Origin of the sequence: Achromobacter veterisilvae, from assembly GCF_900496975.1 — a bacterium.
GTDB classification, from domain to species: Bacteria; Pseudomonadota; Gammaproteobacteria; order Burkholderiales; family Burkholderiaceae_B; genus Achromobacter; species Achromobacter veterisilvae.
The window spans coordinates 109,266-222,047 of the sequence record NZ_UFQC01000003.1 but is presented as its reverse complement, the minus strand read 5'-3'; the positions used below and the strand labels follow the sequence as shown (position 1 = coordinate 222,047).

Sequence of the window (112,782 nt, the reverse complement as noted above, 5' to 3'; positions counted from 1 at the left end):
TGCTGCGGATGTCGGCCTTCAGCTTTTCGACGTCGCCTTCGGGCTGGCCGAGCGACTGGGCGAATTCGCTGTTCAGCTCGGGCAGCACGCCTTCGGCCACTTCCTTCACGGTGATCGTGAATTCGGCGGTCTTGCCGGCCACTTCCTTGCCTTGGTAGTCATCGGGGAACTTGAGCGGGAAGACCTTGGTCTCGCCGGCCTTCAGGCCGCGGGCGGCTTCTTCGAATTCCGGCAGCATGCGGCCTTGGCCGAGCACGAACGGGAAGTCTTCCGCCTTGCCGCCTTCGAAGGGCACGCCGTCGATGGTGCCGGCGAAGTCCAGCGTGACGCGGTCGCCGTCGGCCGAAGCGCGGCCTTCGCGGGCTTCGAACGTGGCGCGCTGCTTGCGCAGGACGTCCAGGGTCTTTTCGACTTCGGCGTCGGTGACGGCCGTCTCGAAGCGGGTGACGGCCAGGGCCGACAGGTCGGGCACGGCGACTTCGGGGTACACCTCGAACGTGGCGGTGAACGCCAGCGTGTCGTCGGTGACGCCTTCGGTCTTGGGTTCGAGGTTCGGGGCGCCGGCGACGCGCAGTTTGGCGCCGTCCACGGCCTGCTCGAAGGCACGGCCGACTTGGCTATTGATCACGTCGTAGCGGATGCTGGGACCATGGCTGCGCTCGAGCATGGCGAGCGGCGCCTTGCCCGGACGGAAGCCGGGGACCTTGGCGGTCCGGGCCACGCGCTTCAATTGCGCCTGGACTTCCTTTTCGACGTCGGCCACCGAGACGGCCAGATCAACACGGCGCTCCAGGCCGGAGAGGGTTTCAACCACAGGCTGCATTAAAAGACCTATATTCCGAGAGATAAGAGGTAACGGGCGGATAAACGCGCCATTTTACCGGAAACTTCCGGACCGCTGACGCAAAGGGGCGCGAGCACCCGGATAAGTCCGGATACTCGCGCCCCGTTTTCCGTCCCGCACGGGGAGGAAAAACGCCTGCCGGCGCCTTATTTGGCCTTGGCGATGCGCTCTTCGATGTGCTGGGCGCGCTTGGCCGAAGACGGGTGCGAGCTCATCATATCGCTCTTGCCGCCGTCCAGTTCCGCCAGCTTCTGGAACGCGGTCACCAGGCCGCGGGTGTTCAGCTTCTTGGATTGCAGCAGGTCGAACGAGTAATCGTCGGCCCCGCTTTCCTGCGACTGCGAGAACTGCGCATTGATGAACTTCTCGGTCAGGTCGCCCAACTGCGAGGCGCTCAGGGCGGCAACGGTCGAGCCGCCCGCCGCGCCGGCGGCGTCGCGCGCGGCGGAAACGGTGTAGGCGGTCTGCATCGCCTTCTTGCTGTGGCCCAGCGCCACGTGGCCGATTTCGTGGCCGACCACGCCCATCACTTCGTCGTCGGTCATCATGTCCATCAGGCCGCTATAGACGCGGATGCAGCCGTTGGCCATGGCCCACGCATTGACGTCCTTCGTGATGTAGACCTTGTAGCTGGCCTTCTGGCCGTTCACCGTGCCGCCCAGCGACTTGGCGATCTTCTGCAGGCGGGCGTCGTACTTGCTGCCGGGCGCGGCGATCTTCTCTTGCGAGTCGCTCTGGGCGCAGGCCTTGTCCGACAGGGCCTTGATTTCGGCGTCGCTCAAGGTGGCGGCCTGGACGACCTTGCTGCCGGCGCCCACCAATCCCCCGATGTCCAACGCATGCGAGGCGGAATAAGGGGCAAGCGCAACGGCCAACGCGGCAACGGCGTAGCGGATCTTCATGGGAACAAACTCCTCTTGACTGGCTCCATGCCAACGAGGCGGCAATTCTATATATGGCCAATGCGCTCTGAACGTTTCGGCACAGAGTTTCGCAAATGCCAGTTTTCCTTACAGAAAACCCCGGCAAATCCCCCGCGATCGTGCTAGCGGCCGCGCCGCGGCGACGATTCCCGCCACGAAAAAATGATGCCGGCGGCCACACGGCATTGATAGAATTGCGCCCGCCTTTTTTTCGCACATACCCTACGGCTCGCACCCACAATGATCCCTGACACCCCTCCCCGCCTTGGCCTGCTGCCCGGCCTGATCTTCAGTTCCCGCTGGCTGCAACTGCCCCTGTACCTGGGCCTGATCGTCGCGCAAGGCGTCTACGTCATGCTGTTCCTGAAAGAGCTGTGGCATCTGCTGACGCACGCCACGAGCTTCGGGGAAATGGAGATCATGCTGCTGGTGCTGGGCCTGATCGACGTGGTCATGATCTCGAACCTGCTGGTCATGGTGATCGTGGGCGGCTACGAGACCTTCGTGTCCCGCCTGCGCCTGCAAGGCCACCCTGACCAGCCGGAGTGGCTCAGCCACGTGAACGCCAGCGTGCTCAAGGTCAAGCTGGCGATGGCCATCATCGGGATCTCGTCGATCCACCTGCTGCGCACCTTCATCGAAGCCGGCACGCTGGGCACGCCCAACGCCCGCTTCTCCGAGGCCGGCGTCATGTGGCAGACCATCATCCACGGCCTGTTCATCGTCTCGGCGCTGGGCATCGCACTGGTGGACAAGCTCTCCACCCCGGCCAGCCACGCCAAACACTAAAAAAAAAGGTTAGAGGCTCCCACACCGCGCAAAAAAAGCCCCCACACGCAAAATGTGTGGGGGCTTTTTTATGGGTAGGGCGCCGGGCTGGCCCGGAGCGCTGCCCGGCTCGGATCAGGCCGCGACCTTGATGTTCTTTGCGCTCGGCCCCTTCGGGCCGGTGCCGACGTCGAACGTGACGCGCTGGTTTTCCTGCAGCGACTTGTAGCCTTCGCTGCGGATCTCGGAGTAGTGAGCGAAAAGATCCTTGCTGCCGTCGTCGGGCATGATGAAGCCATAACCCTTTTCGGCGTTGAACCACTTAACGATGCCGGTTGCCATGGAGTGTCCTTGACCTATGAAAAGCGATTGCTCGCGGGGCGCCAGATCATCAAGGATGGGAGAGGAAGCAACCGCAGTACCACTGACGGCGACAAGAGAAACGCAGACCGCGTCGCTTGAAAATCTCGCTGAACCCAGTGTATTGGCGAACCTCGAAAATCGTCAAATATGCGTCCGTCCCATTGCACGCGGACTACGGAAAACGATGGCGCCAAGCCATGCCGGCGCCAAATGCTTTCAAGTTGCCAAGCACCGATACAGAAGGATACCCAATGCCCTGCCCGCCCTTCCTAGCCGGCGAACCCGCCGGTTTCCAGGAATTCCTGTTCGGCCTGGCTCGTCTGCCGGCCCAGCGCGGCGTTGCGGTGGGGGAAGCGCCCGAAGCGCTTGATGATGTCGCGATGCAGGACCGCCCAGCGCAGCGAGTCCGCGTCCAGGGGCTCCATCAGGGCGACGGCGCGGTTCTGCGCGACCAGGTTCTCGGCATGCTCGAAAGGCAGATAGAAAAACTGGCGCAGCCGCGGATCCACGGCCAGGTCGTGCCCGGCCGCGATGGCGCGGTCGGCGAAGTACTGCGCCAGGGGATCGGTGGCGAACATGTGCGCCGTGTCCCGGTAGGCATTGCGGGGGAACTGGTCCAGCAGGATCATCAGCGCCAGCGCGCCGTCGGCATCGTCCAGCCAGCCGTCCAATCGGCGCGCCGCGGCCGCAAAATGCGCGCCTTCGAAGCGCTCGCGGAACATGGCGTCGAACCCGGCGTTCTTGGTGAACCACTGCTGCGGCCCCGCATCGAGCCAGAACGAGACGACGTCCTGCGGTTGCGTGGCGAGCGACGAAGGAAAAAGAGAGGTCATGGCGGCGCAATCCTGCTGAAGGTGGCCGGCGATGGCATAACGGCCTGCCGCCGGAATAGCCAGAGAATACCGCGTGAATAGGGATTACCCCATACCTCGGATCCGCCACGGCAAAAAAACAAAAAATGCCCCCACGCTGCGCACGCTACGCGCGCTTGCTGCCCCCCAAGGGGGCGTTTTTGTCTTGGGGCGGCCCGGCGACAAAAATGCCCGCACGCCGCGCACGCTACGCGCGCTTGCTGCCCCCCCAAGGGGGCGTTTTTGTCTTGGGGCGGCCCGGCGACAAAAAATGCCCCCACGCTGCGCACGCTACGCGCGCTTGCTGCCCCCCGAGGGAGCGTTTTGTCTTGGGGCGGTCCGGCAACAAAAAAAGCCCCGCGAGGGGGCTTTTTTCTCGAAAACTCAGGACCTTACAGGACCTGGATCTTCGTGGCTTGCGGGCCCTTGGGGCCATTGGCCGTCACAAAGCTGACGCGCTGGTTCTCTTCCAGGGACTTGAAGCCCGAACCCTGAATTTCGGAGAAGTGAGCGAACAGATCCTTACCACCCGCTTCCGGGGTGATGAAGCCATAGCCTTTTTCCGAGTTGAACCACTTAACGACGCCGGTTTCCATACTGTATTTCCTAGAGATAATGGGCAAATGCCCGGAGGTCACGAATCAATCAAGGAGGGGACAGTAGAACAATAACGCTGAGCCGGAAAAGGCACGGCACTGAACGAAAATCGCAACGCTTGTGATCGTGTGCCGACACTATCGTTAGGTTCCCCTCACAAGTCAACATAATCCTAAAAAATGCGTGCCAATAATGCAACAAAGAGAAACGGCGCACTGAATTCACACGATTTCATAGGCAATAAGAAGTCCTGCATAGGTGTTAACACCCACACATCATAAAAAAACAATCAAGGCTTATATAAATGCCGCCTGCCCGCGTACGATCCTTCATACGCCGTTTGGGCTAGCACTTTGGTTTGCCGCCAGGCTTACTCGTCGATAGGTAAACCCAGCAGGTCGAGCGCCGCGCCGAAAGCATCGGGACCCGAGCAAAGGAAAACCGCCACGTCGCCGGGATTCATATTTTCCAGGACCTGGTCGATTTGTTCTTGCGCATTATCAACATCGTCGACATTCGCGGCGTGTATATCCGCCCCGGCCTCGACCTTTGCGCGCGGCACGATGTCTGCGATCGCATTCAGATCGGTCACGCCCACGACCACGTAGACGCTTATGCTTTCGCCATCCAGCGTGGTGTGCAGTTCAACGCCGCCCGCCACGTCGGCAATCTGCCGACTTACTATTTCCATGTTCCATCTTCCTAGATTCGCGGGCAAGGCCCGCCTGGGCACGCACCGCGCAGGTGCACACGCACGCCCAGGCGCGACTATAACAGCCTTCGACTAATGCTTCCTGACATTCGGTCCGAGCGACTTGCGGGCCGCGCCCGAGGTCGCCGCGACGCTGCGCCTGCGCACGCCGGCGGCCTCGAGCACGCCGGCCAGCGGCTTCTGCGCGGCCAGGAAGGCATCTTTTTCGTCGTCCGCGAGCTTGCAGATGAACATCTGGGCCAGCAACTGGGTGCGCCTTGCCTTGCGGTTGCTGGCTTCGTGGGCCAGCCATTCGCCGATCCACGCCGCGGCCGCCTCGGCGCTGCCCTGCAGCTTGACGTGGCCCAGCAGGTCGAACACGGTCACGCCGTCGATGCGTTCGTCGGCGCCGCGCGAAAGAAAAAGCTTGGCGGCCTGGCCGGAGTAGCCGGGGACCAGCGCCAGGCAATCGCGTTCTGCGGGTTTCTTCATGGTGTCTGCATATGTCGGTTATCGAGAACCCTGGACTGTAACCCGGGCGCGCGGCCTGTCGCGTCGGCGCCATGGAACTCTGCTATCGTCGCCCTATCCTTTCCCTACATGGTGGACATCATGCAACGCGATTTCGATCTGGTCGTCACGATCCTGGGCGCCCTGCGCGACGCGCCGGGCCCCAACCTGAGCACGCACGACATCAAGAACGCAGCCCTGGCGCCGCATCCCGAGGAACAGGGCCTGCAATTGATCGCGCACCACCTGGATCTGCTGGAGGACGCCGGACTGGTCAAGCAGGTGAGCGAAACCGCCGCGAACGCGGGGGCGACGCGCTGGCGCATCACCTGGAAGGGCTATGACGCCCTGGAGCAGGACGAAGACGACGACGAAGACGAGGACTTCGACGCGGAAGAATGACGCGCCTGGCGGCTCAGCGGCGCCGCAGGATGCGCCGCGTGAGCAGCGACGCCGCGGTGCCGATCACCAGGCTGAACATGAAGGCGGCGATCGACAGCATCGCCGACAGATCGCCGAAGCCGCCTCGGCGCGACAGCACGAACACCGCCACGAAGACCGCCGCCGCAAGCGCGGCGACGCCCGCGAGCGCATGCTTGACGGAGCGCAGGCGGCCGCAGAGCGAGCCGCCGGCCAGGGCCACCGCCACCATCGCGGCCATGGACCAGAACAGGTATTCGTACTGCATGCGAACGATCTCCCCCGAAGGCATTGAGGCGCACGCATTATAGGCGCGGGCCATGGGCGGCGCCCGCCCGCGGCCGGCTCCGGCGGGAATCAGAAGCGGAAGCTGTAGCCGATGTTCGCGGTGACTTCCTGGCTGACGCTCGCGCCGCGGCCGTACTGTAGATCCACGAAGGCCCGATGGCGTCCCGACGCCACCGCCACGCCGCCGCCCAGTTGCCAGCGGTTTCCAGGCAGCGCCACGTCGTAGCTCGAATCGCCGAAACCCACCGTGTCGTCGTGCGAGAACTGCTTCAAATACGACACCTTGGCGTAGGGCTGCAGCGTGCCGCCGCCGGCCAGGCCGAAGTCGCGCCCCGCGCGCAGGCCGGCCCGCCCCTCGATCGAGGTCTGGCTGCTGCGGCTGTAGATGCCCTGAAGCTGCGGCTCGATGAACCACCGGTCCGCCAGGCGCCAGTGATAGCCGAGTTCCACGCTGCCGCTGTAGGTCGTGTGAGACACGCCGTCGGAATAAGTGCCGCGGTTCAGGGGCAGATCGAACCGCACGTCCTGGTCGATCCGGCCTACCTTGTTGACGACGTCGACATACAGGCCGTTGTCGTGGACGTACGACAGATAGATGCCCGCATAGCGGCTGTCGATCTTTCCGCGCGTGCCGTATTCCGCGTTCTGTTCGGACTGCGACAGCCCGGCGAACGCCCCCAGGTAGACCTTGGCCGAGCTGGCGGTCCAGGCGTAATCCGCGCCGACCGAGATGGCGCTCGCGTCCTGGTCGAACCGGCTGGCGTTGGCCGTTTCGACCTTGTAATTGCTGCCCGTGCCGCGCACCCAGAGGCCGCCCTTGTCCGGCATGTTGCGCAATTCGCCCTGGCGCTGGCCCACCGTTCCGAGTTCGGTGTCCAGAAGCAGGATGGACGCGGTCTGCCCCAGCGCGACGGCGTTGGCGCCGCGGGCCTCGACTTCCTTGCGGTATTCCGCCTGGGCCGCTTTCAGCGCGGCGATCTGGGCGGCATTCGAGGCGGGCGGCGGCGCCGCCGCGGCGCCCTGCCAAGGGGCAAGGCACGCGGCCGCAAGCGCCAGGGCCGTGGCGCGCCGGGAAAAGGGCAAAGCAGGCAAGGACGGAATGGGCCGTGCCATGCGGAAAGGCGGTTGGAAGGTCATACGGCGTCCAGCGAGGTTCACGATTTTCTACTTTCTATACAAAATACAATTCAAATTGTATAAGCAGAGCCGGAACCCGAGACCCGGATATGAGCCGTTTGTTGGCCGCTATTTCAACGCTAAGTACATGGAACCATGGATAAATTCCATGATATAGGCGTGCAGGCGCCGTTGCCGCCGCGCTCCAGCGCGGCGGTTTTGGCCTGATGGTCGGAAAAATCTTGCTACCTAACTTCGGCTATAAGAAACGTGATATTTCTTATTGAAACGGTCAGCCCAGGGCGATCGCGCTGATCTCCACCAGCGCCCCGTGGTGCAGTTCGCGCGTGGGCACGATCGCGCGCGCGGGGCGGTGCCCGCCGAAGCACTGCTCGTAGACCCGGTTGACTTCGTCCCAGAGCCCCACGTCGGGGATGTACACCGTCACGCTGGCGACGGCGGCGAGCGACGAGCCGGCCGCTTCCAGGATCTCCCTCAGGTTGCGCAGCGCCTCCCGCGCCTGGCCGGCCGCGCCGCTGGCGAGCGCGGGCCGCTCGCCGGGCGCCGCGGGCGGCAGGAACCCCAACTGCCCCGAGACGAATACGAAGCCGTTGGCGCGCACCGCCTGCGAATAATGGCCCGCTGGCGGCGTGGCCTTGTGCGTATGGATCATTTCCATGCCTGCATCCTCGTAAAGCGCGCCCTACCAGCCGCGGAATCGTTCCCAGCGGGCCACCACCCCGGGCGCCCCGGGGCGCACGACTTCATAGGCATCGTGCTGCGCGCAGGTGGCGCAGGCGTGATTGGGCACGATCCGCAGCTTCGCGCCCAGCGGCAGGTCGGGCAGGACGGCGCCGCTGCCGGGACGCACTTTGATAATGCCCTGCTCCTGGTTGGTCTCGGCCAGCAACACGTCGGGATAGACCTTGCCGTCCGCGTCGCAGACCAGGCCATATAGCTGGTCCACCCGCTGTCTGGCGGTCCCCCGGTCGCGCGACATGGCCATCCATCCGGCGTCGACCAGTATCCATCCCTTGTCGGGCTGATGGCCGATCACGGTCGTCAATACGGTGGCCGCGATGTCGTCCACCGAGCATACGCCCAGCCCCGCCATGACCAGGTCGAAGAATACGTACACGCCGGCGCGGACTTCCGTCACGCCTTCCAGGCTGCGCGCGAAATGGGCCGTGGGCGTGGACCCCACGCTGACCACCGGGCACGGCAGGCCGGCCGCGCGGATGGCCTGGGCGCAGGTGACGGCGGCCAGGCGCTCCTGTTCGGCCATGTCGGCGATCGCCTCGACGCTGTCGCAGCCGTAGGATTCGCCGGCATGCGTCATGACCCCGCGCAGGCACGCGCCCTCCTGGTGCAGCGCGCGCGCAATGGCCAGCAATTGTCCGGTGTCGCCGGGCTGCACGCCCGCGCGGTGGCCGTCGCAATCGATTTCGATCAAGGCGGGAATGGCGTCGCCGGCCTCCCGGGCCCGCCGCGCCACCGCAATCGCCGCGTCGATGCTGTCGACCACCACCGTGAGGTCGACGCCGCGCCGGCGCAGCGCCAGAACGCGGTCCAGTTTGGCGGGCGACACGCCGACGGCGTACAGCAGGTCCGTGACGCCGGCCGCCGCGAACTGCTCGGCTTCCTGCAGCGTGGAAACGGCCGCGGGCCCCTGCGGCGTGGACATGAGGCGGCGGGCGATTTCGATGGATTTGGGCGTCTTCAGGTGGGGACGCAATTGCACGCCGTGCCCCGCGATCAAGGCGTTCAGGCGTTCGATGTTGCGCGTCATGCGGGTTTCGTCCAGCAGCAGGCAGGGCGTGTCCAGGGTGTCCACGGTGGACGGGGCGGCGGTCGCTTCGGTCATGGGGGCCTCGGTATGGCGTATCGCGGAAGGACGCCGGATCGCCCGGCGTCCGCATGGACGGAGTATGGCGCAGCGCCCGCCCCGCGTGTTTAATGGCTGCTTAATCATCGATTAAGGCAAGCCTGAATGATTACCACCGACGACCTGCGCTTCTTCCTGAGCCTGGCGGCCACCCGCTCGCTGGCGGAGGCGGCGCGCGCGCTCGACGTGACGCCGCCGGCCGTCACGCAGCGGCTGCATGCGCTGGAAAAGCGGCTGGGCGTGAGGCTGGTCAACCGGTCCGGGCGCGGCACGGCGCTGACCGACGAAGGCAGGCTGCTGGCGCTGCGGGCGGAGCAGATCTGCGGCGAACTGGGCGATCTCGCGGATGAGCTGGCGGGCAGGCGCGGCGTGGTGGCGGGCCACCTGCGCGTCATCGCCCCGCTGGGCTTCGGCCAGCGCTACGTCGCGGGCCTGGTCGCGGAATTCCGCCAGCACAGCGAAAACGTCACGGCCAGCCTCCTGCTTTCCGACGGCCCGCCCCGGCTTGCCGCCGACGACTGGGACGTCATGGTGCATATCGGCGAACTGCGCGATTCGACGCTGGTCGCCTACCCGCTGGCGCCTAATCGCCGGGTCCTGTGCGCGTCGCCCGCCTACCTGGCGCGCCGCGGCGCCCCCGCCAAGCCGGAAGACCTGCGAGGGCACGACTGCATCGCCCTGCGCGAAAACGACGAAGACGTGACCTTGTGGCGGTTCAAGCAGGGCCGCGGCCCCGCCGTCGGCGTGCGCGTGTCCCCGGTGCTGTCGAGCAACGCCGGCGAAACCGCCGTGGAATGGGCGCTGGCCGGACACGGCATCATCGTGCGCTCGGAATGGGACGTGGCGGCGCACGTGGACGCGCGCCGGCTGGTGCCCCTGCTGGCCGGCTGGAGCCTGCCGCAGGCGAACATCGTGGCCCTGGTCAAGTCGCGGCAGGAACTTCCCGCGCGGACCGCGGGGTTCCTGGCCCACCTGCGCGCGGCCTTCTCCACGCCTCCCTGGCGCGACAAGCCCTAGGGCCTGCCCGGCTCAGCAGTCCAGCATGGCCTCGGCTTCGATCTCGATCAGCCATTCCGGCAGCGACAGGCCGCTGACCACGATCCAGGACGACGGCGGCGGGTCTTTCCTGAAACGGTCGCGCAGCGCCTGGGCGATCACTTCCTGGTCTTCCCGCGCCGTCTCGCAAATATAGATGCGCAGCATGATCACCTGCGCCAGCGTGCCGCCCGCCGCGGCAAGCACGCGTTCGACGTTGTCCAGCGCCGCCGCGGTCTGCTCTTGCAGCCCGGGCCCCACCGTGAGCGCGCTGGCGTCGACGCCCACCTGCCCGGACAACAGCATGCGCCGCTGCCCCGTGACGATCACGGCCTGGCTGAAACCATATTGCACGGAGTCGAACACGGTATCGGGGTTGATGACGGTCCTGGACATGGCCTGCTCCTGATGGTGCGCCGATCCGCCATTCTATCCGCGCGTCCCCTCAGGCGCCGACGCGCCCGGCGCCGCGGCGGCGCGCCGCCGGCAAGGCGGCCAGCAGCACGACCGCCCCCGCGCCCACGGCCGTCCAGAAGCCCGCGCGCACGCCATGATGGTCGACCACCCAGCCCGCCAGCGCCGCCCCCGCCGCGACGCCTGCGCCCAGCCCCGTGACCAGCCAGGTCAATCCTTCCGTCAGGCGGTGTTCCGGCACATGGCTTTCCACCAGGGCCATCGCGATGATCATCGTCGGCGCGAACGACAGGCCGGCCAGCAATACCCCCAGGGACAGCCCCAGCAGATCGCTCACCAGCAGCAGGGGAACCGTCGTGAACGCCGTCACGGCGGCGGCGACGGCCAGTTGGCGCGCGAGCGGCGCCTGGAACTTCAGGACGCCGAACACCAGGCCCGCCACGCAGGAGCCCAGCGCATAGGCGGACAGCACGAGGCTGGCGCCGGCGGGCATGTCTTGCTGCCGGGCGAAGGCGACGCTCAGAACGTCGATGGTGCCGACGATCACGCCCATGGCCGCCATCATCGCCAGCAGGGACCGCATGAGGGTCATGCGCAGCACCGACGCCTCGCGTCCCTGCCGCCCGGCCCGCACCGCGGGCGCCGTGGCCCGCTGCAGCACGAAGGCCGTGACGCCGGCCGCCAGCAGCAGCGCCGCCGTCAGCGGACCCGCTTCGGGGAAAAACACGACGCTCAGGCCCACGGACAGCGGCGGCCCGACGATGAAGCTCAGTTCGTCGGCCACCGACTCCAGCGCATAGGCCGTGCGCAACTCCGGCCTGTCGCGAAAAATCTCCGTCCACCGCGCGCGTATCATCGCGGGCATGCTGGGCAGGCTGCCCGCCAGCGCGGCGCAGACGAACAGCGCCCAGTCCGGCGCATGCCACCGCACGCAGGCGGCCAGGCCGGCCAGCGCCAGCACGCACAGGCCCGCCGCCACGGGCAGCACCCTGCCCTGGCCGTGCCGGTCGACCAGGCGCGAAATGCGGGGCGCGAGCAAGGCCGTGGCCAGCGCGAAGGTCGCCGCCACGGCGCCCGCCAGGGTGTAGGCGCCGCGCACGTCGGACAGCATCGTGATGATGCCGATGCCTATCATCGGCAAGGGCAGGCGCGCGATCGCCCCGGCCAGCACGAAACCGATGGCGCCAGGCGCCCTGAACAGCTCGCGATACGGATTGGACACCTGGAACCTTTGGATCGTGTGGACAACGGAATCGTATTCACATACATTACGTATGTCAATTTACATACGCCCCGTATGTCCCAGGAGGACGACATGCCCCGTTCCCGCGCCGAGATGATCGAAACCACTCGCGCAAAATTGCTGGCCGCCGCCCGGCGGGCCTTCCAGCAGGCGGGCTACGCGGCGACGTCCATGGACGACTTCACGGCCGCGGCCGGCCTGACGCGCGGCGCCTTGTATCACCATTTCGGCGGCAAGCAAGGCCTGCTGGCCGCGGTGGTCGAACAGATCGACGGCGAAATGGACCAGCGCCTGGATGCGGTTTCCGCGCGGGCGCCCGACGCCTGGACCGCCTTGCGCGAGCGGTGCCGCGCCTACCTCCAGATGGCGGCGGAGCCGGAGATCCGGCGCATCGTGCTGCAGGACGCGCGGGCCGTGCTGGGCCCCGCTCCCGACGCCGACCAGCGGCGGTGCCTCGCGTCGCTGGGCGCGCTGCTGCGGCGGGTAATGGACGAGAACGCCATCGAAGGGGCGGCGCCTTCGGCGCTTGCCCGGCTGATCAGCGGCAGCCTGTCCGAAAGCGCCTTCTGGATCGCCGAGGACCCCGAGGACGGATCGCGGCTGGCGCAGGCGCTGCAGGCGCTGGACCTGCTGCTGCGCGGCCTGCGGCGGCAATGAAGTCTCCGCCGCAGCGCGCCGGAATCCGCCAAAGGGGGTATGGAAGCGCGGGGGGGCATTTGCTACGCTGGCCTTACCTGGAGAGGGTCCGGCCATGAACAACAGAATCCGCGTGCTGTGCGTCCAGCCATCGTCGTTCTCGGCGCGTTTCGCGTTCCTGGCGATCGCCCTGCGGTGGACGCTGGGCGCGACGCCCCGCCCCGCCCGGCTCCTGATCGGACCCCACGATCTCGAACCGATGGGTTCCGAGGCCGAGTTCTGGCGCTTCGCCCTGCGGCACCTCGTTTCCAGCCGGTCCATCCTGGTCACCCGCGGCGATCACTGGGACGTGACGGCGTCGGTGGACGGCGACGAGGTCCGCGCCTTCGGGCGCAAGTTCGCGCTGCGGCACTGCCTCTTCTGAAACGGCGGGTTCCGATACGCCCTATGCGCCGAACGGACGCTTGCGGTGGTACATCGCCATTTCCTCGGCGGTCCAGCGCTGCCGCGCCTCTTCCTGGCAACAGGTGCGGAAAACCAGCGCGCCCACGTCCAGGAACCGCCTGATGTCCGCGTCCGACAACTTGGCCTGCACGTCCATCAGGCAATCCGCATAGGCGGAAAGAATGCCATCCCAGCGGTCGAATCTGCCCGGCGCGACGGGCTGCGTGATCATGCGCGCCATCATTTCACTATGGTCCATGCTCTGTCCCTCTCGGACGCCCCGCCGTTGCCGCGAGCGACGGCGTTCAGGCCGCGCGATCCAGCAGCAAGCGCCGTGCCCGCCGGATCGCCCCGGTGCCGCGCAAGCCGCTCTTCAACGCGAGGAGCCCTGGCGCGGCGCGGAAGGAGCATCCTGCGCGCGGCCGCGCAGCAGCGCGTCGGGATAGGCCTGCAGATAATCCGACAGCTCCCGCAGCGACCTGGCCGCGCGCGCCAGCTCCTGCAAGGCCGCGTCCGCGCTCGCCGGCAGATCGGCGTCGGGGCTGAGCACGCCCCCGACCGCGGCCAGCGATCGGCTGGCCTGCCGCAGCATGGCCTGCGCCTCCGGCGCCAGGCGGGTATCCAGGCGCTTCACCAGGCTGGCCGTGCCGCGCAGCAGATTGTTCAGTTCCGCGCCCAGCGCGTCGAACGGCACCCGGTCCAGCTTCACCAGGATGCTGTTGACCTGCTGTTGCAACTGGTCCAGGTTGTTCGGGACCGTCGGAATCAACGGCGTGTCCTCCATCTTGAACGACACCGGCTTGGCGTCCGGGAACATCGCCATGGCGACGTACAACTGGCCGGTCAGCAGATTGCCGATGCGCAGTTGCGCCCGCATGCCCTGTTCGATCATCGAGGTCAGCAGTTTTCCGCTGGGATGCTCCAGCGAAGATCCGGAATATTCCTTGATCTCGCCCATGGTCTTGGCGCCCAGGCGCTCGAGATAGAGCGTGGCTCCCACCACCGCATAGAAGCGGTTGGTCGTCCGGTCCAGCTCCAGGCCGATGGAATCCACCTGCCCGATGGCGGCGCCGTAGCTGTCGATGGGGGCCCCGACCACCAGGCCGCGGACCGATTGGTCGAAGCGCATGCGGATGCGCAGCGGCACGCCGTCCGGTTGCGCCCGCGCGGCGCCCTCGGACGGGAAGATGACGAATTCCGCGTCGGCCTTGGCCGCCACGCGTTCGCGCTGTTCGATCGTATCGAAGGCGACGCCCCCCACGATCACCGACAGCAGGGACTGCGAACGCATCTGCAGGCCGCGCGCGTCGACGCTGAAATCCACGCCGCTGGCGTTCCAGAACCGCGTGGCGCGGTTGACGTAGGCGTCATTGGGCGCGTCGATGAACACCTGCACGTCGACGCCCTCGCCGGTGCCGTCCAGGCGATAGCCCACCACCTGCCCCACCGGGATGCGCCGGTAGTACACGGGCGACCCGACGTCCAGCGAGCCCAGGTCGCGGGCCTTGAGCGTAAAGCGCTTGCCCGCCCGGTCCTGCGTCACCTCGGGCGGGATTTCCAGGCCCACGAAGGCGGACTTGGACGCGAGGCGCGCGTCTTGCCTGCCGCCGAGGGCGGCCGGATCCATGCCGATGTAGGCCCCGGACAGCAAGGTGCCCAGGCCGGACACGCCGCTCAGGGTAAGGCGGGGCCGCACCACCCAGAACTGGGTGCCTTCCTGCAGCAGGCCGCTCGCGTCCTTGTCGAGCCGCACCGTCACGATGACGCCGGAGCGGTCGGGATTGAGGGCCACGCGCTCCACGAGGCCGACGTTGACCTCCTTGTAGCGCACTTGGGTCTTGCCGGCCTCCAGCCCTTCGGCGGTCTGGAAACTGATGGTGGCCGTGGGGCCCGCGTCCATCCAGACGCGCACCACCAGGAACAACCCGCCCAAGGCCGCAATGACGGGCACCAGCCAAATCCACGACAGGCGGCGCCCCTTGCGCCTTGCGACAGGCGCATGGGCGGAGGCAGGGCCAGGCTCAGGCATAGAGGACGTCCTCTGTTGTAGCCATCCAGACACGAGGGCAGGATCCTGCCCAAGAATCGCGCCCCGCCGTCCGGCGCGCAAGTAAGGGAATTCCCGATACGGCCGCGCGGCGCGCCCGGCAAGGCCAGGCATTCACAGGTAGGATAGGCGTCCCAGAAAACAGGAAGTGTCCGTGACTATCGAAATCCGCCCCGCCGCCCCTTCGGATGCGGCCCAGATCAATGCCTTCATTACCGAGCTTGCCGTGTACGAGCGCGCCGCCCACGAGGTGATCGCCAGCGCCGACGACGTCCGGCGCACCCTGTTCGCCGAGGGCGCGCCGGCCAGGGCGCTGATGTGCCTGCTGGACGGCAAGGCCATCGGCTACGCCGTCTATTTCTACAGCTATTCGACCTGGCTGGGCAAGAACGGCATCTACCTGGAAGACCTGTACATCACGCCGGAGCACCGCGGCATCGGCGCCGGCCGCGACCTGCTGCGCCATCTGGCGCAAGACGCGGTGGCCAAGGGTTGCGGACGGCTGGAATGGAGCGTGCTGGACTGGAACACGCCCGCCATCGACTTCTACCGGTCGATCGGGGCGTTGCCGCAGGATGAATGGGTGCGCTACCGCCTCGCCGGAGACGCGTTGCAGAACTTCGCGCAAGGCCGGCGCTGACGGCCGGCGCCGGATCAGAACTCCGGCAGGTCGAACAGCGTATGCAAGGTGGAACTGGGGACGGGCACTGACGCGAGATGCTCGCGCCCGTCGTCGTCGACCAGCACGCGCACCGGGCGCGACGCCACGCTCATACCGTCCAGGCTGATGGCGGTCTCGACCTCCGCCCCGCCCTTGATGAGTTCGATGACCTCGGACGCCGCCGCCGTCACCGGCTCGGTGACCCACCCCGGCACTCCGCGTTCGGCCTGGCCCCAGCGCACATAGGCCACGTGCCCGCTGACGGGCTCTTTTCGAACGGCGACGATCACGTACAAAGACATCCAGGCCTCCCTAATGTTTGCCTGGATCGTATAACAACTCGACGCAGCCGTTATGACCGCCGGGGTCAGGGTTCGATGTCGATCGGAGCAAAGGATTTCACCAAGTCGTCCAGCCGCTTGAGCTGGGTCAGGAAGGGCTCCAGCTTGTCCAGCGGCAAGGCGCTGGGGCCGTCGCATTTCGCGTTCCTGGGATCGGGATGGGCCTCCAGGAACAAGCCCGCCAGCCCCACCGCCATGCCGGCGCGCGCCAGTTCGGCCACCTGCTCGCGGCGGCCGCCGGACGCGGCATCCAGCGCCGAACGCTGCTGCAGGGCGTGCGTCACGTCGAAAATCAGCGGACGGCCGCCGGACACCTTCTTCATCACGCCGAACCCCAGCATGTCCACGACCAGGTTGTCGTAGCCGAAGCAGGTGCCGCGGTCGCACAGGATGAGCTTGTCGTTGCCGGCCTCGGTGAACTTCTCGACGATGTTCAGCACCTGGCCCGGGCTGAGGAACTGCGGCTTCTTGATGTTGATCACGCGCTGCGTCTTGGCCAGCGCGACCACCAGGTCCGTCTGCCGGGCCAGAAAGGCGGGCAACTGCAGGATGTCGGCGACCTCGGCCACCGGAGCGGCCTGCCAGGGTTCATGCACGTCGGTGATGACCGGCACGCCGAAGGTGCTCTTGACCGCTTCGAAGATCCTCATGCCCTCTTCCAGCCCCGGGCCGCGGTAGGAATGGATGGAGGAACGGTTGGCCTTGTCGAAGGATGCCTTGAAAACGTAGGGGATGCCCAGCTTGCGCGTCACGCGCTGGTATTCCTCGCAGGCGCGCAGGGCCAGATCCCGGGATTCCAGCACGTTGATGCCGCCGAACAGCACGAAGGGACGATCGTTCGCGCAGTTGATCGAGGGGGAAATAACGACTTCTGGGGCGGTCATGGCGGGTGAATCCTGTAGAAATGAAGCAGGTGACAGTGCGTAATGTACAACCTGCCCGCCCGCGCATCGCTCTCCGCGCCGTCCCTCCCGGGCTCAGCGGCTTGAAAGCATGCGGCGCAGCACCCCGTCGCGCAGGAAGTAATGGTGGAAAAGCCCCGCCAGCGCATGCAGGAGGGCCAGGATCACGATCGTCCACGCCACGGTGTTGTGCAGCCCGCCGATGAAATGGCGGCGCTCGCGGTCGATGGCGATCAGGGTGGGCACGTCGAACAGGCCGAAGAAGGCGAAGGGCTCGCCTTGCGCCCAGCGGAACAGGAAGCCCAGCACGATCTGCGCCGCCATCAGCGCGTACAGCAGCCCGTGCGCGCCCGTGCTGGCGATGCGGAACCAGCCGGTGGTGGCCGGCGGCAGGCGCCTGCCCGCGCTCAGGCGCCAGGCCGCGCGCAGCACGAACACGGCGGCGAACAGCAGCCCGAACGAAATGTGCAGCGATTGCAGCAGGCGCCGCGTGGGCGTGCCGCGCGGCAGGAACCCCCAGGCCTCCGCCAGCGCGAACAGGCCGACCACCAGGAGGGCCGTCAGCCAGTGGAAAACGATGGTGGCCCGGTCATAGTGCGCAAGAGCGGCCGGCGCGGCGGCGGAGGAAGAAGTGGTCACAGGCTGAGCTCGAAATCCGGAGTACGGCCTGCAAGCGTATTGAGATCGGACTTACGGCGTCCTGATTGCCCGGGAATCAGGCATTGCCGGTATCGGACGTCCAGCTCGCCGAAAACGTCTGCGGCAGCAGGCTCAGGCTGCCCACCAGCTTTTCCACCCGCTCGTCTTCCTGGCGCATGGAATAGACCACCGCGGTCACCTCCGAGCGGCCGCCGTCGCGCTGCTGGCTTTCCACGCCGCGCAGGCGCAGGCTGTGCTTGCCCAGGGCGTTCAGCAGCTCCGCCCGCATCAGGGCTTCGTCGGCCGACGCGCAGGTCAGGGCGATGTTGTAGTAGCGCTCTTCCGTTTCCGCGTCGGGCACGTAGCGGTCCATCAGCCTGGCGCCGCTGCGCAACAGCACGTTGGTCACCAGGATCAGCGAGGTCACCGCGCCGGATTCGGCCAGGAATCCGTAGCCGGCCAGCACGCCCACGGCGCCGGTGGCCCAGATGGTGGCCGCGGCGCTCAGGCCCCGGATGGTCAGGCCGTCCCGCATGATCAGGCCGGCTCCCAGAAAGCCGATGCCCGTCACGACCTGGCTGCCCAGGCGCATGTCGCTGCTGGCGCCCAGCAACGCGGGCAAGGCGGTGTAGGCGGCCGCGCCCAGGGCGACCAGGGCGTGCGTGACGACGCCCGCGTAGTTCTGCCGCCACTGGCGCTCGAGGCCGACGGCGGCGCCGAGCAGCATGGCGAGCGTGAGGTGGATGGCGATGGAGAATTGGCTCATGGGACGCTGCGTGTTTCTTGTTCTTCCCGGAGGGGCCCGGAGAGCCGCCGCCCGCGCGGTCGGCTCAGCCCTATTATCGCCCGCTCCCCGGAAACGCCCCGTTTTCGCCCGCCTTGCGCCCCCGCGCCCCCGCCCTAGGCGTTTTCCTTCGCGGGATCGCTCACCAGCCGGTAGGCGATGGCGCCGATGATGGCGCCGGCGATGGGCGCCACCCAGAACAGCCACAGTTGCTCCAGCGCCCAGCCGCCCACGAACAGCGCGGGCCCGGTGGAACGGGCCGGATTGACCGACGTGTTCGTGACCGGGATGCTGATCAAATGGATGAGGGTGAGCGCCAGTCCGATCGGGATCCCCGCGAAACCGGCGGGCGCGCGCTTGCTGGTGGCGCCCAGGATCACGAACAGGAACCCCGCGGTCAGCACGATTTCCGCCACCAGCGCGGATGCCATCGAATACTTGCCGGGCGAATACGCGCCATAGCCGTTGGCCGCGAAATGGCTGCCCTTGAGGTCGAACCCCAGCTTGCCGCTCGCGATGCACGCCAGGACCGCCGCCGCCGCGATCGCGCCCAGGACCTGGACGATGACGTAGGGCACGATTTCCCTGGCCGGAAAACGGCCGCCCGCCACCAGGCCCACCGTGACCGCCGGGTTGAAATGCCCCCCGGAAATATGGCCCACCGCGAACACCATCGTCAGCACCGTCAGGCCGAAAGCCAGCGCCACGCCGGCGAAGCCGATGCCCAGTTCCGGAAAACCGGCCGCCAGCACCGCGGAGCCGCAGCCGCCCAATACCAGCCAGAACGTGCCGAAGAACTCCGCGCCACAGCGTTTCGATAGCGAATACATTTCAACCCCCGAAAAACGAAAATCCAACGGTATCGCGAGGCGGGGACGGCGACGTTAAAGCAATGCAAATCTTGACATTCCTTGTGCGCGGCCAGGCGCGGGCATCCCTGCCCCAAGCAAGGTAACGTCGCCGGGAGCGTTCGGGGATCGGCCGTAAGGACGAGAGAAGGCGGGCCTTCAGGGCCCGCGAGGCCCGTCGGCTTGCAATATATATTTAAACGGGCACACTACGGCCATTCGAAAGTACGGCCCCGCCACGCGGGGCCTCATCCGGCCGGCCGTGCGCAGTCTTGCGGCCGCGTCCGCGTAGGAGTGCGCGCGGTGTCTGATGTCCAGGACATGAATCCTCTTCATCGCAACAAGCGGGTGCCGTCGACGCCTGACGCGGCACGGCTCGATGCCGCCTTGCCGCTCCTCTTCTTCCCCCACATCCCAAGCGCGATTGCGTCCGCCGCCATGCGGTAGCGACTAGCCGCGGCCATTCCCTGCGGAATCGGCCGCCCGGCTTCCCCCCCCTTCTTTCTCCGTTTCCCGTCTTTCGCGGCCGTTCGCGCCGCGAGGACTGTCTTCGTGCAAACCCGTCAAGAGGCCAACACACTCCATCGACCGACTCAAGGAGCGTCACATGCGGCTAATCACCGATCAGGAACTCAACACCATGTCCACCGAAAGCAAGCGCCGCCGGCACCAGGAACTGGACCGCAAGCTTGCCGTCGCCAGCCAGCGCGGCTGGTCGTGCGCGCACCGGATCGAAGCGAGCCGCGCGAAGGTCCATGCCGCCATCCAGCAGGATGTCGAGCAAGGCCGCGATACCGAGGCCAGGACGGACAAACGGCGCGTGCGCGGCGCAGCCCGCGCGTCGAGCTAAGCGGGCCGGCCCGTATGGGCGGAAGGCGGCGGGCAGCACGCCGCGTCCCCCTCCGGGCCGCTGCTGGACCAGCGCTCGGCGTCGCGGATCAGGTATTGCAGGAACTGCGCGTAGGCCTGCTCCAGCGCCAGCGTCCAGGCGCCGTTGTCGTGCCTGGCGCAGGAAGCGCGCACGGCGCAGTTCAGCGTTTCGGCCAGCAGGCCGATCGTCGCGCCGGACATCCGGAAACAGATCGGGGCCTGACAGGAATGCCGGTGGGCGTGACGCAGCGCGCTGTCGCGCGCTTCCGCCGTGGCGTGGGTATTGGCCACGTCCCGCAGCAGCGCATTCAGCATTTCGCACCAGTCGGCCAGCAGTTCGTGCACGGCTCACCTCGCAAGGAACGCGGAGGGGAAGGCCAGGCCGGCGACGGCAGTCTTCCCGTGCTCGCGGCGAGGGGTCCGAAGATCGATGACATCCAGAAATGCAGCGTGCTTGAGCGCCATGGAAGGCCCTCCTTAGAGTGCTGTTTTATGGGCAAGCATCCACCGAAGAGCGCGAAGATATCCCAAAACTTGCGATCTTCGCACTGGCGTATACCCCTAAGCCGCGGACCGCGGGCAGGACGGGCGCGCGCCGGCCGCGGACCGGGCGAGGCCGATCCGGGGGTCAGATCTGGAGGGTCAAGCTGGGAAGTGGCGCGGGATGGGCCGGGCGGGAAGGATCGGCGCGAGTGGTTCGAGGACCGCGAAGCCATGCCCCGCCGGTGCCCAAACCACTCGCCTTTCCCGATAAGCCGTTGATTCCAAAGAAAATGCTTGCGCACAATCCTGGAGCAGAAGGCCGGTGGCAAAAGCCCGATCCACCGGAAAACAACCAACGGCTTTAATGAGTTGGTGCGAAGGAGGGGACTCGAACCCCTACACCTGTTACGGCGTCAGGACCTAAACCTGGTGCGTCTACCAATTTCGCCACCTTCGCAAAGCCAAGCCCGCTATTGTAGCTTGCTTGTTAAAATCTTGCGTCATGAATCCGCGCCTCGATGCCCTACACCCCTATCTGTTCGAAAAACTGCGGGCTTTGCTGGCTTCGGCCGCCCAGCAGCCGGACGGCCTGACGCCCATCAATCTGTCGATCGGCGAGCCCAAGCACGCCGCGCCGGAGCGCATCGGGCAGGCCATCCGCGACAATCTCGCCGGCCTGTCCGTCTACCCGTCCACCAAGGGCGACCCGGCCCTGCGCCGGGCGATTTCGGAGTGGCTGGCGCGCCGCTACAGCATTCCCGCGCCGGACCCGGAAACGCAGGTGCTGCCGGTGCTGGGCTCGCGCGAGGCGCTGTTCGCGTTCACGCAGACGGTGATCGACCCGTCGGCGAGCTCGGTGGCGATCTGCCCCAATCCGTTTTATCAGATCTACGAAGGCGCCGCGCTGCTGGCCGGCGCCACGCCCTACTTCGTGAATGCCGACCCGCTGCGCAATTTCGGCAGCGACTGGAACCAGGTTCCCGCGGAAGTCTGGAAGCAGGCGCGCATGGTTTTCGTGTGCTCGCCCGGCAATCCGGCGGGCAACGTCATGTCGCTGGACGAATGGAAGGCGCTCTTCGAACTCTCCGACCGCCACGGCTTCGCGATCGTTTCCGACGAGTGCTATTCCGAGATCTACCTGGACGAAGGCAATCCCCCGCTGGGCGGGCTGCAGGCGGCGCGCCGCCTGGGCCGCAACGACTACCGCAACCTGGTTGCGTTCTCCAGCCTGTCCAAGCGTTCCAACGTGCCGGGCCTGCGTTCCGGCTTCGTCGCGGGCGACGCGGCCCTGATCGGCCGCTTCCTGCTGTATCGCACGTATCATGGGAGCGCGATGAGCCCGCTCGTGTCCGCGGCGAGCGTCGCCGCCTGGACCGACGAAGCGCACGTGAAAGACAACCGCCGGCTGTACCGCGAAAAGTTCGACGCAGTCGTGCCCATCCTGCAGAACGTGCTCGACGTGTCCCGCCCGCAAGCCTCGTTCTACCTGTGGGCGGCCACGCCCGGGTCGGACACGGCCTTCGCGCGCGACCTTTACGGCCGGACTGGTGTTACCGTGCTGCCGGGCAGTTTCCTGGCGCGGGAGGCGCATGGCGTGAATCCCGGCCAGGGCCGCATCCGCATTGCCTTGGTGGCGCCTTTGGCTGACTGCGTGCAGGCAGCCGAACGCATCGCCCATTTTGTACATACTTCTGTTTGATCAACCCTTAAAAACTGAGCCGCTATGACTCTCGACCTGCAGACCACCATCGAAAAAGCCTGGGACGACCGGGCCAACCTGTCGCCCGCCGACGCCAGCGCCGAAGTGCGCGAAGCGGTGGAGCGCACCATCGACGGCCTGGATCTGGGCCGCTTGCGCGTCGCCGAAAAAATCAACGACGACTGGGTCGTGCACCAGTGGATCAAGAAGGCCGTGCTGCTGTCGTTCCGCCTGAGCGACAACGCCATCATGGGCCAGGCTCCGCTGCAGTTCTACGACAAGGTGCCGCTCAAGTTCTCGGAATACGGCGACAACGCCTTCAAGCAGGGCGGCTACCGCGTGGTGCCGCCGGCCGTGGCCCGCCGCGGCGCCTTCATCGCCCGCAACGTGGTGCTGATGCCCTCCTACGTGAACATCGGCGCCTACGTGGACGAAGGCACCATGGTCGACACCTGGGCCACCGTCGGCTCGTGCGCGCAGATCGGCAAGAACGTGCACCTGTCGGGCGGCGTGGGCATCGGCGGCGTGCTGGAGCCGCTGCAGGCCAACCCCACCATCATCGAAGACAACTGCTTCATCGGCGCCCGCTCGGAAGTCGTGGAAGGCGTGGTCGTGGAAGAGAACTCGGTACTGGCCATGGGCGTGTTCCTGTCGCAAAGCACCAAGATCTATGACCGCGCCACGGGCAAGATCACCTACGGCCGCGTGCCCTCGGGCTCGGTCGTGGTCCCCGGCTCGCTGCCGTCGGCCGACGGCACGCACAGCCTGGCCTGCGCCGTCATCGTCAAGCGGGTCGACGCGCAGACCCGCGCCAAGACCAGCATCAACGATCTGCTGAGGGCCTGATGAGCACATCCGCGTCCGCGCCGGCCTCCGGCGTGCTGGATCTGGTCAAGGACCTGATCGCCCGCCCGTCGGTGACGCCCGCCGATGAAGACTGCCAGGCCACGCTCGCCGCGCGCCTGGAACGCATCGGCTTCAAGTGCGAAACCATCGCCCAGGGCGGCGTGACCAACCTGTGGGCGCGGCGCGGAACCGCCGCGCCGCTGGCCGTGTTCGCCGGCCACACGGACGTGGTGCCTCCGGGCCCGCGCGAAAAGTGGGAAAGCGACCCGTTCGTGCCCACCGAACGCGGCGGCTACCTGTACGGCCGCGGCGCGGCCGACATGAAGAGCTCGATCGCCGCCTTCGTGGTGGCGGCCGAGGAATTCGTGGCGGCCCGCCCGCAGCACGGCGGTTCGATCGCGCTCTTGATCACGTCCGACGAAGAAGGCCCGTCGATCGACGGCACCGCCATCGTCTGCGACGCGCTCAAGGCGCGCGGCGAACAACTGGACTACTGCATCGTCGGCGAGCCCACCTCGGGCGACGTGCTGGGCGACATCTGCAAGAACGGCCGCCGCGGCTCGCTGTCGGGCAAGCTCACGGTCAAGGGCGTGCAGGGCCACGTGGCCTACCCCCACCTGGCGCGCAATCCCGTCCACCAGTTGGCGCCGGCCCTGGCCGAGATCGTCGGCATCGAATGGGACCGGGGCAACGAGTACTTCCCGCCCACGACGTTCCAGGTGTCGAACCTGAACTCGGGCACGGGCGCCACCAACGTGGTGCCGGGCGAGGCGGTGGCGCTGTTCAACTTCCGCTTCTCCACCGCCAGCACGCCGGAAGGCCTGAAGGCGCGCGTGCATGAAGTGCTGGACCGCCATGGCCTGGAATACGAACTGGACTGGGAACTGGGCGGCGAACCCTTCCTGACGCCGCGCGGCTCGCTCAGCGAAGCGCTGTCGTCGGCCATCAAGGACGAAACCGGCGTGACGACCGAACTGTCGACCACCGGCGGCACGTCCGACGGCCGCTTCATCGCCAAGATCTGTCCGCAGGTGATCGAGTTCGGCCCGTGCAACGCCACGATCCACAAGGTCAACGAGCGTATCGAGATTTCCTCGCTCGAACCGCTGAAAAATATCTATCGGCGCACGCTGGAAAACCTCCTGCCCGCCAAGCCGTAAACCCGTCCCGCGCTTGCCGCGCGGGCGCCCCGCCCCTCGGGAAATGCTATTTCCCGAGGGGCGGCCTCATCAAGAAAACCAGCCATGCATCCATCCCCCCGCCTAGAACTGCTGACCCTGCGCGACCTGATCCGCTACGGCGTCTCGCGCCTGAACGCCGCCCAGGTGGCGCTGGGCCACGGCAGCGACAACGCCTGGGACGAGGCCGTGTATCTCGTGCTGCATGCCCTGCACCTGCCGCTGGACACGCTGGATCCGTTCCTCGATGCGCGCGTGCTCGGCGAAGAGCGCGACCGCGTGCTGGACCTGATCGACCGCCGCGTCACCGAACGCGTGCCGGCCGCCTACCTCACCAACGAGGCCTGGCTGCGCGGCCACCGCTTCTACGTGGACGAACGCGTCATCGTGCCGCGCTCGCCCATCGCCGAACTGCTGGACGAAGGCCTGTCGCCGTGGGTGCAGGATCCGCTGGCCGTCGAGAACGTGCTGGACATGTGCACCGGCTCGGGCTGCCTGGCGATCCTGTCGGCGCTGGCGTTCCCCTACGCCCACGTGGACGCGGTGGACGTGTCTCCCGACGCGCTGGACGTGGCGCGCCGCAATGTCGACGACTACGGGCTGGCCGACCGCCTGGATCTGCATGCAAGCAATCTGTTCGACAGCCTGCCCGCGTGCCAGTACGACGTCATCGTCTGCAATCCGCCCTATGTGAACAGCGGCTCGATGAACGCCCTGCCCCAGGAATACCGCCACGAACCGGAGCTGGCGCTGGCCGGCGGCGGCGACGGCATGGACCTGGTGCGCCGCATCCTGGAAGCCGCCCCGCGCTTCCTGTCGCAAGAGGGCGTGCTGGTGCTGGAGATCGGCCACGAGCGCGACTTCTTCGAAGCCGCCTTCCCGCAGTTGTCTCCGGTGTGGCTGGACACGGAAGCGGCCTCCGACCAGCTACTGCTGCTTACCCGCGAGCAATTGACCCTGTGATACGCGCTACTGGATTGACCCTGCGCCGCGGCACGAAAGTGCTGTTGGACGGCGCCGAATTCGTCGTGCACCCGGGCGAGCGCGTGGGCATCGTCGGCAAGAACGGCGCCGGCAAGTCCACGCTGTTCGCGCTGCTGACGGGCGACCTGGACGTGGACGCCGGCACGCTGTCCATGCCCGCCGGCTGGCGCATCGCCAGCGTGAAGCAGGAACTCGAGGCGGACGAACGTCCGGCCCGCGAGTTCGTCATCGACGGCGACGTCCACCTGCGCGAACTGCAGGCGCGCCGCGCGGCGCTGACCGACGAGCAAGGCACGCAGATCGCGGAAGTGGAAGCGGCGCTGGTGGAAGCCGGCGCCTGGAGCGCGGCCTCGCGCGCCGAGCAGTTGCTGGCCGGCCTGGGCTTCAAGCCCGCCGAATGGATGCAGCCCGTGGAGAGCTTTTCCGGCGGCTGGCGCATGCGCCTGGCGCTGGCCCGCGCGCTGATGGCGCCGTCCGAACTGCTGCTGCTGGACGAGCCCACCAACCACCTGGACCTGGACGCCATGCTGTGGCTGGAGAAATGGCTGGGCGCCTATCCGGGCACCGTCATGCTGATCTCCCACGACACCGAGTTCCTGGACGCGGTCGCCAAGTCCATCCTGCACTTCGACCACGCCAAGCTGGTGCGCTACCGCGGCGGCTACGGCGACTTCCTGACGCAGCGCGCCGAACGCCTGCGCCAGGGCAACATCGCCTACGAACGCCAGACGCGCGAAGCCGCGAGGCTGCAAGGCTTCATCGACCGCTTCAAGGCCAAGGCGTCCAAGGCCAAGCAGGCGCAGAGCCGCGTCAAGGCGCTGGCGCGCATGCAGGTGCTGGCGCCCCTGCAGGCCGAAGCGGGCATCGACATCCGCATTCCCTCGCCGGAGCAGGTGCCCGACCCGCTCTTGACGCTGGAACACTTGTCGGCGGGCTACACGGACGAGGCCGGCCACGCCGTGCCCATCCTGCGCGACGTGACCCTGATGGTGCGGGCGGGCAGCCGCGTGGGCGTGCTGGGCGCCAACGGCGCCGGCAAGAGCACGCTGATCAAGACGCTGGCCGAAGAGCTGCCCGTGCAGGCCGGCGAACGCCGCGCGTCGCGCGGCCTGGCGATCGGCTATTTCCACCAGCACCAGCTCGACATGCTGGACGTGGACAGCACGCCGATCGCCCACCTGGCGCGCCTGGCTCCCGAAGCCCGCGAACAGGAACTGCGCAACTACCTGGGCGGCTTCGGTTTTTCGGGCGACACGGTGACGAGCAAGGTCGGCCCCATGTCCGGCGGCGAAAAGGCGCGCCTGGCGCTGTCGCTCATCGTCTGGCAGAAGCCCAACCTGCTGCTGCTGGACGAGCCCAGCAACCACCTGGACGTGGAAACGCGCGAGGCCCTGGCCACCGCGCTGGCGGACTTCGGCGGCAGCATGCTGCTGGTGTCGCACGACCGCCACCTGCTGCGCACCACCGTGGACAGCTTCTGGATCGTGGCGGACGGCGCGGTGCGCGAGTTCGACGGCGACCTGGAAGACTACCGGGACTGGCTGGCCGCCCGCAACGCGGGCGAACGCGCCGAGGCGGCGCGCGAAAGCGCGGCCAGCGGCGAACCGGTGATCGACCGCAAGGCGCAGCGCCGCGCCGAGGCCGAACAGCGCCAGCGCCTGTCCGCCCTGCGCAAGCCGTTGGAAGCCAGGCTTGCCAAGGTCGATGCCGAAATGGAAAAACTGCGCGCCAAGCTGCATGCGCTGGACGCGGTCATCGCCGACCCGGATCTCTATTCGGACGCGCGCCGCGCCGAACGGCAGAAGGTCATGGCCGAACATGGCGAACACGGCAAGCGCATGGACGAGCTGGAAGAACAGTGGCTGGAACTCCAGGGCTCCCTGGAAGAAATCGACCAGAGCGAAGCCTGATGCCCGGAGGCGGCCGCAGCGGCCGCCGTCTCCGCCCCGCGTCCTGATTCGTTAATCTAGTAATAATAATTATTATCATTTATACTTTCCGGCGAATTTGACTCCATCTGGCGCGGGGCGCCAGCGATATGTCTTCGCTTACGGATGTATTCCTCCGCCACTACCGAGAGGTACTGGGCTTCCTCTCGATGCGCACCGGCTCGCGTGACGAGGCCCAGGACTGCGCGCAGGACACCTGGATCAAGCTGGCGGAATTCAAGGACAGGACGCGTCCGGACAATGACCGCGCGTACGTGTTCCGCGTCGCCGCCAATATCGCCACCGACTGGCACCGCCGCCGCAGCCGCGAACTGAGCGCCACCGCCGACTACGCCGCCGCGCTGCCGGCGGCGCACGAGGCCGACACGCTGGACGTGGCCGCCGCCAACCAGACCTTGCGGCGGCTGGAAGCCGTCCTCCTCGCCCAGCCCCGGCGCAGCCTGGACGTATTCGTCCTGCATCGCCACGAAGGCCTGACCTACCGCGCCATCGCCGAACGCTACGCGATCTCCGTCAGCGCGGTGGAAAAGCACATGATGCGCATCCTGCTCGCCTGCGACCAGGCGCTGACGCCTTGAGCGCGGCGCATACCGGCCGGCGGCCGCAGACCGCCAAGGAAGCGGCATCGCGCTGGGTGATACGCCGCAGCGGCGAGACGCTGGATGCGCAGGCGCAGGCGGAATTCGATGCGTGGTACAGCGCCGATGCCCGCCATGCCGAAGCCTACGACCGGCTGTCGCGCCTGTGGCGCCGCATGGGAGAAATCGACAGCGGCAAGCTCGCCCCTCCGCGCCGCGCGCGCAAGCGCGCCGCCGCCGCGTCGCTCGCCCTGCTGGCCGCGGCGTGGCCCGCCTGGCACCTGGTGCAGAACACCCATCCGGGCGCCGACTACACCAGCGGCGCCGGGATACGGCGCGTCGCCTTGCCCGATGGCTCCAGCGCCACGCTGGACGCGCACTCGGCCATCGCCATCGACTTCTCCGCGGACAAACGCGAAGTCACGCTGCTGGCCGGAAGCGCGCTGTTCGCGGCCGCGCCGCGCGTGGCCGGCGGGCCGGCCTTCACCGTGGTCACCGCCGATGCGTCGGCCTCCGCGCTCGGCACCCGCTACGCGGTGGCGCGCGGCGGGGAAGGCACCCGCGTCACGGTGTACGAACATCGCGTGGCCGTGCAGTGCCTGGCCTGCGCGGGCAGCCAGGCGCTGGTCCTGGGCCCCGGCGACGGCGCCGAGGTATCCGCCGCCGGCATCGTCCGGGAAGCGGCGCGGCGGGAATCCGAGCCCGACTGGAGCCAGGGGCTGCTGGCGTTCAACGACGTCGCGCTGCCGGATGCGGCGGCGCGGCTGTCGCGCTACACGGGCAAGTACATTCTCGTGCTGGGCGACGCGGCGAAAAGCGTGCGCGTGTCGGGCACGGCGAACATCGGCGATCCCAAGCGCGCCTTGGAGCTGCTGCTGGCGCAGACCAAGGTGGGCATTACCGACCTGCCCGGCCTGCTCATCCTGCGCTGACGCCGTTCTCAATCGGTAAATGAGAATTGATATAAATTATTCATGACGAAATTGCTGAGGTAAACGGCATCGCGCCACGTCCTACGGCTGACATCAACACAGCCTGGACCGATTCATGCCCCTACCCTCTACCGCCGCGACCGCGCGCCGGCGCCGCGCCTCGGCGGCAATCCTTTGCGCCGCACTGGCCGCGGGCGTTCCCGCCATGGCCCAGCCCTCGGCGCGGCCCCTGTCCTACGATCTGCCCGCTCAGCCGCTGAGCGATGCGCTGCTGGCGCTGGGCCGCCAGTCCGGCCTGGAGATCTCGTTTGCGCCGGCGGCGGTCGCGGGCAAGACCGCGCCCGCCCTGCAAGGCGAATACTCGCCGCTGCTGGCGCTGGAGCGGCTGCTTGCCGGGTCGGGCCTGTCGCTGCGCGCGGACGGCCCGGGCCGCTACATTGTCTACGTCGACAAGACCAACCAGTTTTCCGCGTTGCGGCTGGACGCCGTGCGCGTCTACGGCGACCAGATCGGCGAGCGCGTCTTCACGCAGGAAGACATCGCCCAGACGCCGTCCTCGAACCGGGACATCAGTTCGCTGGTGGCGACCCACCCCGCCGTGCGCACCAACCCGGGCGCCAGCGGATCGCAGAACCGGGGCTCGCTCAGCGTCGAGGACATTTCGTTCCACGGATCCAGCCCGTATCAGAACCTGTTCCAGGTGGACGGCATGGATGCGACCAACCGCATCGACCCGGCCAGCAAGAACCTGAACCTGCAGGTCGGCAACATTCCCAGCAATCCGCAATCGTATTTCATCGACACCAGCCTGCTGGAGGAAGTGCGCGTGCACGACAGCTTCGTGCCCGTGGAGTACGGCCGGTTCACGGGCGGCGTCGTGGACGCGAGATTGCGGCGGTTCTCGGGCGAGAACCGCCTCAACCTGGACTACCGCTGGAACACGTCCAAGATGACGCAGCAGCAGGTGGCCGAAGGCGAAGAGAACAACTGGGCGCAAGGCAAGCCCGGCTACTCCCCCGAATGGAAGAAGCGCTTCTATACGGCCGTCGGCGACGTGGCCTTCAATGAAAAATCGGGCGCGGTGCTGGCCATGTCGCGGCGCGAATCGGACATCACGCGCTGGAACATGGGCGTGGACGACAAGGGCCAGCCCACGCCCGGCCAGGAGGTCTACAAGGACCGCATCGACAACTTCCTGGGCAAGTTCAGCGTGCACGCCAGCGCCGACACCATCGCGGACCTGACGCTCAAATACAGCGACCGCAGCGAGACGCTCGCCAGCGACCTGTTCCGCGAGACCCGCTGGGACAACAACCACGGCGCGCGCGGCGTGAGCGCCAATGTGGACCATCTGTTCCAGGGCGCGCGGTTGTCGCTGCAGGCCGGCTGGGACCGGTCGCTCAGCAATCGCGAATCCATCGGCGACGAGCTGGTGACCTTCCAGCCCTACAAGCTGCCGCAATACACGGCGGGCGGCTTCGGCAAGGAACAGAAGCAGCAGGACACCTGGACGCTCAGGGGCCGGATCGACCTGGACCCGGTGCGCACCGGCGCCTTCACGCACATGCCGTACGCGGGCGCCGAAGTGCAGCAGGTGAATGCCGAATTCGAACGGTTCCAGGAATCGTATTCGTACCGCCGCGCCTATGCCAGCAACGGCACCTACAAGGACTACAGCAAAGTCAGATACCTGCCCGGCACCGTGAACGTGAACTACAACACGGCGGCCCTATACCTGTCGGACCGCATCGAATGGGAGCGGCTGGCGCTGGACGCGGGAATTCGCTATGACCGGGAGACCTTCCTGGGCAGCAGCAACTTCTCGCCGCGCACGCGCCTGGACTGGGACATCTTCGGATCGGGCGACACCCTGCTCAGCGCGGGCTGGTCGCGCTACTACGGCGGCGAGATACTGGAAACCGCGCTGGAGGCGGAAATCAGCCGCCTGCGGCGGCAGGTGCTCGACGCCAAGGGCAATCCGGTGGCCGACGGCGGCAAGGAGTACTTCGTCGAATACAAGGGGCTGAAACTGCCCTACGACGACGAATGGGCGGTCTCGCTGCGGCAGCGCGCCGCGGGCATGGAGGGCGTGCTGAGCTACGTGCGCCGCAACGGCCGCGACCAATGGGCCAAGACGGGCAACGAAAGCGAGGGCTACAAGTACACCAACGAAGGGCTGTCCACCACCGACGGCGTCAGCCTGACGCTGCGCACCCTGGAGCCCTGGCGCCTGGGCGAGACCCGCTGGAACATGCTGGCGTCCTGGGGCTGGCAGAAGCGCAAGACCAACAAGGACCTGGTCGAAGGCTACACCAGCGACGCGCGCGATCCCGGCGACTTCGTGATCTACAACGGCTCGCAGATGCGCGTCATCGATCTGCCGCCCAGCTCGTTCTACCAGCCGCAGGTCGCCTCGATCGGCCTGATCGGCGCCTGGCCCCGCGCCGGGCTGGTCTGGAGCAACATGCTGAACTGGCGCAGCAAGCGCGACGCCACCATCTACGTGGGGCTGGGGCCGAAGCCCGACTACCTGGAGCGCTACGAGTCCGGCGAGGTTCCCGCGTACTGGACGTGGGACACCAAGCTGGCCTGGCAACCCGCTTTCGCGCGCAACCTGGAATTCACGGTCGAGGTGCTGAACGTACTGAACCGCACGCCCGCCGTGACGGCCAGCAACCCCAACCTCAAGACCAACCGCAGTACCTATCAATCGGGACGGGAGCTATGGCTGCAAGTCGGTTACCGCTTCTGATCCTGGGCATCGCGCTGGCGGCGGGCGCCATGCAGGCATGCGCCGCGCCGGCCGCCGCCCGGCCCGTCTGCCGCGGGCCGGCGGGCTGGGACGCGGCGTGCCTGCGCGCGCGCTACGCCGGACCTTCCACGGGCTGGCCGGCGCCGTCCATCGATCCCGGCGTTGCCTGGACGGAATGGACCGCCGTGCCGCCCCCGTCCAGTCCGCCCCTGGCCTGGACCGCCGCCAACGCCGGCCAGGCGGAACTGGCGGCGGACGTCGCGCGCCCGGACATCGTGGCCTTGGGGCAGACGCTGTTCTTCGACTCCCGCCTGTCGCGCAAGGGCCAGGTGTCCTGTGCGTCCTGCCACCTGCCGCAGCGGGCCTTTACCGACGGGCTGCCGCTGGCGGTGGGCGAAGACAGGCTGATGGGCAGGCGGCGGTCGACGCCGCTGTACGCGGCCCCCTTCGCGCCCCGGCTGTTCTGGGACGGGCGGGCCGCCACCTTGAAGGAACAAGTGCTGGGCCCCATCCACGACTCGCGCGAAATGAACCATGACGCGGCGGGCGCGGTGGCGCGGCTGCGCGATACGGATCCCTACCCCGCGCGGTTCCTGCGCGCGTTCGGCCCGGCCCCGGCGTCGCGATCGCCCGTCGATGCCGACCGCATGGCGCGTTCGCTGGCCGCCTATGTGGCCACCCTGCGTCCGGAACGCACGCGGTTCGACGACTTCATCGCCGGCGGCGCCGATGCGCTGGACGACACGGAACTGCTGGGCATGCATCTCTTCCGCACCCAGGCCCGCTGCATGAACTGCCACCATGGCGCGCTGCTGACGGACCACCGGTTCCACAACATCGGGCTGTCCTTCTATGGACGCCGCAACCAGGACCTGGGCCGCTTCGAGGTCACGCGCGACCCCGCCGACCTGGGCGCGTTCCGCACCCCCAGCCTGCGCAATGTCTCCCGGGCCGGGCCGTGGATGCACAACGGCCTGTTCGCGGACCTGAAGGGCCTGCTGCGCATGTACAACGCCGGCATGGGCAGGGACGCCGCGCCGGCCGACCCGCCGGACCCTTACGCGCCGCGCAAGTCGCCGCACATCCGGCCTCTGGACCTGAGCGCGGACGACATCGACGCCCTGCTGGCGTTCATGAAGGTCTTGTAGGGGAAAAGCGGGAAGCCCGCGCCTACGAGTAGGGACGCTCGCGCAGGCGGGTGTGGTGATCGACCACCGTGTCGATCACCTCGCGCAGGATGGTTTCGGCCAGGGCGGGCGGCACGCCCGCCTCTTCGGCCAGCCGGCGGATGCGCGCGACCTGCTGGGATTCGCGCTTGGCGTCCACCAGGTCCATGCCATGCGCTTGCTTCAGCTCGCCTATCATGTCCGTGCAACGGAAGCGCACGCCAAGCAGCAGGATGATCTGCTGGTCGATCTCATCGACTTCGGCGCGCAGCGACGCCAATTCGGCTTTCGGGGAATCGTTGTCGGCCATGTCTGTCAACCCTGAACGATATCGAGTTTCGCGATGCCCAGCGCCAAGGTCTTGGCGCCCACGTCGCGAAACTGGATTTGGGCCTGGGCGTCCTGTCCCGCTCCGCTCAAGCCGATGATCGTGCCCTCGCCGAACCGCGCGTGGCGCACGCCCTGACCTACACGATACTGCTTGTCGCCCACCGTGACGCCGGAGGCGACGCTGCGGGGTTGACGGGGCGCAATGGTATTGGTGGGCTTGCGTCCGAACGCGTCGCCGCGGTTGCCGCCGCCCCAGCCCGCGCCCGTGCTGGCAACCTGCGCCAGGCCCGCCTTGGGCGACAGCCATTTCAGGTGCTGTTCCGGGATTTCGTCCAGGAAGCGGGAACGCATCGCGTAGCGCGTCTGGCCGTGCAGCATCCGGCTTTGCGCCAGGCTGATGTACAGGCGTTCGCGCGCCCGGGTGATGGCCACGTACATGAGGCGGCGCTCTTCTTCCAGCCCGGCCGGTTCGAGAATGCTGTTCTCGTGGGGGAACAGCCCTTCTTCCAGGCCGGTGATGAAGACCGCGTCGAACTCCAGGCCCTTGGCCGCGTGCACGGTCATGAGCTGCACGGCGTCCTGGCCCTGCTGGGCCTGGTTGTCGCCCGCCTCGAGCGCCGCGTGCGACAGGAAGGCCGCCAGGGGCGTCAGGCCGTCCGTCACGATGGCCGGCGCGTCCACCACGCCCGGCATGAGCGTCGACGACGTGTCCTGTTCGGGCACGACGCCGGCCGGCAGGCCGTCGTAGTTTTCCTCGGAGGCGAACACGGCGGCCGCCGTGATCAATTCGTTCAGGTTTTCCAGGCGCTCGGCGCCCTCGCGCTCGGCCTTGTAGTGCGTGTTCAGGCCGCTGGCCTCGAGCATGTGCTCGACCATTTCGGGCAGCGGCAGGCCGCGCGTTTCCTCGATCAGGCGGTGGATCAACTGGGCGAACTGCGCCAGGTTGGAACCGCCCTTGCCGCCCACCAGGGCCACGGCCGCGTACAGGCTGGTGTCGTGCGCGCGGGCGGCGTCCGCCAGTTGTTCCAGCGTGCGCGCGCCGATGCCGCGCGTCGGGAAGTTGACGACCCGCATCCACGAGGTGTCGTCGTGGGGGTTGGCCATCAGGCGCAGGTAGGCCAGCGCGTGCTTGATTTCCTGGCGCTCGAAGAAGCGCAGGCCGCCGTAGACCTTGTAGGGAATGCCGGCGGAGAAGATGGCGTGCTCCAGCACGCGCGACTGCGCGTTGCTGCGGTAGAGCACGGCGATCTCGCGGCGCAGACTGCCCTCGTGGATCAGCGAACGGATCTCGTCCACGATCCATTGCGCCTCCATCCCGTCGGACGGCTGTTCGATGACGCGCACGGGCTCGCCTTCGCCCTGCTCGGTCCAGAGATTCTTGCCCAGCCGGCCGCTGTTGTGCCCGATCAGCGCGTTGGCCGAATCCAGGATGTGGCCATAGGAACGATAGTTCTGCTCCAGGCGGATCACGGTGCCGCGCGCGTAGTCGCGCTCGAAGTCGGCCATGTTGCCGACGTTGGCGCCGCGGAACGCATAGATGGACTGGTCGTCGTCGCCCACGGCGAAGATGGCGGCGCCGCCGCCGGCCAGCAGCCGCAGCCATTTGTACTGCAGCGTGTTGGTGTCCTGGAACTCGTCGACCAGGATGTGGCGGAACCGGCGCTGGTAATGTTCGCGCACGGGCGCGTTGCGCGACAGTAGTTCGTAGGCGCGCAGCAGCAGCTCGGCGAAGTCCACCACGCCTTCGCGCTGGCACTGGGCCTCGTAGAGCTGGTAGATCTCGACCAGGCGGCGGCGGTGGGCGTCGTAGGCCTCGACCTCCGCCGGACGCAGGCCTTCTTCCTTGGCGCCGTTGATGAAGCGCTGGACGTCGCGGGGGGGGTACTTTTCATCGTCGACGCCATTGGCCTTCATGAGGCGCTTGATGGCGGCGAGCTGGTCGGTGACGTCCAGGATCTGGAAGCTCTGCGGCAGGCCGGCATCGCGGTGATGCGCGCGCAGCATGCGGTTGCACAGGCCGTGGAAGGTGCCGATCCACAGGCCGCGCGTATCGATGGGCAGGATGGCCGACATGCGCGCCAGCATCTCGCGGGCGGCCTTGTTGGTAAACGTGACCGCCAGCAGCCCAAAAGGCGAAGCCTGGCCGGTTTGAATCAGCCAGGCCATGCGGGTGGTGAGTACCCGGGTCTTGCCGCTGCCCGCCCCGGCCAGGACCAGGGCGTGCTGCGGTTCTAAGGTTACTGCGGCGCGTTGTTCGGGATTGAGCTTCTCTAGCATCATGCCGCGTAGCGGCGCAGACGTTGAGCGAATTGCTCGAGCCCGGCGATGCCGCTTTGCTGGGCGCGCTGGCACCAGGCCTGCAGGTCATGGAGGAGCTGTTCGCTGCTGGCGCTGGAGCTTTCCCAGATGCGGCCGAGTTCGCGGCGCATCTGCACCAGCGTGGACAGCGATTTGCTCTGGGCGATGGCGCTATCCACGGCGGCCAGCGTTTCCGGCTGGAGGATGTCTTCGTTGCGGTGGATGGCGCGGCGCACCTGGTGCAGCTTGGTCCAGTCGCACTCGGTGCTGCCCTTGTTGCGCGAATCCTTCAGCTTGGCGAGTTCTTCGCGGGCCGCGCTCTTGATCACGTCCGCGTAGCGGGCCATGACTTCGTAGCGGTGCGTGATCACGCCTTGCAGGGTGCGCAGGTCGATGCCGGTCTTGGAGTCGTCCAGCTTGAGCTTGGGCGCAACCTTCTTGATCTTGGCCAGGCCGAAGAACTTCAGGATGTTGATGTAGCACCAGCCGATGTCGAATTCGTACCACTTGGCCGAGAACTTGGCCGACGTGCCGTGGGCGTGATGGTTGTTGTGCAGTTCTTCGCCGCCGATCACGATGCCCCAGGGGAACACGTTGGTGCTGGTGTCCGGGCTGTTGTAGTTGCGGTAGCCCCAGTAGTGGCCGATGCCGTTCACGACGCCTGCGGCCCAGAACGGGATCCAGGCCATCTGCACGGCCCACACCGTGACGCCGATGGCGCCGAACAGGGCGATGTCGATGGCGAGCATGGTCAGCACGCCCCACAGGCTGTGCTTGCTGTAGACGTTGCGTTCGAGCCAGTCGTCAGGCGTGCCGTGGCCGAACTTGGCCATGGTTTCCTTGTTGTTCGATTCTTCGCGATACAGCTCGGCGCCGCGGAACAGCACCTTCCAGATGCCGAACAGGATGGGCGAATGGGGATCGCCTTCCTTTTCGCACTTTGCGTGGTGCTTGCGGTGAATGGCGACCCATTCCTTGGTGACCATGCCGGTCGTCATCCAGAGCCAGAAACGGAAGAAGTGCATGACGGCCGGATGCAAATCCAGACCGCGGTGCGCTTGGCTGCGATGGAGAAAGACCGTGACCGACACGATCGTGATGTGCGTCACCACCAAGGTGAAAACGACGACTTGCCACCAAGTCGCTTGCGTCAGACCACCGGCAATGAAGGAGAGGATGTAATCCATAAAGCTGTTATGAGCCTCGCTTGAGAAGTGCCTGAAGTTTAGCTTACCTTTGCCGTCTTATGACAAGGGGGTTTCAAAATAGTTTTTGAGGGAAATCAAGGACTAAGCCCTGGTTTTCAGGCATAGACATCCCCGCTCGCGGCCGTAACGGGCGGGCGCGGGGCCAGGCCTTGCGGGCATCCGGCGCTTGGGCCGGCCGCCCCGTGCGGGCGTGGGGCGTTCACGAAGGCTAGTGGTTTTGGCTGCATTTCGCCGTTAAAGTTCCTGTCAGCCTGGGTTCCGGCCTTGCCGGGGCCGCGCCGCGGAGGGCACACTTTGGCCTTGGCCCAAACTGTCTCTTTTGCCCCACTGATGTTGCAGAACAAAATGCGTCCCCGTTTGTTTTTCGCGCTGGCCCTGGCAGGAGCGGCGCTGTCGGCGCCCGCCGCTTCCCAGACGATGAAGTCGGGAGACGTCGCCGTGCTGGCCTCGTACTACGAGATCCGCGGATCGGACTGCCTGGCTTTGCGCGCGCCCAGGGTATCCATCACCCAGGCCCCTCGCCTGGGCAAGGCCAGCATCATGCAGACGCGGGGCCAGTCCGGCAGTTCCGGGCGCTGCGCCTACAAGGCGGTGGCCGTATCCCAGGTGGTCTACCAGGCCGACCGGCCGGGCGACGATTCCCTGGCCTGGGAAGTGAAATACCAGGACAAGACCCTGGGCACCCGCCGCTACAGCGCCACGGTGGGCGTCACGCCGGGCCCCTGACCCGGCGCCCCGCCGCCGTTCAGGCCGGTTCGTCCTGCGCGCCGGCCGGGGCGGGCTCGGCTTCCGGGGCCTCGCCAGCTTCCGGGACCTCGCCAACTTCCGCGTCCGCGGCCGCCCCCTTCTTCCTGCGCTCGAACACGGCGGCGAAAAAGCCGTCGGTGCCGTGCACGTCGGGACGCAGTTGGACGTAGGGGCCTTCGAGTTTCAGGTTTTCGCAGCGGGCGGCCAGGATCTCGGCCGCGTCCAGGCGTTCGAAATCGGGATGGCTGGCCAGGAAGCGCTCGGCCTGCGCCTCGTTTTCCTCCACCAGCAGGCTGCACGTGGCGTAGACCAGGCGTCCGCCCGGCGCCACGCAGCGCGCCGCGCTGTTGAGGATGCGTTCCTGCAACTGGCCCAGCTCGGCCAGCGCCTCGGGGTGCTGGCGCCATTTCAGGTCCGGATTGCGGCGCAGGGTGCCGATCCCGCTGCACGGAGCGTCCACCAGCACACGCTGGGCCTTGCCGGCCAGGCGCTTCACGCGGGCGTCGTTTTCGTTGTCGATGACGACCGGCACCACATTGGACAGGCCGCTGCGCGCAAAGCGCGGCTTGGCGCGCGCCAGGCGCGCCGCGGACACGTCGAAGGCGTACAGGCGGCCGGTGGAGCGCATCAGCGCGCCCAGCAGCAGCGTCTTGCCGCCCGCGCCGGCGCAGAAGTCGATGATCATCTCGCCGCGGCGCGGCCCGACCAGCAGCGCCAGCAACTGGCTGCCTTCGTCCTGCACCTCGATGCTGCCGTTCTCGAATTGCGGCCAGCGATTGATGGCCGGACGGCCCTCCATGCGGATGCCCCAGGGCGAATACGGCATGGCGACGGGCTGATAGCGGCCGGCGCCCTGCTGCAATTCGGCCAGCATCGCGTCGCGCTCGACTTTCAGCGGGTTGACGCGCAGGTCCAGGCTGGCCTGGCGGTTCAGCGCCTCGATCAGCGTCTCGGGGCTGTCCATCGCGCCCAGGCGCTCGTCCAGCCAGTCGGGGATGCTGCCGCGCACCGCGCGCGGCAGCGTCGCCAGGTCGATCTGCGACACGCGCCGCAGCCATTCGGCCTCGGCGGCGTCCAGGCCTTCCGCCAGTTCGCCCGCGCCCAGGGTGGCGGCCAGGCCCAGAATGGCCAGGCGGCGCGAGGCCGGGCCGACGCCGCTTTCGCCGAACTGGCGGTAGCGGCGCAGGTGGCGCAGCACGTCATAGACGGCTTCGGCGACCTCGGAGCGGTCCCGCGCGCCCAGGTTGGGATGATGGCGCAGCCAGTGCGACAGGGCCGCGTCGGCCGGGTACGTCCATTGCAGGATTTCGCCCAGCACGCGCTGGACCTGCTCGATGCGGATGGCCGCGTACGGCTGCCGCGGGCGGCTGGGCTGGGGTTTCTGCGGCGCGCGGGCCGGATTGCCGCGCGCGTCGCCGCCGCGCGGAGCGTCGTAGGACGGGCGCTGGCCCGGGCGGCCTTCACGGCGCTCGGAACCGTAGGAGGCGCGTTCGCCGCCCCGGTCACTCCGGTCGCCGCCGCGCGGAGCGTCGTAGGACGGGCGCTGGCCCGGGCGGCCTTCGCGGCGTTCGGAACCGTAGGAGGCGCGTTCGCCGCCCCGGTCGTTCCGGTCGCCGCCGCGCGGAGCATCGTAGGACGGGCGCTGGCTCGGGCGGCCTTCGCGGCGTTCGGCGCCGTAGGAGGCGCGTTCGCCGCCCCGGTCGCTCCGGTCGCCGCCGCGCGGGGCGTCGTAGGACGGGCGCTGGCCGGGACGGCCTTCACGGCGTTCGGAACCGTAGGAGGCGCGTTCGCCGCCCCGGTCGCTCCGGTCGCCGCCGCGCGGGGCGTCTTGGGACGGGCGGCTGTCGGACCGTTCCTCGCGCTTGGCGCCAGGGCGGCCTTCACGGCCGCGCTCGGGCGCCTGCCGGGCCTCGCCCTTGGGGCGCGAGAAAAAGCTCCGGCCGTCGCGCCCTTCGGAGGCTGCCTGCTGGGCGCCTGCCGGACGAGAACGCGGAGATTGGGATTTAGTCATGGCGTATTCCAGTTGGGCGGAAGCGTTCCGCCCGGTAAATGCGATTCAGGGCCGTTCAGGCGGCCGGCGACCAGGTGAAAAGGCGTTCGGGATCGCCTTCCACGTTCACCCGGTGGTCGCTCGTCAGGGTAACCCGGCCTTCGGCCAGCCAGCGCACGGCGGCCGGAAAGGCGTGATGTTCCACCGCCAGCACGCGGTCGGCCAACGCTTCCGGGGTATCGCCGGCCAGGACGGGCACGCAGCCCTGGGCGATGATGGGGCCGTGGTCCAGCACCGGGGTGACGAAATGCACGGTGCAGCCGTGCACGCGCACGCCCGTGGCCAGCGCCTGGGCATGGGTGTGCAGGCCGGGGAACGCGGGCAGCAGCGAAGGATGGATGTTGACCAGCCGGCCGGCATAGTGGTTGACGAAGCCGGGGGTCAGGACGCGCATGAAGCCCGCCAGGATGACGTAATCGGGCTCGTAGCGGTCGATTTCGGCGGCCAGCGCCGCATCGAACGCTTCGCGGCTGGCGTAGTCCTTGTGATAGAGGGCCGCGGTGGGGATGCCCTGGTGGGCGGCCCACTCCAGGCCGCCGGCGTCCGGCCGGCTGGCGATGACGGCGGCGACGTCGGCCGGCCAGCCTTCATTGCGGCAGGCTTCGGTCAGCGCCCGCATGTTGCTGCCCCGCCCCGAGATCAGGATGACCAGGCGGCGCTTGGTGGTAGATATTTCCGGCAAGATGAGGAATTCCAAGGGAAATCGGGCCCGTCCGCCCTCGCGGCCCCGCGCGCCGGAACGGCCATGGCGCGCGGCGGAAAGGGGTGGGAACAAACCCGGAATCCAAAATTGTAAACTCTCGCTCGTGAAACCCTCGCTGCGCATCTACCGATCCCTGCCCCCGCCCGACCGGCGCGCCCCCTGCGCGCTGACGATCGGCAACTTCGACGGCGTCCACCGCGGACACCAGGCCATGCTGGCGCGCGTCTGCCAGGTGGCGCGCGAACGCGCCCTGGTGCCCGCCGTCATGACCTTCGAGCCGCATCCGCGGGAATACTTCGCCACCCTGAACCAGCGTCCCGAACTGGCGCCCACCCGGATATCCGGGCTGCGCGACAAACTGGCCGCGCTGGCGCGCTATGGCATCTCGCAGGTCGTGGTGGAGCGGTTCAACGCCCATCTGGCCGAGATGTCGGCCAATGCCTTCATCGAACAACTGCTGGTCCAGGGGCTGCACGCCAAGTGGCTGCTCGTGGGCGAGGACTTCCGCTTCGGCCACAAGCGCAGCGGGGACATCGACCTGCTGCGCGAAGCCGGCCTGCGCCATGGCTTCGAGGTGCAGACGCTGGCGGACGTGACCGACCGCCACGGCCACCGGATCTCCAGTTCCGAAGTCCGCACCGCGCTGGCGGTGGGCGACCTGGAACGCGCCCGCCATCTGCTGGGGCACCCCTTCCACATCAGCGGGCACGTGATCCACGGCCAGAAGCTGGGCCGCACGCTGGGCTTTCCCACGATGAATCTGCGGGTGGCGGAACGCTGCGCCGCGCGCTCCGGCATCTACGTGGTCCAGGTCCACGGCCTGGACGAACGCGCCCTGCCCGCCGTCGCCAGCCTGGGCGTGCGCCCCACGGTCGAGGACCGCGGCCGCGTGCTGCTCGAAGCGCACCTGCTCGACGAGACCGTCAACGCTTACGGCAAACTCGTACGCGTCGAGTTCCTGCACAAGCTGCGGGACGAAGAGAAGTTTCCCGACCTCCCTGCCCTGACGGCCGCCATCGCCGAAGACGCGCGAAACGCGCGCGCCTATTTCGCCGTTCATGGACTTTGAAGACGGGGCCGCGGACGCAAGCGCCCCGATTGCCGGCCCGGGACTTGCGCCCCTCCGCTTAATGTAGTAACGTACCTACAATCAATTCAAGCAGAGGTGCCGCCATGGCCATCACGACCCTATCCAGCCGAGAGCTGAACCAGGATGTCACCCGCGCGAAGAAAGCCGCCAAAAACGGTCCGGTATTCATCACCGACCGCGGCAGGCCCGCCCACGTGCTATTGAGCATCGAGGACTACCAGCGGCTTACCAAGCAACGCCGCAATATTGCCGATTCGCTGGCAATGCCGAGCGCCGGCGACATCGAGTTTGAACCGCAGCCCATGACCATCGGCATCCGGCCCGCTGATTTCTCATGATGTACGTGCTCGATACCAACGTCGTATCGGAATTGCGAAAAGTCCGCCTCGGCAAGGCCGATCCCAACGTAGCGGCCTGGGCCGACAGCGTCGATGCCGCCGACCTTTTCGTGTCCGTGATCACCATCATGGAGCTGGAACTTGGCGTTTTTTCGGTTGAACGCAGGGACGCCGCCCAGGGGGCCCTGCTGCGCGCGTGGCTGGAACAGCATGTTCTGCCGGAGTTTTCCGGACGCACGCTGCCGGTCGATACCGCCGTGGCGCAACGCTGCGCCCGGTTGCACGTGCCCGACAAACGCGGCGAACGCGATACGCTCATCGCGGCGACCGCGCTGGTACACGGCATGACGGTGGCGACGCGCAACGTGGCCGATTTCCAGCCCACGGGAGCGACTGTCCTCAACCCCTGGACACCCATGGGATAAGCATCGGCCACCCGCATCAAAGCCCGCCGCGCCTGGCGTTGGCTCCGGATGTCCCGGCCTTGAGGTACAGGCTGTTCCGGTCTGCTAACCTATAGCGTTTCTCAGCCGGACGCAGGCTTTTGACGTCTCTGTCGATGAGCCCGACGACGCCCCGCCTGGGCGGCCCCGACTGGGCGCTTCCGCCCCCCATCATTGATTAACAAGTAAAAACTTCAGAACCCGGTTGAACCGCCCCAGACTCGCCCGGATTCACTCTGTCTCATGGACTATAAAAAGACCCTCAACCTGCCCGATACCCCCTTCCCCATGCGGGGCGACCTCGCCCGCCGCGAGCCCGCCTGGATTTCGCAGTGGGAGGAAAACCACGTCTACCAGGCGATCCGCGCCGCCAGCCGCGGCCGGCCGCGCTTCGTGCTGCACGACGGCCCGCCCTACGCCAACGGCGACATCCATATCGGCCATGCGGTCAACAAGATTCTGAAGGACATCATCGTCAAGAGCCGCAACATGGCCGGCTACGACGCGCACTACGTGCCGGGCTGGGACTGCCACGGCATGCCGATCGAGATCCAGATCGAAAAGAAATACGGCAAGCACCTGCCCGTGGCCGAAGTGCAGTCCAAGGCCCGCGCCTACGCGCTCGAACAGATCGACCGCCAGCGCAAGGACTTCAAGCGCCTGGGCGTGCTGGGCGAGTGGGATCGTCCCTACATGACGATGAACTTCAGCAATGAAGCCGACGAGATCCGCGCGCTGGGCCGCATCCTGGACAAGGGCTACGTATTCCGCGGCCTGAAGCCCGTGAACTGGTGTTTCGACTGCGGCTCGGCGCTGGCCGAAGCCGAGGTCGAATACGCCGACCGCGTCGACCCGGCGGTGGACGTGGCCTTCCCGTTCGCCGACCGCCCGGCGCTGGCCAAGGCCTTCGGCCTGGAATCGGTGGACGACGGCGCCATCGTCATCTGGACCACCACGCCCTGGACCATTCCGTCGAACCAGGCGCTGAACCTGCATCCCGAGATCGAATACGCGCTGGTGCGCGTGTCGCCCGCGCCCAAGTTCGGCCCGCTGCTGCTGATCGCCAAGGAACGCGTCGAAGCCTGCCTGAAGGACTGGGGCCTGGAAGGCGAAGTCATCGCCACCGCCGCGGGCGCCGCGCTGTCCGGCATCGAGTTCCGCCATCCGCTGGCGCAGTTCAACGCCGCGTACGACCGCAAGGCGCCCATCTACCTGGGCGACTACGTGACGGCCGACTCCGGCACGGGCGTGGTGCACTCGGCCCCCGCCTACGGTATCGAAGACTTCATGTCGTGCAAAGAGCACGGCATGAAAGACACCGACTTCATCAGCCCCGTGATGGGCGACGGCAAGTACGCGGACAGCCTGGCGCTGTTCGGCGGCCTGTCCATCTGGGACGCCAACCCCAAGATCGTCGAGGCCCTGAAGGAAGCCGGCGCGCTGATGCACGTCGAAAAGCACAAGCACAGCTACATGCACTGCTGGCGCCACAAGACGCCGATCATCTACCGCGCCACCAGCCAGTGGTTCGCCGGCATGGACGTGGCCCCCACCGACGGCGGCCCGACCCTGCGCGAATCGGCGCTGGCCGGCATCGACGCCACGGCCTTCTATCCGGCCTGGGGCCGCGCCCGCCTGCACGCCATGATCGCCAACCGTCCGGACTGGACCCTGTCGCGCCAGCGCCAGTGGGGCGTGCCCATGGCCTTCTTCGTGCACAAGGAAACGGGCGAGCTGCATCCGCGCACCAGCGAACTGCTGGAACAGGTGGCGCAGCGCGTCGAAAAAGGCGGCATCGAGGCCTGGCAGGCGCTGGACCCGCGCGAACTGCTGGGAGACGAAGCCGATCTCTACGAAAAGAACCGCGACACGCTGGACGTGTGGTTCGATTCGGGCAGCACGCACGCCACGGTGCTGGGCGGCAAGGACGGCGACTTCGCCGGTTCGCACGGCGCCGAACTGGCCTGGCCCGCCGACCTGTACCTGGAAGGTTCCGACCAGCACCGCGGCTGGTTCCATTCGTCGCTGCTGACCGGCTGCATGCTGTACGGCCAGCCGCCCTACAAGGCCCTGCTGACGCACGGCTTCGTGGTGGACGGCCAGGGCCGCAAGATGAGCAAGTCGGTGGGCAACGTGATCGCCCCGCAGAAGGTGTCCGATTCCCTGGGCGCGGAAATCCTGCGCCTGTGGGTGGCCTCCACCGACTACTCGGGCGAACTGTCGATTTCCGACGAGATCCTCAAGCGCGTGGTCGAAGGCTACCGCCGCATCCGCAACACGCTGCGCTTCCTGCTGGCCAACCTGGCCGACTTCGACGCCGTGTCGCAGGCCGTGCCCTACGGCGAACTGTTCGAGATCGACCGCTACGCGCTGGCCATGACGGCCCAGATGCAGGCTGAAGTCCAGGCCAACTACGAACGCTACGATTTCCACCCGGCCGTCTCCCGCCTGCAGACCTTCTGCTCGGAAGACCTGGGCGCGTTCTACCTGGACATCCTGAAAGACCGCCTGTACACGTCCGCCGTGGACAGCCGCGCCCGCCGTTCGGCCCAGACGGCCCTGCTTGATATCACGCAGACGCTGCTGAAGCTGATGGCCCCGATCCTGTCGTTCACGGCCGAAGAGGCCTGGAAGGAACTGGCCGGCTCCGCGCTGAAGAACCAGGCCGACGCCGCCCGCGTCACCATCTTCACCGAGGTCTACCACGTGCTGCCGCCGTTCGCCGACGCCGACGCGCTGTCGGCCAAGTGGACGCGCCTGCGCGCCATCCGGGCCGAAGTGCAGCGCAAGCTGGAAGAAGTCCGCACGGCCGGCGACATCGGTTCGTCGCTGCAGGCCGAAGTGGACCTCTACGCCAACGGCCAGGACCATGAACTGCTGGCCAGCCTGGGCGACGACCTGCGCTTCGTGCTGATCGTCTCGCGCGCCACCGTGCACGCGGGCGAAGGCGAGACCCGCATCGACGTCACGCCCTCGGCGCACAAGAAATGCGAGCGCTGCTGGCACTGGCGCCTGGACGTGGGCCAGGACGCGGACCATCCCGATATCTGCGGCCGCTGCGTGTCCAACCTGTTCGGCTCGGGCGAAGCCCGCGACAAGGCCTGACCATGGCAGGGCCCGCCGACACCGGCGTCCCGTCCGGCTCCCGCCCCGCGCCGGCGCGCGTGGGGCGCTGGCTGGCCATCGCGCTGGCGATCATCGTGCTGGACCAGTTGACCAAGGTCTACTTCAACACGGCGTACCAGTACGGCCAGCGGGTCCACCTGCTGCCCTTCTTCGACTTCACCCTGGTGTACAACCGGGGCGCGGCGTTCAGCTTCCTGGCGTCCGAGGAAGGCTGGCAGCGCTGGCTGTTCACCGGCCTGGGCTGCGTGGCGGCGGTGGTCATCACCGTCATCCTGCGGCGCACCCACGGCCAGCCGCGCTTCAGCCTGGCCCTGACGCTGATCCTGGGCGGCGCCATCGGCAACGTCATCGACCGGGTCGTCTACGGCCACGTGGTGGACTTTCTGCTCTTCTACTGGAACGACTGGCAGTTCCCCGCCTTCAACCTGGCCGACGTGGGCATCACCTGCGGCGCCGTGCTGCTGGTGCTGGACGAACTGCTGCGCGCGCGCAAGCCGCCCCGGGCCTGAACGCCCCGGCCGGGGCCCCCGCCCCGGCGGCTTTTGTCCCGTTTGATGCCCCCTGAATGCATGGCGAACGGCGCAATGCCGCAATGCAGAATAAAATCACTGTCCATTCCTCGTTTTCACGGCGCTGAACCCGCCGCCCAGTCCTCATGCTCGATCTCGCCCGCAAACGCATCGTCCTCGGCCTGACCGGGGGCATCGCCTGCTACAAAATCGCCGAGCTGGTGCGGCGCATGACCGAACAAGGCGCCACGGTCGACGTGGTGATGACCGAAGCGGCCACGCACTTCATCACGCCCGTCACCATGCAGGCCCTGTCGGGGCGGCCGGTGTTCGTGGACGCCTGGGACGCCCGCGTGCCCAACAACATGGCGCACATCGACCTGACGCGCGGCGCGGACGCCGTGCTGATCGCCCCCGCCAGCGCCGACTTCATGGCCAAGCTGGCGCACGGCATGGCCGACGACCTGCTGTCCACGCTGTGCCTGGCGCGCGCCTGTCCGCTACTGGCGGCGCCGGCCATGAACCGCGAAATGTGGGCCAACCCCGCCACGCAGCGCAACGTCGAGCAACTGCGCGCCGACGGTATCAGCGTTCTCGGCCCCTCGGCCGGCGAACAGGCTTGCGGCGAAACCGGCGACGGCCGGATGCTGGAAGCGCACGAACTGCTGACCGACCTGATCGCCTTCTTCCAGCCCAAGCTGCTGGCCGGCCGCCACGTGCTGCTGACCGCCGGCCCCACTTCCGAGCCCGTGGACCCGGTGCGCGTGCTGAGCAACCGCTCTTCCGGCAAGACGGGCTACGCCCTGGCGCGCGCCGCGCGCGAGGCCGGCGCCCGCGTCACGCTGATTTCCGGCGCGACCTTCCTGCCGGTGCCGCGCGGCGTCACCGCGCTGTCGGTCACCACCGCGCGCCAGATGCATGACGCCGTGATGGCCAGCGCCGCCGACGCCGACATCTTCATCGCCGTGGCCGCCGTGGCGGACTGGCGCGTGAAGAACGTCAGCACTCAGAAACTGAAGAAGACCAGCGAGGGTGGCGGCGCCCCCGTCATGGAATTCGAACCCAACCCGGACATCCTGGCCGAAGTGGCCAAGCTGCCCAACGGCCCGTGGTGCGTGGGGTTCGCCGCGGAAACCGAAAAACTGGCCGAACACGCCGAAGCCAAGCGCGCGCGCAAGGGCATCCCGCTGCTGGTGGGCAACCTGGCGCACAAGGTGATGGACGCCGACACCACCGAACTGGTGCTGTTCGACGAGCAAGGCGTGCACCCCCTGCCCGCCGCCGGCAAGCTGGACGCGGCGCGGCGGCTGATCGCGGAGATCGCGGCAAGGGTGCCGGACAGATAGCAAAAAAGCCAGGCTGAACCTGGCTTTTTTTCTTGGGGGATTCGCTGGGGTGCTTTTGGGTGTCAGACACCCGTGGGATGCCTTCCTGGATTGAAGGGCATCGCATCAGGGTGTCTGACACCTCCAGAGAAGTGCCTGACACCCTGTGCAGCCAGGTGTCTGACACCCGTACGAGACGCACTCCATGTCGCCCCCGCGCCTCCCGGGTGTCTGACACCCACAACAACCCGAGGAATGCGCAGCCAGGTGTCTGACACCCGTACGAGACGCACTCCATGTCACCCCGGCGCCTCCCGGGTGTCTGACACCCGGCAAGACCCTATCCCCCTGGACCAGCACTTCATCAGGGTGTCAGACACTGACCACCGACACCGCTCACTCCAGGCTGATGTTCGCCGCCTTGACGATGTCCGCCCATTGCTGGCGGTCCTTTTCCAGGAACTGGCCGAACTGTTCGGGCGTCATGCCGGTGACCGGCTCGGAACCCAGGCCGGCCATCTTCTCGATCAGCGCGGGCTGCTTCAGCACGTCCTGCAAGGCGGCGTAGTACGCGGCCAGCACGTCGGCGGGCAGGCCGGCGGGCGCGAACACGCCCTGCCACGTCGGCATGTCGAATCCCTTCAGGCCCTGCTCGTCCAGCGTGGGCACGCCGGGCAGTTGCGGCGCGCGCTTGAGCGACGCGACGGCGATGGCCTTCACCTTGCCTTGCGAGGCCAGCGGCGCCGCGGTGGAGATGTTGTCCATCGTCATCGCGATGTGGCCGCCCAGCAGGTCGGTGATGACGGGCGCCGCGCCGCGGTACGCGGCATGCGGCACCTTCACGCCCAGCTTGTACAGCATGGTCTCGGCGATCAGGTGGTTGGAAATGCCCACGCCGGCCGTGCCGTAGGTGGCGGTCGGCGTCTTCTGGAAGTATTCCTTCAGCTCGGCCAGGTTGCTGGCCGGCACGTCGTTGTTCACGATGACCACGTTGGGCTGCACGGCGGCCAGCGTGATCGGCGTGAAGTCGGCGGGCTTGTAGTTGGTGCCCTTGGGGTTCAGGACGTGGGTGATGGCCATGGAACCGGCTGCGGCGATGCCGATGGTGTAGCCGTCGGCCGGCGATTGGCTCAGGCGGTACGCCATGATGTTGCCGCCGGCGCCGGCCAGGTTTTCGACGACCACCGGCTGGCCCAGGCGCTGCGACAGCGGTTCGGCCAAGAGGCGCGCCAGCGTGTCGGCCGAACCGCCGGGCGCGAAGCCCACCAGCAGCCGCACGGGCTTGGCGGGTTTCCAGGCGTCGGCGGCCAGGGCCGGCGCGGCCGCCAGGGCAGAGGCAGCGAACAGTGCGCCGGCGGCGCGGTGAAGGGTACGGCTGAACATGAAGATGACTCCCAACAATATTTGATTTCGGCGGGTGTCAGACACCCTTGGAATAGCTTCTTGAATTGAAGGCTGTCTCACTAGGGTGTCAGACACGCCGAGGGTTTTGGCTGTCAGACACCCGGGCTGAGGATTTGCGCCAGCGTCTGCGCGACCAGGCGGTTCGACAGCAGCACGGGACGGCCCGAGGCCCGCGCCACCGCCTGCCGCATGCGTTCGGCATAGCCCATACAGTGCATGACGATCAGGTCGCAGGACGCGAGGTCGCGGCCCGCCTGTTCGAAGTTGCGCGCCGCCCGCTCCGAGTCGGCCTCGTAGGGCGAGGCGTGCGCGATCAGGGTGTCGCAGTCCAGCGGCACGACCATGTGGAAGGCATCGACCTGCGCTTCCAGCGGCACCACCAGCCCGACCTTGCGGCAATGCGCCGCCAGGCCGGCGACCAGGTGGTCCACGACCTGCTGCGGTTCGACCACCAGCGTGCGCATCGGCGCGATGGCCGTGCCCGTGCACAGCGGCACCAGCACGTCGTAGCCCGCGGCGTCGGCCTGGCCCATGACCTGCGCCAGCCTCGCCTCGGCGGCCGCGGCGTCCAGTTCGATCTGCGCCCCGTCGCGCATGCGCGTGGCGAACCGGTATTGGCCCTCGCGAGGCGCCAGGGCGGCAAGCGCCGCGGCGTCCAGGCCGTCCAGCGCGCCGAATTCGTCGATGCGCACGTGCGCGCCCAGAAGCGGCGCCATTTCAGGCACCACGTCGCTGCGCGGCGATTGCCCGATGGTGAAGAACGCCACGCGCCGCTGCGGATGATCAATCATGCCGCCTCCCCCGCTTCGCGGCCCACGGTCTGCAAATGCGCCATCGAACCGTAGCGGGCCTGCAGCGCGGCCCATTCGGCCTCGTCCGAGAAGGCCATGGCGCCCTGCCCGAACAGCTTGGCGATCTCGATGCAGAACCGCATGGCGACGTCGGCGTCCACGGCGTTGGTGACGCCGGTGGCGCAGCCCGGCACGGTGGTCTGCGCGGTCAGCGCCACGCCCACCACCGGCGCGTCCGTGACGATGGCGGGCTGCATCAGCGAATTCACGTGCCACAGGCCGTTTTCGTAGGGGGTGATGTCCTGCGTGGTCAGCGGCAAGGTCACCGGCAATTCGCCGCTGACCCAGCCCATCACGTCCAGCATGGTTTCGGGAATGCGCAGCAGATAGCCCTGCCTGGCCACCGGCGTCAGCGCCACGCCGCGCTTGTTGACCAGGCGGTTGCCGCGCGTCGTGTCGACCGACAGGATCGCGTCCATGCGCGGATCGACTTCGTGCGACATCATCTCGCGCATGGGGAACGGCGAACGCATCATGGGCACGGGGTGATGCGGACGCGTGCCGGCGCGCGGGCAGATGTGCGTGCGGATGCGCACCGTGCCGGGCAGCACGTCGCCCTGCCGGGCCATGGCCATCAGTTTGAACGCCGCGGCGATGGCGACCACCGCGCCGTCGCTGTCGGACACCAGGCCCGTGACCGCGGGGCGCGCCCCGATTCCGCCCAGGCGGCCCACGATGCCCAGTTGCGGCGCCGCGTCGTCGGCGCCCGGGATGACGATCGAAAGAAAATCCGTGGCGGCGCCGTCGCGCTCCAGCCGGGTCACTTCCACCTCGCAGTCGCCGGCCTCGCGCAGCCGCTGCGCCACCGCCTCGCCCGTCACGTGGGCGGAGGACAGGAGTTCGATCGTATCGATGACCTGTTTCATACCGGGATCTCCAGCAGGCCCGGACGGAATGCGCGAGGCTCTTTCTGCCCGAGAAACAGCAGGGCGTCGTGCGGACCGATCAGCGCGACCTTGTCCTCGCGCACGCGCAGCCCCGACCCTTCCGGCAGGCCCAGGACGGGCATGCCGGGATTCAGCGTGCAGAATTCCGCCAGGCGCTGGGCGCGGGTTTCGCCCCGGTGTCCGGGCGGATGGGCGTTGGTGTAATGCGGGTTGATCTGGAAAGGCAGCAGGCCCAGCGCGTCGAAGCCTTCCGGATCCGCGATGGGCATGTCGTTCGTGGTGCAGATGCTCGGGCAGGCCAGGTTGGACCCGGCGCTCCATCCCAGGTAGGCCGCGCCCTGGCGCACGCAGCGGGCGACGACGTCGAGCAGCCCCTGGCGGCGCAACTGCCCCAGCAGGTTGAAGGTGTTGCCGCCGCCCACGATGATGAGGGCGGCGCCTTCCAGCGCGGCCACCGGATCCCCGGCGCGGTGCAGGCCCTGGATATCCAGGCCGGTGTCGGCCAGCGCCGAAGCCACCAGCGCGGTGTAGTCGTCCCAATCGCGGGTCACGCCGGCGTACGGCACGAAGACGGCCGGCGCGCCTTGCGGCAGCGACGCGACCAGTTCGCGGATGTCGGGCAGCGCGTGCGCCAGGTAGCCGGCGTCGCTGCTGGAATTGCTGAGGAGCAGGAGGTTCATGCGGGGATTTCCGAAAGGGAGTTTGGAGATTCAGGCAAGCCAATAGGGATCGTTCAGTTCGCGCCCCAACGCCCCTACCTGCTGCAATACGGATTCGCGCAGCCGCGCGACGCGCTCGGCGTCGGCCTGGAAGGAGACGAAGGACAGGCACAGGCCGCGCAGTTCGCCGGTGGACGGGTCGCGCACCGCCGCGGCCACCGCGCCGATGCCGGGCATGGCCTGGTCGATGGCGACGCCGCAGCGGTCCGCGCGGATGCGCGCCACCACGCGGGCCAGTTCGCCCACGGTGGCGGGGCAATCCCGCCCTTCCACGGGCAGCGGCCGGTCCGCGTCGGCGCCGTACAGCGCCTGGAATTCGGCCTCGTTCAGGCGCGACAGCAGCGCCCGGCCCATGGCGGTGCCCGAGGCGGCCCGGCGCGAGCCCGGCGGCGACAGCACCTGCACCGGGTGCGAGCCGTTGAGCCGTTGCAGCACCACGGTTTCGCGCTGGTTCAGGGTGGACAGGTAGGCGGTCAGGCCGCTGTCGTCGGACAGCCACACCAGCACGGCCCGGCAGGCGTCGTCCAGCGGCGTGGCCGCCATGCCGGCCCGCGCGACCTGGGCCAGTAGCGCGCCCGGCCGGTAGCGGCGCGTGGCGGCATCCTGGTCCAGCAACCCGTAGCTCTGCATTTGGTTGAGCAAGCGCGACGCCGTGCTCTTGGGCAGGGCCAGGCGCCCCGCCACATCCGTGAAGCTCAGTTCCGTCGCGCCGTCCGCATACAGCGCCAACACGCGCTGCACACCATCCAATATGCTCATAATAGTTCCAAAATAAGGAACTGATGTTCCTTAATAAAGAACAAGCATAATGCACGCGCGGAATCAGGGTCAAGACGCGCCCCGCCCGGCGCGAGAAGCGCGGGCTGCAAGCCTTGCGAACGGGGGAAACGGCGATCGCCGGCTTCGCCGCGGAAGCCGGACGGGAACGGCGGGGATCAGCCTTGCGGGACCAGCGCCTTGGAAGGGAGGTCGCTGAACAGCTTGATGAGATCGACGTCGCGGTTCACGCCCAGTTTGCGCATGGCGCTGCGCTTCTGGGTGCTGACGGTCTGGACGCTGCGGTGCAGGCGCTCGGCGATCTCGGTGATGGTGCCGCCCGCGCAGAACAGCCGGACGATCTCTGCCTCACGGGGCGTCAGCCTGTCGGTTTCCGCCACCATCATGGTTTCCAGCAGCATGTCCTTGATGAGCGGCGAGTAATACCGCCGGCCGCCGTGGGCGGCGTAGACGCCGTCGACCAGCCGATCCATCGAATCCGACTTGCTGACCACGGCCTTGACGCCATGCTTGACGATCGCGAGCAGCAGCGCCGGGTTGTCGACCATCGTGTAGAGCACCAGGCGCAGATCCAGCCAGCGGCGGCGCAGGTGCGAGATCAGCACGAGGCCGTCGCCGTGGCTGCCGCCGGGCATGGCGTAGTCCAGCACCAGCACGTCGCAGGAATGCCTGTCCAGCAACGCGATCAATTCGGTGGAGTCGGTCGCCTGCCCGACGATCCGCATGGCGGGGTTGCGCTCCAGTTCGGAAGCCAGGCCCCGCAGCACCACAGGGTGATCGTCTGCAATTGCCACACGTATGCTGAGATCGGACACCGCTACTCCCGCTGATCGAACGCCATGATGCAAGCGCCTCGTTTTGCGCTGCCTGCCCTTGGGCATGAGTGCGGGAAATTCTAAACGACGGTCCGCGGCAAAAAGGGCGGAAAACAGCAAGCTTCGCGGCGCCGGGCGACGCCCCGGCAGGGCGAAAAAGCGATTCCGCGCGGCACAAACCCAATACCGGCAAGGGCGCGCCGCCGGCCGGCCCCGCAACGCCGCGCTTCTACGTTTTAGTACTACTTGTTCATTTAATTCAGATCATTACTAGATCCTCCGGGCGTCGCGCTACCTATAGTTTGTAGGTCTGCAACATTGCTCAACAGCCCGCGCCAGCACTGGGCTCACGGCCCGGTCCGTCCGGCAAAAAAGGATCGGTCCCAGCGGACCGGTAGCACGTTCATGCCGTTCCCCCCTCCCTTCCCACCGGCCGGACGCCGCCTGCGCATCGGCCTGGCCTGCCTGCTGTTCTCCGCCGCGCCGCCCGCCGCCCACGCCCAGATTCCCGACGCCGGCCGGTCGATGCGCGACATCGAAAGCACCGCGCCCGCCATCGCGCCGCGGCCCGCGCGGCCGACGCTGGACGACTCCGCCACGCCGCCCGCCGCGCCGTCGGCGACCGGCCAGGCGGCCGGCCCCCGGCTGGCCCTGCGGCGCTTCACGCTGACCGGCAACCGCGTCTACGGCGACGACGAACTGCAAGCGGCGCTGGCGGACCTGGCGGGCACCGAACAGGACCTGGACGGCCTGCGCGCCGCCGCCGACCGCATCACCCGCTACTACCAGGACCGCGGCTATCTGCTGGCGCGCGCCTATCTGCCGCCGCAGGATATCCAGGACGGCGTCGTCAATATCGCGGTGCAGGAAGGCGTGTACGACGACATCGCGCTCGACAACCGCTCGCGCGTGGACGACGCGGTGCTGCGCCGGGGGCTTTCGTCCCTGAACACCGGCGACGCCGTGCACATAGGCCGCCTGGAAAGCCTGCTGCAACGCCTGGGCGACCTGCCCGGCGCCGCCGTGCAGGGCACGCTGCGCCCCGGCTCCGCGCCGGGGTCGACCACGCTGCGCATCGACGCCGAACCCGCCCCGCTGGCAACGGGCAGCCTCGAAGCCGACAACTTCGGCGGCTACTACACGGGCGAGTACCGCCTGAGCGGCAACCTGGACATCGACAGCCCCCTGCGCCTGGGCGACCAGCTCGGCCTGCGCCTGTTGTCCAGCGACCGGCGCCAGCGCTACTACCAGGCTTCCTACCGGGTGCCCGTGGGGCCCGCGCTGACCCGCCTGGGCCTGAGCCTGTCCCACATGCGCTATGAACTGGGCCGCGACTTCACCATCCTGGAGGCGCACGGCACCGCGCGCACCACCGGCTTCTTCGTCGAGCAGCCGCTCGTCTACGGCCGCCATTTCCGGCTGCGCGCGCAACTGCTGTACGAAGACAAGCGCCTGAGCGACGCCATGGACCTGTTTTCCATCCGCGACGGCAAGCGCGTGCAAATCACCACCGCCTCGCTGTCGGCCACCGGCGAAGACGGCCTGTTCGGCGGCGGACGCAGCGCCGGCTTCCTGTCCCTGGGTTGGGGGTCGCTGCGGCTGGACAGCCCGCGCCTGCGCGCCAGCGACCAGGCCTACACCCGCAGCGCGGGCGGCTTCGGCAAGGCCAACCTGACGCTGCTGCGCCAGCAGAACCTGGCCGGGCCTTTCATGCTGTATGGGCAGTTCAACGCCCAACTGGCGTCCAGGAACCTCGACGGTTCCGAGGAATTCAGCCTGGGCGGCCCCTATGGCGTGCGCGCCTTCGCCAACGGCGAGGCCAGCGGCGACCAGGGCTGGCAGGCCACCGCCGAACTGCGCTATCTGCCCGCGCCCGGCCTGCAATTGGCGGCATTCGCCGACGCGGGCCGCGTCACCGTCAACCGGCGCCCCTGGAACGACGCCCGCAACGTCCGGCGGCTGTCCGCCGCCGGGCTGAGCCTGACCCAATCCGGCCCGCGGCACCAGGTAATGGCCGCCGTGGCCTGGCCCATCCAGAAGGAAGACGAACACAGCGGCCCACGGGCGGAACCGCGATTCTGGCTGCGCGCCAAGCGGTACTTCTGACCGGCCGTTCCCGAGTGCTGTCGCACCGCGCCCGGCCACGCCGGGCGCGTTCTCCAACCCCTAAGGAAAGACATGAACAAGACCCATGCAGTGATATGGAACGCCAGCAAGGCATGCTGGACCGTGGCCAGCGAATGCGCCCGCCGGCGCGGCAAGTCCGGCGTGACGGGCGCGCGCCTGGTCGCCGCGGCGCTGGCCGCGGCGGGCCTGACGGCGTTGGCGCCGTCCGCGCTCGCGGGCCCGACGGGCGGCAAGGTCACCCACGGCAACGCCGCCATCTGGCAAAACGCCACGGACACGATCATCAACCAAAGCTCGTCGAAGGCCGTCATCGATTGGCAGTCCTTCGACGTCAACGGCAATGAACGCGTAACGTTCAACCAGATGAGCGCGAACGACATGACATTGAACTATGTCAGCGGCGGGGGCCCCCAAAGTTCGATCCGCGGCTCCATCAACGCCCTGGGCAAGGTGTTCCTGGTAAATCCGAACGGCATCGTGTTCGGCGCCGGCGCACAGGTCAACGTGGGCGGCCTGGTCGCGTCCACGCGGAGCATCGACCCTTCCGCGTTCATGAACAACGCCAACGGCGTGTTCGCGTTCGATGCGGGCCCCGTTTCCAACGGCCGGATCGAGAACTACGGCGCCATCCGCGCCTCCGCGGGCGGCGAGATCGCGCTGCTGGGCGCCCATGCCGTCAACTACGGCACGCTGCAAGCCGACGGCGGCTCGGTCGCCCTGGGCGGCGGCCAGGCGTTCACGCTGCGCATGGGCAACGGACCGCTCAGCCTGGAAATCAGCGCCCCTTCCGCCTACGCCCTGGCCAGCAACGCCGGCACGATCCGGGCCAACGGCGGCCAGGTGGCTTTGCAGGCCCGCCATTCCGGGCCGGCCAGCCCGTACGAAACCGTGGTCAACAACAGCGGCGTCATCGAAGCCAAGACGCTGAACAACCGCAGCGGCAGGATCGTGCTTGACGGCGGCGACCGCGGGCTGGTGCAAGTGGCGGGCAGCCTGAACGCCAGCGCCCTGGCCACCTACGGCAACGGCGGCACCGTCGACGTAATGGGCGAACACGTGGCCGTGCGCCTGGCCACCCAGGTCGACACCCGCGCCAGCAACGGCAGCACCGGCACGTTCCGCATCCGCAGCGCGGCCGTCAATGTCGAAAACACGGCCACGGCGGCCCAGCCCACGATCCACGCCGATACGCTGGCGCACAATCTCGCCACCACCAATGTCGAACTGCGCAGCACCGCTGGCGACGTGGTGGTGAACGCGCCGATCGCGTGGGCCAGCGGCAACGCGCTGACCCTGGACGCGCGGCACGGCGGCGCCGGCAAGGTCGCCGTCAACGGCGCGCTGACCGCCACGGGCGGCCAGGCCGCGCTCAATCTGGCCGCCGACGAACGCATCGACATCAACAACAAGATCACGCTCAGCGGCCTTTCCAACCGCCTGTCGCTTGAAACGTCCATGCCGGCCCCCAACGCCGGCCCGCATATGGCGCCCACCGCCAACTACGTGCTGGGCGGCGCGCCCGGCCAGGCCGTGATCACGCTGTCCGGCGCCAACGCCGGCTTCGCCTCCAACGGCGTGCAGTACACGGTCATCCAGAACCTGGCGCAGATGCAGGCCGTCAACAACAACCTCTACGGCTACTACGTGCTGGGCACGGATCTGCGCGGTTCGGGCACGTTCCAGTCCATCGGCGGCCAGCGCGGCGTGTTCAACGGCAGCTTCGAGGGCCTGGGCCACACGCTCAGCAGCTTCAGCGTCAGCGGCGGCGGCGCCAACGCCGGCCTGTTCGCGGCCTCGGCTGGCGTGATCCGCGACCTCAACCTGGACGCCATCGGCGTGAACTCCGGCCAGCCCAACCTTGGGCCCATGTCCATCGGCACCCTGGTGGGCTACAACACCGGCCGCATCGCCAACGTCAAGGTGGCCAACACCACGCTGTACGGCAACGGCTACCACGCCAACGCCACCGGCGGCCTGGCGGGCACCAACCGGGGCGGCACGATCGACAACTCCAGCTTCTCCGGCCGAGTCTACGGCGGCACGCAGACCTATGCGCTGGGCGGGCTGGTCGGCGTCAATGCGAAGAACGGCAACGACGGAGGCATCATCACGGGCAGCCGCAGCGAAGGCATCGTCAGCGGCTCGCTGCTGCGCCACGAATTCGGCGGGATCGGCGGACTGGCCGGCGCCAACCTCGGCGGGAGGATCGCCGACTCGCTCACCACGGCCGCCGTCACGGCCAGCAGTGCGTACGTGAACACCGGCGGCGCCGTGGGCCTGAACCAGGACGGATTCATCGAGCGCGTGAGCAGCACCGGCGCGGTCTCCGGCAACGCCCAAGGCAGCGTCGGCGGGCTGGTCGGCAAGAGCCTCGGCGCCAGCGGCGCAATCGCCGGCAGCACGAGCACCGGCCGCGTTTCCAGCGGCGCCGGCAGCAACATGGGCGGGCTGGTCGGCGAGAACACCGGCTCGATCCGCCAGTCCGAAGCCTCCGGCGAAGTCGTCGCGTACAACGGCGCCTCCACCGGCGGCCTGGTCGGCCTGAACGGCACCGGCGGCGCGCTGGCCGACGTGAAGGCCAGCGGCATCGTCCGCGACACGGGCACGGCGTCGAGCATCGGCGGCCTGGTGGGCACCAACGGCGTCGGCGCGTCCATCGACAACGGCGAAGCCAGCGGCGCGCTGGTCAACGCAGCCAATAGCAACGCCGCCACCCGCGCTGGCGGCCTGGCGGGCCAGAACAGCGGCACGATCGCGTACAGCACCTCGCGCGTGCTGGATGTCAGGGCCGGCAACAACGCGTCGGTGGGCGGCCTGGTCGGCTTCAACCAGGGCACGATCCTGGCTTCGGGCTCGAGCAGCCGCGCGCAGGGCGGCACATACAGCAATGTGGGCGGCATCACCGGGCAGAACGCGGGCGCCATCAACACCGGCATGGCATGGGGCAGCGTCGCCGGCGGCAGCTACTCGAACCTGGGCGGCATCGCGGGGATGAACCACGCGAACGCCAAGATCGAGCACTCCACCGCCACCGGCCCGGTGATCGGCGCGTACAACTACTCGGCCAACGGCAGCTACTGCTATACCGCCACGGGCGCGACGCTGGGCGGCCTGGCCGGCGTCAACTTCGGCGAGATCAACTACTCCATCGCCGCCAGCAAGATCGACTACCGGAACAACGCGGGCCAAATCTACGGCGGGCTGGTCGGCGTCAACTACGGCGTTATGCAGGGCAACTTCGCGCAAGGCCAGGCCGCGCTGGTGCCGCCCGCGGGCATCAACTATGGAGTGATGGATCCGCCCTACTACTACTTCTAACAGGAGGAAACCGCGGGGGCGGCTCCCCGCAAGGCCGTGAAAAAGCCCGGCGCCACGAAAGCGGCGCCGGGCTTTTCCGTGTTGCCGATCCGCGCGGATCAGTCGTAGCGCACCTGGAAGCGCACGCTGGAATTCGCCCTTCCGGGCCTGACGCCAGGCGCCACCGGCGTGTCGTGGTCCGTGCGCTGATAATGCGCCTCCAGGTCGAAATTGACGGTTGCCCCCTGGACGGCAGGCCGGCTGGAAAACGGATAAAAGTTCAGGTCCCCCGCGCCGGCGCCGATGACCAAAGGCGTCGTCTCGCCCTGCCTGGTCAGCACGATGCCCACGTTGCGGGCATAGCCGAACGCCGAGTCGACGCGCAAGGCCGGCACGCCGGGCACCAGCCCCTGCACCCCGGCGTAGAGCGCCAGCTTGGGCTTGGCGCCCGCCGCGCAGTCGCTGAGCGAGATGGAGAACGGCACGGTGCCGGCACGCGCCCCCGGACGAGGGAAGTCCCCCACCGCCACCCGGCCCATTGTGACCTCGCGCCCGTACCCCACGTAGCGGGCGTCCACATTGCACACGGCCGTGACGAGAGGCGGCGTCACCCCGCCGATGGTGATCAGTTCTGCGACGCTGAACCATGCTTCGTTGCGGCACACAGCCCCCGAAGTTGGAAGCACGCCGGATTCGAGCGAAATATCTACGCCGGAGGCGGGCTGGGAAGCCGTCTGCACCATCTTGATCGTCATCCGCGCAGCGGAAGAGTTGGAATCCGGCCCTGTGACCTCGTAGACTCCCGACGGTATCGTGCCCGTCACTACCAATTCCACTGTGATACCGCTGGCAAAGGCATCGAGGGACCCACCCTGAGCAGGCCCTTCCAGCGCGCGGCTGGCATAGGCCCTGATCTCCCGTGGTTCGAACTTGAGTTCCCACGCCCCGGCCGGCTTGACGCGCAGGCCGACGCCAGGAACATTCGTCGGCACGATGGAAATGCCCGACAACCAAGGCATACCGCTCCAGTACGCGCCGTGCACCACATGGGAATCGACCTGCACGTTGTCCGCGTACCGGTATTGCGAAGAGATCGACAACGTGCGCGTGGCCAGCACGGTGCCCTCCGGCACGCTGCTGCCAATATTGCCTACCTGCGGTGGATTCCAGGGGCTGCCGGTGGTCGCGCCTTCGCCGAGTTTCTGCACTACGCAGTCCTGTACCGCCTTGCGCGCGGCGGCGGCCTCGCCGCCCGGCACGGCCAGGCAGACCGCCAGGGCCACGCCCGCCAGGGCCTTGCCGCGGGGTCGGCCCAGCGCCGCCCGCGCAACGGACAAACGTAAGTCGAACATGGGTTTTCTCCTAGAGAGCGCGCGGACGCGGGCGTCCGCAAGCGAAGTTTCAAGAACCGGCGGCGGCTTCCGCCCGGGCGCTGCCCGCCGCGGCCAGCCCCAGGTCGTCCACGGCTTCATAGTCCAGCGTGAGTTCCCGCGCGGCGCGCGGCAGCGGCCCCGGCCAGGCAAGGCGCGCCGACCCGTAGGGCGGCACGGTCACGCCTTCCAGGCCCGCATCCCGCGCGCCGCGCACGCGCAGCGTCCTCAGCGTCACGCTGTAGGGCGTCGGGTTTTCCGCCGCCAGCGCCGAACCGGCCGCGTCGTAGGTCCAGCGCAATTCGCCCGGCGCTTTGCGCGGTTCGCCCGCCAGGCCCTTGGGCCGGAACAGCAGCTTCATCGACAGGCTGATCTGTACCTTGAGCCCGTCGCGCCGCTCGCCCGCCGCGGGCACGTCCATGAAGTTGATCCAGAACTGCGACTCGCGGTCCTGGGGCAGCGGCTCGCCGGTATAGCGCAACTGGACCGCCTTGCGTTCGCCGGGGTCCAGCCGGAACAGCGGCGGCATCGGCGTGAAGGGCACCCGCAAGCGGGCGAGGTCGTCCTGGGCCTCGCCCTGGTCCAGCCAGATCTGCACCAGGATGGGCGCGCTGCCGGGATTGCCGACGCGCAGCGTGATGGCCTTTTCCTGCGCCGGATAGATGAAGCGCGTGCCGTCCACGGAAAGATCGGCGCGCGCCCCGCCGGCGCTTGCGGCCAGCGCGGCGAATGCGCATGCCAGCGCAAGCCGGCGGCGCGCGCGGCTCATGGCAACAACCCCGCCACGGGCGAGCCGACGGCCGGAGGCGGCGGTTCGGGCTCGGGTTCGCAGACCGCGTCCAGCATGTCGAAACCGTCCTGCCGCCCCTGGCGCGGCGGCAGGCGATAGCCGACGCGGCAACGCTGCGCGGCGTCCGGCCCCCACTGCACGCGGATTTCGCCCTGGTCATCGCGCACCCGCATGACGATGCGGCTGCCCTGCCCGACGGCGCCCACGGATTCCCCGCTGGCAAGGTCGAAGACCTCGGCGCCGAACGGCAGCACGCCGCCATCGGGCTGCCGCACGCTGACCAGCACCGGCCGGGCGCGGCGGGTGGGATAGTCCAGCAGCACCACGGCGCCGGCGCGCGGCGCCACGCTGCGGGAACTGGCCAGCAATTCCACGTCGTCGGCCATGTCCGCGGGGTCGAGTTCCACGGTGTTCAGGCGGTACGGCGCCAGGTTGGCGGCCAGGCCGTAGCCGCGGCCGTCCACGCGGCTGCCGCGGTCCATGCCGACGCGGGCGTCCTCGGCGTCCGGCGCGCGCACCAGGCCGACGGTCTCGCCCAGCGACGACGACAAGGTCACCCCGCCCGCGTGGGCCAGCACGTTGCCTTGGGCCCGCAGCCCGGCCTGGCGATAGCCCGACCCCTGCGACACGCTGGCGCCCACGTTGGCCACGGAGGCCCTGTAATCCAGGTTGCCGCTGGCGGTGGAGGTATCCGCGCGGCTGCTGCGGGACGCCGACAGCGAATAATTCAGCCTGCCGGTGTCCCCGAGCGCCCCCGAGACCGCCACGGCGGAGTCGGTGCCCGAGAGGTTGCTGTGGCTGGTGTAGCTGCTGAACATCGGCGCGGCCGCCGACGAGCCGCTGCCCAGCGGGATGGACAGATTGAGGGTCACGACGGTGCTGCGGCCGCGGTTCGGCGTGTACAGCCCGCCCGCGGAAAGGGCATGCACGCGCTGCAGGCTCAGCGCATAGGACACCCGGCCCAAACTGCTGCGATAGCCGACGCTGTAGTTGAGCGCGCTGCCCGGGCGGTTCCAGTACTGCAGCGCCGAGCCATTCAGGTACATCGAGCCATTTCCGCCCAGATCCTGGTTGATGTAGGTATCGAGCCGGTTGCGCAGCCTGCCCAGGTCCCCGTAGCCGCCGACGTGCGGGGCGTCGCGCAGCGCGATGGCCTCGTTCAGCCCCACGAACCCGCTGGTCGAATAGCGGTACGCGAGCAGCGAGAAATTGGTGCCGGAATTGGGCAGGTTCTTGCTGTAGGAAACGCGGTAGCTGGAGCCGGACGTCCGCCCCCCCGGCAGGTGGGCGCGGGCGACCGTGGCGTCGCCCGAGAACGCCCCGAGCCGCGTGTTCAATGCGGCGCCGGCCAACACCGAACTGTAGTAGTCGCTGAAGGCCAGGCCGCCATAGCCGGTGATCAGGTCGCTCAGCCCCGTGCGCACCACGCCTTCGAACACGCGTTGGCCGCTGCTGCGGTAACCCGACGCCATGGCCTGCCCCACCGAGACGGAATAGCGCGTCTCTCCGGGACGCAGCAGATCCACGGCGGTGGCGAACGGCACGATGAAGCTCCAGGCCTGGCCGTCGGCTTCGGTGACGCGCACCGTGAGGTCCCCGCCGTAGCTGGCCGCGCCCAGGTCCTCGATCGCGAACGGGCCGGGCGCCACCGTCGTTTCGTAGACGAGGAACCCGCGCTGGTAGACGCTGACCGCGGCATTGCTCCGGGCCGTCCCGCGGATCGTGGGAACGTAGCCGCGGCGGTCGTCGGGCAGCATGCGCTCGTCGCTGCTGAGCCTCACGCCGCGAAACGAGACCGCGTCGAAATAGCGCCCGTCCGTCGAGGTTTCCCCCAGCAGAAGCTGCGAGCGCCAGGCGGGCAGGTCCGTGACGGCGTACAACTGGCCCCGCTGGTAGGTGGTGCCTGTGCGGGACGACCAGCTTGCGTAGCCGTCGTGCCGCAGGCGCCAGGCGCCGGCGTTCAGCACCCCGCTCAGGCTCAGGTAGCCCCGGCTACGGCGCTGCCCGTTCGTTTCCTGCGTGTAGAGGTTGGTCGTGTAGCCCAGACGCGCCGCCGTAATGCCGCGGTCCCAATAGGCCGGGTCCACATAGGTGCCGGCATTGCCCGAGTCGAGGTAATACGCAGGCACGGTCAGGGACAGGGTCTGCTCGGCCATGTCGAACTTCACCTGCGCGCCGGGCACGTAGCTGGCGAGGCCGTCGCAGACCGGCACGTCGCCCAGTGTCCGCTCGCTGCGCTCCGCGGCATTGCGGCCGATCTTGTCCATGTCGATGCCAACGCTGCGCAGCAATTCGGCCGTATAACAGGGCTGCGCCCCTTCCGGCCCGGAACCGCGGAAATCCATGGCTAGCGCGCCGCGCCATCGTCCGTTCACATGCACGTCGACGCGGTACTGGCCGGGCGACACGATGTTGGGGCGTTCGAAACGGGACAGGTCTATCTGTTCGTCGCCGACTCCGCGAACCAGCATCTTCACGTCAAAACGCACGGAGTCCTGCTGTTCGCCGCCAGCCCCGGCCGTCGCCATCAGCACCAACAAGAGGATGCCCGGCGCCCAGGCGCCCCCCCGCCGCCTTTGCGCGCACGGGTGCCCAGGACGCGCGCCTGCCCGCGTCGATAAACACATCGTTTCGAATTCCGGATGAAAAGAATGAATAAAAGGCCCGGCCCGTGGGCCGTCACGGCGCCATCAGTTGGCTGTCGAAGGCCTGCGTGCCGCCGAAATCGTTGATGACAGTGAAATGCACCGCGGCCTGGTCCGTGGCCGCCTGCGTCCCCGCGGGAAGGTTGAAGCGTTCCCTGCCGTAAGGCGGCACCATGCCGCTGCCCACACTGGCGCGGCGGCCGCCCTTGGCCGCCACGTCCACCGACAGCAGCGACACGTAATAAGGTGTCGGGTTGTGCACCTCGACCGATCCGCCGCCGGCGACGGGCGACCACCGCAGGCTGGGCGGCGCATCCTCCACGCGGCCAGGCAGGCCCGAAGGGCGGAAGAACAGCTTGATCCTGGTGCGGAATTTCAGGCCGACGACGTTTTCCTTGCCGCTGCTGGGCGGCGTTTCCAGCGCATTGAAATAAAAGACGGACTCCCGGTCTGACGGCAGGGGGTGGCGGGTGTAGAACAGCCGCAGCACCCCGCTGGATGCCGGCTCGATCCGGGTCACCGCCGGCGACACCAGGAACGGCACGACCAGCGTGTCGGGCGAGGCGTTCGGCCTGCCGTCGTCCAGCCAGGACTGCACCAGCAGCGGTTCGGCGCCGGTGTTGCGGACCCGGATGGAGACATCCTTGGCATCGCCCGGAAACACGATGCGCGTGCCTTCCAGGACCAGGGCCGCCCGCGCCACGCCGGCGCCGGCGGCCCATGCCACGACGCCCATGGCCAGCAAACGAATAACGGTACGCACCATGGGCGTCATGCCATCGGCTCCTGTTGATTACTGGTAAGCCACGATGAAGCCGATGTCGGAACCCGCGCTGCCGGAAGTGACGGCCGTGGCCGCCGGCACCGTCTTGATGTAGGCGGCCATGAAGTCCAGACTGCCGCCATTGGTGGGAGTCGCCGCGGCGGGATCCCATGTGACCGTCTGCACTTCGGCCGGAGCCTGGGCCTGGCCCAGCGTGACCTTGCTGGTCTTGCCGTTGCCGGCGTTCCAGATGCCGATTTCGAGGCCGGTCGCCGGCAGCGTGGTGTTGATCCTCAGGTTGCCGGAGAGCGTGTTGATCTGCGTGGCGACCTGGTCGAACGAAATGGCGGCCGTGCCGCCTCCGGAGCAGTCGCTCAGCACGATGCTGAAGGGCTGTTCGCTGGCGGGGAGCCTGGCGCCCTGGGCCAAGGGAAGGAAGAGGGCCGGGGCGTGCGTGCCGAGCGGTACATCCTTGATGTTGCCGAGGCCGGCATCCTGGCCGTTGACCTTGCACGTTATGGCCGAGACCTTGCCCGTGAAGCGGATCTGGCCGTCGAACGCCTGGGCATGGGAAACGGCGGGCGCCAAGGCGGCAAACAACGCACCGGAGGAAATGAGGGATGCGAGGAGACTGCGTTTCATATTGCGATTCCTGAGTTGGAGTTGATCGGGCCCGGCTTGCCGATGCAGGCCTGACCGCAAGTCCGCGGCACGCTGGCGGAAGGTCCGGACTGCCGAGTGCCGCAGCCCTGGAATACGCCCACGGCATGCGCGCCATGTGCGAATTCCAGCGGTATGGACACTGTAGGGATCAACTTCTCTCAGGTATTTAGGAACGCAACTAAATCACGTTAGTAGTAGTTCGACATTTAATAAATATTTGTAAATTCTGGGGTTTTTGGGGGTGTTGGAGGGGGAGTGTCTGACACCCGTGATGCGGTGCTTCAAGCTTGGAGCGCCTTGCCGTAGGGGTGTCAGACACCTGCATGGGTAAGGGTCTGACACCCGTAAGGGCAAGTGTCTGACACCCCTACGAGACGGCGGCACGGGGGGTAGAGGTGTGGCCGGGTGTCTGACACGGGGAAGGAGGTGGGTGCCGCGGGGGGTGTCTGACACCCGTGGTGCGCTGCTTCAAGCTTGGAGCGCCTTGCCGTAGGGGTGTCAGACACCTGCATGGGGTAAGTGTCTGACACCCGTATGAGACGGCGGCACGGGGGGAAGAGGTGTGGCCGGGTGTCTGACACGGCGGAAGGAGGTGGGTGCCGCGGGGGGTGTCTGACACCCGTGGTGCGCTGCTTCAAGCTTGAAGCGCCTTGCCGTAGGGGTGTCAGACACCTGCATATGCGGAGGGCAAGTGTCTGACACCCGTACGAGACGGCGGCACGGGGGGAAGAGGTGTGGCCGGGTGTCTGACACGGGGGAAGGAGGTGGGTGCCGCGGGGGTGTCTGACACCCGTGACGCGCTGCTTCAAGCTTGAAGCGCCTTGCCCTAGGGTGTCAGACACCTGCATCTAGACACCTGCATCTCACACCCGCATCCCGGGCTATCGCAAGGACAACTCCGACCACTGCGCCAGCGGCAGCGGCGGCTGTTCGTGCAGGATGCGGGCCAGGACCCGCTTCAGTTCGGGCCATCCGCCGCGCTCGCTGGGCCAGCTCGACGGCGTCACCGGGGTCCAGGTTCCGTCGGCGGCGCGCTCGGCCATCTTGAAGCGGAAGGTGTAGTGCCCCGCCAGCCCCATCCGCAGGTCCGTCACCACCAGGGCGTCGCCGATGGCGTCGTAGCGCAGCCAGTCGTCCGTGAACCAGCGCAGCCGTTCGTGCAGCGGCACGCCTGCCAGCGCCCGGCCCAGGTCCAGGTGCAGCGGCTGGCGCAGCCATTCCGGGGGAGCCCGGTCGAACGGGCTGCTGACCGATTCGTAATAGTCGCCGTCCGCGGTCTTTGCGATGACGCGCCAGACCAGCGTATTAAACGGCATGGAGACGGCCCGCAGTTCGGCAACCGCGATGCCCTGCGCCTGCATCGCGTCGCGCACCCGGTGTTCGGCGGCCACGCGCCCCGCCAGGCCGAAGCCCAGGTAGGCCGTGCTGAAGACCAGCGCCGCGGCCAGCAGGCGGCGCGCGGTCCGGGTCATTCCGAAAGCGATGGCGAACAGCATTCCCGCCAGCAACGGCACGGTATAGACCGGATCGATGATGAAGATGGCCGACCAGCTTTCCGGAATGCGCGCCAGCGGCCAGAAGAGCTGCGTCCCGTAGACGGTGAAGGCGTCCAGCACCGGATGGGTCACCAGCACCAGCCACAGGGTCAGGAACAGCCGGCGCCCGCCGTAGGGCGCCTGCGGCCAGTATTTGCGGATCAGCCACGCCAGCAAGGCGGCCAGGCCGGTCAGGACGAAGACCGAATGCGAGAACCCCCGGTGGTAGGTCATGAGCGACACCGGATCCGGATAGCTCATCAGCACGTCCAGGTCCGGCACCGTGGCCAGCGCCGCGCCGTAGATCAGCGCCCGCCGTCCCTGGAAGCGCCCCATCAGGGCGCCCTGTATCCCCGCGCCCAGCACCGCTTGCGTAACCGAATCCATAATTCCCCGACGATAAGCTTCAACCGGACGGACTACGCCCCGCGCGGCCGTCCATGCAGGCGTTAAGATACCTGATTGCATTCAGCTAATTTTCAAGTTTCCGCTTATGGACCTATACGTCGACAAGATAGCCTTGTTCATCGAGACCAACCAGGCGTGGGCGGGGCCGATCACCTTCCTGCTGACCCTGGGCGAATCCATGGTGCTGCTGGGCCTGTTCATCCCGGCCACCGCCCTGATGCTGCTGACCGGCGGCCTGATCGGCGCCGGCACGCTGAGCCCGTGGGGCGTCGTCGCCTGGGGCATCGCCGGCGCGATCGTCGGCGACGCCCTGTCCTATTGGCTGGGCCGCTGGGCCGGACCGGGCGTGCTGCGCCGCTGGCCGCTGAAGCAGCAGCGCACCGGCGTGGCGCGCGCCCGGCTGTTCTTCCATCGCTACGGTTTCGCTTCCGTGCTGATCGGCCGCTTCCTGGGCCCCATCCGTTCCACCATTCCCACCGTCGCCGGGGTCATGGGCATGGCGCACGCCCGCTTCCAGTTGGCCAACGTCACGTCGGCCGTCCTGTGGCTGCCCCTGATGCTGGCGCCGGGATACCTCACCGCGCGCAGCCTGGGCGCGGCGGACAACGCGCAGCAGATCGCCATGATGATCGGCGCGGGGCTCTCGGTGCTGCTAGGATGCGGTTTGCTGCTAGCCATGCTGCGCAAGCGCCGCGTGCCGGCGCGGCAACGCCGCGGCAACTGAACCGGAGAAGGAAATGGCCATGGATGCCGAGCCGAAGGACGGCGATTTCGCGCGCTATATCGAAAACCTGACGCGCGCCGGCGGCGCGACGCCCGGCAGGGTCCCGCCCAAGCGCGAGGCCGCCCGGCGCGTGCCCGAGCCCGTCCCCGCGCCGTCCGCGCCGCCCGAACCGCTGTCCACCGCCCCCTGGGGCAAATCCGCGCCGCCGCCCCTGCCGTCGCGGTCCGGCGCCGCCGCGCCTCCTCCCGCCGCCGGCCACGAGGACCCCGCCGCGGTGCCGCTGGCGCGGCGCGCGCGGCAGCGCAAGATCGGCATCATCCTGACGGTCGCCGGCGTGCTGGCCGGCTGGGCCGCGGCGCGCATCGTCTTCGAAGTCCTGCGCAGCCCGCGGTTCGACCTGGACGAACTGATGCCCGCCATCTTCCTGGTGTTCTTCGCGGTCATGCTGTTCAAGGCGGCCGGCAGCGCGCGCAATCCGCGCAAGACGCCGCTGGAAAAACTGCCGCCGCTCAAGCCCTCGTCCTACCGCAAGGACGGCGGCGCCTGACGCCGCCGGCGGGCTGTGCGCGAAGGCAATGGTGCTAACATTTCCGCCGCAGCCGCAAAGGCCCCACGAACCCCGGAGTGAAAGTGAATAACGTTGTCGGATTGAACCAGGCCCAGGCGGCCACGATGCTCAAGTTGCAGGACCACTTGAACACCATGATCAATCCGGACTGGGTGAACGGCGGGGCCCGCTTCCTGCGCGCCGCCTTCGTCGAATCCGCCGAGGCGCTGGAGCACTACGGCTGGAAGTGGTGGAAGAAGCAGACCATCGACCTGCCCCAGGTGCAGATGGAACTGGTGGACATCCTGCATTTCTACCTGTCGCACACGATCGTCGAGGCCGGCGGCGCCATCGGCGGCGCGGCCGACGCGCTGGTCGCCGACCTGGCGGGCCCCGCTTCCGTCTCGCTGGACGGCAAGGCCTACGCGCTGGACGCGCTGAACGTGCCCGAACTGCTGGAATTGATCGGCGGCCTGGCGGTGTGCGGACGCGCCAGCTTCAAGGTGCTGGAACAAACCATGGCGGCGTGCGAAATGAGCTGGAACGACGCCTATACCCAGTACGTGTCCAAGAACGTGCTGAACATCTTCCGCCAGCGGCACGGCTACAAGGAAGGCACCTACATCAAGATCTGGAACGGCGAGGAAGACAACGTCGTGCTGGCCCGGCTGATGTCGCAGCAGGATCCCGCCAGCGCGGACTTCGCCGACGCGCTGCACCGCGAACTGGAACAGGCCTACTCCCGCCTCTAGGCCCCGCGCGCGGCGGGCGCGGCAGCCGGCGGGCACGCCGAATCGATGGCCACGTCCCAGACCGACGGCGAACCCACCTGCCGCCGCAACTGCTCGGTGAAGGCGCGTATCCGGGCGTTGGCGCGCGGCATGGCCCGCAGCAGGTAGATGCCGCTGTCGGGCGGCGGGCTGGCGTCCTGCAGCGCAAGCTGCACCAGGCGGCCGGCGCCGATGTCCGGCCCCGCCGACCAATTGGGCATGAGCGCGATGCCCAGCCCTTCCAGCGCCGCCTGGCGCCGCGCATCGCAGTCATCGCACTCCAGCACGAACCTGGCGTCCTGCGCCCACTGGCCGTCGCCCAGTTCGCGCCAGCCCCGCACGCTAGTGCTGTGGCGCCGGTCGATCAGGCGGTGGCGCGACAGGTCCGCCAGCGTCCGCGGCACGCCGTGGCGCTCCAGATACGACGGCGCGGCGCAGATCAGGTAACGGTGGCTGCCAATGCGCTGGCCGATCAGGCTGCTGTCGGGCTGCTGCCCCACGCGCACCACGACGTCCATGCGCTCGACCACCGGGTCCACCACTCGCTCGGTCAGTTCCAGTTCCACCCGCAGTTGCGGATGGCGTTCGCCCAACTGTTGCAGGATGGGCACCACGTAGCGGCGCGCGAAGGCGGGCAGGCAGCTCACGCGCAGCAGGCCCTGCACGGTCTGCTCCAGCGAAATGACCTCCGAGCGCGCCTCCGTCATGTCGTGCAGGATCTTCACGGCCCGTTCGTACAGCACCTCTCCGGCCTCGGTGGGCACCAGGGCGCGGGTCGAACGCACGAACAGCGGCACCTGCAGTTCGGATTCCAGGGCCCCGATCTGCCGCGCCACGGACGAGGCCACCATTCCGCGGCGGCGGGCCACCTCGGAAAAGCTCTGCGCGCGGGCGACGTCCACGAAGATGGACAGGTTTTCGGCAAATTTGACGGCTTTCATTTGTGCGTACTACGCAAAAGGGTTTGGCGTTCGGCGCCTACTTTCCTGCGGGCGTTGGCACTTACGATAGCGTGCATGGCTGCACCTTGGCAATTTTCACAAAGATCGCCCAGTCCTGGCAGCCGCGATAACGACGACAACACGCCCAGGAGACTTCATGCCCCGATTCACCGACATTCGCCGCAAGCCCCTCGCCCTGCTGGCGGGCGCCGCCCTGGCGGCCTCCGCCTGGACCGCCGGCCCGGCCGCGGCGCAGTCCTATCCCAGCAAACCCGTCACCGTGGTGGTGCCGTTCGCCGCGGGCGGCACGGTGGACAACGTGGCCCGCCAGGTGCAGCAATCGCTGCAGGAGAAGCTGGGCCAGCCGGTGGTCATCGACAACCGCGGCGGCGCCGGCGGCACCATCGGCACGGCGCTGGTGGCCAAGGCGCCGGCCGACGGCTACACGGTGGAGATGGTGTTCGATTCCTACGCCACCGAACAGCTCATCCATCCCAAGCTGTCCTACGTCACCGAGCGCGACCTCACCGGCGTCTCCTACATGGTGCGTTCGCCCATGGTGCTGGCGGTGACGGGCAGCGGCCCCTACCAGACGCTGGCCGACTACGTCGCGGCCGCGAAGAAAGGCGACGTATCGTTCGCCTCGGTGGGCGCCGGCAGTTCCAACCACCTGGCGGCCGAACTGTTCCACCAGCAGGCGGGCACCAGCGGCATCCATACGCCGTACCGCGGCGGCGGCCCGGCCCTGTCCGACCTGATGGGCGGCCACGTGGATTCCATCATCGCCAGCCTGCCGCTGGTGCTGCCCCACATCCAGAGCGGCAAGCTGCGCGCGCTGGCGGTCACCGCGCCCAAGCGCGTGGCGGCCCTGCCCGACGTGCCCGCCATCGCCGAAACCTACCCGGGCTTCGAGATCTATTCCTGGGTAGGCATGGTGGCGCCGGCCCAGACGCCCCCCGCGGTCCTGGACAAGCTGGAGACGGCCACGATCGCCACGCTGCGCGATCCGGCCGTGGAGGGCCGCATCACGGCGGCCGGCTTCGAAGTGGTCGCCGGCGGACGCGCGGACATGGACGCGCTGGTGCGCGCCGAATCCGAACGCTGGGGCCAGCTCATCAAAACCCGGGGAATCGTGACGCAATGACCGGCCTGCCCTACCCGAACGCCGTGCCTCCCTTCGTCTACGCCAGCCGCGCGCAGCGCGTGGTCTTCGGCCCCGGCAGCCTGCGCGGCCTGGCGGCCGAGCTGGACGCGCTGGGCCTGAAGCGCGCGCTGGTGCTGTGCACGCCGCAACAGCGCGCGCAGGCGGAACAGGCCGCCGCGCTGCTGGGCGCCCCCCGGGTGGCCGGCATCTTCGACCAGGCCGTGATGCACGTGCCCATCGAGACCGCCCGCCAGGCCCGGCAGGCCGCCAGCGAACTCGGCGCGGACTGCGCCGTGGCCGTGGGCGGCGGCTCCACCATCGGCCTGGGCAAGGCCATCGCGCTCGATTCCGGCCTGCCCATCATCGCGGTGCCCACCACCTACGCGGGTTCCGAGATGACGCCGATCTACGGCATCACCGAGGCGGGCCTCAAGAAAACGGGCAAGGACGACCGGGTGCTGCCGCGCAGCGTGGTCTACGACCCGGAACTGAGCCTGGCCCTGCCGGCGGCCATGAGCGTGACCAGCGGCATCAACGCCATCGCCCACGCCGCCGAGGGGCTGTACGCGCGCGACGGCAATCCGGTCATGGATCTGATGGCCCAGGAAGGCATCCGGGCGCTGGCGCGCGCCCTGCCCGTCATCGCGGGCGGCGCCGACGGCGACGCGCTGCGATCGGCGCGCGGCGACGCGCTCTACGGCGCCTGGCTCTGCGGCACCGTGCTGGGCAGCGTCGGCATGGCCCTGCACCACAAGCTCTGCCACACGCTGGGCGGCAGCTTCAACCTGCCGCACGCCGAAGTGCATACCGTGGTGCTGCCGCAAGCCCTGGCCTACAACGCGCCCGCCGCGCCGCGGGCGTTGGAGCGCGTCGCCGCGGCGCTGGGCGCGGCAGACGCCCCCGAAGGCGTGTTCGACCTCGCCAAATCGCTGGGCGCGCCCACCGCCCTGCGCGAGATCGGCATGCGGGAGGAAGACCTGGACCGGGCCTGCGACATCGCCTTGCAGACGCCCTACCCCAACCCCCGCCCGCTGGAACGCGCGGCACTGCGGGCGCTATTGCAGGACGCCTACGAGGGCGCGCGGCCCGGCCGCGCCTAAGCCGGCCGCGCCTAGCCGGCCGCGCCTAGCGCTGCCCGAAGCGCGTTTCGCCGAACAGCGCCTTGTGCTCGCGCGGCTGCGAGCGCCAGTACTGGCGCGGCGCGGCGACCTGCCCGCCCAGTTGCGCCGCGGCGTGCCACGGCCAGCGGGGGTCGTACAGCATGCCGCGGGCCAGCGCGACCATGTCGGCCTCGCCGCGGGCCAGGATGTCCTCGGCCTGTTGCGGCTCGGTGATCAGGCCCACGGCGATCGTGGGCATGCCCACCTTGCGCTTGATCTCGTCGGCGAAGGGCACCTGGTAATTCGGCCCGACGGGAATCTTCTGCTGCGACGATACGCCGCCGCTGGAGACGTCGATGAATTCACAGCCGCGGTCCTTCAAGGCCTGCGCGAAGACCAGCGTCTGCGCCAGGTCCCAGCCGCCGTCGACCCAGTCGGTGGCGGACACGCGCACGCCCAGCGCCACCGACGGCGGGACGGCCTCGCGCAGCGCCTGGAACACTTCCAGCGGGAAGCGCATGCGGTTCTCCAGCGACCCGCCATAGGCGTCGTCGCGCCGGTTCGCCAGCGGCGACAGGAACTGGTGCAGCAGATAACCGTGCGCGGCGTGCAGTTCGATCGCGTCGAAGCCCAGGCGGACCGCGCGGCGGGCGCTGTCGGCGAAGGCGTCGCGCACGCGCGCCAGGCCCGCCGCGTCCAGCGCATGGGGCGGGGGTTCGGAGGCGTTGTGCGGCACGGCCGAAGGCGCCCAGCCCTGCCAGCCGCCTTCGCTGGCCGGCACCAGTTGGCCGCCGTTCCAGGGCTCGGCGCTGGACGCCTTGCGGCCGGCATGGCCAAGCTGGATGCCCAGCTTGATGGGCGAATAGCGGCGCACGGCGTCCACGACCCGGCCCAGCGCGCTTTCGGTGTCGTCGGACCACAGGCCGAGGTCGCCCGGCGAGATCCTGCCGTCCGGCTCCACCGCCGTGGCCTCGACGAACAGCAGCGCGGCGCCCGACAACGCCAGATGCCCCAGGTGGATCATGTGCCAATCGGTGGCCCGGCCTTCTTCCGCCGAGTATTCGCACATGGGCGCGATGACGATGCGGTTGGCCAGTTCGAGGTTGCCGATCGAGGTGGGACTGAATAGATGGGTCATGCTGGAAGCCTCCGTGGCATTGGATGCCACAGCATAGCGCCCGCGCCGCGCGCGCAGCGCGAATCCCGGCGCGGCGGCAGGGTCAAACCCGGCCCGGGGCCGGGGGCCTACTGGCCTTCGATCACGGAGTCCAGGAACTGGCGCGTGCGCGCCTCCCGGGGCTGGCTGAACAGCACGGACGATTCCGCGTCCTCGACGATGTTGCCTTGGTCGAAGAACAGGGTGCGGTCCGAGCTGCGCTCGGCGAACTTCATCTGGTGGGTCACGATGATCATCGTCATGCTGCGGCGGGCCGACAGGTCGCGCAGGATCTGCAGGATCCCGCCCACCAGTTCCGGATCCAGCGCCGAGGTCACCTCGTCGAACAGCATGATGCCGGGGCACATGGCCAGCGCCCGCGCGATGCCCACGCGCTGTTTCTGCCCGCCGGACAATTGCGCGGGATAGACGTCCAGCTTGTCGCCCAGGCCGACCATCTCCAGATACTCCACGGCCCGTTCGCGGGCCTCGGCGCGAGACATGCCCAGCACGCGCAGCGGCGCTTCCATGGCGTTGCCCAGCGCCGTCATGTGCGGGAACAGGTTGAAGTGCTGGAACACCATGCCGATCTTGCCGCGCACCTTGCGCAGGTGCTCCGAATTGGAGCCGGCGGGCCGGCCCCGGGCGTCCGTCCACATCGGCACGCCGTCGATCTCGATGTCGCCGCTGCTGGGCCGGTCCAGCGTCATCAGCACCCGCAGCAAGGTGGACTTGCCCGAGCCCGAGGGCCCGATCACGGCCACCGTCTGGCCGGCGGGTATCTCCAGGTCGATGCCGCGCAGCACCTCCAGATCTCCGTACTGCTTGCGCAGGTTCTTGATGCTTACGCTGGCACTCATCGCTTTCCTCCATATCGTTGCAGGCGGGCCTCCAGGCCGCGCACGCCCCATGCGGCCACCAGGCTCAGGGCCAGGAACAGCAGGCCCACCAGGGTCAGGGGCTCGGTGTACCGGAACGTCGCGGACCCGATCATCTTGCTTTGCTGCAGCAGTTCCACCACGGTGATCGCGGACAGCAGCGGGGTGTCCTTGAACATGGCGACCAGGTAATTGCCCAGCGCCGGCACCACGGGCGGGATGGCCTGCGGCAGCACCACGTCGGCCGCCGTGCGCCAGCGCGACAGGTTCAGGGCGGTGGCGGCTTCCCATTGGCCGCGCGGCACCGCCTCGATGCCGGCGCGGTAGACCTCCGCGCAGTAGGTCGCATAGTGCAGGCCCAGCGCGACGATGCCGGTCGCCAGCGGCGACATCCTCACGCCGCTCAGCGGCAGGACGTAGAACAGGAAATACATCTGCACCAGCAAGGGGGTGCTGCGCACGAACTCGATCACGAAGGCGACGGGCAGCGACACGATGCGCAGCCGCGAACGCCGCAGCATCGCCAGCACCAGGCCCAGCGTGACGGCCACCAGCATGCCCAGCAGCGTGGCCTGGATGGTGACGATCAGCGCGGAGCCCAGCGTGGGCAGGATTTCCAGGGCGAAAGACCAATCGAATATCGGTGTCATCGGACCCGGACCCTCCGCTCCAGCAGGCGCACCCCGGCCGTGATCAGCAAGGCCACCGCGAAGTACAGCAGCAGCATCAAGGTGAAGATCTCGGTGGTGCGCAGGGTTTCGCTGCGCAGCAACTGGCCCCGGAATGTCAGGTCGGTGATGGTGACCAGCGACACCAGCGCGGTGTTCTTCAACAGTTCGATCAGCAGGTTGCCGGCTGGCGGCAGCATGGCGGGCACGGCCTGCGGCACGACGATGCGGCGCATGATCTGCCCGCGCGTCAGGTTCAGGGCGACGCCCGCTTCGCGCTGGCCCGGCGGCACCGCGCGGATCGCGCCGCGCACCACTTCGGCGCCGTAGGCCCCCGCGTTCAGCGCCAGCACCACGATGCCCACCAGCATGGCCGGCAACTGCACGCCGAACAGCGGCAGCACGAAATAGAACCAGAAAAGCTGCACCAGCGCCGACGTGCCCCGGAACACCTCCACATAGACCGACGCGATCCAGCGCAAGGGGCGCAGCGCCGACAGGCGGCAGATGCCCGCCGTCAGCGCCAGCGGAACGGCCAGCACCACCGCGCCCGCCATGACCTGCAGCGTGACGCCCAGGCCTTCGAGCAGCGGCGGCGCCAGTTCGGCGAAATGCTCGGATATCAACTGCATCGGCGCCCCCTTACTGGCCGGCGCACAACTGGGCCGCGGTGACTCCCTTGGGCAGCTCCTGCGGCGTGAAGCCGAAAGGCGCCACCAGTTTCTGGTGCTCTTCGGTGCCGACGAACTTGGCGAGTTCGGCGTTGAAGGCTTCGGCGAAGGCCTTGTCGTCGGCGCGGAACGCATAGGCGCCGTAGCCGCGCACGTCCTTGCCGTCGATGACGGGATCCTTGAACGGCTCGGCCTTCTCCAGGTCGCTGCCCGCGCTGGTCTTGCCCATCAGGTCGTTGACCGTGAGCGCGGTGGCCGCGTAGGCGTCGGCGCGCCCGGCCTGCACGCCGGACAAAGCGCTGACCGCGTCCGGAAACACCACCACCTGGCCGGGCGGCACGTTGGACTTGGAGGCATACTCGGCCTCGATGGCGCCCACCACCACGCCCAGCCTGGCGTCGGGATTCTTCACTACGTCTTCGTAGCTGTGCAGGTTCTTGGGATTGCCCTGCTTGACCAGGAAGGATTGGCCCACGCCATAGGTGGGGTCGGAGAACGCCACTTGCTGGCAGCGTTCGGGAGTGACGTACATGCCCGCCGCGATGATGTCGAAACGCTTGGCCTGCAAGCCCGGGATCAGCGACCCGAACTCGGTCAGGACGCCCTCCACCTCGCCGATGCCCATGCGCTCGAGCACCACGCGGGCGATCTCGACGGATTCGCCCGTGACCTTCGCTTCCTTGCTGTCCATGTAGGCGAAGGGAGCCTCGTTGGCGTAGCCGATGCGTATCTTGCCGGCCGCCTTGGCGGCTTCCAGGGTGGAGCCGCCCGGCGGCGCGTTCGCCGCGGCCGGGGCGGGCTTGTCGGATCCCGAATCGGAACACGCGGCCAGCACGCCCAGGCTCAAGGCCAGCAGGAATCGCCGGGATCGGATCGAGGTCGAGGATGGGTTCATGGGTGATTTCTCCCTAATTTATTTCTAGGTACATGGCTTCACCAAAAATGATACGACAATAAATCATTTCTACACTAATAATATGATCGAAAAAAAGCAGGCCGCGGCCTGCTTTTCCATCGCCCCGCCCTATGGGGCGTTAGGACACGTTACCAACGGTTGGCGCCCATGACGCCCGCCCCTTTGCGGTTATTGCGCGTACGAGAACCGGCCATTCCTGACCACGCCCATGACCCGGGCGCGCTCGTCGAAGCCCTGGTGGTCGTCCTTGGAGATGTTCAGCACCCCATTGGGCACGATCAGGTCGCGGGTGTTTTCCAGCGCGTCGCGCAGCGCCGCGCGGAACGCCGGCGTGCCCGGCTTGGCGCCCGTCTTCAGCGCCCGGGCCACGGCCGAATCCAGCAGCATCCAGGCCCCGTAGGCGTCGCCCGCGAATTGCGTCAGCGTATGGGCGCCATACTGGGCTTCGTATTTGTCGGCGAACGCCACCGCCACCTTCTTGACGGGGTTGTCGTCCGGCAGTTCGCGGGCCACCACGCCGGGGCCGGTCGGGAACAGGGTGCCTTCCACGTCCGCGCCGCCGACCTGCAGGAACTCCAGCGTGCCGATGCCGTGGGTCTGGTAGATGGCGCCGGTGTAGCCGCGCTCCAGCAGCGTCTTTTGCGGCAGGGCCGAAGGCGTGCCCGCGCCGGCGATCAGCACGGCATCCGGCTTGGCGGCGATGATCTTCAGCGCCTGCCCCACCACCGAAGCGTCGGTGCGCTGGAAGCGCTCCTGGGCCACGATCTTCAGGTCGGATCCGGCCGCGGCGTTGAACTCCTTCCACCAGCTATCGCCATAGGAATCCGCGAAACCGATGAAGGCCACGTTCTTCAGGCCCTTCTTCTTCATGTCGTCGACCAGGACGGTGGCCATCAGCGAATCGTTCTGCGGCATCTTGAACGCCCAGGCGCGCTTCGGATCCGACAGCGGCTCGACGATGACGCTGGAGGCCGCCAGCGCGATCATCGGCGTGCCGGTTTCGGCCAGCACGTCCAGGCCCGCCAGCGCCGCCGCCGTGGTATTGGGGCCCACGATCGCGTCGACCTTGTCTTCCGAGGTCAGCTTGCGCAGGTTCTTCACCGCCCGGCTGACGTCCGTGGCGTCGTCCAGCACCACGTAGCGCGCCGGTTCGCCGCCCAGCGTGGCGGGCCACAGGCGGATCGCGTTGTTGGTCTGGATGCCAATCGCGGCGGCCGGGCCGGTGGTGGACACGTCCACGCCGATGACGACCTCGGCCTGGGCGGAAAAGAGGGGAACGGCCAGCGCGACGGCGCAGGCGCAGCGGAGTAGATCGAGAGACATGACTGCGGTTCTCAGGAGGTTTGAAGAGGATGCTTCTATTTTGCCTGATGTGCGGCGAAGCCCGCCGCGTGCCCGCTTGCGCCGTTACATCGGCTTGCCGTTGCGCAAGGGCGGTTTCCGCGTCGCGGGCCCGCGCCCGCCGTATCATCGATGATGCCACCCCAGGCAACGCGCGCCGCCCGCCGGCGGCCCGCTCCCACCACCGGACGCGCTCGCGACGGGCGCGGCCCCTTTACAGGAGTCACGCATGAAGAAAACCGCAACCGCCGCCTGGTCGGGCGACCTGAAGACCGGCAAAGGCACGATCTCCACGCAAAGCGGCGCGCTCAAGGACCAGCCCTACGGTTTCAACACCCGCTTCGGCGACACGCCCGGCACCAACCCCGAGGAACTGCTGGGCGCGGCCCATGCCGGCTGCTTCACCATGGCGCTGTCCAACATCCTGGCCGAAGCGGGCATGGTCGCCCAAAGCCTGGACACCAAGGCCGAAGTCACGCTGGACAAGGTGGACGACGGCTTTTCCATCACGGCCGTCCACCTGACCGTCGAAGCCGTCATTCCGGGCGCCAGCGCCCAGGCCTTCGAGGATGCCGCCCGCAAGGCGGAAAAGGGCTGCCCCGTGTCCAAGGTGCTCAACGCCAGGATTTCCATGGACGCCAAGCTCAAGTCCTGACCCCGCCGCATGGCCCGTGGCCCGTCCCGCCGGGGCGGCGCCATTGGGCCGCCCTATCCCCTGCTTGCCCAAAATCAATTTGACGGCCGGTGGCCGCTTCCAGATAATGAGAATCGTTATCAGGAGCGATCATGACCCGTTTCATCTACGCGATATCGGGCGGCAAGGCCGTCCTGGCGCAAGACGTCCAGGTGTCGGCCAACCTGCGCCGCATGATCGGATCCGGCATCCTGGTGGCCGTGGGATACATCGACCCGGGCAACTGGGCCACGGACATTGCGGGCGGCAGCGGCTTCGGCTACGGCCTGCTGATGGTCGTCATCGTGTCCGCCGTCCTGGCGCTGGGCTTCCAGATCCTGGTGTCGCGCCTGGCGCTCGCCACCGGCCAGGACCTGGCCACGCTGACGGCCCGCCATCTCTCCCCGCGCCTGTCCCGGGCCGCCTGGCTGGCCGGCGAAGCCGCCATTCTCGCCACGGCCCTGGCCGAACTCGTGGGCGGCGCCATCGCCTTGCGGCTGCTCTTCGGCCTGCCGCTGATCGCCGGCGTCGCCGTCACCGGCGTCGGCACCTTCGCGGTGCTGGCGCTCGCGCGCGGCAACGCCGACCGGCACGAGCGCGTCATCGCCGTCCTGCTGGCGGTCGTGGCGATGTCGTTCGTGTTCCTGCTGTTCAAGGCCAACCCGGCCTGGACCGAAGTGGCGCACGGCGTCGCCCGGACCGGCCATGCGCTGCGCGATCCGCAAGGCTTCCTGATCGCGCTGGGCATCCTGGGCGCCACCCTCATGCCGCACAATCTGTACCTGCATTCCGGCACGCTCGCGCAGCGCGCGCAGCAACTGCCGCCGGCCGCGCGCGGCCTCGCCATGCGCGTGGCGCGCAACGACACCGTCGTGTCGCTGGGCGTGGCCATGCTGATCAACGCGGCCATCATGATCGTGGCCGCGGCGTCCCTGTCGGGCGCCGGCATGATGGTGTCCAGCCTGGACGACGCGCACGCGGTGATCGGCCGCACGCTGGGCGTCGGCGCGGCCGTCGTGTTCGCGGTGGCGCTGTACGCCGCGGGGCAAAGCTCCACCCTCACCGGCGTGCTGGCCGGCCGCATCCTGTCCAACGGGTTCCAGGTCGGCCACGGCTGGTCCGACCGCCGGCGCGCGCTGGCCACGCGCGTGGCCGCGGGCGGCGCGGCCGCGGCCCTGCTGGCTTTCACGGGCGGCCAGGATCCGGACGGGCTGCTGGTGCTGAGCCAGGTGATCCTGAGCCTGGCCCTGCCTTTCGCGCTGGGCCCGCTGGTGGCGCTGGCCCGGCGCAAGGACCTGATGGGGCGCTACGCCCTGCGCGGCGCCTGGGCCTGGGCCGCGATGGCGGCGACGGCATGCATCATGGCGCTGGACGGCTACCTGCTGGTCGACATGGTGGCGTGACCCGCGCGCCCGCTTCCGCCGCAACGATAAGGGCCGCCCCAGGGCGGCCCTTGCAGGGATGCGCCTATCGGTTCACTTGCCTTTCTTCAGCGGGCAAGTGCTGAGCCCCAGCAGCGGATAAAAGGGGCAAAAGCCCGCCAATCCGGTGAGCAGCGGCAGCACTCCCAGCCATCCCCACCAGCCCACGGTATTCGTCGCGGCCAGCGCAATCAGCACGATTCCGGCCACGACGCGCACTACACGGTCCACGCCGCCTACATTCGATTTCATGAGAACTCCTGCGAAAGGTGAAAGGGAAAACAGCTCAATGAATCAGGGGCAGAAGATGTCCTTGAGCGTGGCGATGAGCTTGGCCACGTTCGGGTCATCGATGCGGTAGTACAGCGTCTGCGCCTCGCGCCGGTAGGCCACCAGCCCTTCCTCGCGCATCCGCGCGAGGTGCTGCGAGAGCGCCGACGGGCTCAGGGGCACCATCTCGTTGAGCGCCCCGACGCTCATCTCGCCCTGGGCGATCAGCAGGCACAGCACCAGCAGGCGGTTGGGGTTGCCGACGGCCTGCAGCAATGCCGCGGCCTGCACGGCACTGTCCTGCAGAACTTCGATGTCGGATTTGCGTTGGGTCATGTTTTGGGGAGATAGGCGCGCGTGCTTAATTCAGATTTTTCTTAATTTAGCACAATCTAAATTAAAAGTCCCGATAGGGCCGGACAACTCACTCAGACTATTTCGGCCAATGCCATGGCCGCCCTCAACGAGTTCACCGAGCGGGCGCCGCAGCCCGCCCGATCACACGGGCATGCTCCTGCATCAAGCCGTATGGATGGACGCAGACGAACCTATCGGCTGTACAGCCAACCGCAACCCCATCGCCTTGAGAATGGCCGCCAGACTGCTCAATGCAGGATTCCCCTTCGGCGAAAGCGTCCGGTAAAGCTGCGTCGGATTCAATCGCGCCTGTTCCGCCACCGCCTGCACACCTCCAAATGCCTGTGCAAGCTGACGCAGCACGGTCAGCAGTTCCGCCTGATCGCCATCTTCCAGAATACCGTTGATCACCTCCAGCGCCAGCGCCGGATCGCTGCGATACAGCTCGGCCATCGCTTCATCATGTCCTCTGCTTCTCATCGTCGTTTCTCCGCTGCCAGTCCTGCCAATAGCCCACAGCCCGGTCGATATCGGCGTTCTGCCTATGCTTGTCGCCACCGCAAAGCAGCAGCACGATGCGCTGCCCCACCTGGGCGTAGTACACGCGATAGCCCGGCCCGACGTCGATCCGCAACTCCCAAACGCCATCACGGCAGAATTTGTGGTCGCCCAAGTTGCCTTGCTCGATCCGGTTCATTCGCCGGATCACTGCTACCTTTGCCTGGCGATCACGCAAGCGACTTAGCCACTCCAGGTAAAGGTCTTCCTGCTCGTCAACCGTCAGGTAGTGTTCAATCCTGTAGGAAGTCATTTTCGTTTATTGACGAATAAACATCAATAGGATCAAGCTGCCGAGGCAGCTTGGCGCACTGGATAGTCCCAAGTATGGACATCGCGCATGGACAGCGACACGGTCCAGTGGGCTGTTTATGTCACATGCACGCTCACCGGCATGCCGGATTCGGTGTTTTTGTCTTGGGGCCGCCCAGACCAGCGACAAAAAAAAACCCAGGACGCATCCTGGGTTTTCTTGGGAAGGGACTGCTCAGTGGTAGGCGGAGACCACCGGGTGCTGCTGCCGGCCTGCGTCCATATCGTGCAGGACTTCGCCCACCGCCCCGCCCAGCGCGGCCAGGCGCAGCTTCAGGCGCCGCCAGCCGCCGCGGCCGTGCGGGCCGGACAGGCTCTCCGCCTCGATGGCGTCGCGGATCAGGGACCGCTCCAGCTCATCCGACATGCGGGCGTTCTTCATTGCGGTATCGCTCATGATTCTCTCCTTGAGAAAAGCGCGATGTGGAACAACACGAGTCCATCTTAGATCTGTGTTTGCTGCGTCGCAATAAAAACTTCCAAGCATTTTTTTGTTCGTTGCACAATGGGTACAAACGCTTAATAACGGTGCATCCGGCACTACGCCGTGCACCATTTTCGCGCATCCGGCTCAAGGCGCAAGGTGCGCCTGGATCAGCTTGTCGGCCATTTGCGCGACCCGGCCCGCCGGCCCGGCTTCGCCGAAGAGCTGGCTGGACACGAACGCGCCCTCCAGCAGCAGCAGCAGACCGTCGCCGAGGGCCTCGGGATCATCCACCCCCATTTCCGCCGCCATCGCCGCGAGCCGCCGCCGCAGCTCCGCCTTGTGGGCCACCGCCACGGCGCGCGCGGGATGGCCGGGTTCCGGGTACTCGACCGCCGCGTTCGTCAGGCCGCAGCCCCGGTAGCCGTTTTGCACGGCGCGCTGGCCAAGGCCGGACAGGTACGCCAGGATCTGGGCCCGCGGGTCGCCCGGATGCGCGTCGCGGGCGGCATCGAAGCGGGCCCAGAACTCGGCGTCGTAGTCGCGCAGGTAGGCGGCCGCCAGTTCGTCCTTGGAGGAAAAACTGCGGTACAGGCTGGGCTTGGTCACCCCCGCCTCGTTGACGATGGCGTCCACCCCCACGGCGCGGATGCCGTCACGGTAGAACATCTCCCGCGCGGTCTTGCGGATGCGGTCGGCCGCCAGCGGCGGCTTGGCGGGACGGGGGCCGGCAGTCTTGCTGACCATACGTAGGCTCCTTTTCCGAGGGCGGATCCGTGCGGGACGGTCCCGCCTGAAACCAGGGGCGCCAAAAAGCGCTTGACCATGTTACTGACCGGTACGTACTATTCGCAAACCTGCATACGTACCGGTCAGTAACATGAGTATAGCCCACCCTCCCATGCCGTTCCGGCGCGCCGGCCAGAAGTACGCTTTTGTCGTCGTCGCGGTGATTTTCCTGTCCCTGCTGGTGTCGGCCGGCTTGCGTTCGTCGCCCAGCGTGCTGCTGGTGCCGCTGGAAGAAGCCTTCGGCTGGAGCCGCAGCACGATTTCCTTCTCCGCCGCCCTGGGCATTTTCCTGTACGGCATGGTCGGGCCGTTCGCGGCCGCGGCGATGGAGCGCTTCGGCCTGCGGCGCGTGCTGATCGGCGCCCTCGCCCTGATGGCGGCGTCCAGCGCGGCCAGCGCCTACATGACCCAGCCCTGGCACCTGCTCATGACCTGGGGCGTGTTCTCGGGCATCGGCTCCGGCGCGGTCGCCGTGGTGCTGGGCGCCACCGTCGTCAACCGCTGGTTCGCGCGGCACCGCGGCGTCATGATGGGCCTGCTGACCGCCAGCTCCGCGACCGGCACGCTGGTATTCCTGCCCGTGCTGGCGGCGCTGGCCTCGTCGGGCGACTGGACCCGGGTGGTGTGGACGGTGGCCGGCGCCGCGGCCGCGCTGGTGCCGCTGGCCTGGTGGCTGGTGCCCGACCGCCCCGCCAGCGTGGGCCTGACCCCGTTCGGCAGCGACCCCCACGCCGCGCCCATCGCGGCGGCGCCGCGCACCGGTTTGCTGGCGGCCACCTTCGGCGCCCTGGCGCGCGCTTCCAGGACCCGCACGTTCTGGTTCCTGTTCGCCACCTTCTTCGTCTGCGGTTTCACCACCAACGGCCTGGTGGGCACGCACCTGATCGCGCTTTGCGGCGACCACGGCATGCCGGAAGTGCAGGCCGCCGGCCTGCTGGCGCTGATGGGCATCTTCGACCTGATCGGCACCACCGCGTCGGGATGGCTGACGGACCGCTACGATCCCCGCAAGCTGCTCTTCGCCTACTACGGGCTGCGCGGCCTGTCGCTGATCTACCTGCCCTATTCCGATTTCTCGTTCTACAGCCTGTCGATCTTCGCCATCTTCTTCGGCCTGGACTGGATCGCCACCGTGCCGCCGACGCTGCGCCTGACCACGGAAGCGTTCGGCGAACGCGACGCCTCGATCGTGTTCGGCTGGATCGTGGCGGGTCACCAGTTGGGCGCGGCGAGCGCCGCCTGGATGGCGGGCGCGATCCGCGAATCGCAGGGCAGCTATCTGATGGCCTTCGTGATCTCGGGCTCGACGGGCCTGGCCGCCGCCGTCATCGCGCTGATGATAGGCAGGAAGCGCGCGCAGCCGCTGCCGGCCTGACCGGGCGCGAGCCGGCCTGGAACATTTTTGGCTGGATTGTTGACGTTCGGTTTTGTGAGGCCGGTTTCTTGAGCCGCCGGCGGCCGGACTGCGGGATTCCGATGCTCGCCCCGGTGGGGCTGCGCTTCGGATCCCTCCGCCCGGCCACCGGCTCACGGCATCTGCCCATGACCGAGGGGCAAGAACCAACGCATTAGGCCGCCGTCAGCCGAGGCCCCCGGAGCCATCCGAAGCGCAGCCCCAGCGGGGCGAACATCGGAATGGCGCAGGGCCGCCTCGGCGGTTTAGGACCCCAATATCCGCAAGCTCGAAGCCCTGCAGCGGCCGCGCTTTACTCGGTCTCGCCCAGATAGGCAGCGCGCACCTTGGGGTCGTGCAGCATCTGGCCGGCCGGGCCGGACAGGATGATCTCGCCGGACTCCATCACATAGCCGCGGTGGCTGTTCTCCAGCGCCAGCCGCGCGTTCTGCTCGATCAGCAGGATCGTGACGCCTTCGCTGGCGATGGTGCGCACCACCTCGAAGACCTTCTCGACCATCAGCGGCGCCAGCCCCATCGAGGGCTCGTCCAGCAGCAGCAGCCTGGGCCGCGCGATCATCGCCCGGCCCATCGCCACCATCTGCTGTTCGCCCCCCGACAGGGTGCCGGCCGCCTGCTTGCGGCGTTCGGCCAGGCGCGGGAACAGAGTGAAGACCCGGTCCGTGTCCTGGCGGACCTGCGCCGCGTCGCGGCGCACGTAGCCGCCCATGGCGAGGTTTTCCTCGATGGTGAGCTGGCCGAAGATGCCCCGGCCCTCCGGCACCATGACCAGCCCGCGGCGCACCAGTTCGTGCGACTTGTGGCCGCCGATGGACAGCCCGGCGTAGACCACTTCGCCGCCGGCCAGCGGCACCAGCCCGCAGATGGAGCGCAAGGTGGTGCTCTTGCCCGCGCCGTTGGCGCCGATCAGGCATACCAGTTCGCCTTCGTCCACGCGCAGGTCGATGCCGCGCACGGCGCGGATGCCGCCGTAGGCGACCTGCAGGCCGCGCAATTCCAGTAAGGGTTGGGATGCTGCCGTCATGCCGGGCGCTCCTGATGAATCAGCGGATCCTGGGCGGCGCCGGCGCCCAGATACGCTTCGATGACCTTGGGATCGCGCTGCACCTGGGCGGGTTTGCCCATCGCCAGCACTTTGCCGTATTCCAGCACCAGCACGCGGTCGCACAGTCCCATGACCAGCTTCATATCGTGCTCGATGAGCAATACCGTGATGCCGTCCGCGCGGATCTTCTCGATCAGCTTGCGCAGCACCACCGTTTCCGAGGCGTTCATGCCGGCCGCCGGTTCGTCCAGCGCCAGCAGCTTGGGATCGGTCGCCAGGGCGCGCGCGATCTCCAGGCGCCGCTGGTCGCCGTAGGGCAGCGAGCGGGCGACGTCGTTGGCGCGGTGGCCGATGCCGACGTATTCCAGCAGTTCCTGGGCCCGCGCTTCGGTGGCCGCCTCTTCGGCGCGTGTGCCGCGCGTGCGCAGCACGGCGCCGAACACGCCCGACCGGGTGCGCATGTGGCGGCCGATCATGACGTTTTCGATGGCGCTCAGGTTGGCGAACAGGCGTATGTTCTGGAACGTGCGCGCCAGGCCGGCGTAGGCGACTTCGTGCGGTTTCTTGCCCGACAGGGATTCGCCGTTGAAGGTGCAGGAGCCTTCCTCGGGGATGTACAGGCCGGTCAGCACGTTGAACAGCGTGGTCTTGCCCGCGCCGTTGGGGCCGATCAGGCCGTAGATTTCGCCGTGCTCGATGTCGAAGCTGACTTCGGACAGGGCCTGCAGGCCGCCGAAGCGCTTGCCCAGGCCCTGGGCTTGCAGCAGTTTGCTCATGCCGCGCCTCCTTGGGCCTTGGTCGCCAGTTCACGCTTGCGCACCGCCGACGGCCACAGGCCCGCGGGGCGGAACAGCATCACGCACACCATCGCCAGGCCGAACAGCAGCATACGTATGCCTTCGGGGTCCAGCACCACGGCGCCGAACACCATCTGCTGGAAGGGTTCGACCACCGCGCGCAGGAACTCGGGCAGCGCCGCCAGGATCAATGCGCCCAGGATCACGCCCGGGATATGGCCCATGCCGCCCAGCACCACCATGCACAGGATGGAGATGGATTCCATCAGCGAGAAGCTCTCGGGGCTGACGAAGCCTTGCATCGACGCGAACAGCGCGCCCGCCACGCCGCCGAAGGACGCGCCCATCGCGAACGCCAGCAGCTTGATGTTGCGGGTATTGATGCCCATCGCCTTGGCGGCGATCTCGTCTTCGCGGATGGCTTCCCAGGCGCGGCCGATGCGCGAATTCTGCAGGCGCACGCACACCACCACGATGAGCAGGGTCAGCGCCAGCAGCAGGTAGTAGTACTTCTCCGGCCCCGTCACCCGGAAGCCCAGCAGGCTTTCGGTGCGGCCGAACGCGAATTCGCCCACCTTGAAGGTGTCGATGCGGTTGATGCCCTGCGGCCCGTTGGTGATGTTCACCGGCGCGTTCAGGTTGTTCAGGAAGATACGGATGATCTCGCCGAAGCCCAGGGTCACGATGGCGAGGTAGTCGCCCCGCAGCTTGAGCGTGGGCGCCCCCAGCAGCACGCCGAACAGGCAGGCCACGGCCAGGGCGATCGGCAGGATCGCCCAGAACGGCAGGTGCAGGCCGAAATGCGGCGAGGCCAGCAGCGCCCAGGTGTAGGCGCCCACCGCGTAGAACGCGATGTAGCCCAGGTCCAGCAGCCCGGCGAAGCCCACCACGATGTTCAGGCCCAGCGACAGCATCACGTACAGCAGGGCGAAGTTCAGGATGCGCACCCAGCTCTGCCCGGCCATGCCGATCACGAAGGGCAGCACGGCGAGCACGACGCCGATCAGCGCGATGCCGATCAGGTTGCGGGTCGAGAATCCGCTGCTTTTCAGGTTTCCGCTCATGCGCGATCTCCCACGCGTTCGCCCAAGAGGCCCGACGGACGGAAGATCAGCACCAGCACCAGCACGAAGAACGCGAACACGTCCTGGTAGTGGCTGCCGAGGAAGCCGCCGGTCAGGTCGCCGATGTAGCCCGCGCCCAGCGATTCGATGACGCCCAGCAGCAGGCCGCCGGCCATCGCGCCCACCAGGTTGCCGATGCCGCCCAGCACCGCGGCGGTGAACGCCTTCAGGCCGAGCATGAAGCCCATGGTGTATTGCGAAACGCCGTAATAGGTGGCGACCATCATGCCCGCCACGGCGGCCAGCGCCGAGCCGATCAGGAAGGCCGCGGAAATGACGGTGTTGATGTTCACGCCCATCAGCCCGGCGACTTCGCGGTTCTGCGCGGTGGCGCGCATGGCCGTGCCCAGGCGGGTCTTGTGCACCACGGCCAGCAGCCCGCCCATGATGAGCGCGGCGATCGCCACGATGGCGATCTGCAGCGTGCTCATCCGGGCGCCGGCGAACTCGAACACCTGCGGCGAGAGCACCTGCGGGAAGTTCAGGTAGTTGCGGCCCCAGGCCATCATCGCCACGTTCTGCAGGATGATGGACACACCGATGGCGGTGATCAGGGCGGCCAGCCGGGGCGCCCGGCGCAGCGGCCGGTAGGCCACGCGCTCGGCGGTCCAGCCCACCGCCATGCACAGCGGCACCGAGACCAGCAGGCCCACGCCCAGGACCACGAAGGCGGACGCGCCCGGGTCGCCGCCGACCAGCGAAATGGCGACCGTGGTGGCCGCCATCGCGCCGATCATGACGACGTCGCCATGCGCGAAGTTGATCAGCCCGATGATGCCGTACACCATGGTGTAGCCGAGGGCGACCAGGGCGTACACGCTGCCGAGCGTGACGCCGTTAATCAGTTGTTGAATGAAGATATCCATAGGGGCCGCGGAAATAAGCCTGGAAAAATCGCGCGTATCGTGCGGCGGCGGCCCTCGGGCCTGCCGCGCCGCCGCGCATCGCGCGCGCCGGACGGCGCGCACGCGGTATGGCGGGCGGGCGCGGCCATGCCGCCCCGCCCCGGTCGGCCGCCGTTAATTGGCCTGGCTGACCATCGTTTCAACCATCTCCCACTTGCCGTTCTTGACTTCGTAGATGGTGACCGAAATTTCCTTCAGATCGCCGTTGGCGTCGTACGAGATGTGCTCGCTGGTCGCGCCCTTGCGGTTCAGCTTGGCCAGGACCGGCAGGTACTTCTCGGGCTTGGCCGAGCCGGCCTGCTCGATGGCGGCGATCATGTTCCACGCGCCGTCGTAGGCGTACGGGGCATAGACGCCGGGGGCCTTCTTGAAGCGCGCCTGGTAGCGCTGCTCGAAGTCCTTGCCCGCGGCCATCTTGTCCAGCGGCACGCCGGCCAGCGAAGCGTAGGTGCCGTCGGCGGCGTCGCCGGCCAGCTTGATGAAGGTGTCGCTGCGGGTCATTTCGCCCGAGACCAGCGGCGCCTTCAGGCCCAGCGTCGCCAGTTGGCGCTTCATGGGACCGGATTGCGCGTCCAGGCCGCCGTAGAAGATCGCGTCGGGCGCCACGCCCTTGATGTTGGTCAGGATGGCGGTGAAGTCGTTCGCCTTGTCGGTCGTGTACTCGCGGCGCACGACCTGGCCCCCGGCGGCTTTGACGGCCTTTTCGACCTCGTCGGCCAGGCCCTGGCCGTAGGCGGTGCGGTCGTCGATGATGGCGACCTTCTTGGCATTCAGTTTTTCGACGATGAACTTGCCCACGGCGGCACCCTGCTGGGTGTCGCTGGTCATCATGCGGAAGGTGGTCTCGTAGCCCTGCTTGGTGTATTCGGGCGAGGTGGCCATCGCGATCTGGGGCAGGCCGGCTTCGTGGTAGACGCGCGAAGCGGGAATCGTGGTGCCCGAGTTGAAGTGGCCCAGGATGCCGACGACGTCCTGGTCGACCAGTTGCTGCGCGACCTGCACGCCGACGCGGGGATCGGCCTGGTCGTCGCGCGACACCAGCACGAACTTGGCCGGCTCGCCGTCGACCTTGATGCCCTTCTTGTTGGCTTCTTCCAGGGCCAGGTTCAGGCCGTTCTGCATGTCTTCGCCATAGTGCGATTGCGGGCCCGTCAAGGGCGCGGCGAAACCGAACTTGACGTCGGCGGCCTGCGCGGCGGCGGCCACGCCGGCGGCGGCGAGGCTGGCGGCGGCGAGCTTCAAAGTGGTGCGGAACTTCATGGATATCCTCCGGGGTGTCGGACTTAAGACCTTGTTATACCTGAGCTTTTAGCCAGGCCTCTGGTTTTTTTCACTACCGCAAGCCCCGATGGTGCCGAGGTCTTGCGCATGCATCTTTTGCAGAATCCGGATGTCGGGTTGCGACATCCGGATTTGAGGTGCGACCGGATTTTCGTTCGAGTGCAACCTTGCCCGATATTGGAGATAACCCTTGGATACCGGCAAGTTGGCCCCGCGATCCTCAGCCGATGGTCATGAGGCTGGCGTTGCCGCCCGCCGCCGCCGTATTGACGCTGATGGAGCGCTCGGCCAGCAGGCGGTCCGGCACGTACCCCGCGCCCGCGGCGATCGCGTCCGGCGTCAGCCCGTGCACGGACAGGATCGGGCCGGGACGCCGGGCGATGCGCTGGTTCAGCGCCTGCAGCGCGTCGCCATCGCCTTCGAACAGCACGGCCTGGTAGTCCGCCTCGTCCACGTCTTCGTCGGCCAGGATGCCCGCCTGCCCGCGCTGCTCGGCGTCCAGCGAGGACAGCAGCGCCTGCGCGGCGGGCGTGTCCGCGAACCAGGCGTGGTTGCCGGTCAGCCTGGCGGCCGACCATTGCGCCCGCGCCCCGGGTTCCGTGGCCGCCACGCAGTACACCGCGCCCCGCGGTTCGACCATGTAGGTGTTGGTCTCGCCCGTGGGGCCCGGCAGCACGATGCGCTGCGGCAGCGGCGCCGACGCGTCCAGCGCCGGCGGCAGGCCGGCCGGGCGGGTGGCCAGCAGGCGGTACATGTACAGCGGGCCGCCGGCCTTGGGGCCGGTCCCGGACAGGCATTCGCCGCCGAACGGCTGCACGCCCACCACGGCGCCGACGATATTGCGGTTGACGTAGACGTTGCCCGCATGGACCTGGCCGGTCACGTGCGCGATGGTTTCGTCGATGCGGGTATGCACGCCGAACGTCAGGCCGTAGCCCGTGCCGTTGACGGCATCGAGCAAGGCGTCCAGTTCGTCGCGCTTGTAGCGCACCACGTGCAGCACGGGGCCGAACACTTCGCGCGTCAATTCGCCGATGTGGTCGATCTCGATGATGGTGGGCGGCACGAAGGTGCCATGGCGGCATTCGCCGTTCAGTTCCACCTGGTCCACCCGGTGGCCGGCGGTGCGCATGGCTTCGATGTGGCGCTGGATGCCGTTGCGGGCTTCCGTGTCGATCACGGGCCCCACGTCCACCGACAGGCGGTCGGGATTGCCCACGGTCAGTTCGCGCATCGCGCCGCGCAGCATGGTCAGCACGTGGTCGGCGCTGTCTTCCTGCACGCACAGCACGCGCAGCGCCGAACAGCGCTGGCCGGCGGAATCGAAGGCCGAGGTCAGCACGTCGAACACCACTTGCTCGGCCAGGGCCGAGGAATCCACCACCATGGCGTTCTGGCCGCCCGTCTCCGCGATCAGCGGGATGGTGTGGCCGGCGTCGTCCAGGCGGTCGGCCAGGGTGCGCGCGATGATCCGCGCGACGTCGGTGGAGCCGGTGAACATCACGCCGCGCACGCCGGGACTGGCCACCAGTTGGGCGCCCACGGTTTCGCCGCGGCCCGGCAGCAACTGCACGGCGCCGGGCGGCACGCCCGCGGCGCGCAGGATGGACACGGCCTGCGCCGCGATCAGCGAAGTCTGTTCGGCGGGCTTGGCCAGCACGGTGTTGCCGGCGGCCAGCGCGGCCGCGACCTGGCCGGTGAAGATGGCCAGCGGGAAATTCCAGGGGCTGATGCACAGCACGGTGCCCAGCGGACGGTGCGTGTCGTTGCTGAATTCCGTTTCCGCCTGGTCCGCGTAATAGCGCAGGAAGTCCACGGCCTCGCGCACTTCGGCGATGGCGTTGGGCAGCGATTTGCCGGCCTCGCGCACGATCAGGCCCAGCAGGGTCTGCATCTGCTCTTCCAGCAATTGCGCCGCGCGGCGCAGGCACTGGGCGCGCTCCGCCACCGGCGTGGATTGCCAGATGGGCGAGGCGTTGGCGGCGTCGCGCAGAGCGGCCTCGGCCTCTTCCGGCCGCGTTTCGATGACGTGGCCGACCAGGTCGCGCAGGTTCGCGGGGTTGCGGACTTCGACGGCGCGCGCCGCGTCCCAGGCCTCTCCGCCCTCGCCCAGCATCGGCGCCGCGCGCCACGGCAGCGCGGCGCTGGCCAGCAGGGCCGCGGACAGCGAGCCCAGGCGGTGCTCGTTGCTCAGGTCCAGCCCCGCCGAGTTGGCGCGGGCGCCGTCCTGGGGGTCGCCATAGAGTTCGCGCGGAAGCGGGATCTTGTCGTGCGGCGCGCCCAGCGGCACGATGCGCGAGGCCGCCTCGACGGGATCGGCCACCAGTTGCTCCACCGGGATGCTCTCGTCGCCGATCAGGTTCACGAAGGACGTGTTGGCGCCGTTCTCCAGCAGGCGGCGCACCAGGTAGGCCAGCAGCGTTTCATGCGTGCCCACCGGCGCGTAGATGCGGCAGGGACGATTCAGCTTGCCCTGCGCCAGCGGCCCCACCACTTCGTCGTACAGGGGTTCGCCCATGCCGTGCAGGCACTGGAACTCGTACTGGCCCGGGTAGTAGTTCTGGCCAGCCAGTTGATAGATGGCGGACAGGGTGTAGGCGTTGTGCGTGGCGAACTGCGGGTACACCGCCTCCGGCGCGCCCAGCAGCTTGCGGGCGCAGGCCAGGTAGGCCACGTCCGTGTAGACCTTGCGCGTGTAGACCGGATAGCCCTCCAGGCCGTCGACCTGGGCGCGCTTGATCTCGCTGTCCCAGTAGGCGCCCTTCACCAGGCGCACCATCACGCGGTGGCGGCTGCGGCGGGCCAGGTCGATCACGTAGTCGATCACGAACGGCGCGCGCTTCTGGTAGGCCTGGATGACGAAACCGATGCCGTTCCAGCCTTCCAGCTCCGGCTCGAAGCACAGCGCCTCCAGCAGGTCGAGCGAGATCTCCAGGCGGTCCGCTTCCTCGGCGTCAATGTTCAGGCCGATGTCGTAGCTGCGGGCCAGTTGCGTCAGGGCCTTCACGCGCGGCAGCAGTTCCGCCATCACGCGTTCGCGCTGGGCGCGGGAATAGCGCGGATGCAGCGCCGACAGCTTGATCGAAATGCCCGGGCCTTCATAGATGCCGCGGCCGGCCGCGGCCTTGCCGATCGCGTGGATGGCCTGTTCGTAGGACGCGTAATAGCGGTCGGCGTCCTCGGCGGTGGTGGCGGCCTCGCCCAGCATGTCGTAGGAATAGCGGAACCCGCGCGATTCCATCTTGCGGTTGTTGGCCAGCGCCTCGGAAATGGTCTGGCCCGACACGAACTGTTCGCCCATCATGCGCATGGCCATGTTCACGCCCTTGCGCACCAGCGGCTCGCCGCCCTTGCCGATCAGGCGGGTCAGCGCCTTGGACAGGGACTGTTCGCTGCTGACCGCCACCAGCTTGCCGGTGATCATCAGGCCCCAGGTGGCGGCGTTGACGAACAGGGACTGGGAGCCGCCCATGTGCGACTTCCAGTCGCCGCGGGCGACCTTGTCGCGGATCAGCGCGTCGCGCGTGGCGCGGTCGGGGATGCGCAGCAGCGCCTCGGCCAGGCACATCAGCGCCACGCCTTCCTGGCTGGACAGCGAGAACTCCTGGATCAGCCCTTCCACGCCGCCGCCGCTGCGCTTGCCGCGCAGCTTCTTCACCAGGCCCGCGGCCAGTGCGTGGATCTTTTCCAGGTTCGGCATGCGGGCCTGCCCCAGCAGCAGCGGCACGCACTCGGACTCGGGCCGGCGGTAGGCCGCCGTGATCGCCGCGCGCAGCACGGACTGCGGCTGCACGTCCTGGCCGAACTCGTAGAACGGCGGCGTGGGCGCCGACTGGCCGTCGCCCGCCTCGTCCTCGCCGCCCGCGTCCGCGCCCAGGTGCGACATTTCCGCGGGCAGGTGGCCGCGTTCGATCTTGTCCAGGTAGGCAAGGATCGCCTGCTTGTGCAGCCAGTGCGGCGTGCAATTGAGCTTTTGCGCGGCGGCCTTGAGCCGGTCGCGGAGCGCGTCGTCGACTTTGACGCCTAGGGTCGTGCTGGCCATAAGAGATTGCTTCCTGTCGCATGGCAGAGGTGATGCCGGGCCGGGACCCAGCATGGGTAGGACCGTATGCTAGACAGGTTGCAACCGCGTTTGTATTGCGGTTAACCCTAGGTTAACCGCTTGAGATCAGGCGGGTTTTGCGCGGGCGCCCTTCAGTCGTTCAGGGCCGAGCAGCCCAGCACCTGGACCGAGGCCGTGCCGGCGGGCGACTGGCCGCGGATGGCGGAGGCCATCGTCGTCGCCAGGCCGGCCACCGCGCGCTGCTGCGCGGCGATCAGCGCGGGCACGCCGGCTTCCGTCACCGTTTCGGTGACGACGCTGCGGCACAACAGCCCGGCGCCCTTCATGTTGACCGGCCGCACGCGCCAGGTGGCGTCCAGTTGCGCCATGCTGCCCGAGACCAGTTCGAAGCGCTGCACGTCCGTCTGGACCCGCCAGACGGCGGCGCCGGGCCCGGGCTTGACCATCTGCACGTCCAGGGCGCCCAGTTCCCGCTTGAGCGAATCGGACAGCGCGCCCCGCAGTTCGTCGCCCAGCGGCGAACTCCAGCGCTCGGAATACAGCGCCGACAGGCTGCCGTCGCCGGTGCGCACCATCAACTGGGGCTGGTCGGCCTGGGTCGAAACGTTGACCGGCTGCACGTCGACCAGGTAGGGAGCGGACGGGGCGCCGCCAGCCGCCGCCGCGGGGGCCGACGGCCCCTGCAAGGTGTAATAGTTCACGGGCGCCGACGCGCCGCAGCCCGCCAGCGCGGCCGCCAGGGCCAGCACGGACACGGCGCGGGGGGCCGTCCCGGACCGCTTCGCCGGGATGGAGGCTGTCTCGCGGGAGGGGCTGGCCGAGCGGGCGCAGCGGGAGGGGCGTCTATTCATGGGTTTCAGTTCCTGACAGGACCGGCGCCGGGGATCGGGTCTGGGCCGCGGCCGCGCAGCAAGGCCTCGGGGTTGGATTGCAGGAAGTCGGCCAGGGCGCGCAGCGACCGGGCCGCGCGGCCCAGTTCCTGCATCGCCCGCTCGGTATTGACGGGCAGCGACGCATCGGCAGCCAGCAGCGCGTTGATCTGCGCCATCGACTCCCTGGCCTGCTTCAGCATGGCCTGCGCCTCGGGCGCCACCTGCTTGTCCAGGCGGCCCATCAGCTTGGAGGTGCTGGCCAGCGTGGCGCGCAGGTCTTCGCCGATCTTGTCGAACGGGATCTTCTCGACCTTGGCGATGATGTTGCTGACCTGCTGCTGCAATTGGTCCAGATTGCCAGGCACCGTCGGGATGAGCGCGGGCTCGGACATCTGGAATTCGACCGGCTTGGCGTTCGGGAAGATGTCCAGCGCCACGTAGAGCTGGCCCGTCAGCAGATTGGCGGTGCGCAATTGGGCGCGCAGGCCGTGCTTGATCATGCCGCCCAGCAGGCGGCCGCCCGCCACGTCGCCGTCCTGGACGGCGCGTTCGCGCACTTCGTCGAACACGCGGCCCAGGCGCTCCGGATACAGCGTGGCGTCCACCAGCGAGTAGAAGCGCTTGGTGGCCGGATCGAAGTCCAGGTTGATCTGCGTGACGTTGCCCAGCGTGATGCCGCTGAAATCGATGGGCGCGCCCACCGCGAGCCCGCGGATCGACTGGTCGTAGCGCATGCGGATCGGGAACGCCTCGCCGTCCGGATTGGCCTTGGCCGCCGTCTCGGTCGGATAGAGATCGAACTGGGCATCGGCCGGGGCCGCCGCGCCGGCGTCGCGGGCGGTCAGGACCGGCTCGAACGCCACGCCGCCCACCGCCATCGACACCAGCGACTGGGTGCGCACCTTCAGGCCGTCCGCGTTGACGCTGAAGTCCACGCCGCTGGCGTTCCAGAAGCGCGTTCCGTTGGTGACGAACTTGTCGTTGGGCGCGTCCACGAACACCTCGACGTTCACGGCCTTGCCGTTCTGATCCAGGGCGTAGCCGATCACGCGGCCGACGTTGATGCGGCGGAAATACACCGGCGAGCCGATGTCCAGGGACCCCAGGTCCGACGCCTTCAGCTTGAAGCGCTTGCCGGCGCGGTCATGCGTGACCGCGGGCGGGACTTCCAGGCCGTCGAAATGCAGCTTGGTGGCCTTGTTGCCGTCCTTGCCCTCGACGGCGTCCACGCCGATGTAGGCGCCCGACAGCAGCGTGCCCAGGCCGGACACGCCGCTCACGTCCAGGCGCGGCCGCACCACCCAGAAACTGGTGCCTTCGCGCGCGAGGTCGGAGACTTCCTTGGCAAGCTCGGCCTGCACCACCACCTTGCTGCGGTCGTCATTGAAGCCGATGGACTTCACCGTGCCGATGGTCACGTCCTTGTAGCGGAGCTGGGTCTTGCCGACTTCCAGCCCATCGGCGGTATTGAACGAAATGGAGATGTCGGGGCCGGCCTGCATCCAGGTCCGCACCACCAGCGACAGGCCCATCAGGGCCGCCACGATGGGCACCAGCCAGATCCACGAGATCCGGCTCTTCTGCTTGCGCGAGATCGCGGGTGCGGCGAACGCCTCCTCACCGGACCCGGGGGCTTGCTCGGACATCTATTCTTCCTTTTTCGTGGGCGGAACCCGCGGCCTAGCCCATTTCCTGGCCGGCGCCCGGCGCCGGCTGGCGCCGGCCTTCGACCGGCGCTGATTCTATTTCACTTTGCCCTTCGAGATCCCAGCTACGGCGCAGGTCGAAGCTCATAGCGGACAGCATCGTCAGGATCACGACCACGCCGAACGCCGCCGCGCCCGCCCCCGCGCTGATCTCCATCAAGCCCTGGAAATCCGCCAGCGCCGCAAGCAATATAACGACAAAAACGTCCAGCATCGACCATTGGCCGATGAATTCGACCATTTGGTACAGGCGGGTGCGCGGACGCAGATTGGTCGTGCTGCGCCATTGTTCCGTCAGGAGCAGCAGGATCAGCGCAAGCAGCTTGGTGAGCGGCACCGCCACGCTGGCGATGAAGACGATCAGCGCGATGTCCCAGGATCCCATTTCCCACAGTTCGACCACGCCGCCCAGGATCGTGTGGGCGCTGTCGCCCAGCACCGAACTGACTTTCATCACCGGCAGCACGTTGGCGGGGATGTAGAACACCACGGCGGCCAGCAGCAGCGCCCAGGTGCGCGCCAGGTGGTCGGGCTTGCGGTAGTGCACCAGCGCATCGCAGCGCACACAGTGGTGCTCGGCCTCTTCGGCGTCGCGCGGCAGGGCCTGGACCTGGCCGCAGACGTGGCAGCCGGTCAGGACCTCGTCCGGCTTCGCCCGCGGCACGTGCACCGGCACCACCTCCATGGTTTCGGCGTAGCGCCATATCACGTGGGGCGACAGGCGGCCCAGCATGGTCAGCAGGATGGTAAGGAGGCCGAACGCGCCCAGCCCGATCCCGGGGGACACCGCAGCCATGCCGGCCAGCTTCACGACCGCCACCAGCACGCCCAGCAGGAACACGGGAATCATGCACCAGGGCCGCAGCACGCCCAGCAGGCGCATGGCCGCCCGGAAGGCCACGGGCTCGCTCCCGCGGGACAGCGGTCCCAGCACCCAGAGCAGGACGGTCAGTTGCAGCAGGGGCAGCGCGAAGCCCGCCAGGCCCGTCATCACCGCCACCACCTCGTGCCGCTGGCGCCAGGTGATGGAAATGGCGTCCAGCAAGGACGCCTGCTGCGTCATGCCCTGCACGGCCATGGACGCGACGGGATAGGCGTTGGCCACCCCGAAGACGATCAGGGCGGCGATGGCGAGCGCCAGCCAATTGGATAAAGTCAGCCCGCTGTAGCGCCAGAGTATGGCGCCGCAGCGGGCGCAATTGGCGGTCTCGCCAGGTTCGAGCCGATGCCGGCGATAGATGCTCGCGCAGTGTTCGCACTCGATCAGCGGCTGGCGGTCCGCGGTCATGAGGGAGGCATGCCCTTTTGCCTAGTCGACCAGTTCGACTTCCTGCTTGTCGGGCGCATCCGAGGACGGCGGCTTGCCGCTGTCGTCGAAGTTCAGCGTCACCTTGCCTTCGTCGTCCAGGTCCACCGTGACCGTGCCGCCCTCGACCAGCTTGCCGAACAGCAGCTCGTCGGCCAGCGCGCGCCGGATGGTGTCCTGGATGAGGCGTTGCATGGGACGCGCGCCCATGAGCGGATCGAACCCCTCCTTGGCGAGATGCTCGCGCAGGCGCGTGGTGAAAACGGCTTCCACGCGGCGCTCGTGCAGTTGGTCTTCCAGTTGCATGAGGAACTTGTCCACCACGCGCAGGATGATTTCGCGGTCCAGCGGCGCGAACGGGATGATCGCGTCGAGGCGGTTGCGGAATTCGGGCGTGAACATGCGGCGGATTTCCGCCATTTCGTCGCCCACCACGCGCGAATTGGCGAAACCGATGGACGGACGGTTCAGGGTTTCGGCGCCCGCGTTCGTCGTCATGATGAGGATGACGTTGCGGAAGTCGGCCTTGCGGCCGTTGTTGTCGGTCAGCGTGCCGTGGTCCATGACCTGCAGCAGGATGTTGAACACATCCGGATGCGCCTTTTCGATTTCGTCCAGCAGCAGCACGCAGTGCGGCTGCTTGGTGATGGCCTCGGTCAGCAGGCCGCCCTGGTCGAACCCGACGTAGCCCGGAGGCGCGCCGATCAGGCGCGACACCGCGTGGCGCTCCATGTATTCCGACATGTCGAAGCGCAGCAGCTCGACGCCCAGCGTGAACGCCAGTTGGCGCGCCACTTCGGTCTTGCCCACCCCGGTGGGGCCGGAGAACAGGAAGGCGCCGATCGGCTTTTCCGGCTTGCCCAGGCCCGAACGCGCCATCTTGATGGCGGCGGACAGGGCCTCGATGGCGTTGTCCTGGCCGAAGACCACGGTCTTCAGGTCGCGGTCCAGCGTAGCGAGCTTGCTGCGGTCGTCGTTGGAGACGGACTGCGGCGGGATGCGCGCGATCTTGGACACGATGTTCTCGATGTCCACCTTGCCGATCACCTTCTTCTGGCGCGAGCGCGGCAGCAGGCGCTGCGCGGCACCGGCCTCGTCGATCACGTCGATGGCCTTGTCGGGCAGGTGGCGGTCATTGATGAAGCGCGCCGACAGTTCCGCGGCGGCCGACAGCGCGGCGGCGGAATAGCGGACGCTGTGGTGTTCCTCGAAGCGGCTCTTCAGGCCGCGCAGGATCTGCACGGTCTGTTCGACGCTGGGCTCGGGCACGTCGATCTTCTGGAACCGGCGCGACAGAGCGTGGTCCTTTTCGAAGACGCCGCGGTATTCCGTATACGTGGTCGCGCCGATGCACTTGAGCTGCCCGGACGACAAGGCCGGCTTCAAGAGGTTGGAGGCGTCCAGCGTGCCGCCGGAAGCCGAGCCGGCTCCGATCAGCGTATGGATTTCGTCGATGAAGAGGATGGCGTCGGGATTGCCGCGGATCTGCTTGAGCACGCCCTTCAGGCGCTGTTCGAAATCGCCGCGGTACTTGGTGCCGGCCAGCAGCGCGCCCATGTCCAGGGAATAGACCTGGGCGGCCTGCAGGATCTCGGGCACTTCCCCGCGCGTGATGCGCCAGGCCAGGCCTTCGGCGATGGCGGTCTTGCCCACGCCGGCCTCGCCGACCAGCAGCGGATTGTTCTTGCGGCGGCGGCACAGCACCTGGATCACGCGCTCGACCTCGTGTTCGCGCCCGATCAGGGGATCGATGCGCCCGGCCAGCGCGGCCGCGTTCAGGTCGGTAGCGTACTGGTCCAGCGGCGACTGGCGCGATTCGCCCTGTTCTTCACCATTGGTCTGCTGCTCTTTCTGCACGGCGGCGGACTCCACCTGTGGCTGTTTGGTAATGCCATGCGAGAGGAAATTGACGACATCGAGCCGGGTGACGCCCTGCTGCTGCAGGTAGTACACGGCGTGCGAATCCTTTTCGCCGAAAATGGCCACGAGCACGTTCGCGCCGGTGACCGGCTTCTTGCCGGTGCCTCCCGCGGACACGTGCATGATCGCGCGCTGGATCACGCGCTGGAATCCCAGCGTGGGCTGGGTGTCGACTTCGGCGCCGCTCGGAATCACGGGCGTGTTTTCCGAGACGAACTGGCGCAGGTTGCGGCGCAAATCATCCAGGTTGGCGGCGCAGGCGCGCAGGACCTCGACAGCCGAAGCGTTGTCGAGCAGCGACAACAGCAGATGCTCGACGGTAATAAATTCGTGCCGGGCCGAACGGGCCTCGACGAAAGCCATATGCAGGCTGACTTCAAGCTCTTGAGAAATCACGCTTCCTCCGTGACGCATCGAAGCGGTCAAATACACGATTCATATTCTATGCCGATCATGGCGTAACGCCAGCGATTTCAAAAACCACACTGTCGTGGCGCCCTAGTGCATCCATGACTGTAAGGGTATACCGGCCGTCCTGCGCCAGCACTAAATTGAAAGGATGACCCGACGCGCCATGGCTGACCACGCGCCCGTCGAGCATCCACCATACTTCGCCTTCGGCTCCCTGCACATCCACGTCCAGCGCCACCCGCCGTCCGCCGGGCACGGGCCGCAGCACCGAGCCGGCCGCCACGCCTCCCAGGCGCAAGGGCCCCTGCGAGGCGTCGGCATAGCCGGCGAACGACGGCGGCGCGGTGTCGTTCAGGATCCACGCCGCGCGCTGTTCCGGACAAGCGCCGGATGGCACGCTGCCCAGCCTGTAGCCCAGCGGCCAGCACGTCACGGCGGACTGCACCGTCGCGGGCCTGACGCGGACCTGCTGCGCGCCTTCCGGCAAGGCCGCCACGATATCCTGCAGCAGCGGCGCGGCAACGTTCGCCCCGAAAAAACCCGGATTGGGGGTGCCGTCGGGCCGGCCGACCCAGACGCCGATCGTCCACCTGTCGGTCACTCCGACCGCCCAGGCATCCCGGAATCCGAAACTCGTCCCGGTTTTCCAGGCCAGCCGCCGGGCCGGGCTGCCCGACTGGTAGAACGGCCGGTCGGGGTGGCCGCCGCCCTCGAGAATATCGCGGACGATCCAGGCCGCCCCAGGGCTCATCATACGGGACTCGACCACCGGCTGCTCCGCCCGCAGGCGGGGCCGGCCGGCGACGCCGCCCCGGGCCAGGGCCCGGTAAGCGCCCACCAGTTCTTCCAATGTGGTGCCGCCCCCGCCCAAAATCAAGCTCAAATTGGGCTGGGCGCCGGCGGGCAATCGTAACCGCACCCCGCCGGCCAGCATGGCCGAGGCGAAACGGCTGGGCCCGACCCGGTCCAGCAGGTCCACGGCCGGCACGTTCAGCGACCGCTGCAAGGCCTGCGCCACGCTGATGGGACCGGCGAACGCCGCCTGAAAGTTCCCCGGCGCATAGCCGCCGAAGGACATGGGCGCGTCCATCAGCAGGCTTTCGGAGTGGATCAGGCCCTCGTCCAGCGCCTGCGCGTACAGGAAGGGCTTGAGCGTAGACCCGGGCGAACGCACCCCGCGCACCATGTCCACGTGGGCGTAGCGGGTATCGTCGGAAAAATCGGCGGAGCCGGCATAGGCCTTGACCTCCAGCGTGTCGTTGTCCATCGCCAGGACGGCCATCGACACCTTGGGCGGCAGGCCGTCCACGCGGTCCAGCAGCATGCGTTCAACCGAGGCCTGCATGTCCGCGTCCAGGGTGGACGCCACCAGGGCCGGCCGCTCGCCGGACCGCTGGGCGCCGAAACGCTTCGCGCCCGCTTCCTGCAACAGCCGCTGCGCGGCCAGCGGCGCCAGCCAGCGGGCCCGCAGCGGCGGCGCCACCACGCGCTCGATCTTAGCGTCGGCCACCTCGGCGGGCGTCCAGCGGCCCAGTTCGACCATGCGGTCCAGCACCTTGTCGCGGGCGGCCTGCGCGGCTTCGGGGTGGCGGTCGGGGCGCAGCCGCGACGGCGCCTGCGGCAAGGCGGTCAGCATCGCGGCCTCGGCCGGGCTCAGGTCGCGGGCGGGCTTGCCCAGCCACAGGCGCGAGCCCATCTCCACCCCTTCCACGATGCCGCCCATCGGCGCGTGGGTCAGGTACAGGGACAGGATCTCGTCCTTGCTGTAGTGCATCTCCAATTGGACGGCGCGCCAGGCCTGGCGCAGCTTGGCGGACAGGGAACGCGACGGCCTGCCGGCCAGTTCCGGATCGATCAGCCGCGCGGCCTGCATGGTCAGGGTGGATCCGCCCGACACGATGCGGCGGTTGGTGGCCCATTGCCAGCCGGCGCGCGCCAGCGCCACCGGATTCACGCCGGGGTGCCAGTAGAACCAGCGGTCTTCGTAGGTCAGCAGCGTTTCCAGGTAGCGGGCGGACACCTGGTCCGGCTTGACCGGATAGCGCCAGATGCCGTCGCGGCTGGGATAGTTGCGCAGGGGCGTGCCGTCGGCGGCCACGACCACCGCGGCCCCGCCCGAGTCCACGGACGGCAGGGGATAAAGGCGGTCCAGCGCGAATAACAACGCGGCCAGCGCAAACAACGCGCTGGCCGCGAAGATTCCCCGCCGCCGCCAGCGGCGGGCGCGCCGGGCGCCCGCCGCCGCGGTGTCGGCGGCGTTCAAGGACGCTTGGCGCCGCGGTCGCGGATTTCCACCGTGCTCCATTGCTCGCCCACGCCCCGGATTTCCGGCCGGTACATATCCTCGGCCACCGTCGACGGCACCGCGTAGCGGCCCGGCGTCACGACGCGCACGAGATAGAACACGTCCACCTTGCCGCGTCCCAGCGCCACCGCGGCCACGTAGCGGTCGTCGCGGAACTCGCGATGCTTGATGTTGGGATCGGCCATGGCCTCGGCCACTCGCCGCCCGCCGATCGACCAGTCCTGCATCTCGGGGCTTTGCGACAGGTTCAGGTTCTCGACTTCGAAGCCCGCCGGCACGCGGTCCACCAGCAGCCCGTCCGGGATGTTCTGGTTGGCGCTGGCCTGCACCCAGACCACCAGCATGTCGCCGGTCTGCAGGGTGCCGCCGTCCCACGGACGGCCGTCGGGACGATACCAGCCGCGCTTGAGCTGGATGATGTCGCTGCGCGGCGCGGGGGCCGACGTCGGGCTGCCCTGGATGTCGTATTCCACGAACAGGGACTGGCTGCCGGTATTGACCAGTTGCGTGCCGGCCAGGTCGGCCGCCGACAGCGACACGGTCTGGTCGCTCTTGCCGCCGGCCAGCGGCTTGCGCGCGCCGTTCACGGTCAGCGCGGCTTCCCAGGGCGTGGCCTTGTCCCCGCCCATCGCGCGCGCCGCCAGCAGCAGCGCCATCTGCTCCTGCGTCGACAGGTACGAACGGTTGCCCAGCCGGCCCGCCAGTTGCGTCATCAGATTGTCGACGCGCTCGTGGCGCAGTTCGTACTGTTGCGCCAGGGCATAGGCCAGCGCGTAATCGCGCACGCCGCTGCCGTAGTCGCCCAGCCATTCGTCGTAGTAGCCGCCGCTGCGGCGCTGGGTGATGCCGTACTCGCGCGCCATGGCCAGGTCGAGCGCGGTCTTCATGCGCCCTTCGTCGCCCATGAGCTTGAAGGCGGCCGCCAACTGGATCAGCGGCAGCGGCGAGCGCGCGCGCTCCTGGTAGTTGTCGAACAACTGGCGCACGGTGGACAGCGGCGCCTTGTTGTCGCGCGCCAGCGCCAGTATCGCGGTGGCCAGGCCGGCGAAGCGGCGGTGGTCTTCCCGCAGGATGTTGGCGTCGCTGGAATCGAAGCGTCCCGACTCGACGTTGCGCTTGAGGTTGGCCGACCAGGTGCCGAACGCGCCGGTGCTCTGCTGCACCTGCTCCAGCAGCCACTGGCGCGAACGGTCCAGCGCCGCCTCGGGCACTTCGAAGCCCTTGTCGCGGGCGTCCTGCAGGAAGCCGACGGCATAGGCCGTCAGCCACACATCGCGTCCCGAGGAACTGCTCCACAGGTTGTAGGAGCCCACCGCGTTGCGCATGCCGGCCAGGCGGCCGACCGCGCCGGCCACCTTGGCCGCGCGCTCGGCCTGGGTGCGCGGCTTCAGGCCGAACTGCTTGGCCGAGTCCTCGTCGATCATCACCCACGGCAGGGTCGCGCTGATGGTCTGCTCGGTGCATCCGTAGGGATAGTTGAGCAATCCTTCGACCAGGCGGTTGACGTTGAACGGCGGACGGTTCGAGACGGTCAGGCTGACGGTGGCGGAGTCCGGGTAATAGGACGCCACCCACGAAGCCTGCGGCGCGTTCGATTCGCCCGGGTTCAGGCGCAGGCGCCGCACCTGGCGCTCGGCCGCGTGGGCCGGCTGCACCTGCAGCACGGATTCGCGCACGATGTGCACGGGCTTGCCGCCCCCCTGCCCGTCGACGGTCAGGCGCAACAGGCCCAGGCCGTACGAGCCGGTGGTGGTGGCGTTGAAGCGCAGCGTGGCGCGCTGCTTGTCCTTCAGCGTCACGGTCTTGACGCCGTCGACGATGGCCAGCGGATCCAGCGCTTCCAGCTTCACGGTCACCTTCTGCTCGGCGCCGCTCAGGTTGGTCACGTCGAGCGCGATCGCGGCCTGGTCGCCCGGCGTGATGAAGCGCGGGGTGTTCAATTCGGCCACGATCGGCGCCGCCACCACCATTTCGGCGTCGGTGCTGCCGTAGTTGTCGGGCGTGAAGGCCACCGCCATCAGGCGCAGCGTGCCGTTGAAGTCGGGCAGGTCCAGCGGGATGTCCGCCTCGCCCTGCGCGTTCAGCTTCACCGGGCCCGAGAACAGGTCCACCAGCTTGACCTTCTTCGGCAGGCTCTTGCTGTCGCCGCGCATGGCGGCGTCGCCGCCCCACTTCAGCTTGCCCTTGGTGCCGTCCATCTTCTCGATCAGCTTGCCGTACATGTCCAGCAGTTCGGGCGCGTAGCGGTGCTTGCCGAAGAAGTAGTCGAGCGGGTCGGGCGTCTTGTACTGGTTGATGTTCAGGATGCCCACGTCCACGGCCGACAGGGTCACCGTGGCCTGCTTGTCCTGGGCGCCGTCGACCTTGACGCGCACGGTCGTCCTGGTTTCGGGCACCGCCTTGGCGGCGGCCGTGACCTTGACGTCCAGCTTGCGGTCGGCGCTGGCGATGGGCAGGAAAGTCAGGCCCAGCGCGCGCGCCGGGGTTACGCGGTCGCCTTCGCTGCCGGGGCGGAACACGGCCGCGGCGATGTACAGGTCGTGCCGCTTCCAGCTCTTGTCGACGGGGATCTCGACCTGCGTGCCGGTCGCCTTCACCGCCACCCAGGTGGACCACAGCATGCGGTCGCCTTCGACGGTGATGAGCGCCTGGCCGTCATGCGGCGGGGTCAGCGTCAGCTTGACGCTGTCGCCCGGCTTGGCCGGCACGCCTTCCAGCTTCATCTGGACGCGGTCGGGGCGGTTGCCCATGGCGTCGGCGTCCTGCGCGTTCCAGCCCGCGTAGAAGCGGTAGCGCATCGTTTCGCCCGTTTCGGGGTCGGCGATTTCGAGGCGGTAGCGGCCCCACTTCACGGGCAGGGTCAACTGGGCGCGGTCGTTCAGCGCGATATCGCGCGAATCCACCAGTTCCTCGGTTTCGGTGTAGCCGCTGTTCCAGCCGCGCTGGTCGTCGAAGCGCCAGTAGTACTGGCGGTCTTCGCGGAACAGGCGCACCTGCGCCTGCGCCAGCGGCTCGATCTTGCCTTGCGCATTCGCGCGGATCACTTCAAACGCGGCGGGCGCGCCTTCGCGGGCCACGTCGCTGTCGAATTGCGGACGCACACCGATCAGGCGGTCGGCGGGCCAGACGCTGCGCTCGATCGAGCGCACCACCGGACGGCCGCCCGATTCCAGCAGGCTGGCCGAGACCCGGACCTTCATCGGCGAATGCGTGCCGCCGGTGCGCGGATCGACTTCGAGCTGGCCGCGGCCCTTGTCGTCCAGCGCCGCTTCGGGCAGTTCTTCGAAATGGCGGCGGGAATCGTCGGCCACGTCGCCGAAGATGAAGCCGGGCCATTGCTGGGGCAGCGCATAGCGGTCGCGCTTGACCTGGAAGCTGGACAGGAGCCGGTTGCCGGCCGCGGGCGCGCCATAGAGATAGTCGCCCTGCACGTCCACCGTCAGCGTCTCCTCGGGGCTCAGCACCTCTTGTTCGGAGGTCAGCGCCATCTTCATGCGCTCGGGCAGGAATTCCTCGACCTGGAATTTCCAGGATGCGTCCGGCGCGCGCGACGCGGGGTCCACGCGCAGTTCCAGGAGCCAGGTGCCGGTCTGCGCGTCCGGCGGCAGTTCGACGCTGCGCTCGACGTAGCCCGGCAGGTCCTTGGCGGGATGCCACAGCGTGGTCAGCACCGTGCGGCCGTCCGGGCGCTTGAGCGTGGCGGTGAGCGGCGACGGGGCGAGCATGCGGCCGTCCAGGTCGCGCGGCAGCACCGACACATTGAAGGTTTCGCCCGGGCGGTACAGGTTGCGCCCGGCATAGACGAACAGGTTGTTGGGACGCGCCGTATGCCCGCCCGTATCGAACTCGGACAGGTCCAGGGCCGGTTCGCCCAGGGCCAGCACGGTCATTTCCTTGTCGCGCGACGCGCGGATGACGCGCGCGTTGGCGAAGCTGCCGTCGAAGCGGACGTGCCCCTGCCCGTCGGCGGCCGCCTTGGCCAGCGACTTGCCGGCGCCGTCCACCAGTTCGAACACGGCGCCCGGGATCGCGGTGCCGCTCTTCAGCGAAACCGAATAGGCCTCGATGCGATCGGCATAGCGGCGCGCGTGCAGGCCGATGTCGCTGACATAGAAATACGTCACCTGGTATTCATAGCGGAAACGGCCGGGCTGGCTCATCACGGCGACGTAGATGCCCGGTTCCTGCAGTTCCTTGATGCCTTCGACCGGCAGGAACGTGACGTGGCGGCGGTTGGGCTTGTCGTCGGTGACGAAACGGCCCTGGTAGACGCTGGTCGTCAGCGAGTTCAGGCGGTCCAGGTCCCAGTTGCTGACCGATCCCTTCAGGCTGCGGTTGTCGGAATAGCGCCACTCGTCTTCGTAGTCGCTGCCGCTGTCTTCTTCATCGCGGGACGAGGCGGCGCCGCGGCCGATGCCGAGGACGGTGTCGAACAGCTCGGGCACGCGCTCGGGCGATACGCGCAGGAACTGCACGTCCACCTCGGGGATGTTCACCGTGGCCACGGGCAGGCCGCCGTTCTGGCCGGCCGGCAGCACCACGCCGCGGCTGGCGAAATAGAAGGACGGCGGCATGGCCTGCGTCTTGACCTCGCAATGCGCGACCTGCGCCAGCTTGCCCGAGACGCCCGCGCCGGGCAGCCCGGCGCGCATCGTGATCGCGTAGGAGCGCTGCGGCTGCACGTAGGGGAAATAGACGATGCGCGGGTTGTCGCCGACCACCCAGTTGCCCTTGAGGATCTTGCCCTTGGGCGCGGAGTCGCCCGGCTGGACCGACGCCGGCTGGTCGCCGGCATTGGCGCCCGACTCGGAATCCTGGTCGGACGCGCCGGACGTGGAGCCCGTATCCGTGACCTGGAGGAAAGCGTCCAGTTCAGCCTTGGCGTCCACCGGCTGGGTGAACGTCACGGCCAGCGACAGCGCATCGTTGTACTGGCGAGGCTGGCAGGTCAGCGCCGCGAAGGGATCGGCCGCGCCGACCACCGCGGCGGCGGGCAGGGCCGGCGCGGCGTCGCCCCCGGCCGCGGGAACCGCCTGGCTGGCCGGCTGGGACGCGGCGGCGGGTGCGGGAGGAGCCGCCTGGCGCTCCTTCCCCATCCACCAGCCCAGGCCGATGGCGCCCGCCAATACGACGACCCCGGCTGTCGCCAGCCAGGTCTTGCTGCTCTTTCCACTCACGGCAAATCTCCCGCTTACTTTCCAATATTGCGCTGCTCCTTTGCGGCGGAGCTGCCGACCGACCATCCCGCGTGCTTCTCCGGTACGCGGGCACCGCTACCAAATTAACCGGGCAGCACAACGCCGCCATGGCGGCGGCGCATTCGATTCAGGGGTTCAGACAGGTTCCATCACGCATTGCAGGGGATGCTGCCGCGCCCGCGCGTATTGCGCCACCTGCGCGATCCGCGTGGCGGCCAGGTCGCGGGGATACACCCCGCATACTCCGCGTCCTTCGTGATGCACCTGCAGCATGATCCGCGTCGCTTCCTCGTGATTCTTATTGAAGAATTTCTGCAAGACTTTCACGACGAATTCCATCGGGGTGTAGTCGTCATTGAGCAACAGGACCTGGTACATCGGAGGCGGCGCGGCGCGAGCCGGTGCCTTCTCGACGGCCAAATCATGCTGGGTATCCAAGGTAGAACTCATAGGGCCGCTATTCTATTTAAACTGGGGACGGCTAGCATGTAACTTACGGAAAATTACACGTAGAAATGCGTAGTTTCCATACTTGACGCCGCAAAGAAAAGCGGCGCATTATCCACGCATTCTGGGGTTTTCAACTCATCGAAAATCTGCCAGGAAGCCGGAGGGGGGACAGGGGTCTAGGCCGCGATGCCCTTCTGTCAACATACGATTCAATGAGGCAGTCCGCATGTCTGATACGACCGCAACCGCCGTCCAAGGGGACAATCCCAAATCGACGGGCACCGTCAAATGGTTCAACGATGCAAAGGGGTTTGGCTTCATTACGCCCGACGACGGCGGTGAAGATCTGTTCGCCCATTTTTCGTCCATCCAAATGAATGGTTTTAAAACCCTGAAGGAAGGCCAGAAAGTGGCCTTCGAGATTATCCAGGGGCCCAAGGGCAAACAGGCGCTGAATATCACCGCTGCCTGAGTTACCCTTTAAAGCGCAACAGCCAGGTTGCGCCATTATTCAGGCGGGGCTTTCGAGCCCCGCCTTGTTATTTTCTTCCGTCGCCAGGGTCATGTCCAAGAACGCCGCTTTGTTTTCCATCAGTCGTACGCCGTTTAAATCATCGTTCTTCAAGATGGCCCTGCCGAAAGCGGCAGCGCTCTTTCTGGCCGCCGCGGCGCTGGCGCTGCCCGCCGCCGCCGGCGCCCAGCAAACCGGCCCGCAGCCGCCCTTGCCCACCGTCCAGCTCTCCGCGGGCATCCATATTATCCGCGCGGAAGTCGCCGACTCCGACGAAACCCGCCGCAACGGCCTCATGTTCCGCCGGGAACTGCCGGGCAACGACGGCATGCTGTTCGTCTTCGAGCAGCCGGACGTGCAGTGCTTCTGGATGCGCAACACCATTCTGCCGCTCTCGATTGCCTTTATCGCCGACGACGGCACGATCGTCAACATTGAAGACATGGCGCCCCAGGCCGAAGACCCCCATTGCGCCAAGAAGCCGGTGCGCTACGCCCTGGAAATGGCCCAGGGCTGGTTCGCGCAGCACGGCATCAAGGCCGGCAAGAAGCTGGACGGCCTGCCCTGACGCGCGCGGGGCTTGCGGACCTTGGTCCGGACATGAAAAAGGGAGCCCCGCGAGGCTCCCTTTTCATTCCCGCCCCGGACCGGCGGCGGGAATGCTCGGCGCTGGGCGCCTACACGCGTTCGATGATCATCGCGATGCCCTGGCCCACGCCGATGCACATGGTGCACAGCGCGTAGCGGCCGCCGGTGCGGTGCAACTGGTTGATCGCGGTGGTGGCCAGGCGGGCGCCGCTGGCGCCCAGCGGGTGGCCCAGGGCGATCGCGCCGCCGTTGGGGTTCACGCGCGGATCGTTGTCGGCGATGCCCAACTGGCGCAGCACGGCCAGGCCCTGGGCGGCGAACGCTTCGTTCAGTTCGATCACGTCCATCTGTTCCAGCGTCAGGCCGGTCTGGGCCAGCACCTTCAGGGTCGCGGGCGCCGGGCCGATACCCATGATGCGCGGCGCCACGCCGGCCGTGGCCATGCCGACCACGCGGGCGCGCGGGGTCAGGCCGTGGCGGGCGGCGGCCTTTTCGTCGGCCAGCAGCAGCGCGGCGGCGCCGTCGTTCACGCCCGACGCGTTGCCGGCGGTGACGGTGCCGCCTTCGCGGACCACGCCCTTCAGCTTCGCCAGCGCTTCCAGGCTGGTTTCACGCGGGTGCTCGTCCTTGGACACGACGATGGGATCGCCCTTCTTCTGGGCGATCGACACCGGCACGATCTCGGCGTCGAAGACGCCTTCCTTCTGGGCGCGCGCGGTCTTCTGCTGGCTGGCCAGCGCGAACAGGTCCTGGTCTTCGCGGTTGATCTTGAAATCGTCGGCGACGTTCTCGGCCGTCTCGGGCATGGAATCCACCCCGTACTGCGCCTTCATCAGCTTGTTGATGAAGCGCCAGCCGATCGTGGTGTCGTAGATGGCGGCGCTGCGCGAGAACGCGCTGTCGGCCTTGCCCATGACGAACGGCGCGCGGCTCATGCTTTCCACGCCGCCCGCCAGCATCAGGCCGGCTTCGCCGGCGCGGATGGCGCGGGCGGCGGTGCCGATGGCGTCCAGGCCCGAGCCGCACAGGCGGTTGACGGTGGCGCCGGGCACTTCGATCGGGAGGCCGGCCAGCAGCGTGGCCATGCGGGCCACGTTGCGGTTGTCTTCGCCGGCCTGGTTCGCGCAGCCCATGATGGCGTCGTCCAGTTCTTCCCAGCGCACGCCGGGGTTGCGCGCCACGAGGGCCTTGATGGCTACGGCTGCAAGATCGTCGGGGCGCACGGAAGCCAGCGCGCCGCCGTAGCGGCCGAAGGGGGTGCGGATCGCATCACAGATATAAGCATGCACGGTCATGGGAAGCTCGAAGTAAGTAAGAAAAAACCGGATCGGACGATCTTAACGCAGGGCCCGCGCACCATACTGGCGCATCGGCGGGATGTCCGCCACACGGACAGTGTCCGGTGGGTGTTCACCTGGGCGGCGCCGCGGATGCGCCGCCGGGCGGCCGGGCCGCGCGCGCCGCGTCCACGATCGCCTGCCGGCGGAAACGCCCGGCGGCCAGGTGATAGAACGGTTGCGGGCAGAACTGGCGCGACACCACCGAGGCCAGCAGCGACGCGACCAGCAGCCAGAACAGCATGGGCTGGCTGCCCGTCATTTCCATCACCACCACGCTCGCCGTCAGCGGCGCCTGGGTGGCCGCGGCCAGGAAGGCGGCCATCGAGACCAGCACCAGCACGCGGTGGTCCACGCCCTCGCCCGCCAGTTGCCAGATGTGATGGCCGATGCCCGCCCCGGTGGTCAGGGCCGGCGTGAAGATGCCGCCGGGTATGCCCGCCCAATACGACGCGACGGTGGCGGCCAGCTTGGCCAGCCCGAAGCTCGCCGGCGCCGTGTCGCGGCCCGACAGCAGGTCGGCCGCGACCCCGTACCCCGTGCCGTAGACGCTGCCGGCCGTGGAAAGGCCGATCCCCGCCAGGAGCAGGCCCATGATGAAGGCCACCCAGATCGGATGCGCACGGATCCAGGCGCGCCAGGACCGGGGCGCGCTGCCCGCGGCGCCCTTGCCGAGCAGGCGCGCGAAGATGCCGCCCAGCGCGCCGTTGAGCGCGGCGCAGATCGCCACCCACATCACCATGCCGTGCGCCAGCGGCGCGCCGCCGAAGACGCCGAAATACGGGTTGTTGCCCACCACGGCCACGACCAGGAAGCCCGAGGCCAGCACGCCGATCAGCACCAGGCGCTGCCAGCGCAGGACGGTGCCGCGGCCCAGTTCCTCGATGGCGAAGATGACGCCGGCCAGCGGCGCATTGAACGCGGCGGCCAGGCCGCCGGCGGCGCCGGCTGCGATCAGTTCATTGGCGTGGAACCCGCGCAACTGCACGCCGCGCCGCTTCCAGAAATCCCCCCAGGCCAGCATGAGCGCCGCGCCGACCTGCACCGACGGCCCTTCCCGGCCGATGGAGGCGCCGGCCAGCATGCCGAAGAACGCCAGCGGGATCTTCCAGAGGGTCTGCCCCAGCGACACCAGGCTGTTCTGGCTGGCGCCGGGCGGCAGCGACAGGGCGCCGATGACTTGGGGGATGCCGCTGCCGGACGCGTTGGGCGCGTAGCGCAGCGTCAGCCAGCGCAGGACGGCCAGGGCCGGAGGCAGCACCAGCAAAGCCAGCCAGCCGCTGTGGGAGACCCAGGCGCGATTCCATTCCAGCGCCTTGTCGGCCAGGTAGGCGAAGCCCAGCGACATCAGCGCCACCAGGCCCGCGCCGCCCAGCAGCAGCCCCATCTGCACGCTCTTGCGAGACAGGCGGTTGATCTGGCGCACCTTGCGGTGCGCCCAGCGGCGTGGGGCGGCCAGTATCCGGCGAAAGGAATCGGGCGGGGTCATGGGCATGGCGGATTGGGGAAAGCCGCCAACCTTACCACTGCCGCCCGCGCCGCGGATCAGAATGCGGACCAATCCTCGCCCGCGGCCTGCAGGGCGCGCCGGGCCGGCGCCGCCGCCGGCTTGCGCGCCGCCGCGGGCACGGCCTGCGCCAGCCGGACCTGCGCGTCGCGGGCCGAGCCGCCCGCCTCGACCTTGAAGCGGCGCACTTCCTGCGCCAGGCGCCCGGCCTGCTCCTGCATGCTGGCCGCCGCCGCCGCGGCCTCTTCCACCAGGGCGGCGTTCTGCTGGGTCACGGCATCCATCTGCGCCACGGCCTGGTTGACCTGGCCGATGCCCGCGGACTGCTCTTCCGAGGCGCTGGCAATTTCGCGCACCAGCGTCGCGACCTGGCGCACGCCGTCCACCACCTCGCGCATCGTGCGGCCGGCTTCGTCGACCTGGCGCGTGCCGCCTTCGACGCGCGCCGCGGATTCGTCGATCAAGGCCTTGATTTCCTTGGCCGCCACCGCGGAACGCTGCGCCAGCGTGCGGACTTCGCCCGCCACCACCGCGAAGCCGCGCCCCTGCTCGCCCGCCCGGGCCGCTTCCACGGCGGCGTTGAGCGCCAGGATGTTGGTCTGGAAGGCGATGCCGTCGATCACGCCGGTGATGTCGGCGATGCGGCGCGAACTGTCGGAAATGGCGCTCATGGTCTGGACCACGCCGTCGACCACTTCGCCGCCCCGGACCGCCACGCTGGACGCAAGATTGACCAGCCGGTCCGCTTCATTGGCATTGGTGGCGTTCTGCTGCACGGTGCTCGTCAGCTCTTCCATCGACGCCGCGGTTTCCTCCAGCGACGAGGCCTGCTCCTCGGTGCGCTGCGACAGGTCGGCGTTGCCCTGGGCGATCTGCGACGACGCCGAGGCGATGCTTTCGCAGCCGTCGCGCACGTCCTTCACGATGCGGGCCAGGCTTTCGTTCATAGCCTTGAGCGCGCTCATCAGTTCGCCGGTTTCGTCCCGCGTGGCCACCTGGATGTCGGTCGTGAGATCGCCGGCCGCCACCTGGCGCGCCGCCTGCACCGCCTGGTCCAGCGGGCGCACGATGCCGCGCGTCACCAGCCAGCCCAGCAGGAGGCCGATCGCCACGCCCGCGGCCGCCAGGGCGATCATGACGGCGCGGACCGTGCCGTACAGGTCCGTGCCTTCCCGCACGGTCTGCGCGGCGACGCTTTCCTTGCCCTGCGCGAGCGTCGTCATCGTGTCGTCGAGCTTCTGCGAGGCCGCGATCAAGCGCGCCTCGATCTCGGCCACGCGGGGGTCCGCCTGGGTCAGCGGCTGCGACTGGGCCGCGGCGAAGAACGCCGCCGACTCGCGCTTCCAGACCTGCTCGGTATCGGCGAACTGCGCCAGCAGGCGCCTGCCTTCGTCCGAATGGAAATTGGCGGCGGCCTTCTCGCGCAGCGCGTCCATGCTTTTGACGGCGTCGTCGAACTGCTTGCGCAGGGCCTGGCGCTCCTGCTCGGTCGAGGCGGCCAGGTAGCCGTTGCGCGCCCGGCCGGCGTAGATCAGATTGATGTTGGCTTCCTTGATGTCCGAGAGGCCGCGCAGCTCGGTATCGTAAAGCCGGTCGTTCATTGCATTGATGCGCGTCAGGCCCCATACCCCGAAGGCCCCGACCGCGCCGCCTATCACCGCGACCAGCAAGAACGCGCCCGACAGGCGCGCGCCGATGCGCATCCCCGAAAAAAACCGCAACATGCTTCCCTTCCCTGTAGTTACCCCGGTTTATGGCGGGCGTGCCGCGGTCATGGGCCCCGTGGTTCAGTCGCAGACCGGGCGCAACGATAGCGGTTGGATTTTCCAGGGGTAACCCTGAAGAAAAGGTTGTTTCCTCGTCATTTCGCCGCAATGAAGTCGACAATCGACAGGCAGAAAAAAACAAGAAAAAACCCCCTCGCCGGGGCGAGGGGGTTTCTACGGGCGCGGCGCGCGCCGGCCCGTCAGCCTGGGCTTGCGGGTCAGGCGAAGTTCTTGGCCGCGAATTCCCAGTTCGCCAGCGCCCAGAAGTTTTCCAGGTACTTGGGACGGGCATTGCGGTAGTCGATGTAGTAGGCGTGTTCCCAGACATCACAGGTGAGCAGCGGCTTGTCGGCCGTGGTCAGCGGGGTGGCGGCGTTGCTGGTGTTGACGATGTCGACCGAGCCGTCGGCCTTCTTGACCAGCCAGGTCCAGCCCGAGCCGAAGTTGCCGGCCGCCGACTTGTTGAACGCTTCCTTGAAAGCGTCGAAGCTGCCCCACTTGGCGTTGATGGCGTCAGCCAGCTTGCCGGTGGGAGCGCCGCCGGCCTTGGGGGCCAGGCTGTTCCAGTAGAACGTGTGGTTCCAGACCTGGGCAGCGTTGTTGAAGATGCCGCCCGAGGACTTCTTCACGATGTCTTCCAGCGACAGCGATTCGAATTCGGTGCCCGGGATCAGGTTGTTCAGGTTCGTGACGTAGGTTTGATGATGCTTG

103 protein-coding genes and 1 tRNA gene (2 of these 104 running past the window's edge) are annotated in these 112,782 nt (G+C 68.0%); 35 read left to right on the top strand and 69 right to left on the bottom strand.

What is annotated here, in order from left to right; translation table 11 throughout:
* On the bottom strand, positions 1-823 hold the 5' portion of the coding sequence (gene tig, locus AVE30378_RS04090) for a trigger factor (RefSeq protein WP_129239488.1). It extends 488 nt beyond the left edge of the window; the window shows 823 of its 1,311 coding nt (coding positions 1-823); it begins with the start codon at positions 821-823; its stop codon lies beyond the left edge, outside the window.
* Between the two features lie 167 nt (positions 824-990).
* Positions 991-1,746: a metalloprotease LoiP gene (gene loiP, locus AVE30378_RS04085; protein ID WP_129239487.1), complete on the bottom strand. Its 756-nt coding sequence runs from the start codon at positions 1,744-1,746 to the stop codon at positions 991-993.
* Between the two features lie 261 nt (positions 1,747-2,007).
* Between loiP and AVE30378_RS04080 the strand changes: the two genes are divergently transcribed.
* Positions 2,008-2,556 carry a TIGR00645 family protein gene (locus AVE30378_RS04080; protein ID WP_129239486.1) on the top strand — a complete coding sequence of 183 codons (549 nt, stop codon included), beginning with the start codon at positions 2,008-2,010 and terminating at the stop codon, positions 2,554-2,556.
* A gap of 114 nt (positions 2,557-2,670) precedes the next feature.
* Here the strand turns inward: AVE30378_RS04080 and AVE30378_RS04075 are convergent, their stop codons facing one another.
* The 5 genes from AVE30378_RS04075 to AVE30378_RS04055 all read right to left on the bottom strand — a co-directional run bounded on the left by AVE30378_RS04075 (position 2,671) and on the right by AVE30378_RS04055 (position 5,529).
* The gene (locus AVE30378_RS04075; RefSeq protein WP_042794090.1) at positions 2,671-2,877 is read right to left on the bottom strand and encodes a cold-shock protein; all 207 of its coding nucleotides are present in this window, start codon (positions 2,875-2,877) and stop codon (positions 2,671-2,673) included.
* A 290-nt stretch (positions 2,878-3,167) separates the two neighbouring features.
* Complete coding sequence (locus AVE30378_RS04070) at positions 3,168-3,731, bottom strand: DUF924 family protein (RefSeq protein WP_129239485.1); 564 nt, start codon at positions 3,729-3,731, stop codon at positions 3,168-3,170.
* A gap of 410 nt (positions 3,732-4,141) precedes the next feature.
* The gene (locus tag AVE30378_RS04065) at positions 4,142-4,345 is read right to left on the bottom strand and encodes a cold-shock protein (RefSeq protein WP_006220190.1); all 204 of its coding nucleotides are present in this window, start codon (positions 4,343-4,345) and stop codon (positions 4,142-4,144) included.
* Positions 4,346-4,716: 371 nt separating this feature from the next.
* Positions 4,717-5,037, bottom strand: coding sequence for a hypothetical protein (locus AVE30378_RS04060; RefSeq protein ID WP_129239484.1), 321 nt, complete (start codon positions 5,035-5,037; stop codon positions 4,717-4,719).
* 93 nt (positions 5,038-5,130) lie between these two features.
* On the bottom strand, positions 5,131-5,529 hold the full coding sequence (locus AVE30378_RS04055; RefSeq protein ID WP_129239483.1) for a hypothetical protein: 399 nt from the start codon (positions 5,527-5,529) through the stop codon (positions 5,131-5,133).
* 120 nt (positions 5,530-5,649) lie between these two features.
* Between AVE30378_RS04055 and AVE30378_RS04050 the strand changes: the two genes are divergently transcribed.
* Positions 5,650-5,949: a DUF2513 domain-containing protein gene (locus tag AVE30378_RS04050; RefSeq protein ID WP_129239482.1), complete on the top strand. Its 300-nt coding sequence runs from the start codon at positions 5,650-5,652 to the stop codon at positions 5,947-5,949.
* A gap of 13 nt (positions 5,950-5,962) precedes the next feature.
* Here AVE30378_RS04050 and AVE30378_RS04045 read toward each other — a convergent pair whose 3' ends face one another.
* The 4 genes from AVE30378_RS04045 to AVE30378_RS04030 all read right to left on the bottom strand — a co-directional run bounded on the left by AVE30378_RS04045 (position 5,963) and on the right by AVE30378_RS04030 (position 9,235).
* Positions 5,963-6,235 (bottom strand): hypothetical protein, encoded by a 273-nt coding sequence (locus tag AVE30378_RS04045; RefSeq protein WP_129239481.1) that lies wholly within the window; start codon positions 6,233-6,235, stop codon positions 5,963-5,965.
* Between the two features lie 89 nt (positions 6,236-6,324).
* Complete coding sequence (locus AVE30378_RS04040) at positions 6,325-7,392, bottom strand: autotransporter outer membrane beta-barrel domain-containing protein (RefSeq protein WP_129239480.1); 1,068 nt, start codon at positions 7,390-7,392, stop codon at positions 6,325-6,327.
* A gap of 271 nt (positions 7,393-7,663) precedes the next feature.
* Positions 7,664-8,050: a RidA family protein gene (locus tag AVE30378_RS04035; RefSeq protein ID WP_129239479.1), complete on the bottom strand. Its 387-nt coding sequence runs from the start codon at positions 8,048-8,050 to the stop codon at positions 7,664-7,666.
* 24 nt (positions 8,051-8,074) lie between these two features.
* Positions 8,075-9,235, bottom strand: a complete 1,161-nt coding sequence (locus AVE30378_RS04030) for a DSD1 family PLP-dependent enzyme (protein WP_129239478.1) — start codon at positions 9,233-9,235, stop codon at positions 8,075-8,077.
* Positions 9,236-9,361: 126 nt separating this feature from the next.
* Here AVE30378_RS04030 and AVE30378_RS04025 point away from each other — a divergent pair, with 126 nt between their 5' ends.
* Entirely contained in the window at positions 9,362-10,273 is a 912-nt protein-coding gene (locus AVE30378_RS04025) for a LysR family transcriptional regulator (RefSeq protein WP_129239477.1), read from the top strand.
* A 12-nt stretch (positions 10,274-10,285) separates the two neighbouring features.
* On the opposite strand, the gene AVE30378_RS04020 is transcribed toward AVE30378_RS04025, so the two are convergent.
* Both AVE30378_RS04020 and AVE30378_RS04015 read right to left on the bottom strand, forming a co-directional pair.
* Positions 10,286-10,687, bottom strand: a complete 402-nt coding sequence (locus tag AVE30378_RS04020; protein ID WP_129239476.1) for a RidA family protein — start codon at positions 10,685-10,687, stop codon at positions 10,286-10,288.
* Positions 10,688-10,736: 49 nt separating this feature from the next.
* A complete protein-coding gene (locus tag AVE30378_RS04015) occupies positions 10,737-11,927 on the bottom strand; it encodes an MFS transporter (RefSeq protein WP_129239475.1) in 1,191 nt (396 codons plus the stop codon).
* A gap of 93 nt (positions 11,928-12,020) precedes the next feature.
* Between AVE30378_RS04015 and AVE30378_RS04010 the strand changes: the two genes are divergently transcribed.
* Both AVE30378_RS04010 and AVE30378_RS04005 read left to right on the top strand, forming a co-directional pair.
* Positions 12,021-12,605, top strand: coding sequence for a TetR/AcrR family transcriptional regulator (locus AVE30378_RS04010; protein WP_129239474.1), 585 nt, complete (start codon positions 12,021-12,023; stop codon positions 12,603-12,605).
* 94 nt (positions 12,606-12,699) lie between these two features.
* Complete coding sequence (locus AVE30378_RS04005; protein WP_129239473.1) at positions 12,700-13,008, top strand: hypothetical protein; 309 nt, start codon at positions 12,700-12,702, stop codon at positions 13,006-13,008.
* Positions 13,009-13,029: 21 nt separating this feature from the next.
* On the opposite strand, the gene AVE30378_RS04000 is transcribed toward AVE30378_RS04005, so the two are convergent.
* Together AVE30378_RS04000 and AVE30378_RS03995 are read right to left on the bottom strand one after the other, a co-directional pair.
* Positions 13,030-13,287, bottom strand: a complete 258-nt coding sequence (locus tag AVE30378_RS04000) for a hypothetical protein (protein WP_129239472.1) — start codon at positions 13,285-13,287, stop codon at positions 13,030-13,032.
* A gap of 114 nt (positions 13,288-13,401) precedes the next feature.
* Complete coding sequence (locus tag AVE30378_RS03995; RefSeq protein WP_129239471.1) at positions 13,402-15,057, bottom strand: PqiB family protein; 1,656 nt, start codon at positions 15,055-15,057, stop codon at positions 13,402-13,404.
* Between the two features lie 172 nt (positions 15,058-15,229).
* On the opposite strand from AVE30378_RS03995, the gene AVE30378_RS03990 reads away from it, so the two are divergent.
* Positions 15,230-15,715 (top strand): GNAT family N-acetyltransferase, encoded by a 486-nt coding sequence (locus AVE30378_RS03990; RefSeq protein ID WP_129239470.1) that lies wholly within the window; start codon positions 15,230-15,232, stop codon positions 15,713-15,715.
* Between the two features lie 14 nt (positions 15,716-15,729).
* Here AVE30378_RS03990 and AVE30378_RS03985 read toward each other — a convergent pair whose 3' ends face one another.
* From AVE30378_RS03985 to aqpZ, 5 genes are all read right to left on the bottom strand, one after another.
* Positions 15,730-16,038, bottom strand: a complete 309-nt coding sequence (locus tag AVE30378_RS03985) for a carbohydrate isomerase (RefSeq protein WP_129239469.1) — start codon at positions 16,036-16,038, stop codon at positions 15,730-15,732.
* Between the two features lie 65 nt (positions 16,039-16,103).
* Positions 16,104-16,961, bottom strand: coding sequence for a 3-deoxy-8-phosphooctulonate synthase (gene kdsA, locus AVE30378_RS03980; RefSeq protein WP_129239468.1), 858 nt, complete (start codon positions 16,959-16,961; stop codon positions 16,104-16,106).
* Positions 16,962-17,054: 93 nt separating this feature from the next.
* The gene (locus AVE30378_RS03975) at positions 17,055-17,618 is read right to left on the bottom strand and encodes a cytochrome b (protein ID WP_129239467.1); all 564 of its coding nucleotides are present in this window, start codon (positions 17,616-17,618) and stop codon (positions 17,055-17,057) included.
* Between the two features lie 76 nt (positions 17,619-17,694).
* Complete coding sequence (locus AVE30378_RS03970) at positions 17,695-18,384, bottom strand: MgtC/SapB family protein (RefSeq protein WP_129239466.1); 690 nt, start codon at positions 18,382-18,384, stop codon at positions 17,695-17,697.
* Positions 18,385-18,518: 134 nt separating this feature from the next.
* Positions 18,519-19,232, bottom strand: coding sequence for an aquaporin Z (gene aqpZ, locus AVE30378_RS03965; RefSeq protein ID WP_129239465.1), 714 nt, complete (start codon positions 19,230-19,232; stop codon positions 18,519-18,521).
* Positions 19,233-19,857: 625 nt separating this feature from the next.
* On the opposite strand from aqpZ, the gene AVE30378_RS03960 reads away from it, so the two are divergent.
* Positions 19,858-20,100: a toluene tolerance protein gene (locus AVE30378_RS03960; protein ID WP_129239464.1), complete on the top strand. Its 243-nt coding sequence runs from the start codon at positions 19,858-19,860 to the stop codon at positions 20,098-20,100.
* Here AVE30378_RS03960 and AVE30378_RS03955 read toward each other — a convergent pair.
* Together AVE30378_RS03955 and AVE30378_RS03950 are read right to left on the bottom strand one after the other, a co-directional pair.
* On the bottom strand, positions 20,097-20,465 hold the full coding sequence (locus AVE30378_RS03955; RefSeq protein ID WP_129239463.1) for a hypothetical protein: 369 nt from the start codon (positions 20,463-20,465) through the stop codon (positions 20,097-20,099). The two genes, AVE30378_RS03960 and AVE30378_RS03955, sit on opposite strands and share 4 nt — an antisense overlap.
* Before the next feature lie 508 nt (positions 20,466-20,973).
* Positions 20,974-21,060: transfer RNA gene (locus AVE30378_RS03950), tRNA-Leu, on the bottom strand.
* Between the two features lie 45 nt (positions 21,061-21,105).
* On the opposite strand from AVE30378_RS03950, the gene dapC reads away from it, so the two are divergent.
* The 9 genes from dapC to AVE30378_RS03905 all read left to right on the top strand — a co-directional run bounded on the left by dapC (position 21,106) and on the right by AVE30378_RS03905 (position 32,669).
* Positions 21,106-22,302, top strand: a complete 1,197-nt coding sequence (gene dapC / locus AVE30378_RS03945; protein WP_165360071.1) for a succinyldiaminopimelate transaminase — start codon at positions 21,106-21,108, stop codon at positions 22,300-22,302.
* Between the two features lie 24 nt (positions 22,303-22,326).
* Positions 22,327-23,148, top strand: a complete 822-nt coding sequence (dapD, locus tag AVE30378_RS03940; protein WP_129239461.1) for a 2,3,4,5-tetrahydropyridine-2,6-dicarboxylate N-succinyltransferase — start codon at positions 22,327-22,329, stop codon at positions 23,146-23,148.
* Positions 23,148-24,308, top strand: coding sequence for a succinyl-diaminopimelate desuccinylase (gene dapE / locus AVE30378_RS03935; RefSeq protein WP_129239460.1), 1,161 nt, complete (start codon positions 23,148-23,150; stop codon positions 24,306-24,308). Before dapD ends, dapE begins: the two co-directional genes overlap by 1 nt.
* An 84-nt stretch (positions 24,309-24,392) precedes the next feature.
* Positions 24,393-25,289 carry a 50S ribosomal protein L3 N(5)-glutamine methyltransferase gene (gene prmB, locus AVE30378_RS03930; RefSeq protein ID WP_129239459.1) on the top strand — a complete coding sequence of 299 codons (897 nt, stop codon included), beginning with the start codon at positions 24,393-24,395 and terminating at the stop codon, positions 25,287-25,289.
* On the top strand, positions 25,286-27,220 hold the full coding sequence (locus AVE30378_RS03925) for an ABC-F family ATP-binding cassette domain-containing protein (RefSeq protein ID WP_129239458.1): 1,935 nt from the start codon (positions 25,286-25,288) through the stop codon (positions 27,218-27,220). Before prmB ends, AVE30378_RS03925 begins: the two co-directional genes overlap by 4 nt.
* Positions 27,221-27,348: 128 nt before the next feature.
* On the top strand, positions 27,349-27,837 hold the full coding sequence (locus AVE30378_RS03920) for an RNA polymerase sigma factor (protein ID WP_129239457.1): 489 nt from the start codon (positions 27,349-27,351) through the stop codon (positions 27,835-27,837).
* Entirely contained in the window at positions 27,834-28,769 is a 936-nt protein-coding gene (locus tag AVE30378_RS03915; RefSeq protein WP_129239456.1) for a FecR family protein, read from the top strand. Before AVE30378_RS03920 ends, AVE30378_RS03915 begins: the two co-directional genes overlap by 4 nt.
* Before the next feature lie 115 nt (positions 28,770-28,884).
* Positions 28,885-31,521 carry a TonB-dependent receptor gene (locus tag AVE30378_RS03910; protein WP_129239455.1) on the top strand — a complete coding sequence of 879 codons (2,637 nt, stop codon included), beginning with the start codon at positions 28,885-28,887 and terminating at the stop codon, positions 31,519-31,521.
* Positions 31,494-32,669, top strand: coding sequence for a cytochrome-c peroxidase (locus AVE30378_RS03905; protein ID WP_129239454.1), 1,176 nt, complete (start codon positions 31,494-31,496; stop codon positions 32,667-32,669). Before AVE30378_RS03910 ends, AVE30378_RS03905 begins: the two co-directional genes overlap by 28 nt.
* A 22-nt stretch (positions 32,670-32,691) precedes the next feature.
* On the opposite strand, the gene AVE30378_RS03900 is transcribed toward AVE30378_RS03905, so the two are convergent.
* From AVE30378_RS03900 to AVE30378_RS03890, 3 genes are read right to left on the bottom strand one after another with little or no spacing between them, the layout of a single operon-like run.
* Positions 32,692-32,997 (bottom strand): chorismate mutase, encoded by a 306-nt coding sequence (locus tag AVE30378_RS03900; RefSeq protein ID WP_129239453.1) that lies wholly within the window; start codon positions 32,995-32,997, stop codon positions 32,692-32,694.
* Positions 32,998-33,002: 5 nt separating this feature from the next.
* On the bottom strand, positions 33,003-35,297 hold the full coding sequence (locus tag AVE30378_RS03895; protein WP_129239452.1) for a UvrD-helicase domain-containing protein: 2,295 nt from the start codon (positions 35,295-35,297) through the stop codon (positions 33,003-33,005).
* On the bottom strand, positions 35,294-36,502 hold the full coding sequence (locus tag AVE30378_RS03890) for a DesA family fatty acid desaturase (RefSeq protein ID WP_129239451.1): 1,209 nt from the start codon (positions 36,500-36,502) through the stop codon (positions 35,294-35,296). The genes AVE30378_RS03895 and AVE30378_RS03890 overlap by 4 nt, the downstream gene beginning before the upstream one ends.
* Before the next feature lie 351 nt (positions 36,503-36,853).
* Between AVE30378_RS03890 and AVE30378_RS03885 the strand changes: the two genes are divergently transcribed.
* Positions 36,854-37,249, top strand: coding sequence for a hypothetical protein (locus tag AVE30378_RS03885; RefSeq protein WP_129239450.1), 396 nt, complete (start codon positions 36,854-36,856; stop codon positions 37,247-37,249).
* Between the two features lie 19 nt (positions 37,250-37,268).
* On the opposite strand, the gene AVE30378_RS03880 is transcribed toward AVE30378_RS03885, so the two are convergent.
* Entirely contained in the window at positions 37,269-38,588 is a 1,320-nt protein-coding gene (locus AVE30378_RS03880; protein WP_129239534.1) for an RsmB/NOP family class I SAM-dependent RNA methyltransferase, read from the bottom strand.
* Between the two features lie 748 nt (positions 38,589-39,336).
* Entirely contained in the window at positions 39,337-39,993 is a 657-nt protein-coding gene (purN, locus tag AVE30378_RS03875) for a phosphoribosylglycinamide formyltransferase (protein ID WP_129239533.1), read from the bottom strand.
* A 133-nt stretch (positions 39,994-40,126) separates the two neighbouring features.
* Here purN and AVE30378_RS03870 point away from each other — a divergent pair, with 133 nt between their 5' ends.
* The 6 genes from AVE30378_RS03870 to coaBC all read left to right on the top strand — a co-directional run bounded on the left by AVE30378_RS03870 (position 40,127) and on the right by coaBC (position 46,875).
* Entirely contained in the window at positions 40,127-41,092 is a 966-nt protein-coding gene (locus tag AVE30378_RS03870) for a bifunctional riboflavin kinase/FAD synthetase (RefSeq protein WP_129239449.1), read from the top strand.
* 104 nt (positions 41,093-41,196) lie between these two features.
* A complete protein-coding gene (locus AVE30378_RS03865) occupies positions 41,197-41,451 on the top strand; it encodes a type II toxin-antitoxin system Phd/YefM family antitoxin (protein ID WP_129239448.1) in 255 nt (84 codons plus the stop codon).
* Positions 41,448-41,876 (top strand): type II toxin-antitoxin system VapC family toxin, encoded by a 429-nt coding sequence (locus tag AVE30378_RS03860; RefSeq protein WP_208742340.1) that lies wholly within the window; start codon positions 41,448-41,450, stop codon positions 41,874-41,876. Before AVE30378_RS03865 ends, AVE30378_RS03860 begins: the two co-directional genes overlap by 4 nt.
* Positions 41,877-42,137: 261 nt before the next feature.
* Positions 42,138-44,999: an isoleucine--tRNA ligase gene (gene ileS / locus AVE30378_RS03855; RefSeq protein ID WP_129239447.1), complete on the top strand. Its 2,862-nt coding sequence runs from the start codon at positions 42,138-42,140 to the stop codon at positions 44,997-44,999.
* A 2-nt stretch (positions 45,000-45,001) separates the two neighbouring features.
* Entirely contained in the window at positions 45,002-45,529 is a 528-nt protein-coding gene (gene lspA / locus AVE30378_RS03850) for a signal peptidase II (RefSeq protein ID WP_165360069.1), read from the top strand.
* Positions 45,530-45,675: 146 nt separating this feature from the next.
* Positions 45,676-46,875 (top strand): bifunctional phosphopantothenoylcysteine decarboxylase/phosphopantothenate--cysteine ligase CoaBC, encoded by a 1,200-nt coding sequence (gene coaBC, locus AVE30378_RS03845; protein ID WP_129239446.1) that lies wholly within the window; start codon positions 45,676-45,678, stop codon positions 46,873-46,875.
* Between the two features lie 375 nt (positions 46,876-47,250).
* Here the strand turns inward: coaBC and AVE30378_RS03840 are convergent, their stop codons facing one another.
* From AVE30378_RS03840 to AVE30378_RS03815, 6 genes are all read right to left on the bottom strand, one after another.
* Positions 47,251-48,237 carry a Bug family tripartite tricarboxylate transporter substrate binding protein gene (locus tag AVE30378_RS03840; RefSeq protein WP_129239445.1) on the bottom strand — a complete coding sequence of 329 codons (987 nt, stop codon included), beginning with the start codon at positions 48,235-48,237 and terminating at the stop codon, positions 47,251-47,253.
* Positions 48,238-48,350: 113 nt separating this feature from the next.
* Positions 48,351-49,049 carry an AroM family protein gene (locus AVE30378_RS03835; RefSeq protein WP_129239444.1) on the bottom strand — a complete coding sequence of 233 codons (699 nt, stop codon included), beginning with the start codon at positions 49,047-49,049 and terminating at the stop codon, positions 48,351-48,353.
* The gene (locus tag AVE30378_RS03830; protein ID WP_129239443.1) at positions 49,046-49,975 is read right to left on the bottom strand and encodes a DUF1177 domain-containing protein; all 930 of its coding nucleotides are present in this window, start codon (positions 49,973-49,975) and stop codon (positions 49,046-49,048) included. Before AVE30378_RS03830 ends, AVE30378_RS03835 begins: the two co-directional genes overlap by 4 nt.
* On the bottom strand, positions 49,972-50,676 hold the full coding sequence (pepE, locus tag AVE30378_RS03825; protein WP_129239442.1) for a dipeptidase PepE: 705 nt from the start codon (positions 50,674-50,676) through the stop codon (positions 49,972-49,974). Before pepE ends, AVE30378_RS03830 begins: the two co-directional genes overlap by 4 nt.
* Before the next feature lie 30 nt (positions 50,677-50,706).
* On the bottom strand, positions 50,707-51,474 hold the full coding sequence (locus AVE30378_RS03820) for an IclR family transcriptional regulator (RefSeq protein WP_129239441.1): 768 nt from the start codon (positions 51,472-51,474) through the stop codon (positions 50,707-50,709).
* A 176-nt stretch (positions 51,475-51,650) separates the two neighbouring features.
* Entirely contained in the window at positions 51,651-52,286 is a 636-nt protein-coding gene (locus AVE30378_RS03815) for a response regulator (RefSeq protein ID WP_244234953.1), read from the bottom strand.
* Between the two features lie 426 nt (positions 52,287-52,712).
* Here AVE30378_RS03815 and AVE30378_RS03810 point away from each other — a divergent pair, with 426 nt between their 5' ends.
* On the top strand, positions 52,713-54,413 hold the full coding sequence (locus AVE30378_RS03810; RefSeq protein WP_165360068.1) for a ShlB/FhaC/HecB family hemolysin secretion/activation protein: 1,701 nt from the start codon (positions 52,713-52,715) through the stop codon (positions 54,411-54,413).
* Positions 54,414-54,485: 72 nt separating this feature from the next.
* Positions 54,486-57,752, top strand: coding sequence for a two-partner secretion domain-containing protein (locus AVE30378_RS03805; protein WP_129239439.1), 3,267 nt, complete (start codon positions 54,486-54,488; stop codon positions 57,750-57,752).
* A gap of 98 nt (positions 57,753-57,850) precedes the next feature.
* On the opposite strand, the gene AVE30378_RS03800 is transcribed toward AVE30378_RS03805, so the two are convergent.
* From AVE30378_RS03800 to AVE30378_RS03775, 6 genes are all read right to left on the bottom strand, one after another.
* Positions 57,851-59,083 (bottom strand): fimbrial protein, encoded by a 1,233-nt coding sequence (locus AVE30378_RS03800; protein ID WP_129239438.1) that lies wholly within the window; start codon positions 59,081-59,083, stop codon positions 57,851-57,853.
* A 49-nt stretch (positions 59,084-59,132) separates the two neighbouring features.
* A complete protein-coding gene (locus AVE30378_RS03795) occupies positions 59,133-59,870 on the bottom strand; it encodes a fimbrial biogenesis chaperone (protein ID WP_129239437.1) in 738 nt (245 codons plus the stop codon).
* The gene (locus tag AVE30378_RS03790; RefSeq protein ID WP_244234952.1) at positions 59,867-62,380 is read right to left on the bottom strand and encodes a fimbria/pilus outer membrane usher protein; all 2,514 of its coding nucleotides are present in this window, start codon (positions 62,378-62,380) and stop codon (positions 59,867-59,869) included. Before AVE30378_RS03790 ends, AVE30378_RS03795 begins: the two co-directional genes overlap by 4 nt.
* Before the next feature lie 190 nt (positions 62,381-62,570).
* Positions 62,571-63,311, bottom strand: coding sequence for a fimbria/pilus periplasmic chaperone (locus AVE30378_RS03785; protein WP_129239436.1), 741 nt, complete (start codon positions 63,309-63,311; stop codon positions 62,571-62,573).
* An 18-nt stretch (positions 63,312-63,329) separates the two neighbouring features.
* The gene (locus AVE30378_RS03780; RefSeq protein ID WP_129239435.1) at positions 63,330-63,941 is read right to left on the bottom strand and encodes a fimbrial protein; all 612 of its coding nucleotides are present in this window, start codon (positions 63,939-63,941) and stop codon (positions 63,330-63,332) included.
* 902 nt (positions 63,942-64,843) lie between these two features.
* Positions 64,844-65,884 (bottom strand): metal-dependent hydrolase, encoded by a 1,041-nt coding sequence (locus AVE30378_RS03775; protein WP_129239434.1) that lies wholly within the window; start codon positions 65,882-65,884, stop codon positions 64,844-64,846.
* 106 nt (positions 65,885-65,990) lie between these two features.
* Between AVE30378_RS03775 and AVE30378_RS03770 the strand changes: the two genes are divergently transcribed.
* The 3 genes from AVE30378_RS03770 (at position 65,991) to AVE30378_RS03760 (ending at position 67,928) form a co-directional block, all read left to right on the top strand.
* A complete protein-coding gene (locus AVE30378_RS03770) occupies positions 65,991-66,629 on the top strand; it encodes a DedA family protein (protein WP_129239433.1) in 639 nt (212 codons plus the stop codon).
* 19 nt (positions 66,630-66,648) lie between these two features.
* Positions 66,649-67,176, top strand: a complete 528-nt coding sequence (locus AVE30378_RS03765; RefSeq protein ID WP_422393617.1) for a hypothetical protein — start codon at positions 66,649-66,651, stop codon at positions 67,174-67,176.
* A gap of 101 nt (positions 67,177-67,277) precedes the next feature.
* The gene (locus AVE30378_RS03760; protein ID WP_129239528.1) at positions 67,278-67,928 is read left to right on the top strand and encodes a dUTPase; all 651 of its coding nucleotides are present in this window, start codon (positions 67,278-67,280) and stop codon (positions 67,926-67,928) included.
* Here the strand turns inward: AVE30378_RS03760 and AVE30378_RS03755 are convergent.
* The gene (locus AVE30378_RS03755; protein WP_129239431.1) at positions 67,925-68,887 is read right to left on the bottom strand and encodes a LysR family transcriptional regulator; all 963 of its coding nucleotides are present in this window, start codon (positions 68,885-68,887) and stop codon (positions 67,925-67,927) included. The genes AVE30378_RS03760 and AVE30378_RS03755 overlap by 4 nt on opposite strands.
* 157 nt (positions 68,888-69,044) lie before the next feature.
* On the opposite strand from AVE30378_RS03755, the gene AVE30378_RS03750 reads away from it, so the two are divergent.
* Both AVE30378_RS03750 and AVE30378_RS03745 read left to right on the top strand, forming a co-directional pair.
* Positions 69,045-70,031 carry a tripartite tricarboxylate transporter substrate binding protein gene (locus AVE30378_RS03750; protein ID WP_129239430.1) on the top strand — a complete coding sequence of 329 codons (987 nt, stop codon included), beginning with the start codon at positions 69,045-69,047 and terminating at the stop codon, positions 70,029-70,031.
* Entirely contained in the window at positions 70,028-71,131 is a 1,104-nt protein-coding gene (locus tag AVE30378_RS03745; protein ID WP_208742339.1) for a maleylacetate reductase, read from the top strand. The genes AVE30378_RS03750 and AVE30378_RS03745 overlap by 4 nt, the downstream gene beginning before the upstream one ends.
* 25 nt (positions 71,132-71,156) lie before the next feature.
* Here the strand turns inward: AVE30378_RS03745 and AVE30378_RS03740 are convergent, their stop codons facing one another.
* The 6 genes from AVE30378_RS03740 to AVE30378_RS03715 all read right to left on the bottom strand — a co-directional run bounded on the left by AVE30378_RS03740 (position 71,157) and on the right by AVE30378_RS03715 (position 76,743).
* Positions 71,157-72,269 carry an NADH:flavin oxidoreductase/NADH oxidase gene (locus AVE30378_RS03740; RefSeq protein WP_129239429.1) on the bottom strand — a complete coding sequence of 371 codons (1,113 nt, stop codon included), beginning with the start codon at positions 72,267-72,269 and terminating at the stop codon, positions 71,157-71,159.
* Between the two features lie 107 nt (positions 72,270-72,376).
* Positions 72,377-73,147: an ectoine/hydroxyectoine ABC transporter ATP-binding protein EhuA gene (gene ehuA, locus AVE30378_RS03735; RefSeq protein WP_129239428.1), complete on the bottom strand. Its 771-nt coding sequence runs from the start codon at positions 73,145-73,147 to the stop codon at positions 72,377-72,379.
* Entirely contained in the window at positions 73,144-73,815 is a 672-nt protein-coding gene (ehuD, locus tag AVE30378_RS03730; RefSeq protein ID WP_129239427.1) for an ectoine/hydroxyectoine ABC transporter permease subunit EhuD, read from the bottom strand. Before ehuD ends, ehuA begins: the two co-directional genes overlap by 4 nt.
* Positions 73,812-74,465, bottom strand: a complete 654-nt coding sequence (gene ehuC / locus AVE30378_RS03725; protein WP_129239426.1) for an ectoine/hydroxyectoine ABC transporter permease subunit EhuC — start codon at positions 74,463-74,465, stop codon at positions 73,812-73,814. The genes ehuD and ehuC overlap by 4 nt, the downstream gene beginning before the upstream one ends.
* A gap of 10 nt (positions 74,466-74,475) precedes the next feature.
* Positions 74,476-75,399 (bottom strand): ectoine/hydroxyectoine ABC transporter substrate-binding protein EhuB, encoded by a 924-nt coding sequence (ehuB, locus tag AVE30378_RS03720; RefSeq protein WP_129239425.1) that lies wholly within the window; start codon positions 75,397-75,399, stop codon positions 74,476-74,478.
* Positions 75,400-75,588: 189 nt separating this feature from the next.
* The gene (locus AVE30378_RS03715; protein ID WP_129239424.1) at positions 75,589-76,743 is read right to left on the bottom strand and encodes an ABC transporter substrate-binding protein; all 1,155 of its coding nucleotides are present in this window, start codon (positions 76,741-76,743) and stop codon (positions 75,589-75,591) included.
* Between the two features lie 247 nt (positions 76,744-76,990).
* Between AVE30378_RS03715 and AVE30378_RS03710 the strand changes: the two genes are divergently transcribed.
* Both AVE30378_RS03710 and AVE30378_RS03705 read left to right on the top strand, forming a co-directional pair.
* The gene (locus AVE30378_RS03710) at positions 76,991-77,416 is read left to right on the top strand and encodes an OsmC family protein (RefSeq protein ID WP_129239423.1); all 426 of its coding nucleotides are present in this window, start codon (positions 76,991-76,993) and stop codon (positions 77,414-77,416) included.
* Positions 77,417-77,547: 131 nt separating this feature from the next.
* Positions 77,548-78,837, top strand: a complete 1,290-nt coding sequence (locus AVE30378_RS03705) for an Nramp family divalent metal transporter (protein WP_129239422.1) — start codon at positions 77,548-77,550, stop codon at positions 78,835-78,837.
* A 72-nt stretch (positions 78,838-78,909) separates the two neighbouring features.
* Here the strand turns inward: AVE30378_RS03705 and AVE30378_RS03700 are convergent, their stop codons facing one another.
* The 6 genes from AVE30378_RS03700 to AVE30378_RS03675 all read right to left on the bottom strand — a co-directional run bounded on the left by AVE30378_RS03700 (position 78,910) and on the right by AVE30378_RS03675 (position 81,523).
* Positions 78,910-79,107: a YgaP family membrane protein gene (locus tag AVE30378_RS03700; protein WP_129239421.1), complete on the bottom strand. Its 198-nt coding sequence runs from the start codon at positions 79,105-79,107 to the stop codon at positions 78,910-78,912.
* Between the two features lie 42 nt (positions 79,108-79,149).
* On the bottom strand, positions 79,150-79,461 hold the full coding sequence (locus AVE30378_RS03695) for an ArsR/SmtB family transcription factor (RefSeq protein WP_129239420.1): 312 nt from the start codon (positions 79,459-79,461) through the stop codon (positions 79,150-79,152).
* A gap of 183 nt (positions 79,462-79,644) precedes the next feature.
* Positions 79,645-79,962 (bottom strand): helix-turn-helix domain-containing transcriptional regulator, encoded by a 318-nt coding sequence (locus AVE30378_RS03690; protein WP_129239419.1) that lies wholly within the window; start codon positions 79,960-79,962, stop codon positions 79,645-79,647.
* On the bottom strand, positions 79,943-80,293 hold the full coding sequence (locus AVE30378_RS03685; protein ID WP_129239418.1) for a type II toxin-antitoxin system RelE/ParE family toxin: 351 nt from the start codon (positions 80,291-80,293) through the stop codon (positions 79,943-79,945). Before AVE30378_RS03685 ends, AVE30378_RS03690 begins: the two co-directional genes overlap by 20 nt.
* A gap of 234 nt (positions 80,294-80,527) precedes the next feature.
* On the bottom strand, positions 80,528-80,749 hold the full coding sequence (locus AVE30378_RS03680; protein WP_129239417.1) for an XRE family transcriptional regulator: 222 nt from the start codon (positions 80,747-80,749) through the stop codon (positions 80,528-80,530).
* A gap of 174 nt (positions 80,750-80,923) precedes the next feature.
* Positions 80,924-81,523 (bottom strand): TetR/AcrR family transcriptional regulator, encoded by a 600-nt coding sequence (locus AVE30378_RS03675; RefSeq protein ID WP_129239416.1) that lies wholly within the window; start codon positions 81,521-81,523, stop codon positions 80,924-80,926.
* A gap of 133 nt (positions 81,524-81,656) precedes the next feature.
* On the opposite strand from AVE30378_RS03675, the gene AVE30378_RS03670 reads away from it, so the two are divergent.
* Positions 81,657-82,940, top strand: coding sequence for an MFS transporter (locus AVE30378_RS03670; protein ID WP_129239415.1), 1,284 nt, complete (start codon positions 81,657-81,659; stop codon positions 82,938-82,940).
* 331 nt (positions 82,941-83,271) lie between these two features.
* Here the strand turns inward: AVE30378_RS03670 and AVE30378_RS03665 are convergent, their stop codons facing one another.
* The 13 genes from AVE30378_RS03665 to clpS all read right to left on the bottom strand — a co-directional run bounded on the left by AVE30378_RS03665 (position 83,272) and on the right by clpS (position 106,362).
* Complete coding sequence (locus AVE30378_RS03665; protein ID WP_129239414.1) at positions 83,272-84,003, bottom strand: ABC transporter ATP-binding protein; 732 nt, start codon at positions 84,001-84,003, stop codon at positions 83,272-83,274.
* Positions 84,000-84,800, bottom strand: a complete 801-nt coding sequence (locus AVE30378_RS03660; protein ID WP_129239413.1) for an ABC transporter ATP-binding protein — start codon at positions 84,798-84,800, stop codon at positions 84,000-84,002. Before AVE30378_RS03660 ends, AVE30378_RS03665 begins: the two co-directional genes overlap by 4 nt.
* Positions 84,797-85,885 (bottom strand): ABC transporter permease subunit, encoded by a 1,089-nt coding sequence (locus AVE30378_RS03655; protein WP_129239412.1) that lies wholly within the window; start codon positions 85,883-85,885, stop codon positions 84,797-84,799. The genes AVE30378_RS03660 and AVE30378_RS03655 overlap by 4 nt, the downstream gene beginning before the upstream one ends.
* Positions 85,882-86,733, bottom strand: a complete 852-nt coding sequence (locus AVE30378_RS03650; RefSeq protein ID WP_425265773.1) for a branched-chain amino acid ABC transporter permease — start codon at positions 86,731-86,733, stop codon at positions 85,882-85,884. The genes AVE30378_RS03655 and AVE30378_RS03650 overlap by 4 nt, the downstream gene beginning before the upstream one ends.
* Before the next feature lie 231 nt (positions 86,734-86,964).
* Positions 86,965-88,110 (bottom strand): branched-chain amino acid ABC transporter substrate-binding protein, encoded by a 1,146-nt coding sequence (locus AVE30378_RS03645; protein ID WP_129239410.1) that lies wholly within the window; start codon positions 88,108-88,110, stop codon positions 86,965-86,967.
* A 241-nt stretch (positions 88,111-88,351) separates the two neighbouring features.
* Complete coding sequence (gene putA, locus AVE30378_RS03640) at positions 88,352-92,173, bottom strand: trifunctional transcriptional regulator/proline dehydrogenase/L-glutamate gamma-semialdehyde dehydrogenase (protein ID WP_129239409.1); 3,822 nt, start codon at positions 92,171-92,173, stop codon at positions 88,352-88,354.
* Positions 92,174-92,325: 152 nt separating this feature from the next.
* Positions 92,326-93,045: a PqiC family protein gene (locus AVE30378_RS03635; protein ID WP_129239408.1), complete on the bottom strand. Its 720-nt coding sequence runs from the start codon at positions 93,043-93,045 to the stop codon at positions 92,326-92,328.
* Between the two features lie 5 nt (positions 93,046-93,050).
* A complete protein-coding gene (locus AVE30378_RS03630; protein WP_129239407.1) occupies positions 93,051-94,712 on the bottom strand; it encodes a PqiB family protein in 1,662 nt (553 codons plus the stop codon).
* 34 nt (positions 94,713-94,746) lie between these two features.
* Positions 94,747-96,060, bottom strand: a complete 1,314-nt coding sequence (locus AVE30378_RS03625; RefSeq protein WP_129239406.1) for a paraquat-inducible protein A — start codon at positions 96,058-96,060, stop codon at positions 94,747-94,749.
* Between the two features lie 21 nt (positions 96,061-96,081).
* Positions 96,082-98,394, bottom strand: a complete 2,313-nt coding sequence (gene clpA, locus AVE30378_RS03620) for an ATP-dependent Clp protease ATP-binding subunit ClpA (RefSeq protein ID WP_165360067.1) — start codon at positions 98,392-98,394, stop codon at positions 96,082-96,084.
* A 55-nt stretch (positions 98,395-98,449) separates the two neighbouring features.
* Positions 98,450-100,672: a penicillin-binding protein 1C gene (gene pbpC, locus AVE30378_RS03615; RefSeq protein WP_129239404.1), complete on the bottom strand. Its 2,223-nt coding sequence runs from the start codon at positions 100,670-100,672 to the stop codon at positions 98,450-98,452.
* On the bottom strand, positions 100,669-105,891 hold the full coding sequence (locus tag AVE30378_RS03610) for an alpha-2-macroglobulin family protein (protein WP_129239403.1): 5,223 nt from the start codon (positions 105,889-105,891) through the stop codon (positions 100,669-100,671). The genes pbpC and AVE30378_RS03610 overlap by 4 nt, the downstream gene beginning before the upstream one ends.
* Positions 105,892-106,047: 156 nt before the next feature.
* Positions 106,048-106,362: an ATP-dependent Clp protease adapter ClpS gene (clpS, locus tag AVE30378_RS03605; protein WP_006383989.1), complete on the bottom strand. Its 315-nt coding sequence runs from the start codon at positions 106,360-106,362 to the stop codon at positions 106,048-106,050.
* 226 nt (positions 106,363-106,588) lie between these two features.
* Here clpS and AVE30378_RS03600 point away from each other — a divergent pair, with 226 nt between their 5' ends.
* The gene (locus tag AVE30378_RS03600) at positions 106,589-106,834 is read left to right on the top strand and encodes a cold-shock protein (protein ID WP_006220277.1); all 246 of its coding nucleotides are present in this window, start codon (positions 106,589-106,591) and stop codon (positions 106,832-106,834) included.
* 154 nt (positions 106,835-106,988) lie between these two features.
* Positions 106,989-107,441 carry a DUF192 domain-containing protein gene (locus tag AVE30378_RS03595; RefSeq protein WP_244234951.1) on the top strand — a complete coding sequence of 151 codons (453 nt, stop codon included), beginning with the start codon at positions 106,989-106,991 and terminating at the stop codon, positions 107,439-107,441.
* A 109-nt stretch (positions 107,442-107,550) separates the two neighbouring features.
* Here AVE30378_RS03595 and pcaF read toward each other — a convergent pair whose 3' ends face one another.
* The 4 genes from pcaF to sodB all read right to left on the bottom strand — a co-directional run.
* Positions 107,551-108,756, bottom strand: a complete 1,206-nt coding sequence (gene pcaF, locus AVE30378_RS03590; RefSeq protein ID WP_129239401.1) for a 3-oxoadipyl-CoA thiolase — start codon at positions 108,754-108,756, stop codon at positions 107,551-107,553.
* Positions 108,757-108,871: 115 nt separating this feature from the next.
* Positions 108,872-110,287, bottom strand: a complete 1,416-nt coding sequence (locus AVE30378_RS03585; protein ID WP_129239400.1) for a chloride channel protein — start codon at positions 110,285-110,287, stop codon at positions 108,872-108,874.
* A gap of 56 nt (positions 110,288-110,343) precedes the next feature.
* Positions 110,344-112,029, bottom strand: coding sequence for a methyl-accepting chemotaxis protein (locus AVE30378_RS03580; protein WP_129239399.1), 1,686 nt, complete (start codon positions 112,027-112,029; stop codon positions 110,344-110,346).
* A 260-nt stretch (positions 112,030-112,289) separates the two neighbouring features.
* A protein-coding gene (gene sodB / locus AVE30378_RS03575) for a superoxide dismutase [Fe] (RefSeq protein WP_129239398.1) crosses the window boundary here: on the bottom strand, positions 112,290-112,782 show its 3' portion. It continues 86 nt past the right edge of the window; 493 of the gene's 579 nt are visible here — the last part of the coding sequence; its start codon lies beyond the right edge, outside the window — the gene reads right to left on this strand; the stop codon is at positions 112,290-112,292.

Excerpts from the sequence above, each read along its gene's own strand:
- loiP (WP_129239487.1), bottom strand. The coding sequence starts at position 1,746 with ATGAAGATCCGCTACGCCGTTGCCGCGTTGGCCGTTGCGCTTGCCCCT.
- AVE30378_RS04080 (WP_129239486.1), top strand. The coding sequence starts at position 2,008 with ATGATCCCTGACACCCCTCCCCGCCTTGGCCTGCTGCCCGGCCTGATC.
- AVE30378_RS04075 (WP_042794090.1), bottom strand. The coding sequence starts at position 2,877 with ATGGCAACCGGCATCGTTAAGTGGTTCAACGCCGAAAAGGGTTATGGC.
- AVE30378_RS04070 (WP_129239485.1), bottom strand. The coding sequence starts at position 3,731 with ATGACCTCTCTTTTTCCTTCGTCGCTCGCCACGCAACCGCAGGACGTC.
- AVE30378_RS04065 (WP_006220190.1), bottom strand. The coding sequence starts at position 4,345 with ATGGAAACCGGCGTCGTTAAGTGGTTCAACTCGGAAAAAGGCTATGGC.
- AVE30378_RS04060 (WP_129239484.1), bottom strand. The coding sequence starts at position 5,037 with ATGGAAATAGTAAGTCGGCAGATTGCCGACGTGGCGGGCGGCGTTGAA.
- AVE30378_RS04055 (WP_129239483.1), bottom strand. The coding sequence starts at position 5,529 with ATGAAGAAACCCGCAGAACGCGATTGCCTGGCGCTGGTCCCCGGCTAC.
- AVE30378_RS04050 (WP_129239482.1), top strand. The coding sequence starts at position 5,650 with ATGCAACGCGATTTCGATCTGGTCGTCACGATCCTGGGCGCCCTGCGC.
- AVE30378_RS04045 (WP_129239481.1), bottom strand. The coding sequence starts at position 6,235 with ATGCAGTACGAATACCTGTTCTGGTCCATGGCCGCGATGGTGGCGGTG.
- AVE30378_RS04040 (WP_129239480.1), bottom strand. The coding sequence starts at position 7,392 with ATGACCTTCCAACCGCCTTTCCGCATGGCACGGCCCATTCCGTCCTTG.
- AVE30378_RS04035 (WP_129239479.1), bottom strand. The coding sequence starts at position 8,050 with ATGGAAATGATCCATACGCACAAGGCCACGCCGCCAGCGGGCCATTAT.
- AVE30378_RS04030 (WP_129239478.1), bottom strand. The coding sequence starts at position 9,235 with ATGACCGAAGCGACCGCCGCCCCGTCCACCGTGGACACCCTGGACACG.
- AVE30378_RS04025 (WP_129239477.1), top strand. The coding sequence starts at position 9,362 with ATGATTACCACCGACGACCTGCGCTTCTTCCTGAGCCTGGCGGCCACC.
- AVE30378_RS04020 (WP_129239476.1), bottom strand. The coding sequence starts at position 10,687 with ATGTCCAGGACCGTCATCAACCCCGATACCGTGTTCGACTCCGTGCAA.
- AVE30378_RS04010 (WP_129239474.1), top strand. The coding sequence starts at position 12,021 with ATGCCCCGTTCCCGCGCCGAGATGATCGAAACCACTCGCGCAAAATTG.
- AVE30378_RS04005 (WP_129239473.1), top strand. The coding sequence starts at position 12,700 with ATGAACAACAGAATCCGCGTGCTGTGCGTCCAGCCATCGTCGTTCTCG.
- AVE30378_RS04000 (WP_129239472.1), bottom strand. The coding sequence starts at position 13,287 with ATGGACCATAGTGAAATGATGGCGCGCATGATCACGCAGCCCGTCGCG.
- AVE30378_RS03995 (WP_129239471.1), bottom strand. The coding sequence starts at position 15,057 with ATGCCTGAGCCTGGCCCTGCCTCCGCCCATGCGCCTGTCGCAAGGCGC.
- AVE30378_RS03985 (WP_129239469.1), bottom strand. The coding sequence starts at position 16,038 with ATGTCTTTGTACGTGATCGTCGCCGTTCGAAAAGAGCCCGTCAGCGGG.
- kdsA (WP_129239468.1), bottom strand. The coding sequence starts at position 16,961 with ATGACCGCCCCAGAAGTCGTTATTTCCCCCTCGATCAACTGCGCGAAC.
- AVE30378_RS03970 (WP_129239466.1), bottom strand. The coding sequence starts at position 18,384 with ATGAGCCAATTCTCCATCGCCATCCACCTCACGCTCGCCATGCTGCTC.
- aqpZ (WP_129239465.1), bottom strand. The coding sequence starts at position 19,232 with ATGTATTCGCTATCGAAACGCTGTGGCGCGGAGTTCTTCGGCACGTTC.
- AVE30378_RS03960 (WP_129239464.1), top strand. The coding sequence starts at position 19,858 with ATGCGGCTAATCACCGATCAGGAACTCAACACCATGTCCACCGAAAGC.
- dapC (WP_165360071.1), top strand. The coding sequence starts at position 21,106 with ATGAATCCGCGCCTCGATGCCCTACACCCCTATCTGTTCGAAAAACTG.
- dapD (WP_129239461.1), top strand. The coding sequence starts at position 22,327 with ATGACTCTCGACCTGCAGACCACCATCGAAAAAGCCTGGGACGACCGG.
- dapE (WP_129239460.1), top strand. The coding sequence starts at position 23,148 with ATGAGCACATCCGCGTCCGCGCCGGCCTCCGGCGTGCTGGATCTGGTC.
- prmB (WP_129239459.1), top strand. The coding sequence starts at position 24,393 with ATGCATCCATCCCCCCGCCTAGAACTGCTGACCCTGCGCGACCTGATC.
- AVE30378_RS03920 (WP_129239457.1), top strand. The coding sequence starts at position 27,349 with ATGTCTTCGCTTACGGATGTATTCCTCCGCCACTACCGAGAGGTACTG.
- AVE30378_RS03910 (WP_129239455.1), top strand. The coding sequence starts at position 28,885 with ATGCCCCTACCCTCTACCGCCGCGACCGCGCGCCGGCGCCGCGCCTCG.
- AVE30378_RS03905 (WP_129239454.1), top strand. The coding sequence starts at position 31,494 with ATGGCTGCAAGTCGGTTACCGCTTCTGATCCTGGGCATCGCGCTGGCG.
- AVE30378_RS03900 (WP_129239453.1), bottom strand. The coding sequence starts at position 32,997 with ATGGCCGACAACGATTCCCCGAAAGCCGAATTGGCGTCGCTGCGCGCC.
- AVE30378_RS03895 (WP_129239452.1), bottom strand. The coding sequence starts at position 35,297 with ATGATGCTAGAGAAGCTCAATCCCGAACAACGCGCCGCAGTAACCTTA.
- AVE30378_RS03890 (WP_129239451.1), bottom strand. The coding sequence starts at position 36,502 with ATGGATTACATCCTCTCCTTCATTGCCGGTGGTCTGACGCAAGCGACT.
- AVE30378_RS03885 (WP_129239450.1), top strand. The coding sequence starts at position 36,854 with ATGTTGCAGAACAAAATGCGTCCCCGTTTGTTTTTCGCGCTGGCCCTG.
- AVE30378_RS03865 (WP_129239448.1), top strand. The coding sequence starts at position 41,197 with ATGGCCATCACGACCCTATCCAGCCGAGAGCTGAACCAGGATGTCACC.
- AVE30378_RS03860 (WP_208742340.1), top strand. The coding sequence starts at position 41,448 with ATGATGTACGTGCTCGATACCAACGTCGTATCGGAATTGCGAAAAGTC.
- ileS (WP_129239447.1), top strand. The coding sequence starts at position 42,138 with ATGGACTATAAAAAGACCCTCAACCTGCCCGATACCCCCTTCCCCATG.
- lspA (WP_165360069.1), top strand. The coding sequence starts at position 45,002 with ATGGCAGGGCCCGCCGACACCGGCGTCCCGTCCGGCTCCCGCCCCGCG.
- coaBC (WP_129239446.1), top strand. The coding sequence starts at position 45,676 with ATGCTCGATCTCGCCCGCAAACGCATCGTCCTCGGCCTGACCGGGGGC.
- AVE30378_RS03840 (WP_129239445.1), bottom strand. The coding sequence starts at position 48,237 with ATGTTCAGCCGTACCCTTCACCGCGCCGCCGGCGCACTGTTCGCTGCC.
- AVE30378_RS03835 (WP_129239444.1), bottom strand. The coding sequence starts at position 49,049 with ATGATTGATCATCCGCAGCGGCGCGTGGCGTTCTTCACCATCGGGCAA.
- AVE30378_RS03830 (WP_129239443.1), bottom strand. The coding sequence starts at position 49,975 with ATGAAACAGGTCATCGATACGATCGAACTCCTGTCCTCCGCCCACGTG.
- pepE (WP_129239442.1), bottom strand. The coding sequence starts at position 50,676 with ATGAACCTCCTGCTCCTCAGCAATTCCAGCAGCGACGCCGGCTACCTG.
- AVE30378_RS03820 (WP_129239441.1), bottom strand. The coding sequence starts at position 51,474 with ATGAGCATATTGGATGGTGTGCAGCGCGTGTTGGCGCTGTATGCGGAC.
- AVE30378_RS03810 (WP_165360068.1), top strand. The coding sequence starts at position 52,713 with ATGCCGTTCCCCCCTCCCTTCCCACCGGCCGGACGCCGCCTGCGCATC.
- AVE30378_RS03805 (WP_129239439.1), top strand. The coding sequence starts at position 54,486 with ATGAACAAGACCCATGCAGTGATATGGAACGCCAGCAAGGCATGCTGG.
- AVE30378_RS03800 (WP_129239438.1), bottom strand. The coding sequence starts at position 59,083 with ATGTTCGACTTACGTTTGTCCGTTGCGCGGGCGGCGCTGGGCCGACCC.
- AVE30378_RS03795 (WP_129239437.1), bottom strand. The coding sequence starts at position 59,870 with ATGAGCCGCGCGCGCCGCCGGCTTGCGCTGGCATGCGCATTCGCCGCG.
- AVE30378_RS03785 (WP_129239436.1), bottom strand. The coding sequence starts at position 63,311 with ATGACGCCCATGGTGCGTACCGTTATTCGTTTGCTGGCCATGGGCGTC.
- AVE30378_RS03780 (WP_129239435.1), bottom strand. The coding sequence starts at position 63,941 with ATGAAACGCAGTCTCCTCGCATCCCTCATTTCCTCCGGTGCGTTGTTT.
- AVE30378_RS03775 (WP_129239434.1), bottom strand. The coding sequence starts at position 65,884 with ATGGATTCGGTTACGCAAGCGGTGCTGGGCGCGGGGATACAGGGCGCC.
- AVE30378_RS03770 (WP_129239433.1), top strand. The coding sequence starts at position 65,991 with ATGGACCTATACGTCGACAAGATAGCCTTGTTCATCGAGACCAACCAG.
- AVE30378_RS03765 (WP_422393617.1), top strand. The coding sequence starts at position 66,649 with ATGGATGCCGAGCCGAAGGACGGCGATTTCGCGCGCTATATCGAAAAC.
- AVE30378_RS03755 (WP_129239431.1), bottom strand. The coding sequence starts at position 68,887 with ATGAAAGCCGTCAAATTTGCCGAAAACCTGTCCATCTTCGTGGACGTC.
- AVE30378_RS03750 (WP_129239430.1), top strand. The coding sequence starts at position 69,045 with ATGCCCCGATTCACCGACATTCGCCGCAAGCCCCTCGCCCTGCTGGCG.
- AVE30378_RS03745 (WP_208742339.1), top strand. The coding sequence starts at position 70,028 with ATGACCGGCCTGCCCTACCCGAACGCCGTGCCTCCCTTCGTCTACGCC.
- AVE30378_RS03740 (WP_129239429.1), bottom strand. The coding sequence starts at position 72,269 with ATGACCCATCTATTCAGTCCCACCTCGATCGGCAACCTCGAACTGGCC.
- ehuA (WP_129239428.1), bottom strand. The coding sequence starts at position 73,147 with ATGAGTGCCAGCGTAAGCATCAAGAACCTGCGCAAGCAGTACGGAGAT.
- ehuD (WP_129239427.1), bottom strand. The coding sequence starts at position 73,815 with ATGACACCGATATTCGATTGGTCTTTCGCCCTGGAAATCCTGCCCACG.
- ehuC (WP_129239426.1), bottom strand. The coding sequence starts at position 74,465 with ATGCAGTTGATATCCGAGCATTTCGCCGAACTGGCGCCGCCGCTGCTC.
- ehuB (WP_129239425.1), bottom strand. The coding sequence starts at position 75,399 with ATGAACCCATCCTCGACCTCGATCCGATCCCGGCGATTCCTGCTGGCC.
- AVE30378_RS03715 (WP_129239424.1), bottom strand. The coding sequence starts at position 76,743 with ATGTCTCTCGATCTACTCCGCTGCGCCTGCGCCGTCGCGCTGGCCGTT.
- AVE30378_RS03710 (WP_129239423.1), top strand. The coding sequence starts at position 76,991 with ATGAAGAAAACCGCAACCGCCGCCTGGTCGGGCGACCTGAAGACCGGC.
- AVE30378_RS03705 (WP_129239422.1), top strand. The coding sequence starts at position 77,548 with ATGACCCGTTTCATCTACGCGATATCGGGCGGCAAGGCCGTCCTGGCG.
- AVE30378_RS03700 (WP_129239421.1), bottom strand. The coding sequence starts at position 79,107 with ATGAAATCGAATGTAGGCGGCGTGGACCGTGTAGTGCGCGTCGTGGCC.
- AVE30378_RS03695 (WP_129239420.1), bottom strand. The coding sequence starts at position 79,461 with ATGACCCAACGCAAATCCGACATCGAAGTTCTGCAGGACAGTGCCGTG.
- AVE30378_RS03690 (WP_129239419.1), bottom strand. The coding sequence starts at position 79,962 with ATGAGAAGCAGAGGACATGATGAAGCGATGGCCGAGCTGTATCGCAGC.
- AVE30378_RS03685 (WP_129239418.1), bottom strand. The coding sequence starts at position 80,293 with ATGACTTCCTACAGGATTGAACACTACCTGACGGTTGACGAGCAGGAA.
- AVE30378_RS03680 (WP_129239417.1), bottom strand. The coding sequence starts at position 80,749 with ATGAGCGATACCGCAATGAAGAACGCCCGCATGTCGGATGAGCTGGAG.
- AVE30378_RS03675 (WP_129239416.1), bottom strand. The coding sequence starts at position 81,523 with ATGGTCAGCAAGACTGCCGGCCCCCGTCCCGCCAAGCCGCCGCTGGCG.
- AVE30378_RS03670 (WP_129239415.1), top strand. The coding sequence starts at position 81,657 with ATGAGTATAGCCCACCCTCCCATGCCGTTCCGGCGCGCCGGCCAGAAG.
- AVE30378_RS03665 (WP_129239414.1), bottom strand. The coding sequence starts at position 84,003 with ATGACGGCAGCATCCCAACCCTTACTGGAATTGCGCGGCCTGCAGGTC.
- AVE30378_RS03660 (WP_129239413.1), bottom strand. The coding sequence starts at position 84,800 with ATGAGCAAACTGCTGCAAGCCCAGGGCCTGGGCAAGCGCTTCGGCGGC.
- AVE30378_RS03655 (WP_129239412.1), bottom strand. The coding sequence starts at position 85,885 with ATGAGCGGAAACCTGAAAAGCAGCGGATTCTCGACCCGCAACCTGATC.
- AVE30378_RS03650 (WP_425265773.1), bottom strand. The coding sequence starts at position 86,733 with ATGGTGTACGGCATCATCGGGCTGATCAACTTCGCGCATGGCGACGTC.
- AVE30378_RS03645 (WP_129239410.1), bottom strand. The coding sequence starts at position 88,110 with ATGAAGTTCCGCACCACTTTGAAGCTCGCCGCCGCCAGCCTCGCCGCC.
- putA (WP_129239409.1), bottom strand. The coding sequence starts at position 92,173 with ATGGCCAGCACGACCCTAGGCGTCAAAGTCGACGACGCGCTCCGCGAC.
- AVE30378_RS03635 (WP_129239408.1), bottom strand. The coding sequence starts at position 93,045 with ATGAATAGACGCCCCTCCCGCTGCGCCCGCTCGGCCAGCCCCTCCCGC.
- AVE30378_RS03630 (WP_129239407.1), bottom strand. The coding sequence starts at position 94,712 with ATGTCCGAGCAAGCCCCCGGGTCCGGTGAGGAGGCGTTCGCCGCACCC.
- AVE30378_RS03625 (WP_129239406.1), bottom strand. The coding sequence starts at position 96,060 with ATGACCGCGGACCGCCAGCCGCTGATCGAGTGCGAACACTGCGCGAGC.
- clpS (WP_006383989.1), bottom strand. The coding sequence starts at position 106,362 with ATGAGTTCTACCTTGGATACCCAGCATGATTTGGCCGTCGAGAAGGCA.
- AVE30378_RS03600 (WP_006220277.1), top strand. The coding sequence starts at position 106,589 with ATGTCTGATACGACCGCAACCGCCGTCCAAGGGGACAATCCCAAATCG.
- AVE30378_RS03595 (WP_244234951.1), top strand. The coding sequence starts at position 106,989 with ATGGCCCTGCCGAAAGCGGCAGCGCTCTTTCTGGCCGCCGCGGCGCTG.
- pcaF (WP_129239401.1), bottom strand. The coding sequence starts at position 108,756 with ATGACCGTGCATGCTTATATCTGTGATGCGATCCGCACCCCCTTCGGC.
- AVE30378_RS03585 (WP_129239400.1), bottom strand. The coding sequence starts at position 110,287 with ATGACCCCGCCCGATTCCTTTCGCCGGATACTGGCCGCCCCACGCCGC.
- AVE30378_RS03580 (WP_129239399.1), bottom strand. The coding sequence starts at position 112,029 with ATGTTGCGGTTTTTTTCGGGGATGCGCATCGGCGCGCGCCTGTCGGGC.